Origin of the sequence: Aeromicrobium sp. IC_218 (assembly GCF_004336805.1) — a bacterium.
GTDB lineage: Bacteria > Actinomycetota > Actinomycetes > Propionibacteriales > Nocardioidaceae > Aeromicrobium.
The window spans coordinates 1-111,157 of the sequence record NZ_SJXM01000004.1; the positions used below are offsets into that span (position 1 = coordinate 1).

Sequence of the window (111,157 nt, forward strand, 5' to 3'; positions counted from 1 at the left end):
CGCCTGACCTCCCAAGGAGAACACCATGCTTCGCTCCCTCTTCGCCGGCATCAGCGGCCTGCGCGTGAACCAGACCATGCTCGACGTCACCGGCAACAACATCGCCAACGCCAACACGACGGGCTTCAAGTCCAGCACCACCGTCTTCTCGGACACGCTGAGCCAGATGCTCACCGCGGCGTCGGCCGAGAACGCCGGCCGTGGCGGCACCAACCCGATCCAGATCGGCCTGGGCGTCCAGGTCGCCGCGACCAACGCCAACTTCGGCCAGGGCTCGGCGCAGGTCACCAACGTCCCGACCGACCTCATGCTGAGCGGCGACGGCTTCTTCGTCGTCCGTGACGGCGCCGAGAACGTGTACACCCGCGCCGGCGCGTTCACCTTCGACGAGGCCGGCTCGCTGGTCAGCCCGACCGGCATGCGCGTGCAGGGCTACGAGATCGCCGCCGACGGCACCCGCGGCACCGACCTCGAGGACGTCACGCTCGACTTCACCCACCTCGGCCTGCCGGCCGGCACGACGCTGAAGTCGTACAACATCGGCTCGGACGGCAAGGTCCGCGGCGTGTTCTCCGACGGCTCGCAGCACGACATCGCGCAGATCGCCATCGCCGACTTCGTCAACCCGATGGGCCTGGAGAAGGTCGGCGACACCGCGTTCCGCGAGTCGGCCAACTCGGGCCCGGCCCAGGTCGGCATCGCCGGCGAGGGCACGCGCGGCCAGATCCGCTCCGGCGCGCTGGAGATGTCGAACGTCGACCTCTCCCAGGAGTTCACCAACCTGATCCTGGCCCAGCGTGGCTTCCAGGCCAGCTCGCGCGTCATCACGACGTCGGACCAGGTGCTCGAGGAGCTCGTCAACATCAAGCGCTGACGCCCGTCCGCACACCGTCGGCCATCGCGACACGCGAACCGCTCAGGTTCACGTCGTGGTGGCCGATGGTGCTGTATGCGGCCACGGACGGCTGTGCTGGAACTCGCCAAGGACTGGTGGAACATGATCACGCTCACGCGCCTCTCAGGCACGACCTTCATCCTGAACTGCGACCTCATCGAGAGGATCGACCGTTCGGGCGACACGGTCGTGACGCTGGTCGACGGCAAGAAGTACGTGGTCTCCGAGACGCCCGCCGAGGTCGTCGGGCTCGTCGCCCACTACCGCAGCGAGCTGTACTCCGGCCGCCACCTGCTCGGCACCGACATCCCCACCCCGACCTCCTCCGGCCGCGGCTCCGTGGTGACCCTCCCACGCCGTGGCCGCGACCTGGACGACGAGGAGCTCTGACATGGATCCCATCACCCTGATCGGCGTCGCCACGACGTTCGTGCTCGTGGTGCTGTTCACCGTCATGGAGGGCGGCGACCCCACCAGCGTGCTGCTGCCCGCGCCGCTGCTGCTCGTCTTCGGCGTCACCATCGTCGTCTGCCTGGCCGGCGGCACCATGGGCGACGCGAAGCGCATCATCCCCTCCATGAAGGAGGCGTTCCTCGGCAAGCCGGCCAAGGCCGCCGACGTCGTCCCGACCGTCGTCTCCCTGGCCGAGAAGGCCCGCCGCGAGGGCATGCTCGCCCTCGAGGACGAGCTGGCCAAGATCGACGACCCCTTCCTGGTCCGCGGCGTCACCATGGCCGTCGACGGCACCGACCCCGCCGAGCTGCGCGAGATCCTCGAGGGCGAGGTCAACGCCAAGGAGGAGGAGGTCAAGCAGTCGGCCAAGTTCTTCAACGACGCCGGCGCCTACGCCCCCACCATCGGCATCGTCGGCACCGTGCTCGGCCTCGTGCACGTCATGGAGAACCTCGGCACCCCCGAGGAGCTCGGCCACCTGATCGCCGCCGCGTTCGTCGCCACCCTGTGGGGCGTCCTGTCGGCCAACGCCATCTGGCTCCCGCTGGGCAGCCGCATCAAGCGCCTGGGCCAGCTCGAGGTCTCCCGCATGGAGCTGGTCATCGAGGGCGTCGCCGCGATCCAGTCCGGCTCGAACCCGCGCCTGGTCGCGCAGAAGCTCGAGTCCCTGCTGCCGGTCGCCGACCGCCCGAGCACCGCCGAGAAGAAGGCGGCCTGACCCGTGGCGCGCAAGAAGGTGGAGGAGGAGCACACCAACCACGAACGGTGGATGGTCACGTACGCCGACATGCTCACCCTGCTCTTCGTGCTGTTCGTCGTGCTCTACGCCATGAGCCAGGTCGACGAGGCCAAGTACGCCGCCCTCAAGGAGGGCCTGAGCGAGGGCTTCGGCATGACCGCGGTCATGCAGGGCTCCGACGGCGCGATGCAGGCCAGCTCGATCCAGGAGGAGCCGCAGGCCAAGGCCGACAGCGCCGAGACCTTCGGCGGCGTCGACCCGCAGGTGCAGGAGAAGATCGACGAGGCGGTCAGCGCCCACGACCGCTCCCAGCTGCAGCACCAGTACGCCGAGGCGCAGGCCGAGGCGCAGGACCTGACCCAGGTGTGGCGCGAGATCAGCGCCGCGCTGCAGGAGAAGGGGCTGCAGGAGGACGTCCAGGCGGTGCTCGACGAGCGCGGACTGGTCATCAGCCTGGTCTCCAAGCACATCGTCTTCGAGCCGAACCTGGCGTCGCTGTCGTCCCGTGGCCGTGAGGTCGTCGACACCATGGCCCCCGTGCTGCGCCGTATCCAGGCGCCGCTGGAGATCTCGGGCCACACCAACCAGGTCGACGTGAAGCCCAAGTACTACGACACCGACTGGGACCTGTCGTCGGCGCGCGCCATCACGGTGCTGCGCTACCTGCACGAGTCCCGCAAGGTGCCCCAGGAGCGGCTGCGCCTGTCGGCCTTCGGCCACGAGAAGCCGCTCGTCGACCCCGCCAAGAAGGGGTCGCAGGACGTCAACAAGCGCGTCGACATCGTCGTGCTGTCGTCGCTCGCCGCCGAGAGCAGGCAGCTGCTCGGCACCAATCCGCTCACGTCGCTGAACTCAGGAGAGAACTCATGACCGTCTCGCAGATGCCCGTCGAGGAGGGCCCGGAGAAGAAGGGCGGCAAGAAGCGACTGCTCATGATCCTGGTGGCCGTCCTGGCCGTCGCAGCGGCGGCGTGGTTCTTCCTGCTCCGCGACACGGCCGAGGGCGAGGAGCCCGTCGAGCCGGTGGCCGGCGAGGTCGTCCCGCTCGAGGCCACGCAGGTCAACCTGGCCGGCGGCCACTACCTGCGCATCGGCATCGCGCTGCAGCTCGTCGAGGGCGCGCACGAGCTGGACGGCTCGGCCGCGATGGACTCGATGATCTCCACGTTCAGCAACCGCCAGCTCAACGAGGTCGTCAACGCCAAGTCGCGCGAGGAGCTGCGCAAGAAGCTGGTCGAGGTCGTCGACCACCGCTACCACGGCGAGGTCATGGACGTGTACTTCACCGAGTTCGTCACGCAGTAGAAAGTTTCATCTCAGGTCCGGTGGAGCCCGGACGATACGTGCTCATGTGAAAACAGCGCAGCACGTAGACGGGCATGCCCGCACGCCGGCCGCCCGCGCGCGTCGTCGTGACCGCGCGGCGACCGTCGTCCCGTACGACTTCAGCCGTCCCATCCAGCTCTCGCGTGAGCACACGCGCATGCTGCAGATCGCCTTCGACGGGTTCGCCCGCCAGGCGACGACGGTGTTCACGTCGGTGCTGCGCACCGTCTGCCAGGTCAACCTGATCGTGATCGAGCAGCGCAGCTACGCCGAGTACGTCGACGGCCTGGACGCGCTCACGCACATGACGATCTTCTCGGCCGACCCGCTGCCGGGCCGCTGCGTCATGGAGATCCCGCTGGAGACCTCCATGGCGGCGGTCGACCACATGCTCGGCGGCCACGGCCGCGGCGACCAGCCGCACCGCGCGCTCAGCGAGATCGAGAGCAACGTGATGGCCGGCCTCATCGACCGGCTGCTGGCCGAGATGCGGTACTCGATGTCGGGCCTGGTCGCGATCGACCCCGAGGTGCGCGCCACCGAGTACAGCCCGCAGTTCGCGCAGGTCGCCGGAGCCGGCGACGTCGTCGTGCTGCTGTCCTTCGAGCTCAAGATCGGCGACCGCGACAGCAGCCTGTCGCTGTGCATGCCGTTCAGCTCGATCCTGCCCCACCTCGTCGGGGCCTCCTCGCCGGCGCCGGCCTCGGACCGCGAGCGGGCCGAGCTGGCCCGCTCGGCCAAGACCCTGCGCCAGCAGTTCGACCAGGTCCCGGTCGACGTGCAGGTGCGCTTCCGGCCCACCGCACTGACGCCCGAGGCCCTGCACGGCATCTCCGTCGGGGACGTCGTGCGCCTCAACCACCCCGCGTCGGCCCCGCTGGACGTCGTCGTCGACGGCACCACGTTCGCCCACGCCACCCCCGGAGCCCGCGGCGCCCACCTCGCCGCGCTGATCGTCCCCACCCAGGAGAGCACGTCATGACGGACATCGTCGAAACCCAGGTCACCGAGTCGGCGGCCGTCGCGGCCGCCGCGGCACTGCCGTCGGTCGACGCCCTCACCGCCGGTCCGGCCGAGCGTCCCTCGCCGGTCCTGGTGAGCGCCTTCGCCGCCGCGGTCGTCGCCGACCTGGGCGGTGCCGGCGGCCGCATCGGCCTGCTGGTCGCGCCCGGCCTCGTCGCCGCGCTGGCCGACACCCCGCTCGGCGAGCTCGACCTCACCGCCGTCGTCCAGCCCGCGCTGGACGCTGCGGCCGAGCAGCTCGGCCGCTCGGCCCAGGGCGCCCGCATCGTCGAGCTCGGCGCGATCGACCTGGAGATGGGCGAGACCTACATCGCCTCGGTCATCGCCGACTCCGCCCCGGTCGCCGCGCTGCTCGTGTCGGACACCGCCGCCGCCCCGGCGCCGGCCCCGTCCGCCTCCGACGCGCCGTTCGTCGGCACGGCGCCCACCAGCACCGCCGCCGGCCTGGCCGACGGCCCGCGTCCCGCGCGCGGCATCGAGATGCTGCACGGCGTCATCATGGACGTCACCGTGGAGCTCGGCCGCACGCAGATGAGCGTCCGCGACCTGCTCGCGCTGACCCCGGGCACCGTGCTCGAGCTCGACCGCGCCGCCGGCAGCCCGGCGGACCTGCTGGTCAACGGCCGGCTCATCGCGCGCGGCGAGGTCGTCGTCGTCGACGAGGACTTCGGCCTGCGCGTCACCGAGATCCTCGACGACAACGCCGGAGCCTGACCGTGGATCTCGGGGTCCTCCTGCGGCTGGTCCTGTCGCTCGCGCTGGTGGTCGGCCTCATGCTGCTCATCGCGCGCTTCGTGGGCAAGCGCTACCAGAGCTCGGGCTCGGTGCTGGACGTCGTCCACCGCCAGCAGCTCTCGCGCGGGTCGTCGGTCGTCGTCGTGACGACCGCCGGCCGCGGCCTGGTGCTCGGCGTCACCGACAACCAGGTCAGCCTGCTGGCCGAGGTGGACCCCGAGGACCTCGTGCTGCCCGAGCCGGACATCGCGACGGTCGAGGTCGAGGACCCGGACGCCGCCACCGGGCTCGCCCCGGCGTCGACCCCCGCCGGCGTCCCGGCCGGTGCGCTCAACGGCTCCGTGCTCTCCCCGCAGGCCTGGCGCCAGCTCGTCGACGGACTGAGGAAGCGCGCGTGACCCGAGTCCTCCGCCGGCTGCTCTGGACGGCCGGCCTGTCCGTGCTGCCCGTGCTCGTCGCGGCGCCCGCCCACGCGGCCGGCCCGCGCGGGCCCCAGGGCCCCGACGTCACCGTCGAGCTCGACGGCCTGACCAACGACCCCAGCACGTCCGTCGTCACGATCATCGCGCTGACGCTCGTCTCGCTGCTGCCCGCGATCGTCCTGACCTGCACCGCGTTCACCAAGGTGCTCGTCGTGCTGGGCCTGACCCGCAACGCGCTGGGCCTGCAGCAGACGCCGCCCAACCAGGTGCTCGCCGGACTCGCCCTGTTCCTGAGCCTGTTCATCATGGCCCCGGTGCTCAGCGCCATCAACGACGCCGGCATCCAGCCCTACATGAACGGCGACCTGAGCGCGAGCGCCGCGTGGGACGCCGGCATCGAGCCGCTGCGGGCGTTCATGATCGCCCACACCGGCGACTCGGAGCTGCAGCTGCTCAGCAACGTGGCCGAGCGCGAGCTGCCCGACACCCGCGACGACGTGGCGCTGACGACGCTCATCCCGGCCTTCGTGCTGAGCGAGCTCAAGCAGGCCTTCATCATCGGCTTCGTCATCTTCATCCCGTTCCTGGTCATCGACGTCGTCGTCAGCGGCGCGCTCATGGCCCTGGGCATGATGATGATGCCGCCCACGATCGTGTCGCTGCCGTTCAAGCTGCTGCTGTTCGTGCTCGTCGACGGCTGGGCCCTCATCGTGACCGCGCTCGTCTCGAGCTACGGGTAAGGGGGGCCGTCATGACCGACACCCAGGTCCTGGAGATCGCGATGCACACCATGGTCATCGCGCTCAAGCTCTCCGCGCCGATCCTGGTCACCAGCCTGGCGATCGGCTTCCTGGTCTCGCTGTTCCAGTCGATGACCCAGATCCAGGAGTTCACGCTCGCGTTCGTGCCGAAGCTCATCGGCGTCGGCGTCGTGCTCATGGTCTCGGGCAACTGGATGCTGCACGAGCTGCAGAACTTCACGGTCGGCCTGTTCGACATGCTGCCGAGCCTGCTCGGGTGACCTCGTGACGCTCAGCCTCGCCGGCGAGCCGCTGCTGGCCTACCTGCTCGCCTCGGTGCGGATCTTCACCTGGCTGATGATCGCGCCGCCCTTCGCCGGGCGGACGGTCCCCACCCAGCTGAAGGCCGTGCTGGCGGTCGCGCTGGCCATGGCGGTCGCACCGATCACCGGCGGGGCCACCATCCCCGACACGACGCTGGGACTCCTGCTCGAGATCGTCGGGCAGGTCTTCATCGGCGGCCTCATGGGCTTCGTGACGATGATGCTGTTCTCGGCCGTCGCCGCGGCCGGCAGCATCATCGACCTGTTCGGCGGCTTCGCGATCTCCGCGGCGTTCGACCCGCTGAACATGACCATGAACACGATCATGGGCAAGTTCCACGCGATGCTCGCGATGGCGCTGCTGATCGTCTCCGGCGGCCACCTGCTGATCATCGGCGGGCTGCTCAAGACCTTCGCCGTGCTGCCGGTCGGCGAGGCGATCTCCGTGCCGACGGGGGCGGAGGTGCTGACGACCGCGTTCGGCGTCTTCTTCGTGACCGCCGTGCAGATCGCGCTGCCGCTCGTGGCGGTGCTGTTCGTGGCCGACCTCGGCCTGGCCCTGCTGACCAAGATCGCGCCGCACCTGAACGCGATCAACGTGATGTTCCCGGCCAAGATCGGGCTCACCCTGCTGGTCGTCGGCATGTCCTTCCCGGTGCTGCCGGGCGTGATCGACCGCCTCGTGGAGCTGATCCTCCAGGCGATGTCGACCCTCGCGGGAGGGGGTGGCTGATGGCGAGCGGGAGCGAGGAGAAGACCGAGAAACCCACAGCCAAGAAGAACAAGGAGAACCGCAAGGAGGGCCAGGTCCCGCGGACGCCGGAGATCGGCGGCTGGGCGGCGCTCCTGCTGTTCGCGATGTTCCTGCCCGCGCTCGTGGGCCGCGAGCTCGCCGCCCTGCGCGACATCATGGCCACCGCCTTCACCGGCCTGGACGAGGCCGACCCCGCCCACGCGCTGGCGCTGCTCGGCTCGGCCGCGACGCACGCGCTGTTCGCCCTGGTGCTGCTCGGCAGCGGCATCCTGGTCGTCGGCGTCGCCGGCGCGCTCGCCCAGGGCGGCTTCTACCTGGCCACCAAGGCGGTCAAGCCGTCGGCCAAGAAGCTCAACCCGATCACCGGGTTCAAGCGCGTCTTCGGCCTTCAGGCGCTGTGGGAGGGCGCCAAGGTGCTGGTGAAGTCCGCCCTCGTCGGCATCCTGGTCTGGAGCTCCATCCAGGGGATCGTCCCGCTCGTCGGCCGCTTCTACTCGGTGAGCTCGATGATCGACCAGGTGACCGCCGACGTCGTCGCTCTCGTGCGCTGGGTCGCGCTCGCCGGCGTCCTCATGGCCGCGCTGGACTACCTCTTCCAGCGCCGCAAGGTCGGCAAGCAGACGCGCATGACCAAGCAGGAGGTCAAGCAGGAGCACAAGAACAGCGAGGGCGACCCCCTGCTCAAGGGCGCCATCCGGTCGCGCCAGCTCGCCGCCTCCCGCAACCGCATGATCGCGGACACCGCGAACGCGGACGTCGTGCTGGTCAACCCCACCCACGTCGCGATCGCGCTCACCTACCCCGAGGGGGCCGGCGCGCCCGTGGTCACCGCCCGCGGCGCCGGGGCCGTCGCGGCCCGCATCCGCGAGGTGGCCACCGAGAACCGCGTGCCGCTCGTGCAGGACGTCCCGCTGGCCCGCGCGCTGTACCGGGCGGCGCGGGTCGGGCAGCAGATCCCGCCCGAGCTGTTCGCCGCCGTGGCCCAGGTGCTGGCCTACGTCATCAGCCGCAAGCGCAGCGGCCAGGCCGCCGGCGAGCACCGCTCGCCGCGCGGCGACGAGCCGCTGCCCGACGTGCTGCCGGCCGGCCGACGGCGTCCGCGAAACCCCTCAGCCGAGGATCCGCCCGGCCGATAGGGGCACCGACACCAGGACGGCGTCGCCAACCAGGCCAGGGACGGTCGCCGGTCTCGTCGACCCCCGAAAGGTGTCACCCACCCATGGATCGCAAGCGGCTCAAGCAGCTGGGCGTGCCCGTCGGCGTCGTGCTGATCGTCGTCATGCTCGTCGTGCCGATGCCCGCCGCCGTGCTCGACCTGCTCCTGGTCGTCAACCTGACCACCAGCATCCTCGTGCTGATGGTGGCGATGTTCGTGCGCAAGCCGCTCGACTTCGCCGCGTTCCCCGCGATCCTGCTGGTGATGACGCTGTTCCGGCTCGCGCTCAACGTCAGCGCGACGCGCCTGGTGCTCACCGAGGCCCACGCCGGCAAGGTCATCGAGACGTTCGGCCACTTCGTCGTCGGCGGCTCGCTCATCGTCGGCCTGATCATCTTCGTGATCCTGCTGATCATCCAGTTCGTCGTCATCACCAACGGCGCCGGCCGCGTGGCCGAGGTCGGGGCGCGCTTCACCCTCGACGCCATGCCCGGCAAGCAGATGGCCATCGACGCCGACCTCAACTCCGGCCTCATCGACGAGGAGGAGGCCCGCCGCCGTCGCGCCGAGGTGCACGCGGAGGCCGACTTCTACGGCGCGATGGACGGTGCGTCCAAGTTCGTCAAGGGCGACGCGATCGCCGCCATCATCATCACGCTGGTCAACCTGATCGCCGGCTTCGCCGTGGGCATGGCCCAGATGGGCATGAGCTTCGGCGAGGCGGTCGAGACCTACAGCCTGTTGAGCGTCGGCGACGGCCTGGTCTCGCAGATCCCCGCCCTGCTGCTCTCGGTCGCCACCGGCCTCGTCGTCACGCGCTCGACCGCGGACGACGACATGGGCTCGGACATCCTGCGCCAGCTCACCCAGAACCCGATGCCGCTGCGCATCGCCGGCGGCGCGGCCCTGTTCATGTGCCTCATCCCGGGCCTGCCCAAGATCCCGTTCATCCTGGTCGGCGGCGTGCTGCTGATCCTGTCCGCGCGGGTCGCGGCCGAGCTGGCCAAGGAGCCCGTCGTCCTGCCCGACGACGTGCCCGAGGCCGTCGCCGAGCAGCCCGAGACGATCGCCGCCCAGGTGCAGGTCGACCCGCTCGGCCTGGAGCTGTCGGCCGACATCATCGACCTGGTCGACCGCAGCGTCGGCGGCGACCTGCTCGACCGGGTCAAGGCGCTGCGGCGCAAGATCGCCGGCGACGTCGGCGTGGTCATCCCGCCCGTGCGCACCCGGGACAACCTCGAGCTGCCCGCCCGCACGTACCGGATCACGATGTTCGGCGTCGAGGTCGCGCGCGGCCAGGCGCCGCGCGGCACCGTGCTGGCCATCGGCGACGGGCTCAACGCGCTGCCCGGCGAGCCGACCAAGGAGCCGGTCTTCGGCCTGGACGCCCGCTGGGTCGCCGCCGAGCTGCGCCACCAGGCCGAGGTGCTCGGCGCCACGGTGGTCGACCGCGCCTCGGTCATCACGACCCACCTCTCCGAGGTCGTCACGCGCAACGCCTCGCGCCTGCTCGGGCGCGAGGACGTCGCGATGCTCGTGCAGGTCGTCAAGCGCTCCAACCCGACCGTGGTCGAGGAGCTCACCCCGGCCCAGCTGAGCCTGGGCGAGATCCAGCGCGTGCTGCAGGGCCTGCTCGACGAGCAGGTGCCGGTGCGCAACCTCGTGGGCATCTTCGAGTCGCTGTCGCTCAAGGCCCGCGACACCAAGGACGTCGACGCGCTCGTCGACGCCGCCCGACTCGGCCTCGGCCCGGCCATCGTCGAGCCGTACGTCACCGACGGCGTCCTCAACGTCATCACGCTGGAGCCGACGCTCGAGCACCGGATGCTCGAGGCCATGCGCCCCGGCGACCGCGGCAACGTCATCGCGCTGGACCCGGTGTCGGCCCAGCAGGTCATGGCCTCGGCCGCGGACCTGTCGACCCAGGCCGAGAACGCCGGGGTCCGGCCGGTGCTGGTGTGCGCCCCGCAGATCCGGCCCGCGCTGCGCCGCATGCTCGCGCCGGCGCTGCCGACCCTGCCGGTCGTCTCGTACTCCGAGGTCGACGGCGGCGGTGACGTGCACTCGGTCGGCGTCGTCGGCCAGCCCACGGCGGTGGGCGTCCGATGAGGCCGCCCAGCCCGCTCGCGCTGCTGCTCGCGCTGGTCTGCTCGATGCCCGCGTTCGTGGGGGCCGGGGCCGGCACGATGACCGGCGACGACGCGGTCACCCGGGCCGTCGTGCTGCTGCTGGCGGCGTGGGGGCTGGAGCTCCTGCTGCGCCCGGCCGCCCTGCGGATCATCCACGGACCCCCTGCGGCGATGGACGTCCCGCCGGGTGGACCGGAGGTCCCGGCCCAGGATGGCCCGACGGTCCCTGAGGTCGCCTAGACTGCCCGCGTGCGGACCGAGCTGAGGACGTCGTGAGCGGACCCCTGGCCGGCCCGCGCACCGGAGGCGTCCTCGACGCCGATCCCGACCTGGCGCCCGACGCCCCGCTCGAGGTCGTCCTGCACCGGGTGCTCCTCCGCACCTGCCGCGAGCTGCGCGCCCGCACCGCGCTGCTCGTCCTGCCCGACGAGCACGCCCCCGGCGACGCCCGGGTCGTCGCGCACGGGCTCGACGACGCCGCCCGCGACGCGCTCGTGCCCGACGCCGCGACGCGGCTGGCCCTGCTCGCCGGCGACGCCGGCCTCGGCCCCGACTGCCTCGCGCTGCCGGTCCACGTCGGCGGCGTGCCCTACGGGCGGCTGCACGTGTGCGACAAGCAGGGGCCCGACGCGGCCGGGTTCGACGCCCACGACCGCCAGCTGGCCGCCGTCTTCGCCGCCGTGCTGGGACCGACGATCGAGCACGTCCGGCTGCACGAGCGGGCCCGGCGCCAGCGCGCCTGGGCCGAGGCGGCCGCCGACATCGGCGCGGTGCTCGTCGGCCCGGTCAGCCAGGGCTCGGCCCTGCAGCTCGTGGCCGACCGCGCCCTCGCCGCCGTCGACGCCGACTTCGTGGCGGTGCTGCTCCCGCGCGACGACACCAGCCTGGCCGTCGAGGTGGTGGCCGGACGCGACGTGCCGCCGGCCCTGGTCGGCGAGCTGACCCGGCCCGACGGGCTTCCCGCCGAGGTCGTGCGCACCGGGGCGGGCCTCGTCGTCCCCGACACCGACCTGGAGCCGCTGTACCTGCCGGGCGAGGAGGAGCGCTGGCCCGAGCTGCGCTCGGTCATCCTGCTGCCGCTCCCCGGCGACGAGCACGTCGGCGTGCTGGCCCTCGGCTGGCGCGAGCGCCTGGCGCCGGGCAGCTGGCAGCTGGACCCCACGCTCCCGCAGCGCTTCTGCGACCAGGCCGGGCTCGTCGTGCAGGTTGCCCGGGCCCGGGCCGACCGTGACCGGCTCGCCGTGCTCGAGGACCGCGACCGCATCGGCCGCGACCTGCACGACTTCGTCATCCAGCGGCTGTACGGCACCGCCCTCGGCCTGGAGGTGCTGGGCCGCACGCTCGAGCCGGGTCCCGTGGCCGACCAGGTGTCGCAGGCCGTCGACCAGCTCGACGCGACCATCCAGGACGTCCGCCGCACCATCTTCGAGCTGTCCACCGCCGAGGACGAGGGCGTGCGTACCGAGCTGCTGCGGCTCAGCGACGTCGTGGCGCGCAGCGTCGGCTTCCGGCCCCGGCTCGTCGTCGACGGCCCGGTCGACACGCTCGTGGTCGGTCCGCTGCGCCACCAGGTGCTGGGCGTGCTCGGCGAGGCGGTCTCCAACGCGGTGCGCCACGCGCAGGCGTCGAGCATCGACGTCGAGGTGCGGGCGAGCGTCGCCGAGGGTGTGCTGGTGCGCGTGACCGACGACGGTCAGGGACTGCGCGGGCGCACCCCGCGCGGTGGACTGCTGAACATGACGCACCGGGCCGAGGGCCTGGGCGGGTCGTGCGCCGTGCGCGACCGGCCCGACGGTGGCGTCGAGGTGCTGTGGCAGGTGCCCGGAGAGGCGGTGCGATGAGCGACGTGCGGATCTTCCTGGTCGACGACCATCCGATCGTGCGGCAGGGGGTGAAGGGGCTGCTCGACGCCGAGCCCGGGCTCGAGGTCGTGGGCGAGGCCGGGTCGGCCCAGCAGGCGCTCGACCGCATCCCGGCCCTGCAGCCGGACATGGCGCTGCTGGACGTCCGGCTGCCCGACTCCTCCGGCGTCGACCTGTGCCGCGAGCTGCGCCACTCGATGCCGTCGCTGCGGGTGCTGTTCCTCACGTCGTACGAGGACGACGAGGCGCTGTTCGCCGCGATCATGGCCGGGGCCTCGGGCTACGTGCTCAAGCAGGTGCGCGGCACGGACCTGCTCGACGCGGTCCGCCAGGTCGCCTCGGGCAAGTCGATGCTCGACCCGGTGATGACCAGCCGGGTGCTCACCCGCATCCGCGAGGGCAAGCCCGACGAGTCCCAGCTCGACCAGCTGTCCGAGCGCGAGCGCACGGTGCTCGACCTGATCGGGCGGGGGATGACCAACCGCGAGATCGCGGCGGAGCTGTTCCTGGCCGAGAAGACGGTGAAGAACAACGTCACCCGGCTGCTGGCCAAGCTGGGCCTGGAGCGGCGCACCCAGGCCGCGGTGCTGGCGGCCAAGCACGCCTGGGACCGCGACGCGCGCCAGTAGCGCGCGCCGCGGCCCCGCGGGTCAGGCCTCCTCGACCAGGAGGGCGGCGTTCTCCGCCCGCCGGCGCTGCTGCTCGACCGGGTCGGGCACCGGCACGGCCGCCACGAGACGACGCGTGTAGTCCTCGGCCGGGGCGCCGAGCACCTGGGCGCGAGGCCCGACCTCGACCAGGCGTCCCTGCTGCATCACGGCGACCCGGTTGGCGAGCCGGTCCACGACCGCGAGGTCGTGGGTGATGAACAGGCAGGCGAAGCCGCGGCGCTGCTGCAGCTCGACGAACAGCTCCAGCACGCGCGCCTGCACCGAGACGTCCAGCGCGGACGTCGGCTCGTCGGCGATGAGCAGGTCCGGGTCGAGCGCGATCGCGCGAGCCAGGCTCACGCGCTGGCGCTGGCCGCCGGACAGCTCGTGCGGGTACCGCGCGGCGAACGCCGCCGGCAGCTCCACGTCCTCCAGCAGGGTGCGGACGCGCTGCTGCACCTCCGCGGCCGGCAGGTCGCGGTGGACGTGCAGCGGCTCGGCCAGCGTCTGGCCGATCGACAGCCGCGGGTTGAGCGAGGCGGCCGGGTCCTGGAAGACGAACCCGAAGCGCTCGCGCATCGGCCGCAGCTGGCGGTCCGACAGCCCGGAGACCGTCGTGCCGCTGACCCGGACCAGGCCGGACGTCGGCTGCTGCAGGCCCACGGTCGTGCGTCCGACCGTCGACTTGCCCGAGCCGGACTCGCCGACCAGGGCGAGCACCTCGCCGCGCCGGATGGTCAGGCTGACGTCGTCGACCGCGCGGAAGGCCGGCTCGCCGAGGCGTCCGGGGAACTCCACGACGAGGTTCTCGACCTCCAGCACGACGTCGGCCGACGCGTCGACCTCGCCGGGCCCGTCCTCGGCGCCCAGGTGCGGCACCGCGTCCAGCAGGCGGCGCGTGTACGGATGCTGCGGGGCGGCGAACAGCTCGTGCACCGGCGCCTGCTCGACGACCTGCCCGCGGTACATGACCACGACCCGGTCGGCGACGTCGGCGACGACGCCCATGTTGTGGGTGATGAGCACGATCGCCGTGCCGAGCCGGTCGCGCAGGCTCAGCAGCAGCTCCAGGATCGCCGCCTGCACGGTGACGTCCAGGGCGGTCGTCGGCTCGTCGGCGATGATCACGTCGGGGTCGCAGGCGATCGCCATGGCGATGACCACGCGCTGCTTCTGCCCGCCCGACAGCTGGTGCGGGTAGTAGTCGACGCGGCGGGCGGGGTCGGGCAGGCCGACCATCTCCAGCAGCTCGACCGCCCGGGCCCGCGCCTCCTTCTGGGAGACGTCGCGGTGCGCCCGGATGCCCTCGACGAGCTGGGCGCCCACCGTGTGCACCGGGTCCAGGGCCGTGGAGGGCTCCTGGAACACCATCGAGACCTGGTCGCCCCGGATCGGACGCAGGGCGCTGTCGGACAGGCCGATCAGCTCGGTCTGCTCGCCGTCACGGGTGAGCACGGCCGAGCCCTCGGCCGTCGCCGTCGCGGGCAGCAGGCCCATGACGGCGCGCGAGCTGACCGACTTGCCCGAGCCGGACTCGCCGACCACCGCCAGCACCTCGCCGGGAGCCACCTCGTACGAGACGCGGTCGACCGCTCTCACCGGTGCGCCGTCGGTGCGGAACGAGACCGACAGGCCCGACAGCGACAGGGCGGCGACGCGACGCTCGGTGTCGGCGGTCGTGGCGGTCGGCTCGACCGCCTGGGCCAGCTCCGGCTCGACCGCGGTGTCGCTGGCCTCGCCGCCGCGCGTGCGCAGCAGCGGGTTCATGACGTCGTTGAGGCTCTCGCCGACGAGCGTCACGCCCAGCACGACCAGCACGATGGCCAGGCCCGGGAACAGGCCGGTCCACCAGATGCCGTTGGACGCGTCCGACAGCGCCTTGTTGAGGTCGTAGCCCCACTCGGCCGCCGACGACGGCTCGATGCCGAAGCCGAGGAAGCCCAGGCCGGCCAGGGTGAGGATCGCCTCGGACGCGTTGAGCGTCGCGATGACCGGCAGCGTCTGGGCGACGTTGGCCAGCACGTGGCGCGACAGGATGCGCGGGGTGCGCACGCCGGTGACGCGGGCGGCGTCGACGTACGGCTCCACCTTGACCGCGACGGTCGCGTTGCGGATGACGCGGTAGTACTGCGGCACGAACACGACGGTGATCGAGATGGCCGCGGCCAAGATGCCGCCGAGCGCGCCGCTCGAGCCGCCGGAGACGACGATCGAGACGACGATCGCGAGCAGCAGCGACGGGAAGGCGTACAGCGCGTCCATGACGAGCAGCAGCGCGCGGTCGAGCGGGCCACCGAGGTAGCCCGACACCAGGCCCAGCGGGACGCCGATGAGCGAGGACAGGATGACCGCGACGACGATGACCTCGACGGCCGTGCGGGCGCCGTAGACGACCCGGGAGAACACGTCGGTGCCGCCGACGTTGGTGCCGAACCAGTGCGCCGCAGAGGGCGCCTGCTGGGTGCCGAACACCCCGCCGGCGTCGCGGTCGGCGTTGAAGTCGTACGGGGCGATCCAGGGCGCGAAGATCGCGACCAGCACGAAGGCGGCCACGATCACCAGGCCCAGGACGAGCATGAACCGCTGCAGGCCGTGCGAGTCGCGCACGACGCGGGGGACGGGCAGTCGCATCAGAACCTCACCCTCGGGTCGACGAGCGCCACGACCACGTCGATCAGGAAGCTGAAGACGCAGACGATGAGCGCGATGAGCGTGACGATGCCCTGCACCGCCAGGAAGTCGCGGCGGACCAGGTAGTCGGCCAGCTGCAGGCCCAGCCCGTCCCACTCGAAGGTGGTCTCGGTGAGCACGGCGCCGCCGAGCAGCATCGCGATCTGCAGGCCCATGACCGTCACGACGGGCACGAGCGCGTTGCGGAAGGCGTGCTTGTTGACGACGCGGCGCTCCTTGACGCCGCGCGCGCGGGCGGCGGTGACGTAGTCGGCCCGCAGCGTCTGGATCAGGTTCACCCGGATCAGGCGCAGGAAGACGCCGCCGGTGAGCAGGCCGAGGGCGACGGCGGGCAGCACGGCGTGCTGCAGCACGTCCCAGACGTACGCCGGGTCGCCCCACAGGATCGCGTCGACGAGCAGGATGTTGGTCTTGGGCTTCACGTCCTGCAGCGCGAGCTCGGTGGTGATCGAGGCGCGTCCGGAGGTCGGCCAGCCGAACGGCGAGACGGCCAGCTTGAGCAGCAGGCCGACGAAGAACACCGGCGCGGCGTAGAACAGGATCGCCAGCAGGCGCAGCACGACGTCGGGCAGCTGGTCGCGCTTGCGGGCGGCGAGCCGGCCCAGCGGGATGGCGACGGCGAAGGCGACGATGAGCGCGTAGATGCTGAGCTCGAGGGTCGCGGCGCCGTTCTTGACCAGGATCTCGGAGATCTCGCGGTTGTCGGTCAGGGTCGTGCCGAAGTCACCGTGCAGCAGGCCGGACAGGTACTCCCAGTACTGCTGCAGCAGCGGACGGTCCAGTCCGGCGGCGGCCTTGCGCTCGGCGATCTGCTCGGCGTTGAGCCGGCCGGCGTTGGCCGCCGTGACCGGGTCGCCGATGACGCGCATGAGCACGAAGACGGTGGTGACCAGCACCCACAGCATGGGGATGATCAGGGCGAGCCGGACGAGCAGGTAGCGCGCCAGCGGGGGGAGGCCGCCGCGTCGTGACGACGGGGCGGCAGGTGGGTCGCTCGGGGCGAGCACCTCGGTGGTCATGGAGTCCTCCAGGGGTGGGGTGGACGTGCGACGGGGCGGGACCGGATCGGTCCCGCCCCGTCACGGCCGCGTCACTTCGAGAGCGACGTGAACCGGAACTTGAACGACGCGTCGAGGGTGTCCTTGACGCCCTGGACGTCGTCGACGGCGATCGCGACCTGCGCGCCGGTGAGCAGCGGCAGGATCGGGACCTGGTCGGCGATGCGGTCCTGGATCTGGCCCAGGGTGGCCTCGCGCGACGACGCGTTGCTGTCGGTGCGCTGCTTGTCGAGCATCGCCGTCGTCGTGTCGTCCTCGTAGTGGGACTGCAGGAAGTTGTTCGGGCCGAAGAACGGCGTCAGGTAGTTGTCCGAGTCCGGGAAGTCCGGGAACCAGCCCAGCTGGTAGGCCGGGTAGGAGTCGGCGACGCGCTCCTCGCTGTAGGTCGTCCACTCGCTGGACTGCAGCGTGACCTTGAACAGGCCCGTCTCCTCGAGCTGACGCTTGACCGCGTTGTACTCCTCGGCCGAGTTCGAGCCGTAGTGGTCGGGGCTGTACTGCAGGCTCAGCGCGACCGGCGTCTTGACGCCCGCCTCGTCGAGGACCTTCTTGGCCGCGGCGGCGTCGGGCTTCTCGCCGTAGGCCTCCTTGAACGCCTCGTTGGCGCCCGGCAGGCCCTCGGGCACGGCCGACCACGCCGGCGTGTAGGTGCCCTTGTAGACCTGCTCGCTCAGCGCGGCGCGGTCGACGGAGTAGGCGGCGGCCTTGCGGACGGCGCTCTTCTGCGCCTCGTCGGCGCCCGGCATCGTCTTGAGGTTGAAGACGATGTAGCGCAGCTCGCCACCCGGGCCCTTGTGGACCGTGACGCCGTCGGCGTCCTCGAGGCTCTCGATGTCGGTCGGCGTCAGCGAGCGGTACGCGACGTCGATCTTCTTGTTCTCGATGTCGAGCTTCAGGTTGTTGGCGTCCTTGTAGTAGGACATCGTCACCGAGGCGGCCTTCGGCTTGCCGTAGGCGCCGTCGTAGTCGGCGTTCGCCTCGAACTGCGCGACCTCGTTCTTGCTGTACTTCGCGATCGTGTACGGGCCGGAGAAGCCGTTGGCCTTCACCGCCTCGTCGTCGCTGAGGACGCGGTCCTTCGGGTAGGTCTTCTCGTCGACGATCGGGCCGGCCGAGGTGACGAGCACCTGCGGGAAGGTCTGGTCGTTGGGCGACTTGAGGGTGAAGACGACCGTCGTGTCGTCCTTCGCCTCGACCTTGGCCATGTTGCCCAGCAGCGACGCGGGGCCGTTCGGGTCGTTGATGTCGACGATGCGCTGGTAGGAGAACGCCACGCTGTTGGCCGTCAGCGGGTTGCCGTTGGCGAACTTCAGGCCGTCCTTGATGGTGCACGTGTACTCGGTCGGCGTGCTGAAGTCGCACTTCTCCGCGGCGTCCGGGGTCAGCTCGGTGCTGCCGGCCGGGAAGTTGAGCAGGTACTGGTAGACCTGCGTCTGGACGTTCAGCGAGCCGTTGTCGTACGCGCCGGCCGGGTCGATCGAGACGACCTTGTCGGTCGTGCCGACGACGATGGCGTCGCCGGAGGACTCCTCGGAGTCGTTGCCCGCCCCGCACGCGGCCAGTGCCGCGGCAGCCAGGGCGGTCGCGGCGACGGCCGCCGCACCCCTACGAATACGCATGTGTTGCTCCTTGTTGTCTGGTCGCGCCATGGTGAGCGCGCACACACGCTACTCGTCGCGCGACGCAACCCCGGGGACATCGCCGTTGCAACTTGGTTACGAGCGGCGCTCGGAGCCCTCGGTCAGGCCCGATACCCTGGGAACCATGAGCCACGACGCGCACCTCGTCGACTTCGACCCCGAAGTCGCCCGCCTCATCGACGCCGAGCTGGACCGCCAGCAGACGACGCTCGAGATGATCGCCTCGGAGAACTTCGCCCCGGTCGCCGCCCTGGAGGCCCAGGGCAGCGTGCTGACGAACAAGTACGCCGAGGGCTACCCCGGTGCGCGCTACTACGGCGGCTGCGAGTTCGTCGACCAGATCGAGCAGATCGCCATCGACCGGCTCAAGCAGCTCTTCGACGCCCGTCACGCGAACGTCCAGCCGCACTCCGGCGCCCAGGCCAACGCCGCCGCGCTGCACGCCATCGCGCGCGCCGGCGACACGATCCTCGGCCTGGACCTGGCCAACGGCGGCCACCTGACGCACGGCATGAAGATCAACTTCTCCGGCCGGCTCTACAACGTCGTGCCGTACCACGTCGACGCCGACGGCATCGTCGACATGGACGAGGTCGCCACGCTCGCGCGCGAGCACCAGCCCAAGGTGATCATCGCCGGCTGGTCGGCCTACCCCCGCCAGCTCGACTTCGCCGCGTTCCGCGCGATCGCCGACGAGGTCGGCGCGATGCTGTGGGTCGACATGGCGCACTTCGCCGGCCTGGTGGCCACGGGGCTGCACCCCAGCCCGCTGCCCCACGCGCACGTGGTCACCACCACGACGCACAAGACGCTCGGCGGCCCGCGCGGCGGCGCGATCATGACCAACGACGACGCCGTCGCCAAGAAGATCCAGTCTGCGGTCTTCCCCGGCCAGCAGGGCGGCCCGCTCGAGCACGTCATCGCGGCCAAGGCCGTCGCGTTCAAGATGGCGCTGGAGCCGGGCTTCAAGGACCGTCAGGAGCGCACGATCGAGGGCGCCCGCATCCTGGCCGACCGGCTGCTCGCCGACGACGTGAAGGCGGCGGGCATCTCGGTGCTCAGCGGCGGCACGGACGTCCACCTGGTGCTGGTCGACCTGCGCGACTCGGTCTTCGACGGCCAGCAGGCCGAGGACCGCCTGCACGAGGTCGGCATCACCGTGAACCGCAACGCCGTCCCGAACGACCCGCGTCCGCCGAAGGTCACCTCCGGCCTGCGCATCGGCACGCCGGCGCTGGCCACGCGGGGCTTCGGCGCCGCCGAGTTCACCGAGGTCGCCGACATCATCGCCGCGGCGCTGCAGCCGGGCGACGTCGACGTCGCCGGCCTGCGCGCCCGGGTCACCGAGCTGGCCAAGCGCTTCCCGCTGTACGCCGACGTGGCGCCGTTCACCCGCTGAACCGTGTCCTGACGTGTCCTCCTCCTCGTCGTCCGCGCGCGACTGGCTGCGGCCGGGCGTCGCGGCGCTGACCCTGGTCGCGGTGGCCGGGCTGGTCTTCTGCGTCCTCATGGGCCGCTGGCAGATCGGCGTCTACACCGACGAGCAGGACGAGGCGCGTGCCGACCGGCAGGCGGCGGCGGCCGTCCCGCTCGCCGAGCTGTGGCAGCCCGGCGAGGCGTTCCACGACGACCTCGCCGACCGTTCGGTGACCGTGCGGGGCACGTTCACCGGCGACCAGTGGTGGGTCGAGGGCAAGGGCCAGGACGGCCGCGACGGCCTGTGGCTGCTGGCCACCCTGGACGTCACCGGGGAGGACGCGGCGCTCGCGGTCGTCCGCGGCTGGTCGCCCGAGGTCGCGCCCTACCCGGCGCTGCCCGCCGGCGAGACGACGCTCGAGGCGCTGCTGGAGCCCAGCGACAGCACCGAGTACGCCGAGCGCGAGGTCGACGGCACCACCGTCATCGCCAGCGTCCGCATCGCGGCGCTGCTCAACGAGCTGGACTACCCGCTGTACAGCGGGTACGCGCTGAACCGCACGCCGGAGGTCGCCGGCGGCCTCGACCTGGCCGAGGGGCCGGACGCCGAGGTCTCCTGGACGACCGGCCTGCAGAACCTGTCGTACGCCTGGCAGTGGTGGGCGTTCGCCGCGTTCGTCATCTTCATGTGGTGGCGCATGAGCCACGACGTCGTCGCGTCCCACCGGGCCCGACGCGCAACCGAGTCCGGCCCCACCGGGTCGGCCGAGCAGAGGGAAGTGGTCGCGTGAACGGCGGCTTGGAGCGCACCTACAGCGTGCTGGCCTGGATCGTGGGCTGCACGACGTTCTTCGTCGTGCTGGCCTTCGTGTTCCAGCTCAGCACCGACCCCACGTCGTGGTGGAACGTCAACGACGACGCGGTCAAGGTCGTCGACATGGTGCACGGCTGGCTGTTCATGGTGGTGCTCGTGCTCGTGGCGATCCTGTCGCGGCGCTACGGCTGGACCGTGGGCTTCACCCTGACCACGATGGTCCTGGCGACGCTGCCGGTCGTGAGCTTCTGGGCCGAGCGCCGGGCCACGCACGCGATGCGCGCGAAGGCCGCCACCACCGCCTGACGGATCCGCTCAGCGGCCGTGGAACGTGGCGTTCCCCGGCCCGTCCTGCAGGAACGACGCCATGCCGTGCTGCAGGTCGTCGGTGTCGAACAGCTCCGCGGCGATCGTCGTGACGTGCGCGTCGGCCTCGGCCACGCCGCCGGCCTCGACGTGGCGCAGGACCTGCTTGGCCGCGCCGAACGCCTTGGTCGGCCCGTCGGCGAAGCGCGCCGCGTAGGCCAGCGTCGCGGCCTCGAAGTCGTCGTCCTCCAGCACGCGGTTGACCACGCCCCAGCGCTCGAACGTCGCCGCGTCGTACAGGTCGCCGGTGAAGACGACCTCCTTCGCGCGGGCGGCGCCGGCGCGGGCCGCGAGCCGCTGCGTGCCGCCCATGGTCGGGGTGAGCCCGATGACCCGCTCGACCAGGCCGAACCGGGCCTTCGGGGTGGCGACCAGCAGGTCGCACGCGAGCGCGACCTCCAGCGCCCAGGTCAGGGTGAGGCCGTGCGCGGCGAACACGGTCGGCACCGGCAGCGCGGCGACGCGCAGCGGCAGCTCGATCATCCGGTCGTACAGCGCCTTGGTGGCCTCCTTGGTGCGCTGGGCGTGGAACTCCGAGACGTCCACCCCGCCGGAGACCACGCGGCCCCGCGCCCGGACGACGAGCACCCGGGGCAGGTCGGCCTCGACCTCGTCGAGCGCGGCGTCGAAGGCGTCGTGCAGCGCGCGCGAGTACAGGTTGACCGGCGGGGCCTCGACGGTCAGGACGGCGACGTCGCCCTCACGGGTCAGGGTCACGCTCATCGCTGCGTCCCGTCGACGTCGATCTCCTCGTCGTGCACGAGCTCCACGTGCGGCTCGTGCGGCACGACGTCGGGATCGTCCTGCCGCTCGTCGGGCACCGAGACGGCCGCCGTCGTGGGCGCCGGGTCGGCCGGCGCGGAGCGGCGCAGCTCGTCGTCGGTCGCGTCCGCGGGCACCTCGAGGGTGTCGTCGGCGACCGGCGGCACGTACGAGCCGCCCTGGTCGCGGGTGGCCTGCTTCAGGACGTACACCCCGACGCCCACCAGGACGAGCAGGAGCAGGCGGCGACGGCGGGGGGAGCGGGGCTTCGACATGGGGACACCGTAGCGAGCCCCCCGGACCGGGGCCGAGCGTCCGCGCCGCCGTCGCCGCGCCCGCGCGGGCCCGCGTGGGAGGATGGAGGTCCCACCGAGAGAGGACCCCCGTGGCCGAGCAGCTGATCGCGACCTTCAAGACCAACCACGGCGACATCGTCGTCGAGCTCTTCCCGAACCACGCCCCCGTCACCGTCGAGAACTTCGTCGGCCTGGCCGAGGGCACCAAGGAGTGGCGCGACCCCGCGACGGGCGAGACCCGCACCACCCCGCTGTACGAGGACCTCGAGTTCCACCGCATCATCGCCGACTTCATGCTCCAGGGCGGCGACCCGATCGGGAACGGCACCGGCGGCCCCGGCTACCAGTTCCAGGACGAGTTCCACCCCGAGCTGCAGTTCGACAAGCCGTACCTGCTGGCCATGGCCAACGCCGGGCCGGGCACGAACGGCTCGCAGTTCTTCATCACCCTTGTCCCCACGACGTGGCTGAACCGCAAGCACACGATCTTCGGCGAGGTCGCCGACGACGCCAGCCGCCAGGTCGTCGACGCGATCGGTGCGGTCAAGACCGACCGCTTCGACCGCCCGACCGAGCCGGTCGTCCTGCAGAAGATCGAGATCGAGCGACGATGAGCCAGCCGGCCGAGCCCACGGGCTCGACCTGCTACCGCCATCCCGGTCGCGAGGCGTACATCTCGTGCCAGCGCTGCGGGCGGACGATCTGCCCGGAGTGCATGCGCGAGGCGTCCGTGGGGTTCCAGTGCCCCGAGTGCGTGACCGAGGGCAGCCGCACCGTCCGCCGTCCGCGCACGATGGCGGGCGGCGCGGTGCGTCCGGGCCGCGAGAACGTCGTCACGATGACGATGATCGCGATCAACGTGCTGGCCTTCGTCGGCACGCTGGCCACCGGCGGCAACAACGGCACCCTCAACCAGTGGGGGGCGATGCTGAGCCTCTCGTCGTTCTCGCCCGAGAGCGGTGACCTGCTCACCGGCGTGGCCGACGGCGCCTGGTGGCGTCCGATCACGTCGGCGTTCCTGCACTTCGGCGTGCTGCACCTGCTGCTGAACATGTACGCGCTGTACCTGTTCGGGCCGATGGCCGAGCGGGCGCTGGGCACGCTGCGGTACGTGCTGACCTACCTGACCCTGGCGGTCGGCTCGTCGGTCGTCGTGTACTGGTTCTCCGACGAGCGGGCGCTGACCGCCGGCGCCTCGGGCGTCGTGTTCGGCCTGTTCGGCTTCGTCCTGGTGCTGCTGCTCAAGCTCGGCCAGGACGTGCGCGGGCTGCTGGTGCTGCTGGCGATCAACGCGTTCATCAGCCTCCAGGGCGGCATCAGCTGGCAGGCGCACCTGGGCGGCTTCGTCACCGGCGTGCTGCTGGCCGGCGTGCTGGCCGTCGCCCCCCGCCGCATCCGGCCGGCCGCCTACTGGGCGGCGCTGGCCCTGGTGTGGGCGGTGTGCGCGGTCGGCCTGGTCGTCCGCACCGCCCAGCTCACCGGCTGAGCGGTGGTCCCCAGGTCCGTCCCCAGCTGTGAATGACACCGGTGTCATTACCCACAGGCTTGTGCACACCTGGGCATAACCACACCGGTGTCATTCCCAGGGTCGTCCACAGGGGTGGACGGACGACGGCGGCGCAGGCGCGGATCATCCGCACCTGCGCCGCCGTCGTCGTGGGGGCGGGTCTTCGCTACTCCCACTTGGTGGCGAAGCCGAAGGCCGCCACGATGAAGCCCATGCCGATGACCAGGTTCCACTGGCCGAGGTCGGTGTAGACCGGGATGTCGTGCTCGGTGCCGCTGGTGACGTAGAAGACGACGATCCACAGCAGGCCGATCGCGGCCGAGCCGATCATGAGCGGGGCGGCCCAGCGGTTCGGGCCCGGCTTCGGCTCGCGGCGGGCCAGCAGCACCGCACCGACCAGCAGCAGCGCACCGATCAGGTAGTTCCAGGCGCCGAGGGCGGTGTAGGCCTCGATGTCCTTGATGCCGGGGATGCCGACGGCGTCGGACTTCGCGATCGGGTAGCCCACGAGCCACAGCAGGGCGACGACGCCCAGCGTGATCGCCAGACCGCGGCCCTCGGTGCGGCCGCGACGGGGCGTGTCGGTCGACTTCTTCTGTGCCACGGTGTCTTCCTCTGTGCGGAGTGCGCTGGATGCTCTCGGTTACCTTAGTCGGGCGGGCCACCGGGTCCGCGCAGGCGGTGCACGAGGAGGCACACGTGGGACGTCCCGCTCGCGGCGCGCGCCGGCACGGCCGGTCGTTCCCGGTCGCCGCCGTGGCCATCTTCGCGCTGTCCGGCCTGCTCTTCGCCACCGCGGCCGTGAACGCCCGCGGCTCGGACCTGCGGCCCGCCGGCGGCGACGTCCGCTCGCTGCTGGAGTCGCGCGCCGACCGGGTCAACGCCCAGCGGTCCGAGGCCGGCGACCTGCGCCGCGAGATCGAGGAGATCTCGGCCGAGGCCGGCGACGGGCGCACCGACGACACGCTCGACGAGATCGAGGACCTCGACGCCGTGACCGGCCTGAAGCCGGCCACCGGCGAGGGCGTGCGGGTCACGCTCGAGGACGCCCCGCGCCGGGTGGAGGTGCCGGGCCTGGACCCGAACTACCTCGTCGTGCACCAGCAGGACATCCAGGCCTACGTCAACGCGCTGTGGGCCGGCGGCGCCCGGGCGGTGACGCTCCAGGGCCAGCGGCTCATCTCCACCACCGGCATCCGCTGCGTCGGCAACACCGTCGTGCTCGACGGCATCCCGTACTCGCCGCCGTACGTCATCGAGGCGGTCGGGGAGCAGTGGAGCCTGCTGGCCGCGATCGAGGACTCGCCCGAGGCGAACGTCTACCGCGACTACGCCGACCGCTACGAGCTCGGGCTCGACGTCGAGCGCGTCCCGCTCGTCCGTGCGCCGGGCTACCAGGGCACGGTCGACCTGACCCACGCCCGCGCCATCAAGCCCTGAACGACGACGGCCCCGCCACCGTGTGAGGTGGCGGGGCCGTCGTGCGTCCGGCTGCGGGCTGCGGGCTACGGCGTCGGGACGTCGGGCAGGCCGTCGCCGTCCTCGTCGCCACCGTCGGTGGCCGGCGGCGGGGTCGTCTCCGGCGGGCGCGACACGGTCAGGGTGATCTCGGAGTCCGGCGAGACCTGCTGGCCCGAGCCGATCGACTGGGCGGTCACCTGACCGTCGGGCGCGGTGCCGTTGGGGTCGTCCTGGGTGCGGATCTTGGACCGGTCGAAGCCGGCGTCCACGAGCGTCTGGATGGCCTGCTCGAGCTGCTGGTTGACCACGTCGGGGACGTTGACCTGGCCCTTGGAGACCAGCAGTCGGACGGTGCTGCCCGGCTCGACCTGCTGGCCGGCGCCCGGGTCGGAGTTGACGACCTGGCCGCGCGGCGCGGAGTTGTCGATGAACTCACGCTCGGCCTTCAGGCCCTGCGCCTCGAGCTGCTTCTTGGCCTCGCCGTAGGACAGGCCCTGGAAGTCGCGCAGCGTGACCGGCGCCGGCCCGGTGCTGACCACGAGCGTCACGCCCGTGCCCTCCTCGACCTCCTGGCCGGCGGGCGGGTCGGTGGCGACGACGCTGCCCTCCTCGACGTCGTTGCTGGCCTGCTGGGTCTCGCCGGCGATGGTGAGGCCCTGGTTCTCCAGGACCGTCCTCGCCTCGGCGGCCGTCCGGCCGGTGACGTCCTCGATCTGCACGGTCTCGACCGGGGGCGGCGGGTCCTCCTCGGTCGCCTTGAAGATGCCCCAGCCGGCGAGCGCGAGCAGCACCACGGCGACGATGCCGATCGCCCACCACTTGCGCTGGCCGCCCTTCTCCTCGGGCTCGGCCTTGCGGGTGCCCGCCGGTGCGCCGACCGCGGGCGTGACGGCGGTGGCGGCCGGGATGGCCTGGGTCGCGCCGGCGAGCGCCGTGGCCGCCGGAGCGTCGACGGCCAGGCCGCGCTGGACGCGCTCGATGTCGGCCCGCATGTCGGCGGCGCTCTGGTAGCGGTCGTCCACGCGCTTGGCCAGGGCCCGCGCCACGACGTTGTCGACCGAGGCGCTGACGTCGGGGTTGAGCTGCGACGGAGGCTTGGCCTCCTCGCGGACGTGCTGGTAGGCCACCGACACGGGGCTCTCGCCGACGAACGGCGGACGTCCGGTGAGCAGCTCGTAGAGCACGCAGCCGGTGGAGTAGATGTCGCTGCGGGCGTCGACGGTCTCGCCACGGGCCTGCTCGGGCGACAGGTACTGGGCCGTGCCGATGACCGCGGCGGTCTGGGTCATGGCCGAGGACGCGTCGGCGATCGCCCGGGCGATGCCGAAGTCCATGACCTTGACCTGGCCGGTCGGCGTCAGCATGACGTTGGCCGGCTTGATGTCGCGGTGCACGATGCCGGCGCGGTGCGAGTAGTCCAGCGCCGACAGGATCTCGGCGGTGATGTCGAGCGCGCGCTGGGGCAGGATCTTGCGCCCGTCGCGCAGCACCTCGCGCAGCGTCTGGCCCTCGACGTACTCCATGACGATGTACGGGATCGGGTGCCCGTGCGGTCCCGGGGCCTCGCCGGTGTCGTAGACGGCGACGATGGCCGGGTGGTTCAACGACGCGGCCGACTGGGCCTCGCGACGGAAGCGCTCCTGGAACGTGTCGTCGGCGGCGAGGTCCGCGCGCAGCTGCTTGATCGCGACCGAACGACCCAGGCGCAGGTCGCGACCGAGGCGGACGTCGGCCATGCCGCCGCGGCCCAGGAGGGCGCCCAGCTCGTAGCGACCGCCGAGGCGGATGGGCTCGTCGTTGCTCATGCGTTCGTCTCCATCATCACTTGATCACCGCGTCCATGACCGATCGCGCGATGGGGCCGGCGAGCCGGCCTCCGGCGATCTCGGAGCGGCTGGTCCGGCTCGACTCGACGACGACCGCGACGGCGACCTGGCGGTCGCCCTTCGTGGCGTAGGAGACGAACCAGGCGTACGGGGGGCGGTCCTTGGTGGACTGGGCGGTGCCGGTCTTGCCGCCGACGGTGGCGCCGGAGATGCGGGCGGAGGTGGCGGTGCCCTCCTGGACGGTGCTCTCCATCATCGTGCGCAGCTTCGCGGCGTTGCCCTGCGACATCGCGCGGCCCAGGGACTCGGGCTCGGTTGGGCTTCCGGGCAGGACGCTGAGGTTCGGCGCCCGGCGGGTCTTGACGACGTAGGGCTCCATGACCTCGCCGTCGTTGGCGATCGCGGCGGCCACGGTGGCCATCTGGAGCGGGGTGGCGGCGACCTCGAACTGGCCGATGCCGCTCTGCGCCAGCTGGGACTGCTCCAGCTCGGTGCCCTCGGTGGTGAACCGGCTCTGCACCGCGGACACCTGGTCGCCGAGCTCGGTGCCGAAGCCGAACTTGGCCGCCTGCTCGGCGAGCCGGTCCTGGCCCAGCTTGTCGGCCAGCCAGCCGAAGCTGACGTTGCAGGACACGTTCAGCGCCTTCTCCAGCGTGATCGTGCTGCCGCCGCAGGTCGAGCCGCCCTCGTTGACCAGCTCGTAGGTCTGGCCCGGGAACGACAGCGAGCGTCCGGCCTTCACCTTGGAGCGCGGCTCGAGGTTGAGCTGCTCCAGGGCGGCGGCCGCCGTGACCAGCTTGAACGTCGAGCCGGGCGGCAGGATCTGGCGGGTGCCGCGGTTGAGCATCGGCTGGTCCTCGTCGGCCATCAGCTCCTCCATGCTGGCCTGCACGCTCGCCAGGTCGCTGGACGCCAGGAGGTTCGGGTCGTAGGACGGCTGGCTCGCCATGGCCAGGACGGCGCCGGTGCTGGGATCGAGCGCGACGACGGCGCCCTTGGCGCCGCGCCCGAGGTCGGCGAGACCGGCCGCGGCGGCCTTCTGCGCCGCCGCGTCGATGGTCAGCTCGACGCTGCCGCCCTGCGGCTGCTGGTTGCCCAGCAGGTCGCCGAGCCGGTCGACGAACAGGCTGTCGTCGCTGCCGGACAGGATCGAGTTCTCGGTGCGCTCGATGCCGGAGCGTCCGTACGTGTACGAGAAGAAGCCGGTCAGCGGGGCGTAGAGCTCGGGGTCGATGTAGCGGCGCTGGTACTCGAAGCGTCCGTCGGACTCGACGCTCTCGGCGATCGCCTCGCCGTCGACCAGGATCGGGCCGCGGTGGCGCGAGAACTCGGCGTCCAGCACGCGCCGGTTGCCCTCGCGGGCGTTGAGGTCCTCGGCCTGCACGAACTGCACGACGTTGACGTTCACCAGCAGGGCGGCGAACAGCACGAGGCAGAACACGGCCATGACGCGGATCGGTTTGTTCACGGCAGCCTCACCACCTGGGTGTCGCTGGACGCCAGCGACGCCGGGGACGGCGCCGGACGTCGGGTCTGGTCGCTGATGCGCAGCAGCAGCGCGATGATCAGCCAGTTCAGGACGATCGACGAGCCACCTTGCGCGAGGAACGGCGTGGTCAGGCCGGTCAGCGGGATGAGTCGCGTGACGCCGCCGACGACCACGAACACCTGCAGCGCGAAGGACACGGCCAGTCCGGCGGCGAGCAGCTTGCCGAACCCGTCGCGGCAGGTCAGCGCGATGCGCAGGCCGCGCTCGACGATGAGGCCGTAGATGAGCAGGATCGCCATGAGGCCGGTCAGGCCGAGCTCCTCGCCGAGCGAGGCGATGATGTAGTCCGAGAACGAGTACGGCGTCGTCTGCGGGCTGCCCTGGCCCCACCCGGTGCCCAGGATGCCGCCGTGCGCCAGGCCGAACAGGCCGGTCTTGACCTGGTAGCCGGCGTCACCGGTGAACGGGTCCAGCCACGCGTCGAAGCGCGTGCGGACGTGGCCGAACTGCCAGTAGCCGAGCGTGACGCCCGCGGTGACGAGCAGGGCGCCGACGACGAGCCAGCCCGGGCGCTCGGTGGCGATGTAGAGCATGACGACGAACAGGCCGAAGAACAGCACGGACGAGCCGAGGTCCTTCTGCAGCACCAGGACGCCGATGCTGATCAGCCAGGCGACCAGGATCGGGCCGAGGTCGCGTCCGCGCGGCAGGTCGATGCCCAGGAACCGGCGTCCGGCCAGGGCCAGCGCGTCGCGCTTCACGACCAGGTAGCCGGCGAAGAAGATCGCCAGGCAGACCTTGGCCGCCTCGCCGGGCTGGAAGCTGAACGGGCCGAGGTTGATCCAGATGCGGGCGCCGTTGATCTCGCGGCCCACGACGGGCAGCAGCGGCAGCACCAGCAGCACGATCGCGGCCAGGCCGAAGGAGTAGGTGAACGCCTGGAGCCGGCGGTGGTCGCGCAGCAGCGTGAGCGTCACGGCGAACGCGACCACGCCCAGCGTGGTCCAGACCAGCTGGCCGTTCGCGAACGCGGCGCGGTCGGGGTCGAGCGCCTGGCGGCCCACGTCGAGCCGGTAGATCATCGCCAGCCCGAGGCCGTTCAGCGCGATGACCAGCGGCAGCAGCACCGGGTCGGCGTACGGCGCGACGCGGCGCACGAGCAGCGTCGTGGCCACGGCGACGACGGCCAGGAAGCCGCCCAGCTTGAACGTGTCGGCCGGGATGGTGCCCTCGGTGCCCAGGCCGACCGCCGCGTAGGCGGCGACGCCGATCACGACGGCCATCATCGTCAGGACGAGCTCGGCGCCACGACGCTTGCGCGGCACCCAGGAGGCGTCGCGCTGGTTCCGTGCCGTGTCCCGAACGCTCATGGCCCGGGCTCCGTCGTCGGGGCCGTGGGCAGGTCGGGCGTCGCGCCGGTGGCAGGCGGCGTCGTGGTGCCCGGCGTCGGCGTGGGGCGCACGGCGAGCAGGTCGAGGTTCTCGACGATCGCCAGGGCGTTCTTGCGGCTGGTGGCCTCGATGCCGGCGCGGACGCGCGTCTGGCTGAACGCCGGCAGCATGTCGACCTCGATGTCGGTGCGCTCGTCGACCGAGCTCAGGTCGAGGCCGGGCAGGTCGACCTGGACGCCGCGGTACACGACCACGGTGTCGCCGTCGAGCGCGACGAAGTACTGGGTCTGCGTCCAGCGGTACCCGGCCACGGCGGCGCCCACGAGCACGAGCAGCACCAGGCCCACGAGCAGCAGGCGGCGCAGCCACCGCCCGCGGCGGGGCTCGCGCGGGGCGTAGCGCAGCTCCTCGGGGTCGTGCGAGGACGCCGAGGAGTCCGACCCGCCGGACGTGCGCGGGGCGGCGGCGCCGCCGGAGGTGGCGTGGCCCGTGCGCGGGCGGGGCTGCCCGGCCGCGGCGCCCACGAGCTGGGGACGTCCGTCGGCCGAGGCCAGCGTCTCGTCGGGCGCGGCGTCGTCCTCGACCATCTCGGCGATGACGACGGTGATGTTGTCGTGGCCGCCGGCCTCCAGCGCGAGCCGGACGAGCTCGGTCGCGGCGACGTCGATGGTCTCCAGCGCCAGGGTCTTCTCGATCGTGGCGTCGTCGACCATGTCCGACAGGCCGTCGCTGCACAGCAGGTAGCGGTCGCCGGGACGCGGCTCCACGAAGCTGAGGTCCGGGTCGTTGTCGTCACGGCCCAGCAGCGCGCGCAGGATGAGCGAGCGGTGCGGGTGGACGCGGGCCTCGGCCGGCGTCAGGCGTCCCTCGTCGACGAGCGACTGGACGAACGTGTGGTCGTCGCTGATCTGCTCCAGCACGCCGTCGCGCAGGCGATACGCCCGGGAGTCGCCGATGTGGGCCCAGGCGAACCGGTGGCCGTCCCACAACAGGGCCTCGAGCGTCGTGCCCATGCCCTCGACGGCCGGGTCGTCGGCGATGAGGTCGGCCAGCGCGTGGTTGGCGTTCGCGACGGCGCCGGCGAGCAGCTCGATCGGCTCGCCCTGCGCGTCGGTGCCGGCCTGGTCGAGCTTGCGGATCTCCTGGATCGTCGTGGACGACGCCAGGTCGCCGGCCGCCGCACCACCCATGCCGTCGGCGAGGGCCAGCAGGCGGGGGCTGGCGTAGCCGGAGTCCTGGTTGTCCGAGCGGCGACGGCCGGTGTCGGTGAGCGCGACGTAGCGATAGGTGAGGGCCACGAGCGACTACTTCCGCAGCTCGACGATGGTCTTGCCCAGCCGCACCTGGACGCCCGGCTCGATCGGCACGGGGGACGTGATGCGCTGGCTGCCCAGGTAGGTGCCGTTGGTGGAGCCGAGGTCCTCGACGAACCACTGCTCGCCGTTCGTGGCGAAGCGGGCGTGGCGGGTGGAGACGTAGTCGTCGTCCAGGCGGATGGCCGCGTCCGTGCCGCGGCCGAGCAGCACCGGGCCGTCGCCGAGCGGGACGCTCTGGCCGGCGTTCGGTCCCTCGACCACGTGCAGGTGGCTGGGGCGTCCGCGTCCGGCGCGCTTGGGCCGGCGGGTCTTCTCGGGCTTGGCCGCCGCAGGACGAGCGGCCGTCCGGGGACCGGCGGTCGCCTTGGTGCCGAAGATGTCCGAGCGCACGACGGACACCGCCGAGAGGACGAACAGCCACAGCACGGCCAGGAAGCCCAGCTTGATCAGGGTCAGCGTCAGCTCGGACACGCGATCACTCCTGGCCCGGGATGCGGACGGTCATGGTCGTGTTGCCCAGCCGGATGTCGGAGCCGTCGTGGACGGTGCCCTCGTCGACGCGCCGGCCGTCGAGCACGACGCCGTTCGTCGAGCCGAGGTCGACGATCGTGACCTGCGGGCCGCCGAGCGTGTCCTGGATGCGCAGGTGGGCGTGCCGGCGCGAGATGCCCGGGTCCTCGATGCGCAGCTGGGCGTCCTCGCCGCGGCCGATGACGACGCCGGGGGCCGACAACGGGTGCTTGAGCCCGTTGACCTCGAGCGTCACCGCGGCCTTGTGCACGGCGGTCTCGGTCATGCGCTGGCCGGCGACGGGCGTGACGGCGGCGTTGGTGCGGCTGCGCACGCGGAAGCGTCCGGTGCCCAGGTCGCCGGCCTTCACGAAGGAGATCTCGACCGGGCCGGTGAGCGTGTACCGCTGCTCGTGGGCGTGCTCGGTGACCATGGACGCCAGCTCGGTCGCCAGGGTGCCGCCGAACGGGGTGAGCCGCTCGTAGTCGGTGACCGACAGCTCGACCGTGAAGTCGTTGGGCACGAGCTGGCGCTCGCGCGACAGGATCTGCGCGGAGTTGTCGACCTCGCGCTGGAGGGCGGCGGCGATCTCGACGGGCTGGACGGCGCTGCGGAACGCTCGTGCGAACGCGCTGGTCACGGCCCCCTCGAGGCGACGCTCGAACCGTTGGAGCACACCGGCCATCGTGTTCACCTTCTCCCTGGACTCTCGAGTACGGCTCGATGCTATCGGGCGCCGTGCAGACCGTCCCGTCCGCACGACCGGGACCGGGTGACGAGTCGCCGCGAGCGGGCTGCTATCGTTGTTCCTCGGTTCGCCCCTCGCGGGTGGATCGGCACGGAAATGGTGTTGCGCGCGAGTGGCGGAACGGCAGACGCGCTGGCTTCAGGTGCCAGTGTCCGAAAGGGCGTGGGGGTTCAAATCCCCCCTCGCGCACCATCGAGCAGGGCCCCGGTCTTCGGACCGGGGCCCTTCGTCGTTTCGCGATGTCGGTGCGCCGTCAGCGGACGGCGTGGCCCGGGTGCGCAGCGTCGTAGGCCTCCCGGGCCGAGGCGATCCCGGCTCGGTGCTCGAGCGACCAGTCGGCCAGCGCCTTGACCAGGTGGGTGAGGCTCGCGCCGGTGTCGGTCAGCCGGTAGTCCACCTGCGCCGGCACGGTGGGGTAGACGGTCCGGTGGACCAGGCCGTCGCGCTCCAGCCGGCGCACCGTCAGGGTGAGCATGCGCTGGGAGATGCCGTCGACGGCGCGCTGGAGCTCGCGGAAGCGTCGCGGGCCGCTCGCGAGCTCGACGATCACGAGCACGGACCATGTGTCGCCGACCCGGTCGAGCACGTCACGGATGCCGCAGTCGGGATGGTCGGGCTGCCCGCAGGGATCGAGGTCGGCGACGGTGGTGGTTACGTCGGTGTGCGTCACTGACACAAGACTGCCTCCTTGTGGACCGTTCCGGGCCGGCCGAGACTCCCAGGGTAGTTACCGGACGGAACCACCTCAGGAGATCGGACCGACCATGATCATGGTGACCGGCGCGCACGGACTGCTCGCCTCCCTCACGCTCCAGGAGCTGGCCGAGCGCGGCGTGGCCGCCGTCGGCGGCACCCGCACCCCCGGACCCGGCCAGCGACACGTAGACTTCGACGACCCGTCCAGCCTCGACCTGTCCGGTGTCCGGACGTTGGTGCTCGTCTCGGCGGGCTACGCCGAGGACGACCGCGTCGTGGCGCGCCACCGCGCCGTGCTGGACGCCGCGGTGCGGGACGGCGTCGACCACGTCGTCTACACGAGCCTGACCACGGCGGGTGACCACCTCGGCTTCGCCCTCGCGCACCGCGTCACCGAGCGGATGCTGGTCGACAGCGGCCTCGGGTGGACGATCCTGCGCAACGGCCTGTACGCCGAGCTGTTCGGAGCGCTGATGGGGTGGGCGGGCGACGGCCGGCTCGAGTCCGCCTTCGGCGAGGGAGCCCTGGCCGCCGTGCCCCGGCACGACCTGGCGGAGGCGGCGGCGGTGGTCGCCGCCGACCCGGCGGCCCACTCGCGGGCGACCTACGACCTCGTCGGGCCGCCGGTCACGGCCGACGACGTGGCCGCACGGTTGTCCGTCGAGCACCGGTCCGTCGGTCTGGACGAGTACCGCGCGGGACTGCTCGCCGACCCGGCGTTGCTCCCGTTCCAGGCTCCGATGCTCGTCTCGATCGCCAGCGGAGTGCGGCACGGGCTCCTCGCCGAGACGGGCCCCGACCTCGCCACGCTGCTCGGTCGTCCGGCGGTCGATCCGGCGGACGTGGCTGCCCGTGCCGCGAAGGCCCAGCGGGCCGGGTAGGCGGTCGGCACCGCCCAGAAGGGCCCCGGTCCTCGGACCGGGGCCCCTCGTCGTTACTCGGCCCCGCACCAGCTCCGAGCGGGCCCGTGTCCGTGTGACTCAGTTCACGATCGCCCATTGACATGACCCAGGTCACATCCTTAACGTCATCCGGATGGCGGTACGCATTCCGCAATCCGGAAAAAGGAGAAGGACGACATGGTCTCGAAGCTCGCTCGCCGCACAGCGGCCCTGACGATGGCGGCGGCCCTCGCCACCACCTCCCTCGCCGCCTGCAGCTCCGCCGGTGGCTCGGACTCCAACGGCGCCACGAAGATCGGCCTCATCGCGGCCGAGCAGGGCCCGTTCGCCTTCGCCGGCGCGTCCTACCTCAAGGGCGCCGAGCTGGCCGCCGAGCTCGAGGACGTCGAGCTCGTCGTCGAGGAGGGCTCGGAGGACCCGGCCAAGAGCATCACCGCGTTCAACAAGCTCACCGGCCAGGAGGGCGTCGGCCAGGTCGTCTGCTGCGTCTCCAGCGCCGTCGCCGGCGCGATGAAGCCGCTCGCCACGTCCAAGAAGGTGCCGCTGGTCGTCTACGGCGCCACCACGCCGGACCTGGAGGACCCGCCGTTCGTGCTGCGTCCCGCGCTGCTGCCCCAGCAGGGCATCGCGCCGGTGTCGGCCCGCCTGGTGAAGGAGCTCGGCATCACCAGCGCCGTGCACGTCACCGCGAGCGACAACGACGGCCTGGTCGCCCAGAGCGAGGCCGCCCGCACCAGCACCGAGGCCGCCGGCGCCAAGGACCTCGGCACCGTCAAGACCCTCGTCGCCGACACCGACTTCAGCGGCGCCGTGACCGAGATCCTGTCCAAGGACGCCGACATGGTCACCGTCTACACGCTCGGCGAGGCCGCCGCGACGATCACCAAGGCGCTGCGCGAGAAGGGCTACGACGGCGTGATCCTGGCCAACAACGCCGTGGCCACCGCCCCGCTGCTCAAGTCGTTCGGCAAGACGCTCGCCGACACCTACTACTCCGTGGAGTACACGCCGGCCAGCAGCATCCCCGCCGCCGCCGAGTTCACCAAGGCCTACGAGGAGAAGTACGACGAGAAGCCCGACCTGTTCGCCTCGCAGGGCTACGTCGCGGTCAAGTACGCCGCGCAGGGAGCGAGCGAGGCCGGCGACGGGGCGGACGCCGCGAAGATCGCCGACGCGCTCGCCGGCATCGCCGAGATGGACTCCCCGTGGGGCCCGCTGACCTTCGAGGACGGCCAGGGCACGAGCGAGGACTTCCAGGTCGTGCAGATCGACGACGCCGGCGTCCCGCAGCTCTGGACGGGCGCGGGCGCGTGACCGGCCGTCACCACGGGACCGAGAGGAGGCGATGACGTGGACGTCCTGGCGCAACAGATCCTGAACGGCCTGGCCCTGGGCTCGGTGTACGCCGTCTTCGGCGTCGGCTTCGGGCTCATGCTCGCCACGCTCGGCGTGCTCAACGCCGCGCACGGCACCTTCGCCACCTGGGGCGCGCTCACCGTGCTCTACCTGGTGAACGACGTGGGTCTGGGCTTCTGGCCCGCCCTCGTCCTGGGCGTGCTGGTGTCCGGGGTCATGGCGGTGATCGTCGACTTCGTGGCCTTCCAGCCGATCCGGCGACGCGGCGGCGACCTGCTGCCGGCGCTCATCACGAGCATCGGCGTGTGGATCTTCCTGCTGGCCGCGGCCCGCATGGTCACCGGTGCGACGACCTCGCGCTACTCCCCGGACGCCGCGCCGAGCGGCTCGTTCGACTTCCTCGGCCTGACCCTGGGCCGGACGCAGCTGGTCAGCCTGCTGGCCGTCGCGGTGGTGGGCGTCGGCCTGCACACCCTGCTGCACCGCACCCGGGTCGGCGCCGCGATGCGCGCCGTGGGCCACTCGCCCATGGCCGCCTCGCTCGGCGGGGTCAACCCGGTGCTGGTGGTCGCGGTGACCGCCTTCCTGTCCGGCGCGGTCGCCGGCCTGGCCGGCATCACCATGGGCCTGAACACCAGCACGGTCAACTTCATGCTCGGCGAGGCCCTGCTGCTCAAGGGCTTCGCGGCGGTCATCATCGGCGGCTTCGGCGACGTGCGCGGCACGGTCGTCGGCGGCCTCCTGATCGGCGTCGCCGAGGTGCTCACCGCGCAGTACGTGTCGGGCAGCCTGCGGGACGCGGTGACGTTCGGCCTGCTGCTCGCCTTCCTCGTGTTCCGTCCGCGCGGCCTGTTCGGCTCCGCGGCCTCGATGCAGACCGTGAGGGCATGATGGGCGGCTTCTGGGACCAGTACCGGTCGGTCGTCGAGTTCGCGATGGCCAACGCACTGTTCGCGCTCGGCAGCTGGATCGCGATGTGGGCCGGCGTGTTCAGCATGGCCGGCGCGACGTTCGGCGCGGTCGGCGGCTTCAGCGCCGCCTACCTCGACCTCCACATGGGTGCCGGCATCGTCGTGCAGCTGCTCGTCGGCGCCGGGCTCGGCCTGGGCGTCGCGGCGCTGCTGTCGGTGCTGCTGCTCAAGCTCGAGAGCCACTGGATGGCCATGGCGACGGTCGCGCTGGTGCTCATCACCCGCGTCGTCGTGCTGTCGGCCGAGGAGTACACCGGCGGCAGCGTCGGCACCGGCGTCACCCGCCGGGTCGACCTGGTCACGGTGATCGCCCTCGTCGCGCTCGTCTGCTACGCCCTGGCCCGCCTGCGCCGCTCGCGCTACGGCATGGCCGCGCACGCCGTCCGCGAGGACGCCGCCGTGGCCGCCGCCCTGGGCGTCAACCCGTTCACCGTCCGTGCCGTGGCCTTCGCCGCGAGCGGCCTGGTGGCCGGCGTCGCGGGCGTCGTCCTGGCCAACCTGCTGCAGTACATCGGCCCCGACACCTTCTTCATCACGCTGGCGTTCACGATGGTCGCCGCGATGGTGCTGGGCGGGACGTACCACTGGGCCGGCCCGATCGTCGGCGCGATCGTCTTCGTCGGCCTGCCCGAGGTCGTCCGGTCCTACGTCGACGGCGTCGACGAGCTCATGACCGGTGCGCTGCTCGTCCTCATCATGGTCTTCATGCCCCGCGGGCTCATCGACCCGCGCCGGCAGTGGTTCCGGCGGCGCGCCAGCCAGCCGGTGGCCCAGGAGCCCGCCCCGCAGCCGGAGGTGGTCCGATGACCGACGCACTGCTCACGATCGCCGGGCTCAAGAAGCGCTTCGGCGGCGTCACCGCCGTCGACGACGTCGACATGGTCGTGCCGCGCGGCGCGGTCATGGGGCTCATGGGTCCCAACGGCGCCGGCAAGACCAGCCTGGTGAACCTGGTGACCGGCTTCTACCGGCCCGACGAGGGCTCGGTGCTGCTGGACGGCCGCGAGGTCGCCGGGCTCTCCCCGCACCAGATCAGCCGGCGCGGCATCACCCGCACCTACCAGAACGTGCGCCTGCTCAGCGGGTTCAACGTCCTGGAGCAGGTGGTGGCCGGCATGTACGCGTCGCGCAAGGCGTCGTCGCTGTCCAGCCTCGTGATGTGGCCGGCCGAGCGGCGCGAGCGCCGGGCGTGCCTGGAGCGGGCCGACGAGCTGCTCACCCGCGTCGGGGTCACCGAGCGGCACGAGCTCGCCGAGAACCTGCCCTACGGCACCCAGCGCCGGGTGGAGATCGCCCGCGCGCTGGCCACCGACCCGCAGCTCGTCCTGCTGGACGAGCCGACGGCCGGCATGAACCGCGAGGAGTCGGTCGCCGTCGGCGAGCTCATCTGCTCCATGCGCGACCAGGGCTGCACGGTGCTCGTCGTCGAGCACAACATGCGGCTGATCCTGGACTACTGCGACCAGGCGTACGTCATGAGCTTCGGCCAGGTGCTGTCGCACGGCACCCCGCAGGAGTGCGTCGACGACCCCGCCGTGCAGAAGGCCTACTTCGGAAAGGAGAACGATGCTTCAGGTATCCCGGCTCTGCGCGAGCTACGGAGCGATCCGCGCCGTCCGTGACGTCAGCCTGGAGGTCCCCGAGGGGCGCCTCGTGGCGGTGCTCGGCGCGAACGGCGCCGGCAAGTCGACGCTCGTCCGGTCCATCGCGGGCGTGCACCGCGAGAAGACCGGCGACGTCCTGCTCGACGGCCGGCCCGTCCAGCGCCTCGCCCTCCACCGCATCACCCGGCTCGGCCTGGCCCTGGTGCCCGAGGGGCGGCACGTCGTCGCGCCGCTCACCGTGGCCGAGAACCTGTCGCTGAGCACGTTCTCGGGACGCTCGCGGCCCGAGCTGCTCGAGCGGGTCTACGACCTGTTCCCGCGGCTGGCCGAGCGCCGGACGCAGCAGGCCGGGCTCATGAGCGGCGGCGAGCAGCAGATGCTGGCCATGGGCCGGGCACTCATGACCGACCCGCAGGTGCTGCTGCTCGACGAGCCGTCCATGGGGTTGGCGCCGTCGGTCATCGACGTCATCTACGGGGCGATCGCCGCCCTGCACCGCGAGGGCCAGAGCATCCTGCTCATCGAGCAGGACGCGACCCGGGCGCTCGAGGTGGCCGACCACGCGTACCTCCTGCAGCGCGGCGAGGTGGCCATGTCCGGCACCCCGGCCGAGCTGGCGAACAGCGAGGACATCCAGAAGGCGTACCTCGGATGAAGGACGTCGTCGACCAGCCGGGGGCGGCCGGCGGGACGGACCCGCGCAACTACGTCGCGTCCGTCATCAAGTCCTGCAACGTCGTCGAGGTGCTCGGCGGTGGCGACAGCGAGTACAGCCTGGGGGAGATCGCCGAGGCCACCGGCCTGGGCAAGACCACCGTGCACCGGCTGCTGTCGTCGCTGCAGATGGCCGGCTGGGTCGAGCGCGGCCCGCGCGACGGGTACCGGCTGAGCATCCGCATGCTCAAGCTGGCCCACGCCTCGCAGCGTCAGTTCAGCATCCGCAACGAGGCGCTGCCGCACCTGCGCAGCCTGGCCGGGACGTTCGGCGACACCGCGTTCCTGCTGGTGTCCTCCGACGAGGGCGCGGTCGTGGTCGAGATGGTCGAGGGCGAGAGCCCGCTGAAGGTCAACACCGTGACCCTCGGGACGGTCATCCCGTACCACGTGGCCGGCGGCCCGACCGTCATGGCGGCCTTCGACGACCAGCTCCGCGAGCGGGTGCTGTCGGCGCCGCGCACGCGGTTCACCGAGCACACCGACGTCTCGCGCGATGCCCTCGAGGCCAAGTTCGCCCGCATCCGCGAGCAGGGGTACGCGTTCGCCGACGAGGACCTCAACAACGGCGTCGCCGTCGTCAGTGCGCCCGTGTTCGGGCCCACCGGCGCGATCGTCTGCACGCTCAGCCTCGGCGGTGCCGCCCAGGGCTTCGGCCCCGACCGCCTCGACCACATCGTCACCGCCGTGCGCGAGGCCTGCGCCGCGCTCTCCGAGCGCCTCGGGGCGCCCGCGTCACGGTGACCCAACGGAAGGAAGCACGATGACGAACCATTTCAGGGAGCAGCTGGCCGAGGGCCTGGTCTACGCGCCGGGCGTCTGGGACGGCCTCACCGCCCGCATCGCCGAGCAGAGCGGGTTCCGGGCGCTGTGCGCGTCGGGCTTCGCGATCTCGGCCTCGCTCGGCCTGCCGGACGCCGAGATGTACTCGATGAGCGAGAACCTCGACGCCGTGCGCCGCATCCGGGGCGCGTCGCGGCTGCCGGTCGTCGCCGACATCGACACGGGCTACGGCAACGCGGTCAACGCCGCGCGCACCGCCCGGATGTTCGCCGACGCCGGGGTCTCGGCGGTCTTCATGGAGGACCAGCTGGCCCCGAAGCGCTGCCCCGCCGCGACCAGCGGCGTCCCGACCCTGCTGCCCGTCCGCGAGGCGGCCGGCAAGGTCCGCGCCGTGCGCGACGAGGTGGGCGACGAGCTCGTGCTCATCGGCCGCACCGACGGCATCGGCGACGACGCGATCCGCCGCGCGGTGGCGTACGTCGAGGCCGGCGCCGAGATGATCATGCCGATCTCGAAGGGCTTCCCGGACGCCGAGTCGTGGGCCCGCCTGCACGCCGAGACCGGGGTGCCGCTCATGTGCTCGCTGACCGCCTGGACCTGGACGGCCGAGCAGTTCACCCCGCAGGTGCTGCGCGAGATCGGCGTCGGCCTGGCGCTGCTGCCCACGCAGATCCTGCTGGCGGCGACCACCGCGACGCGGGCCTCGCTGGAGCGCCTGGCGGCCGGCGAGCTCGCGGCGGACGTCAGCCGCGACTACATGGAGCACGCCGACTTCCTCAAGCTCATCGGCTTCGACGACGTCCTGCACAAGCAGTCCCTGTACCTGCCCGAGACCCTCGAGGAGGCCTGACCATGGGCCAGACCATCACGCAGAAGATCCTGGCCCGCGTCGGCGACCGCGACCACGTCACCCCGGGCGAGAACTACCCCGTCCGCCCGGACTACATGATCGCCTACGACTTCCCGGGCTACACCGACCGCTTCTTCCGGCAGATGAAGGAGGACTTCGGCGTCACGAAGGTCGCCGACCCGGACCGGTACGTCCTGTTCATCGACCACATGCTCACCAACAAGAACGAGCGCGAGGCCGAGGTCCACCAGGTCACCCGCGACTGGGCGACGGAGAACGGCGTCCACTTCCACGAGGGCGAGGGCATCGGCCACCAGGTCGCCGCCGAGCTCGGGTACGCGATGCCCGGTCACTTCCTCATCCACTTCGACGGGCACATCTCCAGCCTCGGCGCGTTCGGCGCGCTCGGCATGGGCGTGCGCCGCGACCTGCTCGAGGGCTGGGTCACCGGCGGCATCCACCTGGACGTCCCGGCGAGCACGCGCTTCCACCTGACCGGATCGTTCGCGCCGGGCGTCGAGAGCCGCGACCTCATCCACCGGATCATCTCCGACATCGGCGCGGACGGCGTCGCCTTCCAGGTCATGGAGTACACCGGCCCGGGCGCGGAGACGATGGCCCTGGGCCAGCGCCAGGCGCTGTGCGGCATGGCGATGTTCGCCGGCGGCGTCTCGGCGATCTTCAACCCCGACGAGATGAGCTTGGAGTACAGCCGCAAGGTCGCCCAGCACGACTTCGAGCCGCTGTACAGCGACCCGGACGCGGAGTACACCGCGCGCTACGACATCGACCTGGACGCGCTCAGCCCGCAGATCGTCATGCCCGGCTCGGCCCGCGCGGCCAACACCCGCGACGTGACCGAGGTCGGCGGGCAGAAGATCCAGCGCGCCTTCATCGGCTCGTGCGCGAGCGGCCGCATCGAGGACATCCGCGCCGCGGCTGGCGTGCTCAAGGGCGAGCGGGTCGCGCCGGGCGTGGAGCTCAACGTCGTCCCGACCTCGCGACGCATCTACGAGCAGGCCGAGTCCGAGGGCCTGCTGCAGACGCTGCGCGACGCCGGCGCCCACGTGGTGGAGTCCACCTGCGACTTCTGCTTCGGCTACGCCAAGCCGCTCGAGGCCGGCGAGGCCTGCGTGTCGACCGGCGTGCTCAACATCTCCGGCCGCATGGGCAGCCCGGACGCCGACATCTACATGGGCTCGGCGACGACGGTGGCGGCCAGCGCGCTGACCGGACGGCTCACCGACCCGCGCGAGGTGGTGGCTCCGTGACCGCGGAGACGACCACGCCGCCGCAGGTGATCGCGGACGTCCTGCACGGACGGGTGGCCTGGATCTTCGGCGACGACCACGACATCGACCTGATGATCGGGGTGCAGAACATCAAGTACACCGACCCCGAGCACCTCCACAGCGTCTGCATGAAGGCCTACGAGGACGACTTCACCGACAAGGTGCGCGAGGGCGACTGGCTGGTCGGCGGGCGAAACTTCGGCTACGGCCACCCGCACTACGTGGCCATGACGGCGATGCGCAACGAGGGCATCGTCGGCGTGGTGGCGGAGTCGTTCTCGCCGGGGTTCTGGCGCGGCGAGGTCAGCAACGGCATGCCGCTGCTGACGGTGCCGGGCATCTCGACCGCGGTCGAGCGCTGGGACGACCTGGAGGTCGACTGGCGGACGGCCACCGTCCGGGTCCCGGCCAAGGGGCTCGAGCTGGTCGGGCAGCCGCTCAACCAGCGCACGCAGGACATGATCGCCGCGGGCGGGCGCTACGCGCTGCTGCTCGCCGAGCACGGCCGCGGCTGACCCGCCGCGCCGTCCGAGGGCCCACCTTGTGTTCGAGACCCGAACACAAGGTGGGCCCTTCGTCCGTCTCAGCATCGAGAACGGTCGGGTCGCGTCCTTGACGCCGTGACCGGCGTCACAGATGCTCGGGAGACCGGACATCGAGGTTCGGGACACGAACGAATCGGGGGGATTCGGATGGACATCTTCACCTCACGACCGCGACGCGTGCGCGCCGCGGTCGGCGGCACCGCGATCGGCGCGCTCGTGCTGGGTGCCCTGGCGGTGCCGGCACTCACCAGCAGCGCGTCGGCGTCGCGGCACCACCAGCCCGAGCTCGGCACGCGCAGCGTCGAGGTCATCAGCCAGGGCGGCTACCGCTTCCGCGACCTGGACAAGGACGGCCGGCTGACGCCGTACGAGGACTGGCGGCTGAGCCCGCAGCGGCGGGCCGCCGACCTGGTGTCGCGGCTCAGCCTGGAGCAGAAGGCCGGGCTGCTGGTGCACGGCACCCTCGCCACGACCGGCACCACCTACAACGCGGTGACGAACACCGGCTTCATCGCCGACCGGCACATCACCACCTTCATCACCCGTCTGGCCACCGAGCCGGCCGCGCTGGCCGCGCAGAACAACGGCGTCCAGGAGATCGCCGAGGCCCAGCCGTTCGGCATCCCGGTGGTCATCTCGACCGACCCGCGCAACGGGTTCACGACGGCGGCCGGGCAGACGGTGCCGCGCGTGGGCAACACCGCCTTCCCCGACCCGATCGGCATGGCCGCCGCCGGCGACCCGAGGCTGACCCGGACGTACGGCGACGTCGTGCGCCGCGAGTACCGGGCGGTCGGCATCCACGAGGGCCTCTCGCCGCAGGCCGACCTGGCCACCGAGCCCCGCTGGAGCCGCATCAACGGCACGTTCGGGTCCGACCCGGAGGACGCCCGCAAGCAGGTCAACGCCTACGTCGCCGGCATCCAGGACGGGTCGGACGGGCTGGGCGCCGAGAGCGTCGCGGCCGTCGTGAAGCACTGGGTCGGGTACGGCGCCCAGGTGAACGGCTACGACAGCCACTACTACTACGGCCGCTACGCGAAGCTCGACCAGCGCAGCCTCGACCGGGCGATCGTGCCGTTCCGCGGCGCCTTCGACGCCGACGTCGCCGGGGTCATGCCGACGTACTCGATCCTGAAGGACCTCGTCTACCGCGGACGTCCGGTCGAGCAGGTCGGTGCCGGCTTCAACACGTTCCTGCTGCAGGACCTGCTGCGCGGCAAGCAGGGCTTCGACGGCGTCATCGTCTCGGACTGGGCGATCGCCAACGACTGCCCGGCCGCGTGCAAGGCCAACGAGGGCCCGACCTTCTTCGGGCCGTGGGGCGTCGGCACCCCGTGGGGCATGGAGGACGCGACCAAGCTGCAGCGGTTCGCCAAGGCGTTCACCGCCGGCATCGACCAGATGGGTGGCTCGGACGAGCCGCAGTACGTCGTCCAGGCCGTCCAGCAGGGTCTGCTCAGCGAGCGCCGCGTCGACGAGTCGGCGCGCCGGGTGCTGGAGCAGAAGGTCCGGCTCGGCCTGTTCGAGAACCCGTACGTCGACCCGGCCGAGGCCGCGCAGGTGGCGGGCAACGACCGGTTCCAGGCGATCGGCGACGCCGCGCAGGCGAAGTCGCTCACCCTGCTCACCAACCGCGGACGCACCCTGCCGGCGTCGCCGCGCCGGGTGAAGAAGGTCTACCTCTCCGGCATCGGCGCGCAGGCGGCGACCGACCGCGGCCTGCAGGTCGTGGCCACCCCGCAGGAGGCCGACCTCGCGATCGTCGGGCTGTCCGACCCGACCGGCGTCGGGCGCGACAACCACCTGGACTTCCGCGGCACGGAGGCGGACTACCAGGCGTTCGCGGCCGCCGCGGCGTCCGGCACGCCGACGGTCGCGGTGCCGAACCTGGTCCGGCCGCTGGTGCTCACGAACGTGGTCGACCGGGCGGCCGCGGTGGTCGCCGACTACGGGGTCTCGGACGAGGTGCTGCTCGAGACGATCTTCGGCGAGCGCAGCCCGGGCGGACGCCTGCCGTTCGAGCTGCCGGCGTCCATGGCCCAGGTCGAGGCCCAGCGCCCCGACCTGTCCGACGACGTCCGCCGGCCGCTGTTCGAGGTCGGTCACGGCCTGCGGTACGCCCACCGGCACCGCTGACCCGCGCGGAGCAGGGCCCCGGCCGACCCGGCCGGGGCCCTCGCCCGTCGGCGCCGGCGTGGCCGGGTGCGGCCAGGGGGCGTGAAATCGCTCACCTCCCGGGCCTCGCGGCCGATCGGGTGGGGGTCGGTCCAGGGACGGTCCGGCGCCTCACGATCCACCGCCTGGAGGGCACCCATGTCGAAGTCCACGTCGACCGAGCACGTCGAGGCGGGCCCCCGCGGCCTCGCCGCGTGGTGGTCGAGCCGCAAGATCCGCACCAAGGTCCTGGTGCCGGCCGTCCTCGGTGTCGTCGCCGCCTCGGTGCTGGGTGCCTACAGCCTCAACGCCCTGTCCGACAGCGCCGCCACGAGCCAGAGCATCCACGAGGACAACCTCGCGGCGGTGAAGGTCCTGGGCGAGATCAGCGTGACGCGCAAGAGCATCTCGATCAGCGCCCGCGACATCCTGCTCGTCGGTGACGGCCCCGACCGCCAGGCCGTCCTGGACGAGTACGTGGAGCTGCAGAAGACGTTCGACGCCCAGCTCGACGAGTACCTGACCACGAACCCGACCGCGGCGAACCGCCAGCGCGCCGAGGACATCCGGGCGACGCTCGGCCAGTACATCTCGGCCGTCGACGAGAAGCTCGGCCCGCTGGCCGAGGAGCAGGACCTCTCCGGCTGGCTCAAGGTCAACAACGGCGAGGTCTCGACCATCGCCGAGAAGATCAGCTCCGACCTCGGCGGCATCGTCGAGTCCGAGGACGCCCAGGCCAAGGCCGAGGCCGTCGCCGCCCAGGACGCCTACTCCACCGCGCGGACCACGACCATCGCCGTGCTGCTCGTCGGCGCGCTCCTGTGCCTGGGCATCGGCCTGCTGGTGGCGCGGAGCATCGCCGCGAGCGTCGGACGCGTCCGCCAGGTCGCCGAGTCCCTCGCCGCCGGCGACCTGACCGCGTCGTCGGGCGTCACGTCGCGCGACGAGGTCGGCGAGATGAGCGCCAGCCTGGACGACGCGACCGCCACCCTGCGTGGCCTGATGAGCCAGGTGACGGCGTCCTCGGACGCCCTCGCCGCGGCCGCCGAGGAGCTCTCGGCGTCCTCGCAGCAGATCGCCGCGGGTGCGGAGGAGACCTCCGTGCAGGCCGGCCTGGTGTCGAACGCGGCCGAGGACGTGTCGCGCAACGTGCAGACCGTGGCCGCCGGCTCCGACGAGATGGGCGCCTCGATCCGCGAGATCGCCCACTCGGCCAACGAGGCCGCTCGCGTCGCCTCGGAGGCGGTCCGCACGGTCGAGACCACCAACCAGACGGTCGCCAAGCTGGGCGAGTCCAGCCAGGAGATCGGCAACGTCGTCAAGGTCATCACCTCGATCGCCGAGCAGACCAACCTGCTGGCCCTGAACGCCACGATCGAGGCGGCCCGCGCCGGCGAGGCCGGCAAGGGCTTCGCGGTCGTCGCCAACGAGGTCAAGGAGCTGGCCCAGGAGACGGCCCGCGCGACCGAGGACATCGCCCGTCGCGTGGACGCCATCCAGTCCGATACCGGCGGCGCCGTGGACGCGATCGGGCAGATCGCCGAGATCATCACCTCGATCAACGACTACCAGGTGACGATCGCCTCGGCGGTGGAGGAGCAGACCGCCACCACGAACGAGATGAGCCGCAACGTCTCCGAGGCCTCGGCCGGCTCGGGCCAGATCGCGGACAACATCTCGGGCGTCTCCGAGGCCGCGGCCGGCACCACGCAGGCGCTGTCGCAGACGCAGTCCGCCGTCGACGAGGTCGCCCGCATGGCCACCGAGCTGCGTGGCTCGGTCGCCCACTTCCGCGTCTGATCCCGGTCCCACCCGACGAGGGGCCCGCCGCCACGTGCGACGGGCCCCTCGCCGTGCGTCCGGACGGTGGCGGGCCGGTGCGTGGTCCGCACCCCGGCCCGCGCGGATCCCGCCGATCCGTCCCGCATCCCTGGAGCGCGGGTGACCGTCCGGCGCACGATCGACGCATGACGCATGGCGCGGCGTCCGCCGCTCACGAGCTCGGGGTCTCGCTCGTCGACGTGCAGCAGATGATCTGCCGTCGCGAGCTGTACGCCTGCGTCTCGGGCGGACGCCTGGAGGTGCCGGAGTGGCAGCTGGTGCGCCGGCCGGGCGAGCCGGACGCGCACGTGCTGCCCCACCTGACCCGGGTGCTCGCGGTGCTGCCGAGCGAGGTGCACCCGTTCGTCGTCCGAGCCTTCTTCCTGCGCGAGCTGGTAGGCGTGGACGCGGACGGCGTCCCGCTCGTCGTGCGCGACTGGCTGGCGCAGGGCGGGGCGCCGGAGGCGGTCGAGGCGGTGGCCGTCCTGCGCTTCGGCGCGGGCCCCGCCCTGCGTCGTTCGCGCTAGACCGGGGCGACCTCGCCCAGCCAGGACAGCAGCGCGGCGTTGACCTCGTCGGGACGCTCCTGCTGCACCCAGTGGCCCGCGCCGTCGAGGACGACGCTGGACCGCAGGTCGGTGACCCAGCCGTCCATGCCCTGCGCGGGCATGAACAGCGCGACCGGGTCGCGCGACCCGGTCAGGAAGAACGCGGGCTGCGTGACCCGCCGGTCGGTCCAGTCGCGGGTGAGCTCGGCGTTGCGGTCGAGGTTGCGGTAGTACGACAGGCCCCCGGCGAACCCGGTGCGCTCGAACGCCTCGGCGTAGACGTCCAGGTCGGCCTCCGTCATCCAGCGCGGGCGGCGGACGTCCTCGCCCTCGCGGGCCGCCCAGTCGGCGCCCCAGACCTCGCTGGTGCTGAGCGTGCGCCGCACGTCGGACTCGAGCACCGGCTCGGCGACGCCGGGCTCCTGGAACCAGAGCATGTAGAAGTCCTCGCCGATGCGGTGGCGGAAGACCTCGGTGGGCACCGACCGGGTCGGCGGCGTGAACGGCACGCTCAGCCCGGCGACGGCGCGGACGCGCTCGGGCTGGCCGGTGGCGAGCAGCCAGACCACGTTGGCGCCCCAGTCGTGGCCGACGAAGACGGCCGACTCCTCGCCGACGTCGTCGAGGTACCCGGTGAGGTCGCGGCCCAGGGTCAGGGCGTCGTAGCCCTCGGGCCCCGGCGGGACGTCCGAGCGTCCGTAGCCGCGCATGTCGGGCACGGCGACCCGGTAGCCGGCGGCGACGAGGGCGGGCACCTGGTGGCGCCAGGAGTACCCCAGCTCGGGGAACCCGTGGACGAGGACCACGAGGGGTCCGTCGCCCTCCTCGAGGACGGACAGCTCGATGCCGTTGGTGGCGACCCGGCGCACGGTCATGGGGACCCCTCTCGCAGGCCGCCCAGTGTGCCGGGCGAGCGGGTCAGGCGGTGGCGGCGCCCTTGGCCGGGAAGTACAGCACCTGGATGCAGTCGCGACAGGCCTGCGGGTTCACCGCGGTGAAGCCCTGGTCGTAGAAGACCTTCCACTCGATCGCGGCCATGCCGCAGGCGGTGGTCGGCGAGCCGACCTCCCGCGCGTGGAAGGTGCCGTACGGTCCCCACCCGCCCGGGACCTGGCGGCGGTGCGGCGACGACGCGAAGTAGCGCGACGCGATGGTGGGACGAGCGGTGCGGGACGACAGGGCCACGGCCATCGGAGGTTTCCCCTCAATTAGGACTGAGTCTCACTGCACGACACTGAGTGTCATTACGGCAGTGTTACGTGTGTCCCAGGTCTCGTCAAGCCGAGCAGCCGAATCGGTCACGATGGACGCATGAGCACCGACGCGCGCGACCGCATCGTCCAGGCGGCGATGGAGCTGTTCGCGGCCCACGGGTACGCAGAGACGAGCGTCGAGGACATCGCGACGGCGGCCCAGGTGAGCCGCTCGACGTTCTTCCGGTACTTCGGCTCCAAGGAGTCCGTGGTCTTCCCCGACCACGACGAGATGCTGGCCGACATCCGCCGCCGGCTGGACGCCTCGACGCAGCGGTCCGCGCTGGACGCGGTCAGCGCCGCGATCACGACGGTGCTGGTGCACTACGTGAGCGAGGGCGAGCACGCGCGCCGCCGCTACCGCCTGACCAGCTCGATCCAGGCGCTGCGCGAGCGCGAGATCGCCATGGTGGCGCGCTACCAGCGGCTGTTCCGCCAGTACCTGACGCGCTACGACGTGACGTCGGACGGGTCGCCGCTGCGGGCCGAGCTCATGGCCGCGGCGGTCGTGTCGGCGCACAACCACGTCCTGCGCCGGTGGCTGCGCGGGGAGTGCGACGAGCCGATGATCGAGATCGACCAGGCGCTGCAGCTCGTGGCCGAGGTGTTCGTGGTGCAGGACGGCGCCCCGCAGGGGGTGCTGGTGCTCGAGGCCGGACGATCGCTGGCCGACGTGCTGCCGGCGCTGCGGGCCGCCGTCCAGGGCTGACCGCCGCGCTCGACCCGGCGGGGGACGCAGAAGGGCCGCGGCCGATCCGAAGATCGACCGCGGCCCTGGCACGACTCGCCGCGAGCCCCCCTGAAGCCCGCGACAGGCCGGGCGGGTTCAGGAAGCGAGCGGCTGCGCCTTGCGCCCGGCGAGGATCTCGGCGCGCTCGTTGACGGTCAGGCCGCCCCACACGCCGTACGGCTCCTGGACCGAGAGCGCGTGCTCACGGCACTCCTGGATGACCGGGCAGGTGGCGCAGAAGCTCTTGGCCTTCGCCTCGCGGGCGGCGCGGCGCGGGCCACGCTCGAACTCCGGGGAGAAGAAGGTGTCGGGGTCCGCGTTGTTGCAGGCCCCCTCGTACTGCCACTCGTACGTCTCGATGAGCGGCATCGGCAGTCGGTTCACGTTGACCATGGCGTCCTCTTTCCCCCAGGTGCGAGACGCCGGATCGACGCTCGCTTCCAAAACCTGTTCAGAACTTACTCAAAACCTCTTCACGAGTGCAAGGGAGTTGAAGAAGTTTCTTGCGCAGAACTTGTTCACCCGTCCCGGACCCCTGGAACTCCGGGGATGGACGCGGGAACTTACCCCCGGGTAACCTGCGGTCATGACCGAGTCACGCGTCCAGGTGGAGCTCGCCGGACCGATCGCCCACGTCCGTCTGAACCGTCCCGACAAGCTCAACGGCTTCGACCTGGAGCTCATCGCCGAGCTCATCGAGGCGGGCCGCCGTCTCGCCCGCGACCGTGACGTCCGCGTCGTCGTGCTGAGCGGCAACGGGCGCTCGTTCTGCGCCGGCCTGGACTTCGCCGCGGCGTTCAAGGACAAGAAGCGCGTCGCGCGGATGTTCTTCGCCGGGCCGCGTCGGGCCAACGACTTCCAGCGGGTCACCGAGGTGTGGCGCTCGCTGCCGGTCCCGGTCATCGCCGTCGTCCACGGCCACTGCTTCGGCGCCGGCCTGCAGCTCGCGGCCAACGCCGACTTCCGCTTCACCACGCCCGACGCGAAGTGGTCGATCCTCGAGGCGAAGTGGGGCCTGGTGCCCGACATGGGCGGCACCGTGCCGTTCAGCGAGCTGCTGCGCACCGACGTGCTGATGCGCCTGGCGCTCACCGGCGACGTGTTCAGCGGCCAGGAGGCCGGCGAGCTCGGCCTCGCCACCGGCGTCAGCGACGACCCGCAGGCCGAGGCGCTGGCCCTCGCGGAGCGGATCATCGCGCGCTCGCCGGACTCGGTCGCGGCCACGAAGCGTCTGGTCCTGCAGACCCGGCGCGGCAGCGTGCGCGAGGCCTTCCGGCTCGAGCGTCGGCTGCAGTCGCGCATGTTCAAGTCGCCCAACACGGCCATCGCCCGCAAGGCCGGCAGCACCGGCGCCGAGCCCGAGTTCGGCCCGCGCACCGTCGACTGACCGGTCCCGGCTCTCCGTAGGGTGAGCGCCATGATGACGGTCGTCGGCGAGGCCCTGGTGGACGTGCTGGTGCGGCCCGACGGGTCGCGGGCCGAGCGTCCGGGCGGTGGCCCGGCGAACGTCGCGCTGGCGCTGGCCCGGCTCGACCACCCGGTCACGCTGCTGACCACGCTGGGCGGCGACGAGCGCGGACGGCTGGTGGCCGAGCACCTGCGGGCGTCCGGGGTGCGGCTGGAGGCCCACCCCGCGCCGCGCACGTCCACCGCGACGGCCACGCTCGACGCGTCCGGCTCGGCGACCTACGACTTCGACCTGACCTGGGACCCCGGCGCGCTCGCCCTGCCCGGCGGCGGGCTGCTGCACGTCGGCTCGCTCGGCGCGTTCCTGGAGCCGGGTGCGGACGCCGTCGAGCGGCTCGTCGCCGCGGCGCGGAGCGCGGCCGTCGTCTCGTTCGACCCGAACCTGCGCCCCACCCTCGTGCCCGACCGGACCTCCGCCGTCGCGCGGCTCGAGCGCCTCGTCGCGCTCGCCGACGTGGTCAAGGCCAGCGACGAGGACCTGCGCTGGGCGTACCCCGACGCCGACCCCGAGGACGTGGCCCGCGGCTGGCTGGGGTTCGGTCCCCGGCTCGTCGTGGTGACCGCCGGCGGCGAGGGCGCGGTCGCGCTCACGGCCGACGTCCGGGTGGAGGTCGGCGCGCCCGAGGCTGCCGTGGTCGACACCGTGGGCGCCGGCGACACGTTCATGGCCGGGCTGCTGTCCCGGCTGGCCGACGAGCACCTGCTCGACCCCGACGCGCGCGATCGGCTGGGCGGGATGGACCCGGCCACGCTGCAGCGCGTGCTCGCGACGGCCGTCCGGGCCGCCGCCGTGGTGGTCGGCCGCGAGGGCGCCGACCCGCCCCGCCGCGACGAGCTGGGGCCCGCCCTAGGGTGACGGCGTGCCCGCGCCGACGTCGTACCTGACCATCGCCGGGCCCGCGACCGTCGAGACCGAGGTCAAGCGCTCGCGGTTCCGCTGCGACGTCGCCCGCGTCGACGACGAGGACGCCGCGCGGGCCCTCGTGGAGGACGCCCGTCGCCGGTCGCACGACGCCCGGCACCACTGCAGCGCCTGGGTGGTCGGCCCGGACGCCCGGGTGCGCCGGATGGACGACGACGGGGAGCCGTCCGGAACCGCCGGCGCGCCGATGCTCGACGTGCTGACCCGGCGCGGGCTGAGCGACGTCGCCGCCGTCGTCACCCGCTGGTTCGGCGGGACGCTGCTCGGGGCCGGCGGCCTGGTGCGCGCCTACGGCGACGCGGTGGGCCAGGCGCTCGACGCGGCCGGCACCCGCGAGCGGCACCGCCGCCTGCTCGTCGCGGTCGAGGTGGCGGTCGCCGACGCGGGCAAGGTCGAGAACCTGCTGCGGTCGGCGTGGCAGGTGACCGGTGTCGGCTACGGCACGCGCGCCACGATCACCGTGGCCGTGCCGCCCGGCGACCGCGACGAGCTCGGCCAGCGGCTGGCGTCCGTCACCGCGGGTCGGGCGCGGCTCGACGACGCCGGGGAGTCCTGGGTCGACGCCTAGATCGCGCCGTCGAGGCGGCCGAGCACGTCGCGGACGTGGTCGACCGCGGACTTCTCCGACAGGCCGGTCGTGTCGTCGAAGTAGAGGCCGTCGCCGATCAGCTGGATCGTGCGGGCCAGCGACTCGTCGCCCAGGTGCTCGCGGAGCACCTCGAACCACGACTCGCGCACCTCGGCCAGCGTCTGGCGGGCGCGGGCGTCGTTCTCCTGGGCCACGCGCGCGGTGGCGATGAGCGCCCGGTCGTAGTCGCTGCCGTTGTCGACCGACGTCGTCAGGTAGTAGTCGACCGGTCCCTGTGGCGCGGTGCGCATGCGCTGGACGTCGGCGTCGCCCTGCTCGCGCAGCCGCTCGAGCATGCCGATCAGCAGGTCGTCCTTGCTGTGGAAGTGGTAGAGCAGCCCGCCCTTGGACACGTTCGCGTCCGCGGCGACGGCCTCGAGCGTGGCCGCCCGGGTGCCGCCCACGACGAGCAGCTTCTCGAACGCGTCGAGCAGCCGGTCACGGGTGCCGCGCTCCTTCGCCATGCGCCGACTCTAGCGCCGCGAACGTCACACTCCGCGGGCTTGGTCGCTGTACCGTCCGGACGGTACAGTAGAGAGGTTGTCACCCGCCCCGAGAGGAGGACCCCTCATGAGCCACGTCCACGTTCCCACCACGGAACCGATCCAGCCCGCGCGCCGCGCCCGTCCCCGTGACTGGGGGGCCCTCGCCGTGCTGATGCTGCCGGTGCTGCTGACCTCGATCGACAACACCGTGCTGAGCTTCGCGCTGCCGCAGGTCACCACCGACCTGCGCCCGACCGGCACCCAGCTGCTGTGGATCGTCGACCTGTACCCGCTCATGCTCGCCGGCTTCCTCATCGCCGCCGGCAGCCTGGGCGACCGCGTCGGCCGTCGCCGCCTGCTCGTGCTCGGCGCCCTCGGCTTCGGCGTCGCGTCGCTCGTCGCGGCGTTCAGCACGACGCCGGAGATGCTGCTCGTGGCCCGCGGCCTGCTCGGCTTCTTCGGTGCCGCGCTCATGCCGTCGACGCTGTCGCTGATCCGCAACATCTTCGAGGACGCGTCGCAGCGCCGCGTCGCCATCGCGACGTGGGCGGCCATGTTCTCCGGCGGCGCCGCGCTCGGCCCCGTGCTCGGCGGCTGGCTGCTGCAGCACTACTGGTGGGGCTCGGTCTTCCTCATCAACGCGCCGATCATCGTCGCGTTCGTCGTGCTGGCCTTCGTGCTGCTTCCCGAGTCGCGCGACCCCAGCCCGGGTCCGATCGACGTGCCGAGCATCGTGCTGTCGCTGACCGCCATGCTGCCGCTGACCTTCGCGATCAAGAAGGCCGCCGAGTCGGGCCTCACCGACGTCGTCGTGCTCACCGTCGTCGTGGGCGTCGCGAGCGTCGTGGCGTTCCTGCGCCGTCAGCGCCGGCTCGCCCACCCGATGATCGACCTCACGCTGTTCGGCAACCGGGTCTTCACCGGCGCGATCACGGCCAACCTGCTCAGCCTCATGGGCTTCGCCGGCTTCATGTTCTTCGCCGCGCAGTTCCTGCAGCTGGTCATGGGCCTGAGCCCGCTGGAGTCCGCGGTGGCGCTGCTGCCCGGCCTGGTCGTGACCGTGGCCGCCGGCTTCGTGGCGGTGCGGCTCGTCCAGCGCGTGCCGGTGCACCTGGTCGTGGCGGGCAGCTTCGTGCTGTCGGCCACGGGCTACGCGATCGCCGCGTTCGGCGACCCGAGCACCGGCTCGATCATGCTGGCCTTCGCCGTGCTCGGCGTCGGGATCGGCCTGGCCGAGACGCTGACCAACGACCTCATGCTGGCCGGGGTGCCCCCGCACAAGGCCGGCGCCGCGTCCGCCCTGTCGGAGACGGCGTACGAGATCGGCGCGGTGCTGGGCACGGCGGTGCTGGGCAGCATCCTGACCCAGACGTTCCGGCGCGAGCTGCAGGTGCCGTCGTACGCGGCGGACACCACCGGCCACACGTTCGAGACCCTGGGCGGTGCGCTCGAGCGAGCCGCGCTGTTCCCGAACGAGGTGGGCGACACGCTGCGGGCGTCGGCGATCGCGGCGTTCGACCACGGCGTCCAGCTGACGTCGGCGGCGGCGATCGTGGTCGCGCTCAGCGCGGCGTGGATGTCGTTCCGGATGCTGCGGGACGCCCCGAAGCACTGACCGGCGGGCCTAGGCTCGGGGCGTGCGCCGGACCGCCGCCCTGCTCCTGGTGCTCGTCCTGGCCGGGTGCGGCCTCGGGGACGAGCCGGACGAGGCGCGCGCGGGCCTGCCCGACGGCGTGACCGTCAGCCTGGACCAGGCGCGCAGCGACATGGCCACGCGCCGGGTCCTGGCCCGGGTGCAGAACGACGGGTCCGAGCCGCTGGTCGTGCGTGAGCTCCAGGTGCGCCTGCCGCGGTGGGGCGTCCCGGGTCGCTACGAGGGACCCGCGACCGTCCCACCCGGCGGCGCGCTGAACCTCGCCGTGGAGGCCCCGACGGCCGCCTGCGGGGACGGTGTCGACGCCCGCGTCCGGCTCGTCCTGGACGGTGGGGCGGGGACCGTGGACGGCGGAGCCACCGACCGGTTCGGCGCGATCGCTCGCCTGCTCGACCGCGACTGCGCGGACGCCCTGCTGCGGGTGGACGCCGGCGCTCCCCGGCTGGAGGGCCGCGAGATCGTGCTGCCCCTGATGTTCCGGACAACCGGGGAGGATGTCACGGTCGGGTCCGTCGCCGGCACCGTGCTGCTCGACCTCGCACCCGGCGAGGACGGACGGCTCGACCGCCGCCTGGCCGCCGGGGACCGCTGGTCCCGCGACGTGCGGCTGGCCCCGGCCCGGTGCGACGCCCACGTGGTCGCCGAGGACAAGGTCGGCACGCTCCTGCCGCTGCAGGTCACCACGCGGCACGGCGCGGTGACGACCTTCCTGCGTCCGGCCCCGGCGGTGAAGGGCGGCCTGCTGGACTCGGTCGTCCGGCTCTGCGGCATCGGACAGGGTGACGACCCGCTGCTGGACGACTAGGTCGCGTCGCGGCTCGCGACGTGCTCGGCCGCCACCCGCTCGAGCGCGGCCTGGACGTGCCGGCGGGCGGGGTTGGCGTCGCTGGCGCGGCGCCACACCGCGCCGACGCTGCGCCGGGACACCGGGTCGACCACGGGGACGGCGCGCACGGTCGGCGGCAGGTGCTCGCGGCCCAGCCGGGGGAGCAGGGCGATGGCCACGCCCTGCTCGACCATGGCGACGTGCGTGCCGAAGCTGGCGTCCTGGCAGCGCACGTCGGGGAGCGTGTCGTGCGAGGCGTGCATCTGCAGCAGCCAGTCGTGGCAGATCGAGCCGGTGTGGGTGCTCACCCAGCGCTCATGGACGAGGTCGGCGGCCGCCACCTCGTCCTGCCCGGCCAGGCGGTGGTCGGCGGGCAGCACGACGTCCGCGGCGTCGGTGAGCAGCGGGACGAGGTGCAGTGCCGGGGCGACCGTGAGCGGCACCGAGCTCCAGTCGTGGACGACGCCGAGGTCGGCCCCGCCGCGCTCGACCATCGTGAGGCACTCGCGCGGGTCGATCTCGTGCACGCGGACCTCGAGCTCGGGCGCGGACGTGGCCAGCCGGCGCAGCAGCGGGGCGACGAGCCCGCGGCACGCCGTCGAGAACGCGGCGATGCGGAAGACGCCGGTGAGCGGCGCGTCGTCGCCGAGGGCGAGGTTGCCGACCTGCTCGAGCTCGGCGAGCAGCGCACCGCCGCGGTCGGCGAGCAGGCGTCCGCGCTCGGTCAGCACGACCCGGCGGCCCACCCGCTCGAGCATCGCGGCCCGGCTCTGGCGCTCCAGCCGCTTGACCTGCTGGCTCACCGCCGAGGGGGTGAACCCGAGCGCCTGGGCCGCGCCGGCGACGGTGCCGTGGTCGCGGACGGCGATCAGGGCGCGAAGCGCGGTCACGTCGATCATGTAGCGATGCTACCGATTGACCGGCACGAGACATCGCTGGTCGTGCATGGTCGTCGTCCGCGACGATGGGACCCATGTCGCCGCGCCACAGCCTGCTCGCCGTGCTCGTCGCCCTCGTCTGGGGGTTGAACTTCGTCGTCATCGACGCCGGCCTGCAGGACGTCCCGCCGCTGCTGTTCCTGGCCTTCCGGTTCGTGCTCGTCGCGTTCCCGCTCGTGCTGCTCGTGCCGCAGCCCGGCCCCTGGAAGGACGTCCTGGTCATCGGCGCGTTCATGAGCCTGGGCCAGTTCTCGCTGCTCTACGTCGCGCTCGACCTGGGCATGCCGGCCGGCCTGGCGTCGCTCGTGCTGCAGGCACAGGTGATGTTCACGGTGGTCATCGCCGCGGTCGCGCTGGGCGAGCGGTCGACCACGCAGCAGGTCGTCGGGGTCGGCGTCGGGACGGTCGGCCTGCTCGTCGTCGCCCTGGCCCACGGGCTGCGCGCGCCGGTGCTGCCGCTGCTGGTGACGATCGGCGCGGCGCTCTCCTGGGCGATCGGCAACGTCGCCGCCCGCCGGGCCCGCATGGCGTCCGGTCTCGGGCTCGTCGCCTGGTCCGCGCTCGTGGTGCCGCTGCCCGCGCTCGCGCTGTCGCTCGCGGTCGACGGCCCGGCCGAGGTGGGCGACGCGATCGCCGGGCTCGGCTGGACGGCGGTGCTGTCGACCGCCTACACCGTCGTGTTCGCGTCGCTGTTCGGCTACGTGGTGTGGAACGGCCTGCTCGCCCGCTACCCGGCCGGTGCGGTGGTGCCGTTCATCCTGCTGGTGCCGGTCGTCGGCATCCTCGCGGCGTGGCTCGTGCAGGACGAGGTGCCGACGGCGCTGGAGACGGCCGGCGGGCTGGTCATGCTGTCGGGCGTCGCGATCGCCAGCGTCCGGCTGCGCCGGCGCGAGGTCGTGCCGGCCTAGAGCCCGGACAGCGCGCCGCGGGCCATGCGCACCAGCAGCGCCCGCATGGACGCCTGGTCGAGCCGGGCGCTGTGCGGCGTGGAGTTGAGCAGGCCGAACACGGCCTGGGCGGCGGCGCGCGCGGCCGGACGGTCGAGGCCGGGGCGCAGCTCGCGCAGGACGTCCACCCAGACGTCGACGTAGGCCAGCTGGAGCTCGCGCACCTGGCGGCGGGCGTCCGGGGCGAGGTTCTGCCACTCGCGGGCCTGCACCGAGATGAGCTCGGGCGAGCCGAGCGCGAAGTCGACGTGGAACTCGACCAGCTCGGCGTAGGTGACGTCCGGCGACGAGCCCTCGCCCGCGACGCGCCGGCCGCCCGCGAGCAGGAACTCGCTGATCGCGACGAGCGCGGCGCTCAGCACGTCGTCCTTGCCCGAGAAGTGCTTGTAGAGGGCCGGCCCGGAGATGCCGCAGGCCGCGCCGATGTCGTGCACCGAGACGCCGTGGAAGCCGCGCTCGGCGAACAGCTTCGCGGCCGTCGTCAGGATCTGGTCGCGGCGCGTGGACGTGGGGAGCTCGGTCGTCACGGGGCCAGTCTAGCGCCCGTCGGTTAACGTGCGTTAACCTGCGCCTGTTCCCGAGATGGAGGCTGAGCGTGCCCGAGATGAGAGAGCTGGTCGCCGAGCTGCGCGAGCACCTCGCGGTCGTCCGCCAGGGCGGCAGTGCGTCGTCGCGCGAGCGGCACGTGGCCCGCGGCAAGCTGCTGCCCCGCGACCGGGTCGACCGCCTGCTCGACCCCGGCTCGCCGTTCCTGGAGCTCTCGCCGCTGGCCGCGCACGGGATGTACGGCGGCGAGGTGCCCAGCGCGGGCATCGTCACCGGCATCGGACGGGTGAGCGGTCGCGAGGTGGTCGTCGTCGCCAACGACGCGACGGTCAAGGGCGGCACCTACTACCCGCTGACCGTCAAGAAGCACCTGCGCGCCCAGGCCGTCGCCCAGGAGAACCGCCTGCCCTGCGTCTACCTGGTCGACTCCGGCGGCGCGTTCCTGCCCATGCAGGACGAGGTGTTCCCCGACCGCGAGCACTTCGGCCGCATCTTCTTCAACCAGGCCCAGATGAGCGCCCGCGGCATCCCGCAGGTCGCCTCGGTCATGGGCTCGTGCACCGCCGGCGGCGCGTACGTCCCCGCGATGAGCGACGAGACGGTCATCGTCCGCGACCAGGGCACGATCTTCCTCGGCGGCCCGCCGCTGGTGAAGGCCGCGACCGGCGAGGTCGTGACCGCCGAGGAGCTCGGCGGCGGCGACGTCCACGCGCGCACGTCCGGCGTGGTCGACCACCTGGCCGACGACGACGAGCACGCGCTGCAGATCGTCCGCTCGATCGTCGGCACGCTCGGCCCGGCCGAGGGGCCCAGCGTCCACCGCCGGCCCCCGGCCCCGCCGCGCGAGGACCCGGCCACGCTCGCCGACGTCGTGCCGGCCGACCCGCGCACGCCCTACGACGTCCGCGAGGTGATCCGCCGGGTCGTGGACGACTCACGGCTGCACGAGTTCAAGCCGCTCTACGGCGAGACGCTGGTCTGCGGGTTCGCCCACGTCATGGGCTACCCGGTCGCGATCCTGGCCAACAACGGCATCCTGTTCAGCGAGTCCGCGCTGAAGGGCGCCCACTTCGTCGAGCTGGCCAACCAGCGCGGCATCCCGCTGCTGTTCCTGCAGAACATCAGCGGGTTCATGGTCGGGCGCCAGTACGAGAACGGCGGCATCGCCAAGGACGGCGCGAAGCTCGTCACCGCCGTCGCGTCCAGCGTCGTGCCGAAGCTGACCGTCGTGATCGGCGGATCGTACGGCGCCGGCAACTACGGCATGTGCGGCCGGGCGTACGACCCGCGCTTCCTGTGGACGTGGCCCAACGCGCGCACGTCCGTCATGGGTGGCGAGCAGGCCGCGTCCGTGCTCGCCACCGTCCGCCGCGACGGCATCGAGGCCAAGGGCGGCGAGTGGAGCGCCGAGGACGAGGAGGCGTTCAAGGCGCCGATCCGCGCCCAGTACGAGGAGCAGGGCTCGGCGTACTACTCCACCGCCCGGCTGTGGGACGACGGGATCATCGACCCCGCCGACACCCGTCGCGTCGTCGCCATGGGCCTGCAGGTCGCCGCCCAGGCCCCGATCCCCACGCCGCAGTTCGGCGTCTTCCGGATGTGAGCGCCCACCGTCACCGTGAGCGTGACGTTCCGGGGCTCGATCCGGCCGCCGGACCCCCGGAACGTCACACTCAGCGAGAGCCGAGGAAGCACCCATGAGCACCTTCACGACCGTCCTGGTCGCCAACCGCGGCGAGATCGCCCGCCGCGTGTTCCGCACCTGCCGCGAGCAGGGGCTGCGCACCGTCGCCGTGTACTCCGACGCGGACGCCGACGCCCCGTTCGTCGGTGAGGCCGACGTCGCCGTCCGCCTGGGCCCGACCCCGGCCGCCGAGTCGTACCTGTCGGTCGAGCGGCTGCTGGCCGCCGCCCGCGAGTCCGGCGCCGACGCCGTGCACCCGGGCTACGGCTTCCTGTCCGAGAACGCCGGGTTCGCCCGGGCCGTCGTCGAGGCCGGCCTCACCTGGATCGGCCCGGCGCCGGACGTCATCGAGCTCATGGGCCGCAAGGACCGCGCCCGCGAGGTGGCCGAGCGCGCCGGCGTGCCGGTGACTCCTCGGTTCGAGCCGGACGCGGTGCCCGCCGACGCGTACCCGGTGCTGGTCAAGGCCGCGGCCGGTGGTGGCGGCAAGGGCATGCACGTCGTGCGCACCCCGGACGGCCTGGCCGAGGCGCTGGCCCGGGCCGCCCGCGAGGCGTCCGCCGCCTTCGGCGACGACACGCTGCTCGTCGAGCGGTACGTCGAGGGCGGACGCCACGTCGAGGTGCAGGTGTTCGGCGACGAGCACGGCGACGTCGTCCACCTCGGCACCCGCGACTGCTCCGCCCAGCGCCGGCACCAGAAGGTGCTGGAGGAGGCGCCCGCGCCCGACCTGCCCGAGGCGCTGCGCCAGCGGCTGCACGACGCGTCCGTGGCCCTGGCCCGCGAGGTCGGCTACACCGGCGCCGGCACCGTCGAGTTCCTGGTCGCCGGCGACGAGGCGTTCTTCCTGGAGATGAACACCCGCCTGCAGGTCGAGCACCCCGTCACCGAGGAGGTCACCGGCACCGACCTCGTGGCCTGGCAGCTCGCCGTCGCCGCCGGCGAGCCGCTGCCGCTGGCCCAGGACGAGATCGGGTTCGACGGCCACGCGCTCGAGGTACGGGTCTACGCCGAGGACCCGTACGCGGGCTTCCTGCCCCAGGCCGGGACGATCTCGGCACTGCGCTGGGGCGGTCCGGCGCGCGAGGAGTCCGCGTACGTCGCCGGCGGCGAGGTGACGACCGCCTACGACCCGATGATCGCCAAGCTCGTCACCCACGGCACCGACCGCGCCGAGGCGATCGCCGCGATGCTCGAGGCGATCGACGGGTCGGTCGTCGTCGGGCTCACGACGAACCTCGGATTCCTGCGCCGGCTCGTCGCCACCGACGACTTCCGCCGCGGCCCGGTGCCGACCGACTGGCTGGACGCCCACGTGCCGCCCGAGCTGCTCACCCGGCCGACCGTGCCGGCGGCCGCGCTCCGGACGGCCGCGCACGAGCTCGTCCCGCCACGCGACGACACGCCGTTCGGCGCCCGCGATGGATGGCGGGTCGGGGAGCACGTCCCGGTGACCGTGACGCTCGAGGACGACGACGGGACGCTGCACCGGGCTCCGCTCATCGAGACCTGTGGTGCCGGGGGCTGGCTGGTGGAGGACGACGTCCCCGGACGCGCGCTGGTCGCGGTCGAGGGGCAGGTCTGGACCCTGTCGCTGCCGGACGGGACGCGCCGCCACCGCAGCGCCCACGGGGCTGCGGACGCCGACGTCACCGCCCCCATGCCCGGCACCGTGCTGAGCGTCGCGGTGGCCGAAGGGCAGCACGTCAACGCCGGCGAGTCGCTGGGAGTGCTCGAAGCCATGAAGATGGAGCTCGCGCTCACCGCCCCGTACGACGGCGTCGTCACGACGGTCGCCGCCGCGGCGGGCGCGCGCGTCGCGCTGGGCGACGTGCTCTTCGTGGTGGAGGACGAGTGAAGCGACGCCTGCCGATGGTCGAGCGCGACCCCGCGCTGCCCGAGCGCGTGACGATCTACGAGGTCGGCCCGCGCGACGGGCTGCAGAACGAGTCGACGGTCGTCCCCACGAAGGTGAAGGCCGAGTTCGTCCGCCGGCTCGTGGCGGCGGGCCTGCCGGTGGTGGAGACGACGAGCTTCGTCCACCCGCGCTGGGTGCCGCAGCTCGCCGACGCGGCCGACCTGCTCGCCGACCTGGGCGAGCTGGCCGTGCCCACGCCCGTGCTCGTCCCCAACGAGAAGGGCCTGGAGCGGGCGCTGGCCGCCGGTGTGAAGCACGTCGCCGTCTTCGCCAGCGCCACCGAGACGTTCGCCGAGAAGAACCTGGCGTCCACCTACGACGACCAGTTCGCCATGTTCGAGCCGGTGGTCGAGAAGGCGACCCGCCTCGGCCTGGACGTCCGCGCCTACGTCTCGATGTGCTTCGGCGACCCCTGGGAGGGACCGGTTCAGGTCGCCCGCGTCGTCGCCGCCGGACGCCGGCTGCTCGACATGGGTGCGTCGCAGCTGAGCATCGGCGACACCATCGGCGTGGCCACGCCCGGCCACGTCCGCTCGCTCGTCGACGCGTTCTCCGGCGCCGGCGTGGACGTCGACCGGCTGGCGATGCACTTCCACGACACCTACGGCCAGGCGCTCGCGAACGCGTACGCCGCGCTGGAGTCGGGCATCACCACGTTCGACGCGAGCGCCGGCGGTCTCGGCGGCTGCCCGTACGCCGAGAGCGCGACCGGCAACCTGGCCACCGAGGACCTGGTCTGGATGCTCGACGGCCTCGGCATCGAGCACGGCGTCCGCCTGGACGACCTGGTGCGCACGAGCACCTGGATGGCCGAGCAGCTCGGCCGCGAGTCGCCGTCGGCCGTCGTCCGCGCCCTCGGCTGAGGGTCAGCGGCGCAGCCGGCGGTCCTTGAGCTCGGACGCGGTGTACCGCCCGACGTCGCGGGTCGACAGGGCGTCGGCCGTCGCGCCGACGCCGCCGCCCAGCACGGGCACGCGGCGCGCCACGAACACGGCGGCGCGCTTGCCGATGACGTTGCCGAAGATCTGGGTGGTCACCTCGGTGGCGACCCGCTTGTCGAGCTGCGGGTCGTGCACCGGCGAGGTGGCCAGCGCCATCGGCGACGAGGGCAGCTTCTTGTGCTTGAGCAGCTGCTCGACGCCGTCGCGGCCGAGCATGCAGGCGAGCACGGCGTTGCGGACGCGCGGGTCGGCCAGGTCGTAGCCGCGCAGGTGCGCCAGGCCGGCGACGAGGTGGCACTGCACGAGCGCGACGCCGGCGACGTTGGCCGGGATGGAGACCGCGGCCGCCGTGCCGCCGAACAGGTTGGTGACGAAGCCCTGGCCCGCGGCCATCCGCACGTGCGAGGAGATGTACGCCTTCACGGCGCGCTCCACGTCACCGTCGGCCGACACCAGCGCGGCGTCCGCGGACTCCTCGGCCCCGCGCAGCGGGCCGAGCCCGTCGATCGCGTACTCCAGGACCTGCCGGACGTACGTCGAGGTGAAGCCGGGTCCGGCCTTGGCCGTGGCGGCGAGTGCGGCGTTGCGTCCGATGCCCATGCTCCGAGCATAGGTTCGGCCCGGCTGGGCGGCCCGTGGACGCGATCGGCCCTACGCTGACGGCCATGACGCAGCCGTTCTCGGTCCGGGTGACCGATCCGGCGTGGCGGGCCGAGGCCGAGGCCTGGCTCGTCGCGGCCTGCGAGGCCGACGGCCGTGTGGTCACCGGACCGGTCGAGCAGCCCCGCGTGCGGCCCTGGTCCACCCAGCTCGTGGCCCCCACCGACGCCGGACGCGTGTGGTTCAAGGCCAACGTCGCCGGCGCCGCGTTCGAGCCCGCCGTCCACCGGGTGCTCGCGCGCCTGGCCCCGGCCGAGGTGCTGCCGCCGCTGGCCGTCGACGCCGGGCGCGGCTGGATGGCGGTCGTCGACCACGGCGCCGTGCTGGGCGACGCCCACGAGCCCACCGAGCAGGAGTGGAGCGACGTGCTGCGCGGGGCGGCCCGGCTGCAGCGCCGGACCGTGGCCCACCGCGACGCGCTGGTCGAGGCCGGCCTGCCCGACTGCTCGCCCGCGACCGTCCCCGAGCGCCTGGACCGGCTGGTCGAGACCTTCGAGGCGCTCGAGCCGTCGCACCCCACGCACGTCGACGCCGACCTGGCCGCCCAGCTGCGGGCGGCGCGCCCGCTCGTGGCCGACGCCGCGGCCCGCCTGACCGACGGGCCGGTGCCGTCGACCTTCCAGCACGGCGACGCCCATCCGTGGAACGTGTTCGTCGAGGACGGACGCCTGCGGCTGTTCGACTTCGGCGACGCCCAGTGGGCCCACGCCGTGGAGGTGCTGATGGTGCCGTACGGCATCGTCCGCCACGGAGGGACGCTCGACTGGGCCGCCGTCGTCGAGGGCTACCGGCTGGAGTGGGAGCTGTCGCACGCCGAGCTCGACGGACTCATGTCCGCGGCCGCGCTCACGCACCCGGTGAACCGGGCGCTGACCTGGTGGACGTCCCTGCTCGAGGCCGGCCCGGCCGAGCTGGCCGAGTACGGCGACGCGCCGCTGCGCCACCTGGCCAACGTCCTGGAGCCGTGGCCGTGAGCGAGCGAACCATCGTGACCGAGCGGAAGGCCCGGCCGTGACCCCGCAGCCGCTCGGCCCGTCGCGGTGGGACCTGGACCCGGCGTCGTGGCCCGCCCAGGACCTCGTCGGCGCCGGCGCCGACCTGGACCCCGAGACGGTGGTGGCCGCCTACCGGGTGGGCGCCTTCCCGATGCCCGACGACGGCGAGCTGCTGTGGTGGTCACCCATGCGGCGCGGCGTCCTGCACCCGGCGCAGCTGCGCGTGACGCGCTCGCTGCGCAAGTCCGGCCGCCGCTACGAGACGACCGTCGACCGCGCCTTCGAGGACGTGGTGGACGCGTGCGCCGACCCCACGCGTCCGGGCGGCTGGATCGACGAGGAGATCCGCGACGCGTACGTCCACCTGCACGCGCTCGGCTGGGCGCACTCGGTCGAGACCTGGGACGCGGACGGACGCCTGGTCGGCGGTCTGTACGGACTCAACGTCGGCGGCCTGTTCGCCGGGGAGTCGATGTTCCACCACGCCACGGACGCCTCGAAGGTCGCGCTCATGGCCCTCTGCGAGCTCATGGGTGGCGAGGCCGCGGGCCCCGGACGGCTCGTCGACGTCCAGTGGCAGACCCCCCACCTGGCCTCGCTGGGGGTGGTCGAGTGGCCCCGCGCGCAGTACCTCGCGGCGCTGCCGGACCTCGTCGACGCGCCCCGGCCGGCCCTCTGGGCCTGAAAATCAGCGAAACTTCAAGATTTCCCCGGCGCGCCTCGCGCGTGCGGGGCGTCGGGGCGTCCGTAGACTGACACGCGTATTTGACCCACCTTTAGGAGTTCATTCGTGGCTATCAACCGCAGCGACCTGGTTTCCGCCCTCGCCGAGAAGGCGGGCACCACCAAGTCCGACGCTGATTCGGTCCTGTCCGCCCTGGCCGACGTCCTGCTCGACGCGGTGAGCAAGGGCGAGAAGGTCTCGATCCCCGGCATCCTGTCGGTCGAGCGCGTCGAGCGCTCGGCTCGCACCGGCCGCAACCCCTCCACGGGCGAGACCATCGAGATCCCCGCGGGCTACGGCGTCAAGGTGAGCGCCGGCTCGAAGCTGAAGGCCGCCGCCAAGTAAGGCAGCCGCCACGACGAGGCCCCCGGACCCAGCAGGGTCCGGGGGCCTCGTCGCGTCCGCGGGTCAGACCGTCGGGCGTCCGGCGGCCTGCCAGGCGTCCATGCCGCCGTCGAGGTTGACCACGTCGTGGCCGAGCTGCTGCAGGTAGGCGGTCGCGCGCGCGGACCGGCCGCCCAGGTGGCACACCACGAGGGTGCGCTTCTGCGGGTCGAGCTCGCCGGCCCGCTCGGGCACCTCGCCGAGCGGCACGTGGACCGCGCCCTCGACGTGGCCCGCCTCCCACTCGTGGTGCTCGCGGACGTCCAGGACGACCAGGTCGGCGGGCAGCGGGTCGGGCAGCTGGTCGACGGTCGTCGACGGGATCTCGTGCGGGTTCATGCCCTCCATGGTGCCCGGTGCGGCGGCGTGCCCGGTAGGCTCCTGGCTCGGTGGCCGTCGTCCTGCGCGACCGGTCCCCCGCAGGTACCGTGACACCAGGCGGTGGCGTCCACTCTGGACGACACCTGGAGGGAGGGACGACGTGGCGCGTCAGGACGTCGTCCGACTCCCCTTCGAGCGGTCCACGCCCAGCATCGCGCGGACCCGTCTCGCCGCCTTCCTCACCCAGAACCAGGCGTCCAACGACGTCGTCGACGACGCCCTCATCGTGCTCAGCGAGATGATCGCCAACGCGGTCAGCCACGGCGTCCCCGGACCCGACGGCACGATGGAGATCCGCTGGAGCATCGCCAAGGGACTGCTCGAGCTGAGCGTCACCGACGGCGGGCACGTCGACAGCCTCAAGCCGGTCGACTTCGACGCCGACTCGCTGTCCGGCCGCGGCCTGTCGATCATCAGCCGCGTCGCCGACCGCTGGTGGGTCGACATGGACCAGGGCACGCGGGTCAACGCGATGCTCTCGATGCGCAGGTCCTGACCGCCGCTGCCGCCCGGCCCGGCGTGGCCTAGGCTCGTCGCTCGTGGGCAAGAAGTCACGACGCATCAAGCCGTCCCGCGAGCGCATGCCGTTCGTCGCACGGACCTTCGAGGGACTCCCGGGAGAGTGCGACTGGGTCGCGCTGCGCGAGATCGTCCCCGCCGCCACCGCGCAGGTGCGCGTGCAGGGCCACGACCAGCCGGTCCGGGTCTGCTCGCTGCTGCCGGGTGGCACCGCGGGCATCCGCCGCCCTGACGGCGAGGTGTGGCTGGGCCTGCAGGTCCCGCACAACTTCGGCGACGTCAGCCGCGACCTCGCGCACGTCCTGGAGCTCGCGAAGGACACCGAGCCGGGCAACCCCGTCCCGATGACCGACCCGGGCGTCGGCCCGCGCCTGCAGGACGTCGTGGAGCCGGGCCAGTCCTTCGACGTGACCGTCCACGACGGCTTCGAGTACTGGGTCGAGGGCAACGACGACTCCGCGCAGACCGCCGCGATGCTCGAGCAGGCCAACGAGTCGGTCGCCCCGACCGTGCGCCTGGACTCGGTCGAGGCCGCCTACTGGGTGCAGATGGGCGAGCGCGTCTTCCTGCGCTGGGTGCTGCCGCACGACGAGTCGCCGCTGCTCGACGCCTTCGCCCGGCTGCACGTCGCCGGCGCGGACACGCTCGGCGACGACACCCGTCTGCTCGGCATGTTCCGCGCGCACGGCCTGCTCGTCCCGGTGTGGGAGATGGAGCAGGGCCAGGACGCCGGCACGATCGAGGACCCGATCGCCGCGCTGAGCGGACGTCTGGACGAGGCGCTGGCCGACACGTCCTCGCTCACCAGCGAGCAGCGCTCGGCCCGCAACGGCCTGGCCAGCCGCCAGCTCACCATCCGCTGACGCCGCCCTCCGCTCCCTGAGCCTGTCGAAGGGGCTTCGACAGGCTCAGCCGGCGGTGCGTGCCGCGACGGACTCAGTCGAGCGGGTCGCGGGCGACCGGGCAGCTCATGCAGCGCGGTCCGCCGCGGCCCGAGCCGAGCTCGGAGCCGCTGATCGCCACGACCTCGACGCCGTGCTCGGCGAGCCGCGCGTTGGTCTGCTCGTTGCGCTCGTAGGCGATCGCCACCCGCGGTGCGATCGCGAGCGTGTTGTTGCCGTCGTCCCACTGCTCGCGCTCGGCCGTGACCGGGTCCAGGCCGGTGTCGATGTGGTGCAGCCGCTCGATGCCCATCGCGTCGGCGGCGGCCACGAAGAACGGACGGGCCGGGGCGACCACGAGCTCGTCGCCGTCGTGCGTCACCGCGTACGCCTGCAGCGAGTCGGCCATCGTCGGGTAGATGACGACGGTGTCGCGGTCGACCATCGTGACGATCGTGTCCAGGTGCATGGTGGCGCGGTCCTGGGCGATCGGGACGGCCAGCACCGTGCGGGCCAGGTCGGCGGCCAGCACGTCGGTGGCGAACCGCTCGAAGCCGGCCGGCGTGGTGCGCTCGCCGACCCCGACGGCCAGGACGCCGGCCGCGAGCTCGAGCACGTCGCCGCCCTCGAGCCGCTCGGCGTCCGGCCCGTGCTGCACCGGCGTGCCGGCGAAGCGCGGGTGGTGGGCGTAGACGAGCCGGGTCAGCTGGGTCTCGCGGACGCGCGCGGGCATCGCCAGGCTCGTGACGACGACGCGGTCGCGCAGCCACAGCGACGAGTCGCGGGTGAACAGCAGGTTGGGCAGCGGGTCGACCAGGAAGTCGTCGGTGCGCAGCAGGCCGGTGACGATCGAGCGGTGCTTGACCTCGTCGTTGCGCAGCCCGGCGACCAGCACCTGGGCCAGGTCGTCGGGATGCTCCTCGGCCAGGTGTGCGCGCAGGTGGCGGCGCAGCGTGTCGCCGAGGCGGCGGTCGGCCAGCGTCGTGTCGAGGACGTCCGTGCGGGCGGTCTCGTCGGCGAGCGTCTCGGTGAGCAGCTCGCGCAGGTAGAGCACCTCGACGTCGTGGTCGCGCAGCACCTGGGCGAACGCGTCGTGCTCGTCCTGGGCGCGGCCCACCCACGGGATGCCGTCGAAGAGCAGGGAGTCGTTGTTGCGCGGGGTCAGGCGGGCGAGCTCGTCACCCGGACGGTGCAGCATCACGGTGCGGAGCCGACCCACCTCGGTGTCTGCGCCAAGCATGCGCCGACCCTAGCCGCGTCCGGACCGGGGCGCTCGGGACGCTCGGGACGCAGGTCACGCCCGCGAGCGTTTTCGGTCCTGGCGTGGCGGCCCTACGCTTCTGGGGTGGACTGGGACCAGTACGACGCGGTGCTCTTCGACCTCGACGGCGTCATCACGCCGACGGCGGTGGTGCACATGCACGCGTGGAGCAAGATGTTCAACGACTTCCTCACCGCTCGCGGGATCGAGGAGCCGTACACCGACCAGGACTACTACGACTACGTCGACGGCAAGCCGCGCTACGACGGCGTCCGCTCGTTCCTGGCCTCGCGCGGCATCGAGCTGCCCGACGGGCACCCGAGCGACCCGTCCTCCGACGACACCGTGTGCGGGCTCGGCAACCGCAAGAACGACGCGTTCTCCGAGGTGCTGCGCACCGAGGGTGTCGAGCCCTACCCGGGCTCGGTCCGGCTGATCGAGGCCCTGGTCGAGCGCGGCACGAAGCTCGCGGTCGTGTCGTCGTCGCGCAACGCCCCGTCGGTGCTGGAGACGGCCGGCCTGCGCCAGCACTTCCCCGTCCTGGTCGACGGCAACGTCGCCGCCGAGAAGGGCCTGCGCGGCAAGCCCGCCCCGGCGACGTTCCTGGAGGCGGCCACCGAGCTGGGCGTCGAGGCGTCCCGCGCGGTCGTCGTCGAGGACGCGACCTCCGGCGTCGAGGCCGGCTCGGCCGGCGGCTTCGGGCTCGTGGTCGGCGTCGACCGCGGCGCCGGCGAGGACGCGCTGCTGCGCGCCGGCGCGCACCGTGTCGTGTCCGACCTGGCGGAGCTGATCTGATGGGCCCCTCGCACGTCGCCCCGCCGGCGACCGACATGCTCGACCGCACCCGCTTCCCGGTCGACGAGTGGGCGCTGACCGAGAGCCGCTACAGCGCGCACGACCTCGGCACGACCGAGTCGGTGTTCGCCGTCGGCAACGGCTACCTGGGCCTGCGCGGCAACGTCGAGGAGGGCCGCGACTCCCACACGCACGGCACCTTCATCAACGGCTTCCACGAGACCTGGCCGATCCAGCACGCCGAGGAGGCGTACGGCTTCGCCCGCGTCGGGCAGACGATCGTCAACGCCCCCGACGCCAAGGTCATCCGGCTGTACGTCGACGACGAGCCGCTGCTGCTGTCGATCGCCGACCTGCTCGAGTACGAGCGCACCCTGGACTTCCGCGACGGTGTGCTGCGCCGCGAGATCCTGTGGCGCACCCCGGCCGGCAAGCGGGTCCGCATCCGCAGCACCCGCATGGTGTCGTTCACCCAGAAGCACCTGGCGATCCTCACCTTCGAGGTCACGCTGCTGGACGACCACGCGCCGGTCACCATCTCCTCGCAGATCCTCAACCGCCAGGACGGCGAGGACGAGTACCACGTGCGCGCCAAGGCGATGGGCGAGGGCGTCGACCCGCGCAAGGCCGAGCAGCTCGACCGCCGCGTCCTGCTGCCCGAGCACCACTCCGGCGACGAGGAGCGCGGCCGCGTCTACCTGGGCTACCGCTGCGCCGAGAGCGGCATGACGCTCGCCGTCGCCGCCAGCCACCGGCTCGAGACCGAGAACGAGCGCACCGTCCACGTCCAGACGGCCGACGACCTGGCCAAGGTCGTCTACAGCGTCGAGGCCCAGCCGGGCGTGCCGATCACGCTGACCAAGATCGTGGCGTACCACACCTCGCGCGGCGTCCCGGCCCGCGAGCTGCTCGACCGCTGCGACCGCACCCTGGACCGCACCTGCGACCAGGGCGTCGAGCAGGAGCGCGCCGACCAGCGCGCGTGGCTCGACGCGTTCTGGGCCCGTTCGGACGTCGAGGTGCCCGGCCAGCCCGAGGTGCAGCAGGCCGTGCGCTGGAACCTGTTCCAGGTCATCCAGGCCTCCGCGCGCGCGGAGGGCCAGGGCATCCCGGCCAAGGGCGTCACCGGCAGCGGCTACGGCGGCCACTACTTCTGGGACACCGAGGTCTACGTCATGCCGTTCCTGACGTACACGACCCCGCGGGCGGCCCGGAATGCGCTGCGCTTCCGCTACATGCTGCTGGACGCCGCGCGCCGTCGCGCCCGGCAGCTGGCCCAGAAGGGCGCGCTGTTCCCGTGGCGGACGATCAACGGCGAGGAGGCCTCGGCCTACTACGCCGCCGGCACCGCGCAGTACCACATCGACGCCGACATCGCGTACGCGCTGAGCAAGTACGTGGGCGCCACCGGCGACGTGGACTTCCTCAACCGCGAGGCGATCGACATCCTCGTGGAGACCGCCCGGCTGTGGGCCGACCTCGGCTTCTGGCGCAACGAGGAGAACGGCAGCTTCCACATCCACAGCGTGACCGGCCCGGACGAGTACACGACCGTCGTCAACGACAACCTGTACACGAACGTGCTGGCCCGCCAGAACCTTCGCCGGGCGGCCGAGGCCGTGCGCACGATGGCCGACCGCGACCCGGGCGCGTACGAGCAGCTGGTCCGCCGGCTGGACCTGCGCGAGTCCGAGGTGCGCGAGTGGGAGCGCGCCGCCGAGGGCATGAGCATCCCGTTCGACGAGCACCTGGGCATCCACCCGCAGGACTCGCACTTCCTCGAGCGCGAGATGTGGGACCTGGCCAACACGCCGATGAGCAAGCGGCCGCTGCTGCTGAACTACCACCCGCTGGTGATCTACCGGTTCCAGGTGCTCAAGCAGGCCGACGTCGTGCTGGCGCTGTTCCTGCAGGGCGAGACGTTCACGCCGCAGCAGAAGCGCCGCAACTTCGAGTACTACGACCCGATCACCACGGGCGACTCGACGCTGTCGGCGGTCGTGCAGTCGATCATGGCGGCCGAGGTCGGCTACCACGACCTGGCGCTGCGCTACTTCCTGTCGGCGCTGTACGTCGACCTGGCCGACCGGCACTCCAACACGTCCGACGGCGTGCACGTGGCCTCGACCGGCGGCGTGTGGAGCGCGCTGGCGTCCGGCTTCGGCGGGTTCCGCGACCTGGGCGACGGACGCTGGACGATCGACCCGCGCCTGCCCGACGCGTGGGAGTCGCTGACCTACCGGCTCACGCTGCGCGGCACCCGCGTGCGGGTCACCGTCCGCCCGGCCGAGCTGGAGATGTCCGTCGAGCACGGCGACCACCCGCTCACGTTCGACGTGCGCGGCGAGTCGGTCACCGTCGCCCCGGGCGAGCCCGTCGTGGTGGCGCTCAAGGACCAGGGCCCGCGCCTGTCCGGCGAGCCGTCCAGCCCGGCCGGCACGCTGCGCGCCGACGGCACGGTCATCTCGGCGATCGTCCCCTCGGGCGAGTAGCCCGCCTCCTCGCTGGGAGTGACGCTGTTGCGGCGACACGCCGTGCGCGGCCGCAACAACGTCACGCTCAGCGCGTGGGGGAGTCGTCCGCCTCGGTGACCCGGTCGGTCGCGGGGTGGTCGTCGACCGTCGTGGCGGACGGGCCGGACACGGTGGCGCGCTGCTCGGCGTCCAGCCGCTCGGCCTCCTCGCCGCCGATCGCCTCGCCGCGGGCGACCATGCCGGCGACGTCGGACAGCGGGATCTCCTTGAGGAAGAACGCCAGCACGAGCGCGACCGCGATGAACGGCACCAGGTACCAGAACACCGGGGCGAGCGCGTCGGCGTAGGCGGTCACGATGCCGTCGCGCACCGGCTCGGGCAGCTGGTCCATGACCGAGGGCTCGAGCGTCGCGGTGGCCGACGCGGCGTCGGACGCCGAGGCGCCCGAGCTCGTGAAGACGTCCGTCAGCCGCTCGGACAGCCGGTTGGTGAACATGGCGCCGAAGATCGCGACGCCCAGGGCGGCACCGACCTCGCGGAAGTAGTTGTTCGTGCTCGTCGCGGTGCCGATCTGGTCGACCGGCACGGAGTTCTGCACGACCAGGACGACGACCTGCATGATCAGGCCCAGGCCGGCGCCGAACACGAAGATCTGCGCGCAGATGACCCAGATCGGGGTGTCGGCCGACAGCGTGGTCAGCCACAGCATCGCCACGCCGACGACGGCGGCACCGACGATCGGGAACGCCTTGTAGCGGCCGGTCCGGCTGATCCGGATGCCGGACCAGATGGACGTGCCCATGAGGCCGACCATCATCGGGAGCATCAGCAGGCCCGACGTCGCCGCGGAGGTGCCCGACGACATCTGCAGGAACGTCGGCAGGAAGGCCAGGGCGGCGAACATGCCCATGCCGAGGGTGAAGCCGATCGCGGTGCTGATGACGAAGATCGAGCTGCGGAACAGGCTGAGCGGGATGATCGGGTCCTGCGCGCGCGACTCGACCATGACGAAGCCGCAGACCGCGACGACCAGGCCGGCGCCCCACATCCACGTGGACGTGGCGCCCCAGCCGTGGTCGGCGTTGCCGCCGAACTCGCTGAAGAAGATCAGGCAGGTGGTGGCCGCCGACAGCAGCACCACGCCGGGGACGTCGATGCCGTGCTCGGGACGCTTGGTCGGCAGGGTGAGCGCGAACCAGGCGATGAGGAACGCGGCGGCGCCGATGGGCAGGTTGATCCAGAACGCCCAGTGCCAGCTGAGGTGGTCGACGAAGAAGCCGCCCATGAGCGGGCCGGCCACGGCCGACAGGCCGAAGATGCCGCCCAGCGGGCCGAGGTACTTGCCGCGCTCGTTGGCCGGCACGATGTCGGCGATGATCGCCTGGCTGAGGATCATCATGCCGCCGCCGCCCAGGCCCTGGATCGCGCGGAAGACGACGAACGACCAGAAGTCGTCGCTCAGCGCGCAGCCCAGCGAGGCCAGCGTGAAGACGGCGATGGCGAACAGGAACAGGTTGCGCCGGCCCAGGACGTCGCCGAACTTGCCGTAGATCGGCATGACGATCGTCGTCGCCAGCAGGTAGGCCGTGGTGATCCAGGCCTGGTGCTCGACGCCGCCGAGGTCGCCGACGATGGTCGGCATCGCGGTGGAGACGATCGTCTGGTCCAGGCTGGCCAGGAACATGCCCGCGATGAGCGCGGAGAAGATGATCCAGATCCGCCGCTGGGTCAGCAGCAGGGGCGCGTCGTCGCGCAGGTCGGTGCTCGTCATGGTGTCCTCGGTCGTGCGCTCAGGGGCGCGGGGTCAGGCGCAGGTCGCGCAGGGCCTGCAGGTCGGGGGCGGCCTCGTCGCGGAACGAGGTGACGGACTCGGTGGAGAAGAAGCGCATGGCGACGGCCTGCCCGACCGCGCCGAGCAGGGTCGCGGCGACGCGGGCGCGCGGGTCGTCCGCGGCCAGCCCCTCGCGCTCGGCCACGAGGGCGGCCATCCGCTCCTCCATGGCCCGGCCGCGCTCCATCAGCTGGTCGAGCAGCCGCGGCTCGGCCACGAGCGCCCGGTGCAGCGCGACGTGCTCCTCCCGGGTCAGCGCCGCGCCCTCGTGGGCCGCGGCGAGCAGCTCGACGAAGTCGCCGGCCAGGTCGCCGGTGAAGGGCTCGTCGCCACCGCCGGCCAGGAAGGCCGCGACCGCGTCGGCGGGCAGCTCGTCGGCGGGCGCACCCAGGATCGCCTCGTCCTTGGTGGCGAAGTAGTTGAAGAAGGTCCGGCGCGAGACGCCGACCTGCTCGCACAGCTGCTCCACGGTGAAGCCCTGCACGCCGTGCCGGGCGGTGAGGCTCCGGGCGGCGGTGACCAGGGACGTGCGGGTGGCGCGGCGCTTGGCGTCGCGGCGGCCCTCCTCGATCGTCTCGGTCACCAGGACTTTTTACACTATCGGGCCAAGAGTGCAAAAATCCTCGGCGGGTGACGTCCGCCTCAGGACCCGGGCGACCGGGTCACCAGGCGCCGCCACGGTCCGGGCGGCACGTCCACCTCGTCGACGAACCGCCAGTGGACGCCTCCGGTGACGCCGTTGACGTCGTCGAAGCCGAGGCAGCCGGTCAGCGCCGGTGAGACGTCCATCCCGGCGCCGCCGTAGCGCTGGTTGAGCGGGCGGGCGTCGTCGGAGCCGAACACGTAGTCGACGTCGGAGTACTCGCCCGGCCCGGCGTCCTCGACCTGGCCGAAGCACCGCCGGCTGCCCCGGCGCAGCTCGACCCAGCGGTTCTTCATGAGGCTGTACCGGGGGTCGTCCACGCGGCTGCGGTACGGCTCCTCGCCCGCCCACGGGACGACGTCCCCGCGGGTGCGGAGGTTCTCCTCGACCGTCTTGTCGTCGTAGGGCAGGTCCAGGTAGAAGGGATTCTCCAGCGGGCGCATGTGCCGGGGGAACCAGCCGTCGGCGCGGAACCGGCGCTCGGTGCGGCAGTCGTCGCCGACCTGCCGGCCGTCGCAGCCGCCGTAGTGCTCCAGCCACGCGTCGTCGTAGGCCGAGATGCGCTGCGACCCGTCGTCGGCGTCGGGGTCGAAGATCTCCCCGACCCAGAACGTGGTGGCGGTGATGTCGGTGTGCCAGGGGTAGCGGCGCCCGCGCAGCGCGGGTGAGCGGGAGTCAGCCACGAGCGTCGCCACCAGGGCCAGGACGACGACCAGGGCCACGAGCGCGGCGACCGTCCCCGCGGCGCGGGGCCGCGGGGACGGCTGGGGCCGCAGCACGGGTCACCCCGCCCCGAGGTCCCCGGGCGGCGGCTCGGGGGCACCGGTGAGCGACGGCGCCTCCTGCGGCGTCGGCACGCTCTCGCCGGCGGTGGCCGCCGGCGCACCCTCGGCGTCGTAGACCGCGACGTCGTCGGTCTCCAGCGTGCCGTTCGCGAACACGTTGAGCCCGAAGCTCAGGCCCGTCGACCCGGCCGGGAGCTCCGGCGTCGTCCACGCGGCGTGGGTCCAGTCCGGCGCCGCGGCGAACCACGGGCTGGACGTCCAGTAGTGCCACGTCCCGCCGGCGTCGCGCAGGTACACCGCGAACTGCGTGACGCCGCTGGAGCGGTACCAGGAGCGCAGCGAGTAGGCGTGGCCCGCGGCGACCGTCGGGCTGCAGTCGCCCAGGTCGAAGCGAGGCAGCCACTTGGCGTCGCCGTCGGCGTACCCGCTGACGGTCACGCGGGCGCCCCGCGTCCCGGTGCGGCCGGCACTGGTGTCGAGCGTCGCGGTGTTGGTGCCGTACCCGCCGCGCATCCAGCAGACCGGGTCGCCGTTCGCGTCCAGCTGCTCGAGCCCGGGGTTGACCACGCCGTTGACGCCCGGGGCCAGCGGAGGCTCGGCCGTCGGGGGGACGGCGGGCTTCACCGCGCCGCCGACGACGTCCCCGACCGTGCGCACCACCGTGTTGCGGGTGGCGGCGCGTGGCTGGAGCCAGGCGGCGAACTGCGTCAGCACGGCCGGGCTGACCGAGATCTCGCACCCCGACGCACAGACGTGGTGGAAGGTCAGCTGGGTCCAGCCGCCGGTCTGCTCGGCGTTGGTGACGATCCGCTTCAGGTCGGCCAGCGTCCAGTCGGTCTCGACCTGCGCCGGGGCGCGGGTCTCGAACGCGTCGGGCGGCGGCATCGTCTCGGCGCGTGGGCAGCCGGCGCACTCGTCGCCGGCGCGTCCGGTGCGCAGGTCGCCCAGGCCGCGGCCGCTGTTGTAGCCGCAGTCGGCCACGACCTGCTTGCTCGCCGCGTCCAGGCTCGCGAACGGGTAGGCGAAGCTGCGCACCGTCAGGCCCTGCTCCATCAGCCACGTGCGGTCGCCGCACACCTGACGGATCTTCTCCGCCGGGCTGGCCGACACCAGGTCGGGATGGTTGATGGTGTGCCCGCCGATCTCGTGCCCGGCGGCCTCGAGGCCCTTGACCTGGGCCAGCGTCAGGTAGCCCTGCGCGCCGAGGAAGCCGGACGGGACGTAGAACGTCCCCCGCATCCCGTGGTCCTGCAGGATCTGGGCGGCCTGGGCCTGGTCGGCGTTGCCGTCGTCGAAGGTCAGGCTGACGACGGTCAGCGGCCGGGTCGCGCCCGGGGCGCTCGGCGCGCCCCAGGCCAGCACGGCGACCACGACGGCCACGGCGGCGAGCACCGCGACCAGGACGGCCGCGAACCGGCGCGACGGCTCGTGCGCGCTCTGGCGGTGACGGTGGGTGGCGTTCACTCGACCGTCACCGACTTGGCCAGGTTGCGCGGCTTGTCGATGTCGCGACCGCGCAGCACGGCGACCTGGCGGGCCAGGACCTGCATGGCCATGACCGACTCCAGCGGTCCGCACCAGTCGATGCCCGGGATGCCGCCCGTCGTGCCCAGCGCGGGGAGCGCCGAGCCGGGGCCGCCGATGTCGATGACGTCGCCGCCGCGGGCGCGGACCTCGGCCAGGCTGGCCTGCATGCGCGACGAGCCGTCGTCGACGGCCACGACCGGCGTGCCGGGCTCGACCAGCGCGAGCGGTCCGTGCTTGAGCTCGCCGGACGCGTGGCTCTCGGCCCACAGGTAGCTGAGCTCCTTGAGCTTGAGCGCGCCCTCGTCGGCGTAGCTGCGGGCGATGCCGCGGCCCAGGAACAGGAACCCGGACGCCTCGGAGGTGGCCGCCGCGATCGTCGGCACCGCCTGCATGGCGACGCCGATCGACTGGGCGACCAGGTCCGGGACGCGGCCCAGGTCGGCCACCATCGCGCGTCCGGTCGAGCGGGCCAGCCGCCCGGTGCCGACGCACGCGGCGATGGCCAGGCAGGTGCCGGTGAGCACCTGCGCGGTGTACGTCTTCGTGGCCGCGACGCCGATCTCGGGACCGGCGTGGCACGACATGACGAAGTCGGCCCGGCGGCCGAGCGCGGACCACGCCGAGTTGGTCACCGCGACCACCGGGGCGCCGCGGTGCTCGACCCGGTCGAGCGCCCGCAGGACGTCCGCGGTCTCGCCGGACTGGCTGAACGCGAGCACGAGCGTGTCGGGCTCGACGACCCAGTCGTCGGCCTCGCTGGCGACCACGGCCTGCGTCGGCACCCCGGCCACGCGGCCGAGGACGCCGGCGACGGCACGTCCGGCGTTGAGCGACGTGCCGCACCCGAGCACCGCCACGCGGGCGAAGTCGGGCAGGCCCGAGCCGTGCCACAGCGAGCCGTCCTGCGCCGGGGCGCCCCACGACTCCAGGACGCGTGCCGCGACGAGCGGCTGCTCGTCGATCTCCTTGCTCATGAAGTCCGCGTACAGCTCGCGGCTGAGCTCGGCGACCGAGATGGTGCAGCGGCGCAGCGGCGGCGGCTCGGCGGCGCGCCCGCCGTGGCGCCACGTGGTCGTGTCGCCGACGGCCACGACGTGACCGTCCTCGAGCACCCGGAAGTCCTCGATCCACGGGGCGACCGCCGCGACGTCGCTGGCCAGGTAGACCCCTTCGGGCCCCTCGGCCACGACGAGCGGCGACCCGTGGCTGGCCGCGACCAGCTCGCCGGTCAGCGCGTCGAGCACGGCCAGGGCCCAGGTGCCGGTGAGCTGCTCGACCGCCGCCTCGACCGCGGCGGCCAGGCCGGTGCCCAGGGCCTCCTCGACCAGGTGGACGACGACCTCGCTGTCGACGTCGGACGCCACGACGTGCCCACGCTCGCGCAGTCCGGCGCGCAGCGCGTCGGCGTTGGTGATGATCCCGTTGTGGACCAGCGCCAGGCGCCCGGAGCAGTCGGCGTGCGGGTGCGCGTTGCCCTCGGTGACCGCGCCGTGCGTGGCCCAGCGGGTGTGGCCCACCCCGGTCGTGCCGCCCACCGGGTCGGCGGCCAGCCGGTCGACCAGCGCCTCGACCCGGGCGGTGGTGCGCCGCACCTGCAGCGTCCCGTCGCCCTGGGCGACGGCGACACCGACCGAGTCGTAGCCGCGGTACTCCAGGCGGGCCAGCGCCTCGGTGAGGGTGCCGGTGACGGCGCCGGACGTGCGTCCGGCCACGATGCCGCACATCTAGACCACCGCCTCGGTCGCCGCCAGCACCAGCCGCGTCTCCGCGACCGGGCGGGCGTCGTCGCGCAGGGACTCCGCGACCTTGGCGATCACCTCGTCCAGGGGCGTGCGCGGCACGAAGCCGACGAGCTCCTGGGCCCGGGTGTTGTCGGGCACCCGGCGGCGCATGTCCTCGTAGCCGGGGGCGTACGCCTCGGCGTAGGGGACGAGCCGGACGGTGCTGGAGCTGCCGGTCACCTGCAGGACGCGCCGGGCGAGGTCGAGGATGCTGACCTCCTCGGCGCCACCGAGGTTGAACGCCTGCCCGACGGACCGCTCGTCCTCGGCCAGGGCCACCATCGCCGGGACGACGTCGCCGACGAAGGAGAAGCAGCGGGTCTGCTCGCCGTCGCCGTGCACGGTGAGCGGCTCGCCGCGCAGGGCCTGGCCCACGAGCCGCGGCACGACCATCCCGTAGTGGCCCACCTGACGAGGGCCGACGGTGTTGAACAGCCGGACGATCGTCACCTGCAGGTCGTGCTGGCGCCAGTAGGCATGGGCGAAGGCCTCGTCGATGCCCTTGGCCGCGGCGTACGTCCACCGCGAGAGCAGCGGGGAGCCCAGGATCCGGTCGGAGTCCTCGTGCAGCCGGTCGGCGGTGTTCTTGCCGTAGATCTCGCTGGTGGAGACCAGCAGCACCGGCACCCGGGCGGCGAGCGCGCACTCCAGCACGTTCTCGGTGCCGTGGATGTTGGTGCGCAGTCCCGACAGCGGCTCGGCGACGACCAGGTCGACGCCGACCTGCGCGGCCAGGTGGAAGACCCGGTCGACGCTGCGCGTCAGGCGCTCCACCAGGGGACGGTCGAGCACGGAGCCGTGCACGAAGCCCAGGGAGGCGTGGTTGGCGACGGCGTCCAGGTTCGACAGCCGTCCGGTCGACAGGTCGTCCAGGACGACCACCTCGTCGCCGCGCTCCAGCAGCAGCTCCACCAGGTGGCTGCCGACGAAGCCGGCGCCGCCGGTCACGAGCGTGCGGACCGGCACCGGGCGGCTCACAGGGTCACCCGCTCGGCCGGCACCGCGGTGCGGAAGGTGGCGTCGAGCACGAGCTGCTCGGGCGCCATCCACGAGACGTCCAGCCCGGGGTGCGCGGTGTGCACCAGGACGAGCGTGGGCTGGAAGGCGCGCGGGTCGGCGACGGCGTGGAGCTCGCTGCCGTCGGGCAGCCGGGCGCTGTCGATGTAGGGGTCGACGAAGCCGACGTGGGCACCCTCGTGCTGGAGCTGCTCGAGGATCTCGAGCGCGGGCGACTCGCGCAGGTCGGCGACGCCGGGCTTGTAGGCGACGCCCATGACCAGGACGCGCGCGCCGGCCATGCCGAGACCGCGGTCCGAGAGCACCTTGCGGACCCGCTCGACGACGCGTCCGGGCCGGGCGGCGATCTGGTGCATCGCGGCGTCCATCACCGGCACCTCGACGTGGCTGCGGCGCAGCTGCCACAGCAGGTAGTGCGGGTCGCACGGGATGCAGTGGCCGCCGACGCCCGGTCCGGGCCAGAACGGCATGAACCCGTAGGGCTTGGTGGCGGCGGCGCCGATCACGTCCGTGACGTCGAGGCCGAGATCGGTGCAGACGTCGGCGAACTCGTTGGCCAGGGCGATGTTGACGGCGCGAAACGTGTTCTCCAAGAGCTTGGTCATCTCGGCGGTCTCCAGGCACGGGACCGGGTGCACCGAGTCCGCGTACCGGCCCAGCAGCTCCACCGCCCGCTCCAGGCACGCGGCGGTGGCGCCGCCGACGACCCGGGGCACCTGCTCCTGGGCGACGATCGTGCTGCCGGGGTCGATCCGCTCGGCGCTGAACGCCAGGTGGACGTCCTCGCCGACGACGAGGCCGCGGGCGGCCAGCGGCTGGCCGAGCAGCTCGGCGGTGCAGCCCACGTAGGTGGTGGACGTCAGCACGAGCAGCTGGCCGGGGACGGCCTCGGCGGCGACGGTGGCGCAGGCCCGCCCGAGGATGCCCAGGTCGGGCACCAGGTGGGCGTCGACGGGGGTCGGCACGCAGATGATGACCGCGCGGGCGAAGGCCAGGCGGCGCACGTCCGACGTCAGCTCGAAGCGGGTCGAGTCCAGCGCCTCGGTGAGCCGGTCGTGGTCGCTGGCGATGGCGTCGACCGCTCCGTTCGCGATGTCGTCGAGCCGGCGGGCGGACACGTCCAGCGCGAGCACCGAGCGTCCCGCGTGGTGGTAGGCCAGGGCGGTGGGCAGTCCCACGTAGCCCAGGCCGACGATGGCGACGTCGTGCGTGAACACCGGGACGGTGAGCGGCGTGACTACGGGGTCGGGCACCGGGATGGGCGTGGGCTCCGGGTCGCTGGGGACGGTGCCGGTGGGAACCGTGCTGGTGGGGGGGACGGGGGCGGTCGCGGTCATGAGGGGCTCCTTCTGCTGGGGACCGTCCTCGCACTCGGCGTGCGGTGCGAGCGGTGGGAGCGGCGGGGCTTCAGGGGGTGAGCTGCCGGACCCAGGCCTCACGCTTTCCCGGGCTCCGGGGTCTCGCAACGCGTTGCGGAGAACGCTGCGGGACTAGTCCGACGGGACCCTTGCGGGCTCGTTGCGGGGTGCGGGACCATCCCGCAACAGCCCGCAGGATTCCGGCGGACAAAACGTCTTGTCGCAACGGCCCTGGGAATGGCAGGGTCGCGCGTGGGAGCCCGCCCACGGAAGGAAGCGCGCCATGACCTGGTTGCTGGTGACGGCGACGCTGATGCTCGGCCTCACGACCCTGTGCTGGGCCTGCGTCGGCCTCGCCCGGCTGCTGGTCCGGCCGGGCCGCGGACGCCACCTCGCGCACGAGGGGGCCGGCGAGCTGACCGCCCGTGACGTGGCCGTGCTGGTCGCCGCGCACGACGAGGAGGCGGTCATCACCGGCACCATCGAGGCGGCGGCGCACCTGGTCGGCGCCGACCAGGTCTTCGTCGTCTCCGACGCCTCCAGCGACACGACCGTCGACGTCGTGCGGGCGCACGGCGCGAACGTCCTGGACCTGTGGCCGAACCGCGGCAAGGCCGGCGCGCTCGTCGCGGGCCTGGAGCACTTCGACCTCGCGAGCCGGTTCGAGGTGGTCATGCTGCTGGACGCCGACAGCCGTCCGGCGGCGGACTACCTGGAGACCGGGCTCCCGCTCTTCGAGCCCGGGGTCGTGGCGGTCGCCGGGCGGGCCACCACGCTGCAGGACACCCCGCCGCCGACCCGGGCCGGACGCGTCCTGGTGGCGCACCGCGAGCGGATGTACCTGGCGGTGCAGACGCTGCACAAGTTCGGCCAGGCCGCCGCCCGGGCGAACGTCGTCACGATCGTGCCGGGGTTCGCCAGCATGTACCGCACCTCGATCCTGGACCAGGTCGACATCGCCGCCCCCGGCCTGGCGATCGAGGACTACAACATGACCTTCGAGATCCACACCAAGGAGCTCGGCCGCATCGCCTTCGACCCCCGTGCGGCGAAGGCGTACACGCAGGACCCCGACACGCTCGGCGACTACGTGCGCCAGATGAGCCGGTGGGGCCTGGGGTTCTGGCAGACCGTGCTGCGCCACCGCCCGCTCCTGCGCCCGGGCATCTTCCTGGCCAGCCTGGCGATGTTCTGCCTCGAGGTGGTGCTGAGCAGCCTGCTGCTCACCGTCGTGCTCCCGGCCGCGGCGCTCGGTGCGGTGGCGGCGCTGCTCAGCGGCACGGGCGCGGACGTCGGCGGGGCGGCCACGGCGGTCGACGTCTTCGTGCCGAGCACCGTGCTGGCCGCCGGCATCGTCCTGCCCGACCTGCTGCTCACCGCGTACGCGGCCCTGCTGGCCCGGCGCTGGAGCTACCTGTTCCTGGCCCCCGCGTTCGTCCTGCTGCGCATCGTCGACGCCTGGGTGAACCTGCGGGCGCTGGCCCGGGCGCTGCGCGGCGGCTCGTCGGGCGTCTGGCGCAGCCCGGCGCGGCGCGCGGTCGTCAGTCCGTCGTCCTGAGCCGGCCGTCCAGCACGGCCACCAGCTGGGCCCGCGAGGCGACGCCGATCGTGCGGTAGATGCGGGTCAGCCGCAGCTCCACCGAGCGCACCGACAGGTGCAGGTCGGCGGCGATCTCCCGGGTGCGGCGCCCGGCCATGGCGAGCCGGACGATGTGCCGCTCCTCCTCCGACAGCGCGGCGACGGCCTCGACGTACGGGTCGCGCGCCACCGGCTTGAGCTGCTCGGCGAGCCGCTCGGCCCAGGCGTGGGCGCCGCTGCGCTCGAACGTCGCGTCGGCCAGCATGCGGATGCGGCGGGCCTCGTCGACGTCGCCGCCCTCGGCGAGCCGTTCGGCGTAGGCGGTGAGGGTGCGGCCGAGCTCGTAGGGAGAGGTGTCGGGCGAGGCGTCGGCGACGACCTTGGCCAGGTAGGGGACGGCCTCGGGCACCGGCAGCAGCAGCCCGCGGGCGCGGGCGAGCGCGATGCGGCTCCAGGGCGACGGGTTCGGCCCGACCCGCTGCTCGAGCAGGGTCAGGACCGACCGGCCCTCGCCGGCCCGGCCGGTGCGCACGCAGGTCTCGACGTAGTCGGCGCCGTGGCGCAGCAGCGCGGGGTCGCGGAAGGCCAGGCCCTCGGCGTGGGCGCGGCGCAGCACCTCGAGCGCGGCGTCCCAGTCCTCCTCCAGCACGTGGGTCGCGCCGAGCAGCGACAGCAGACGGGCGTGGACGGACGGCGCGGAGTGCCGCTGGGCCTGGCTGAGCCCGACGGCGATCAGGTCGCGGGCGCGGTCGAGCCGCCCGTCGGACCAGGCGTACCAGGCGCGGACGTACGCCTCCTCGCTCGGCCCGTGGAACGTCCAGGGCCGGTTCTCCTCCCAGTCGTCGATCGCCGCCCGGCCGCGCCGCAGGTGGCCGGACCGGGTCTCGTTGAGCACCTGGCCGTAGCGGGCCAGCTGGCCCCACACCGCGGTCGCGGACCGGCGGCGGGTCAGCGCGACGGTGAACAGCCGGCGGGCGAGGGCGTGCTGCTGGCGCAGCGTGGCCGCCCGGCCGGCGAGCACGAGGTGCGGCAGGGGCATCGAGCGCGGGTCCTCGGCATCGGGGTCGCGACCCGGGGCGGGGTCCTTGCCCTCCAGCGCGTCCAGCACGTCGGCGAGCCGGCGCACCTGTGCCTCCCGCTCCGGGGTGAGCGCGGCACCGAGCTGCTCGAGCCGCTCCAGCTGGGCACGGGCGGGGCCGGGCTGCCAGCGCTCGACGTGCGACATCGTGGTGAGCTCCAGCAGCGCGACGGCGGCCTCCGGCTCGTCGACGGCCTCGGCGTCCACGAGCGCGTTGACCATCTCGTCGCTCGTGCGGCGGACGTCGAGCAGCTCGATGGTGAGCCGCAGCGCCATGAGGTTGAGCGGCTCGCCGGTCTGGGCGAGGTCGATGTCGCGCACGTAGCGCCCGGCCAGGCTCGTCTCGCCCCGCTCGAGCAGCCGCACGACGAGCCGGCTGAGCGCCTCGCCGTGCTGCGCGCCGGACGGGACGCCCGCGGCCCGCTCGGCGTACTCGACGGCCGGCCAGACGAAGCTCTCCTCGGCGAGGTCGACGGCGGCCTCGACGAGGGACGTGGCGTGCAGGTGCAGCCCGTCGACGAAGCTGAGGTGCCACGCGGCGATGCGCGGCTCGTCCTTGGCCGCCTCGGCGAGCGCGGCGTGCAGCGAGCGCCGCCGCTGCCCGGACTGGCTCCAGTACAGGTGGGTGCGCACCCGCGGGTCCTGGACGACGACGTGGGAGCCGAGCGCGCGCAGCAGGCCCAGGTCGACCAGGTCCTCCAGGGCCCCGCTCCACTTCGGGTCGAGCGAGAGCAGCGCCTCGCGATGCGCGAGCGGAGCGAGGGACGCGACGGCGAGCGGACGACGCAGCGCCGGCTCCAGCCCGTCCAGACGCTGCTCGGCGACCGCGTCGAGGGTCGGGCTCGGGCGGAGCGGCAGGGCGAGCCGGGTGCTGCCGTTGAGCTGGTCCGAGCCCAGCAGGCTCAGCTGCTCGGTCAGGAGCTTGGGGTTGCCCCCGGCGAAGTGCGCGACGATCGGGACGAGCGCAGGGTCGGCGTCGCCGAGCAGGCCCTGGACGAGCTCGTGGCTGCGGCTGCGGCTCAGCGGGGCCAGGGTCAGGGTGCGCAGGGCGGCGAACGGGCCGCCGGCCGGCTGGGTCGTCGTGGTCATGACCATGCGCAGGTTGGTGCCGGGCAGCCGGCTCGCGACGGTGCCCAGGAGGCTCTGGCTCACCTCGTCCATGAGGTCGACGTCGTCCAGCAGCACCAGCGTCGGCGACAGCCGCATGCCGGCGAGCAGCGTGACCAGGTCGTGGCCGGCGGCGAACAGGCCGACGGGATCGTCGCTGCGCACGTCCAGGTGACGCACCAGCTCACCGCGGTGGTCGCCGCGCAGCTCGGCCAGCAGGGCCGAGACGCCCGAGACCGGGAACCCCGCCTCCGCCGGGTTCGCCCGGACGACGACGGTCGGGAGGCTCGGATGGGAGCGCAGCCGGTCCAGCAGGTGCGACTTGCCCGAGCCGGGCTCGCCCACGACGACGAGCGCGCTCTCCGGGGCGTCGAGCATCGCGGCGACGGTCTGGGTGATCTGGGCGGCGTCCGGTGTGTGCATGCGTTCTCCCGCAGTGCGTCGGGGGGCGTCAGAGTGGGGTCGTTCGGTGGCTCCTGGTTCGGGTCGCGGCGGGGGGCCGCCGGGCTCGGCGACGACAATGTAACGCGGTTCACAGGTCGGGAAAACGGTTTCGGCAGCAAAGGGCCCGGGGTGCCTAGCCCGGTCCCACGTGCCAGACTCCGGCGCATGAGCGACCTGCACGCGTTCGCCGCCGGCCTGCCCAAGGCCGAGCTCCACGTCCACCACGTCGGCTCGGCCTCGCCCCGCACGGTCGCCGAGCTGGCCGGCCGCCACGCGGGGTCGTCGCCGGTCCCGGCCGACCCCGACGCGCTGGCGGACTACTTCACGTTCACCGACTTCGGCCACTTCATCGAGGTCTACCTGTCGGTCGTCGACCTCGTGCGCACCCCCGAGGACGTCTGGACGCTGACCTACGAGGTCGCCCAGGACCTGGCCGCCCAGCAGGTGCGGTACGCCGAGCTGACCCTCACCCCGTACACGTCGATCGTCCGCGGCATCGCGGCCGAGGCGTACTGCGAGGCCGTGGAGGACGCGCGGCTGAGGGCGGAGCGCGACCTCGGCGTCACGCTGCGCTGGTGCTTCGACATCCCCGGCGAGTCCGGGCTGGAGGCGGCCGACGTCACGCTCGACACCGCGCTGCGGCTGCGCCCCGACGGCCTCGTCTCGTTCGGCCTGGGCGGCCCCGAGCTCGGCGTGCCGCGGCCCCAGTTCGCCCCGCACTTCGAGCAGGCGCGGGCGGCCGGGCTGCACAGCGTCCCGCACTCGGGGGAGTCGACGGACGCGCAGTCGGTGTGGGACGCGGTCGAGCACCTGGGCGCCGAGCGCGTCGGGCACGGCATCCGCAGCGTCGACGACCCGGCGCTGCTGGCGGTGCTGGCCGAGCGGGGCATCGCGCTGGAGGTGTGCCCGACGTCGAACGTCCGCACCCGCTCGGTGCCGTCGCTGGAGGCGCACCCGCTGCCGGTCATCGCCGCCGCCGGGGTGGAGTTCTCCATCTCCTCGGACGACCCGCCGATGTTCGGCACGACGCTCACCGACGAGTACGTCGTGGCGGCCGGCCTGCTGGGCCTGGACGAGGCGGGCGTCGCCGAGCTCGCCCGCCAGGCGGTGCGCCAGTCGTTCCTGGACGAGCCGGGCAAGGCGTCCCTGCTCGCCGAGGTCGACGCCTACGCGTCCGGCTCGACGGCGCCCTGAGGGGGCGGTGCTCGCCTGGCTCCACGGGCGGGTCGACGACCCCGGGTTCCACGACGACGACCGCAGGACCGCGCCCTGGCCGACCGCCTGCGTGACCGGCTGACGAGCCCGGCCGGCTAGGGGCGCCCCCCGGCGTCCCCGGCCGGCCGTCGGCTCAGCCCCAGTTCGTGCCGCGCGAGCGGGTCACGATGCGGGTCCACGGACCCTTGGGGACGTCCCGGCTGTCGACGAACCGCCAGCGGACGCCGCGGGTGATGCCGTTGGTGCTGGCGAAGCCCAGGCAGCCGGTGAGCGCGGGCGACACGTCCATGCCGGCGCCGCCGTACCGCTTGTTCTTGGGCCGCTGGTTCTTGGTGCCGAAGACGTAGCGGGTGTCGCTGTACTGGCCCGGTCCGGCGTCCTGGATCTGTCCGTAGCAGCGCCGGTTGCCCTTGCGCAGCTCCACCCAGCGGTTCTTCATGAGGCTGTACGCGCGGTTCTTGACCTTGCCGCGGTAGGCGCTCTGGTTGGCCCACGGCACGACCTTGCCGCGGCTGCGGAAGTTCTTGGTGACGTTGACGTCGTCGTAGGGCAGGTCCAGGTAGAACGGGTTCTCCTTCGGCTTCATGTGCCGGGGGAAGTAGCCGTTGCTGCGGGTGCGCCGCTCGGTGCGGCAGTCGCCGTTCTTGCGGACGCCGTCGCAGCCGCCGAAGCGCTTGTACCAGCGGTCGTCGTAGGCCGAGATGCGCTGCGAGCCGTCCGAGGCGGACGGGTCGAAGATCTCGCCGACCCAGAAGGTCGTGGCGGTGATGTTGGTGTGCCAGGGGTACTTGGACGCCTTGGCGGAGCTCGGCGCGGTGGTCGTGCCCAGGGCGACGGCCAGGGTGGTCAGCAGCGCGGTGGCGGCGACGAGCACGCGGCGGCCGCGGCGCGAGCGCGGCACGCGGGGGTGGGGGAGGCGATTCACGGGCAACGATTCTCCCGGATTTTGGCGGAAAAAGCCAAAATCTGCGCAACAACGGTTGCGCACCGCGGGGACGTCCACCGTCTAGCATCGCGGCATGTCCATCCCCACCGACGCGCGCGTCCTGGTCACCGGGGCCGCCTCGGGCCTCGGTCTCGCCCTCGTCCGCCAGCTGGTCGACCGTGGGTGCCACGTGCTCGCCACCGACGTCGCCGAGACCCTCCCCGACTCCCTGGCCGGCCTCGACCGCGTGACCTACCGCCGTCTCGACGTGACCAGCGACGTCGACTGGGCGGGCGCCCGCGACCACGTCGTGGAGACGTGGGGACGCCTCGACGTCCTGTTCAACAACGCCGGTGTCGCCGCGGGCGGGCGCATCGAGCTGACCGAGATGGACCAGTGGCAGTGGATCGTCGACGTGAACCTGCTCGGCGTCGTCCGCGGCTGCCGCGCGTTCGCGCCGCTCATGGTCGAGCAGGGCTCCGGCCACCTGGTGAACACCGCGTCCGCCGCCGGCCTGGTGCACATGCCGACGATGAGCGAGTACAACGCGGTGAAGGCCGGTGTGGTCGCGCTCAGCGAGACGCTGTTCTTCGAGCTGCACGACGCCGGCGTGCACGTCACCGCCGTGTGCCCGACGTTCTTCCGCACCAACCTGGCCGCCTCGCTGCGCGGCAAGGACGAGCAGGCCCAGCAGACCGCCGAGAAGCTCATCTCGCGGGCCAAGGTCGGCGCCGACGAGGTCGCCGAGCGGGTGCTCGACGGGGTCGACCACGACCGCCGCCTGGTGGTGCCCAACGCCGACGGCCGCGCCATCTACGCGCTCAAGCGCCACGCGCGTCCGCTCTACGACCGGCTCGTGCTGCGCACGCTGCGCGGCCGGAGCCGCTGATGGGCACGCTGCTGCTCGTCCGCCACGGCCAGGCCTCGTTCGGCACCGACGACTACGACCGGCTCACCGCCTTGGGCGAGCGCCAGTCGCTCAACCTCGGGTACGCGTGGGAGGCCGGTGGCTGGAGCCCGGACGTGGCGATGGTCGGCTCGCTCAAGCGCCACCACCAGACCGCGATCGCGTCGCTGGACGTGCTCGGCGACGTCGACGGCTACGACCAGGACGCCGGGTGGGACGAGCTGGACTTCGAGCCGCTCGTCGACGCCTACGCCCCCGGCACGCCGCGCGACGACCCGAAGGGCTTCCAGAAGGCGTTCGTCGCGGCGACCGCTGCCTGGACGCGCGCCGAGCTGACCGGCGTCGCTGAGACGTTCACCGACTTCAGCGCGCGGGTGCTCACCGCGTTCGAGGCCGTCGCGTCGTCGGTCGGCCGCGGCCGGACCGGCGTCGTGTTCACCTCGGGAGGGCCGATCGCCGTCGTCGCCGCGCACCTGCTCGGCGGCGGCCCTGACCTGTGGTCGCGGCTCAACGCGGCCATGGTCAACACCAGCACCACCAAGATCGTCCTGGGCTCGGCCGGCCGCACGCTCATCAGCTTCAACGAGCACGGCCACCTGCCCGCCTCCGACGTCACCTACCGATAGGAGCCACCGTGCGCCGCAACGTCCTCATCACCGGTGCCAGCTCGGGCCTCGGGGCCGGGATGGCCCGGGTCCTGGCCGAGCAGGGCCACCACCTGGCGCTGGCCGCCCGCCGCACCGAGCGGCTCGAGGCGCTCCGCGACGAGCTGCTCGCCGCGCACCCCGGCATCCGGGTCAGCGTCCACGCGCTGGACGTCAACGACCACGACCAGGTGTTCGCCGTCGTGAAGGAGGCCGTCGGCGAGCTCGGCGGCCTGGACCGGGTCGTCGTCAACGCCGGCCTGGGCAAGGGCGGGCGGATCGGCACCGGCCGGTTCGCGGCCAACCGCGAGACCGCGATGACCAACTTCGTCGCCGCGCTGGCCCAGTGCGAGGCGGCCATGGAGCACTTCTACGAGCGCAAGGCCGGGCACCTGGTCGTCATCTCGTCGATGTCGGCCATGCGCGGCATGCCGTCGTCCATGACCACCTACGCCGCCACGAAGGCCGGCGTCGCGCACCTGGCCGAGGGCATCCGCTCGGACCTGATCGGACGGCGCGGGCTCGACATCAAGGTCACGACGATCTACCCCGGCTACATCGCCTCGGAGATGAACGAGGGCGTCGAGCAGGAGGCCAGGATGATGGTCGACACCGAGACCGGCTGCCGTGCCCTGGTGAAGGCGATGCAGAAGGAGCCGGCCGAGGCGAGCGTCCCGCCGTGGCCCTGGAAGGCGATCGGGCCGGTCATGAAGCACGCCCCGCTCGGGGTCGTCCGCAAGCTGGTCTGAGCGTGAGCCGCCGCTAGAGCCGGGTCGCGCGCACCACGGTGTCGTGCACCGTGACCGGCTCGCCGTCGACGGCGACCGTGCGCGGACGCGTGCCGCAGACGTCGACGAGCCAGGACCCGTCCAGCAGCGCGGCGACCTCGTCGGCGGTGGGGACGGAGGCCGGGCTGGCCGCGGACGCGCCGGGCTCGGCGTGGCCGACCACGAGCAGGGTGCCCGTGCGGCGCACCGCCGAGGCCAGGCCGCGGACGACGCGGGACAGGCGCCCGGCCGGCACGTCGCCGACCTGGCACGCGACCAGGTCGTAGCCCTCGGACTCCGGCGGGTCGTCGACGACGTCGGACTGACGCCAGGTGATCGCCGGCTCGAGCTCGGGTGCGGTCTCGCGCACGCGCCGGGCGGCCCGCTCGAGCGAGGCGGGGGACGCGTCGAGGCCCTCGACCTGCCAGCCGTGACGGGCGAGCCAGCGGGCGTCGGCACCGTCGCCGCACCCGACGTCCAGGGCTCGGCCCGGGGTCACGTCGCTGAGCTGCGCGACGAGGTGCGGATCGGGTGCGTCACGCCACCTGACCGCCGGCGGGCGGGAGTCCACGAGGGTCTGACGTGCCGTCGAGGTCATGCGTTCCAACCTAGGCACGCTCGCGCGCGACACGCCAGGGCGTGGCCGCACCCGGCCGCCGCCGCGCTGCGGTCCCCGCACGTTCCCGCGCGTCCCCGCAGGCTTTTCCGCACGGCGGAATCGGGACGTCCGGAGCGTCCTACGGTCGGCGCAGGCTCGACCACGTCGGTGAGTCGCCTCCCTCCGGGGTCCTGCTGGACCGGTCGGGAGACGGCCGGGCACCGGAACCTCGTCGGGCTCGCCCCCGGCCGGGGCCCCCGTGCCCGGTCGGGGGCATCCGACCCCCCCGAAGGAGAACCATCGTGAAACGCTCCACCTCCGTCCTCGCCGTCGGCGCGGCCCTGGCCCTGGCCGCCGGCCTCGCCAGTCCCGCTGCCGCCGGTGGCTCCCACGGCGGCCCCGGCCGTCCCGGCACCCCCACCACGATCACCGACGGCCTGCTGACGCCGTTGAAGCTGGCCGTCGACCGCGACGGGACGTCCTTCGTCTCGCAGAACTTCGCCGGGCTGCTGACCCGCGTCTCGCGCACCGGCGCCAAGACCAACGTCTTCAGCAGCGGTGGCGACGAGGTCGGCTCGGTGTCGCGCCGCGGTCGCACGACCTACCTGACGACCACCGGCTCGGACCCGCAGAACCCCTCGGCCGTCCTGTGGTCGCTGCGCGACGGACAGACGACGCCGCGCAAGATGGGCGACCTGTTCGCCCACGAGCAGCGCCGCAACCCCGACCGCCGGACGACGTACGGCTTCCGGACGCTCAAGGACCCGGCCTGCCTCGCGCAGTTCCCGGCGGGCAACCCGGCGACGTACACCGGCATCGTCGAGAGCCACCCGTACGCGACGCTGCCCGCCCGTGGAGGCGTGTTCGTCGCTGACGCGGCGGCCAACGCGATCCTGTGGGTCGACGAGCACGGCGGTCGCGTCTCGACCGTCGCGGCGCTGCCGGCGGCCAAGCCGGTCAAGGCCACGCCGGAGATCCTCGCCGCCCAGGGCCTGCCCGCCTGCGCGGCCGGGTACCCGTACTGGTTCGAGGCGGTGCCGACCGACATCGAGGAGGGCCCGAACGGGAAGTTCTACGTCACGTCCCTGCCCGGTGGTCCCGAGGACGCCAGCCTCGGTGCTCGGGGTGCGCTGTTCGAGCTCAAGCCGTGGAAGGGCCACCTCAAGCCGGTCGCCGACGGGTTCGTCGGTGCGGTCGACGTGGCCGCCGGACCGCAGGGCCAGCTGGCCGTCGCCGAGCTGTTCGGCGGTGCGCAGGGACAGGGCCAGGTCACGCTGCTCACGCCGCGCAAGCACCGCCACGGGTGGGGCTACTCGCGCTCCGCGCTGCCGCTGACCGCGCCGGCCGCGGTCGAGTGGGTGCCGGGATGGCGTGGCGCCAGCACGCTGTACGCCACGACGGACGCGTTCGGGCCGCAGGGCCCGGCGCCGACCGGCAAGATCGTGAAGGTCCCGTTCTCGGGCCACCGGTCGCACCGCTAGGACGTCCGCGCAGCACCGCAGGCAGGGCCGGCTCCTCCGGGGGCCGGCCCTGTCGCACGCTCAGGAGCCGAGCAGCTCGCGGGCCAGGGCGCCGACCTGGGCGGACTCGACCAGGAACCCGTCGTGCCCGTGCAGCGAGGTGACGACGCGCAGGTCGCCGCTGCCGGGGATGCCGTCGGCCAGCTCCTGCTGCTGGTGCAGCGGGTACAGCCGGTCCGAGTCGATGCCGGCGACGACCGTCCGGGCCCGCACCCGGCCCAGGGCCGCCGCCGGGCCGCCGCGCCCGCGGCCGACGTCGTGGCTGTCCATGGCCCGGGTGAGCGTGACGTAGCTGTTGGCGTCGAAGCGGCGGACGAGCTTGGCGCCGTGGTGCTGCAGGTACGACTCGACCGCCCAGCGTCCGCCCTCGGTGACCGGGACGCCGTCCTGCTCGGCGCGTCCGAACCGTTGCTGCAGCTCGGCCTCGCTGCGGTAGGCCACGTGCGCGACCCGGCGGGCCAGGTCCAGGCCGGTGCTCGGTCCCGCGTCGGCGTCGTAGTAGTCGCCGCCGCGGAACCGGGGGTCGGAGCGGATCGCGTCCACCTGGATCGTCGACAGCGCGACCTGCTCGGCCGACGCGGCGGCCGAGCTGGCCAGCAGGAACAGCCGCTCGACCCGCTCGGGCACGGTGACCGCCCACTCCAGCGCGCGCATGCCGCCGGCCGAGCCGCCGACGACCGCGTGCCAGCGCTCGATCCCGAGGGCGTCGGCGAGGCTCAGCTCGGCGGCGACCTGGTCGCGGATGGTGACGTGCGGGAACCGGCTGCCCCAGCGCCCGCCGTCGGGGTGGAGCGACGACGGCCCGGTCGATCCCTGGCAGCCGCCCAGGTGGTGCGGGGCGACGACGAACCAGCGGTCGGTGTCGATCGCCCGGCCGGGACCGACGACGTCCGCCCACCAGCCGGGTGTCGGGTGCCCGGGACCGGCCGCGCCCGTGACGTGGCTGTCGCCGGTCAGCGCGTGCTCGACCAGCACGGCGTTGCCGCCGTCGAACGTCCCCCAGGTCTCGTGGGCCAGCCGGACGCCGGGCAGCACGGCGCCGGACTCCAGGGCCAGGTCGCCGACGTCGTGGAAGCGCCGGTGGCCGACGGGATCGCCCTCGAGCCACGCGCCGGTGGCTCGAGGGCGGTCGTCGGGACGGGTCACTTGGCGGCGCGGAAGCCGGCGTCCAGGTCGGCCAGGATGTCGTCGACGCCCTCCAGGCCGACGGCGAGCCGGACGAGTCCGGGCGTCACGCCCGAGCCGGCCTGCTCCTCGGCGGTGAGCTGGGAGTGCGTGGTGGACGCGGGGTGGATGGCCAGGCTGCGGACGTCGCCGATGTTGGCCACGTGGCTGTGCAGCTCGAGCGCGTCGATGAACGACTTGCCCGCCTCGAGGCCGCCGGGCAGCTCGAACGTGACGATCGCGCCGGCGCCCTTCGGCAGGTACTTCTGCGCGAGCGCGCGGTACGGGCTGGACTCCAGGCCGGCGTAGCCCACGGACGCGACGTCGTCGCGCGCCTCGAGCCACTGCGCCACCGTCTGCGCGTTCTCGACGTGCCGCTCGATGCGCAGGCTGAGCGTCTCCAGGCCCTGGGCGAGCAGGAAGGCGTTGAACGGGGCGATGGCCGGGCCGACGTTGCGCAGGTACTGCACCCGCAGCTTGGTCAGGTAGGCCGCCGGCCCGAGCGCCTCGGCGTACTTCAGGCCGTGGTAGCTCGCGTCGGGCTCGGTGAAGCCGGGGAACTTGTCGCCGTGGGCCGCGTAGTCGAACGTGCCGCCGTCGACGACGACGCCGCCGATCGCGGTGCCGTGGCCGCCGATGTACTTGGTCGCCGAGTGCACGACGGTGTCGGCGCCGTGCTGCAGCGGGTTCAGCAGGTAGGGCGTGGCGACGGTGTTGTCGACGATGAACGGCACGCCGACCTCCCGCGCGACCGTCGCGATCGTCTCCAGGTCGAGGATGTCGCCCTTGGGGTTGCCGACCGTCTCGCCGAAGAACGCCTTCGTGTTGTCCTGGACCGCGGCGCGCCACTCGTCCGGGTTGGCGGGGTCGAGGACGAAGGTGACGTTGATCCCCAGCTTCGGGAACGTGTGACGCAGCAGGCTGTCGGTGCCGCCGTAGAGGCTGGCGGACGCCACGACGTGGTCGCCGGCCTCGGCGACGTTGGTCAGCGCGCCGGTGGTGGCCGCCTGGCCCGAGGCCACGAGCAGCGCACCCACGCCGCCCTCGAGCGCGGCGATCCGCTGCTCCACGACGTCCTGGGTCGGGTTCATGATGCGCGTGTAGATGTTGCCCGGCTCGGCCAGGCCGAACAGGTCGGCGGCGTGCTGGGTGTCGCGGAACGCGTACGACGTCGTCTGGTAGATCGGCAGCGCCCGGGCGCCCGTGGTCGGGTCGGGCGTCTGGCCGGCGTGGATCTGCTTGGTCTCGAACGACCAGTTCTCGCTCATGGGTCCTCCTCGGAAGCGCTCGGACCCTCACCGTCGCACGGGCGACGAGGGGTGGACGAGCGTCTTGCGATGCGGACGAGCTAGGCGCGCATGGCGTGCGGCTGCGAGGTCGACTCGAGCACGCTGAGCCACAGGTCGCCGTCGGGCGAGACGCTGTGCGGGCGGTGCGTCACGTAGGCGATCGGCACGTTGACGAACCGGTGGCGGCGGCGTCCGACCACCATGTCGGTGCGCCCGGACATCGCCGCGTGCACCGCGATCTGGGCCAGGCGCGCGCAGTAGACCGAGTCGACCGGGTCGGCCGGCACCGAGCGGATCAGGTAGCCGGGATCGAAGTAGCGGACGTTCACCGGCTCGCCGCGGTCGCCGAAGTCGGCCCGGATGCGCTCGCGCAGCAGGTGGCCGATGTCGCCGAGCACCGCGTTGCCCGACGGGTCGGTGGCGCCGCTGGCCTCGCAGTGCTGCTGGCCGGCGCCCTCCGCGACGACGATGACCGCGTGGCCGCGCTCGACGACCCGGCGGTGCAGGTGGGCCAGCAGCCCGTTCTCGCCGTCCAGGTCGAAGGGCACCTCGGGGATGAGCACGAAGTCGGCGTCGTGGCCGGCGATCGCGGAGTAGCAGGCGATGAAGCCGGCGTGGCGGCCCATGACCTTGACGATGCCGACGCCGCCGAGCGCCGCCTCGGCCTCGACCTTGGCCGCCTTGATCGACTCCGCGGCCCGCGAGAACGCGGTCTGGAAGCCGAAGCTCTGGCCGATGTGCGGGATGTCGTTGTCGATCGTCTTGGGGACGCCGACGACGGCGATGTCGTTGCCCCGGCGCAGGCACTCCTGGGCGATCTTGTGCGCGCCGCGCATGGAGCCGTCGCCGCCGATGACGAAGAACAGGTTGACCCCGCGCGCCTCGAGCTCGTCCACGACGACGTCGACCTCCTGGGCGCCGCGCGAGCTGCCCAGCACGGTGCCGCCGCGCTCGTGGATGTTGGCCACCGACTCCGGCGTCAGCACGACCGGCTCGAGGTCGCACTCGGGCACGAGGCCGGCGTAGCCGTTGCGGAAGCCCAGCACGTCGGTGACGCCGTAGTGCTCGTACAGCTCGAACACGATGGCGCGGATGACGTCGTTGAGCCCGGGGCACAGGCCGCCGCAGGTGACGATGCCCGCGCGCGTGGTCTCCGGGTCGAAGTAGATGCGGTCGCGGGCGCCGCCGGCCTCGAAGGTCGGCAGCTCGTCCAGCGGCAGGCCGCGGGCCTTGACCAGCGAGATGGTGTCGTCGAACAGGACGCGGTCGTCCTCGCCGACGTAGTACTCGTTGGTGGCGCGTCCGCCGACGTACTCGGCGAGCGGGGAGGGGATGGTCGGCTCCCCGAGCGTCGTGACCTGCAGATCGGCGAGGGTGACCATGCCGCAACCCTATCGAGCCGGGCCGGCCGGTGGGCGCGCTCCCAGCGGTTCGGCGGGGCGGCTCAGGCCAGGACGACCTCGACCCCGGCGGCGCGGAAGCCGGCCAGGGCCTCGGCGGGCGCGTCGGCGGTGGTGACCAGGTGGGTGAGGTCCGACGGAGCGCCGAAGCGGAAGGTCGACGAGCGGCCGAGCTTGTCCGGCGTGGCGACGAGCACGCGGCGGCGGGCCGCCTCCAGGCAGGCGCGCTTGATCGCCGCGTCCTCGGGCGTGGTGGACGTCAGGCCGTCGGTGACCGAGGCCGAGCAGGCACCGAGCACGGCGACGTCGACCCGCACCGCACGCACGGCGTCGACGGCGTCGGAGCCCACGAGGGCGAGCGAGTCCGTCTCGACCGGGCCGCCGGGCACGACCACGCTCACGCCGGGGCGGGCGGCCAGCGCGGCGGCGCCGTGCAGCGACAGGGCGAGCACGGTGACCGGACGTCCGGCCAGGGCCTGCGCCACGGCCAGGCAGGTGGTGCCGTTGTCGAGCACGAGCGACTCGTCGTCCTCGACGAGGGCCGCGGCCGCGGCGCCGAGCCGCGACTTGAGCTCGAGGTCGGCCTCGAACCGCGACCCGAACGGCATCTGCGCCCCGCGCTTGGCCGCGCGGCGGACGCCGCCGTGGGTGCGGGTGACGGCTCCCGCGGCGGCGAGCTCGGCCAGGTCGCGGCGGACCGTGACGGCCGAGGCCCCGGTGAGCCGGCGCAGGTCGTCCACGCCGAGCGTCCCGCCGGTGGAGACCGCCTGGATGATCGCTTTCTGCCGTTCCGATCGTTGCACGTGATCATCCAACCACCTACCGTGCGCGGGTGACTCCCACCCGCACCCCCGGCCGCGCCCGGCTCGGCGTCTCGCTGATGTTCTTCACCAACGGCGTCCTGCTCTCGGCGCTGCTGCCGCGCTACCCCGAGATCAAGGACGCGCTGGACCTGAGCAACACCGGGTTCGGGCTCACCGTGGTGGCGTTCCCGCTCGGCGCGATCGTGTCGGCCGCGCTGGCCGGCAAGGCGGTGCGCGCCTTCGGCACGCGCACCGTGACGGCGGTCGGCTCGGTGCTGCTCGCGGCGGGCACCGCGACCGCCGGGCTCAGCGACGTCGCCTGGCTGTTCTTCGCCGCGCTGTTCGTGGCCGGCGCGCTGGACGCCGTGGTCGACGCGGCGCAGAACGTGCACGGCGTCGCGGTCGAGCGCTGGCTCGGCCGCTCGGCGATCAACTCCTTCCACGCGGTCTGGAGCCTGGGCGCCGCGACCGGCGGCGTCATCGGGGCCTGGGCCGCGGCCCAGGACGTCCCGGTCGGCACGCAGATGGTGGTCAACGGCGTCGTCTGGTCGCTCGTGGCCCTCGTCGCGTCGGCGATCTCGGCCGTCCCGGACGAGCACCTGCACCCGGTCGAGGAGACGTCCGACGTCACCGAGGCGCGGCCGCGCAGCCACGCCTGGGTGCTGCTCGCGCCGCTCGTGCTGCTGGCGATCTGCGGCACGCTCGTCGAGGACGTCGCGAACAACTGGGTGGTGCTGTTCCTGGGCACCGAGACGTCCGCGCCGGTCGGCGTCGCCGGGCTGGGCCTCACGGTCGTGCTCGTGTCGCAGTTCGTCGGCCGGCTCGTCGGCGACCCGATGACCGACCGCTGGGGACGGGCCGCGGTCGCCCGGACGGGGGGACTGGTCGTCGCGGCCGGCATGGTGCCGGTCGTGCTCGGCGCCCCGTACCCCGTGACCATGGCGGGGTTCGCGCTCATGGGCTTCGGCTGCGCGACCCTCGTCCCGGCCGCCTTCGCCGCCGCCGACGGCGTGCCCGGGCTGCCGGCCGGCACGGGCATCGCCCTGCTCGGCTGGCTGATGCGCCTGGGATTCCTGCTCACGTCGCCCGTGGTCGGCGCGTTCTCCGACGCCGTCGACCTGCGCACCGCGATGCTGCTGCCGCTCGTGGGTGGGCTGGTGGCCGCGGTGCTGGCCCACCGCCTTCGCGGCTCGCTCAGCGCGCGCCCGGCGCCCAGCGCAGCCTGACCGGCTGGCCCGGCCGCAGCTGGGCGGCCCGGTCGGCCGCCGCCTCGGTGAGGACGCCCGCGACGGGGTAGCCGCCGGTCACCGGATGGTCGGCGAGCATGACGACCGGATCGCCGCCCGGTGGCACCTGCAGGGCGCCGCGCACGAGGCCCTCGCTCGGCAGCTGGCGTCCGGGCTCGGCGTGGGCGACCGGGGACGTGCCGCCGGTCTCGGATCGCAGCCGGACGCCGACGCGGTCCGAGCGCGGGTCGACCTCCCACGGCGTCGACACCAGCGCGGACGCGTCGGCGAGCCAGTCGTCGCGCGGGCCCGGGACGAGGTCGAGCACGACAACGCCGGTCGGTGGCGCGGGCATGGGCGCCACGTCGACGGTGGGGACGTCGTCGGGCGCGGGTCCCACGCCGAGCCGGGAGCCGGCCGTCAGCGGATCGGGCCCCAGGCCGGCGAGCACGTCGCGCGACCGCGAGCCGAGGACGTCCGGCACGGCCCAGCCGCCGCGCACCCCGACGTAGGCGCGCAGGCCGGCCCGGGCGGAGCCGAGGGCGAGCTCGTCGCCGGCCTGGAGGCGGAACGGCGCGTTGGTGCCCTGGCCGCGACCGTCCACCCGGACGTCGAGGTCGGCCCCGGTGACCACGAGGAGCAGGTCGCGGTCCTCGGCGCGCAGCCGCAGGCCGCCCAGGGTCACCTCGAGCGTCGCGGCGCCGCGCGGGTTCGCGAGCAGCCGGTTGGCCAGGGCGTGGGCCGCCCGGTCGGCGGCACCGGACGGGCCGACCCCGAGGGACGCCAGGCCGGGCCGGCCCTCGTCCTGCACCGTGGTCAGTGGTCCGGGCGCGACGACGCGGACCCCGGCTCCGCTCCCGGTCCCGGTTCCTGAGCTTGTCGAAGGGGAGCCTGTCGAAGGAGAGCTTGTCGAGGGGGCGTCCACCGCCACGAACCGCACCCGGACGCCGGGCCGCAGCAGCGCGGGCGGGTCGCGGTGCAGGTCCCACAGCGACAGGTCCGTGCGGCCGAGCAGCTGCCAGCCGCCGGGGGACTCGCGCGGGTAGACGCCGCTCAGGTCGCCGGCGAGGCCGACGGAGCCCGCCGGCACGCGGGCCCGCGGCTCGGCCCGGCGCGGCACGTCCAGCCGCGGGTCGCCGCCGGAGAGGTAGGCGAACCCCGGCGCGAACCCGCCGAAGGCGACGGTCCACGGCGTCCCGGTGTGCGCGGCCACGACCTCGTCCGGCGTCAGCCCGGTGAGCTGCGCGACCTCGTCCAGGTCGGGCCCGTCGTACCGCACCGGCACCTCGACGAGCTCGCCCGGCTGCTCGTCGGCCGGGAGCGGGCTCAGGCCGGCGAGCGCGTGCCGGACGTCGTCCAGCTCGCCCGCGGAACGCGCGACGACGAGCACGGTGCGGGCACCGGGCACCACGTCCACGACGCCGTCGAGCCGGGCGGCGCGCACCGCGGCGGCGAGCCCGACGACCTCGTCGGTGCCGGCCGCCTCCAGCAGCACGGCCCGCTCGCCGACCGTCCTCATGCGAAGGGGCGCACCGCGACACCGGCCGCGCCGAGGGCGTCGCGCACCGCGCGGGCCATGGCGACCGCGCCGGGGGTGTCGCCGTGGACGCAGACCGAGTCGGCGTCGACCTCGACGACGCTGCCGTCCACCGCCTCGACCGCGTGCTCGGTGGCGAGCCGGACGACCCGGGCGGCGACCTCGTCGACGTCGTGCAGCACCGCCCCCGGCTCGGGTCGCGGCACGAGCGTGCCGTGCGCGGTGTAGGCGCGGTCGGCGAACGCCTCGGAGACGACGCGCAGCCCGCGCGACTCGGCGTGCCGCAGCAGCGCCGAACCGGGCAGGCCGAGCACCGCGAGCGAGTCGTCGAACGACTCGACGGCGTCCACGACGGCCAGCGCGTGCTCGTCGTGGTGGACGGCGGTGTTGTAGAGCGCGCCGTGGGGCTTCACGTACGACAGCCGGGTGCCGGCCGCGCGGGCCATGCCGGCGAGGGCGCCGAGCTGGTAGACGACGTCGTGCGTGAGGTCGTCGCGGCTCGCGTCGACGAAGCGGCGGCCGAAGCCGGCCAGGTCGCGGTAGGAGACCTGGGCGCCGACCCGGACGTCGTGGGCGGCGGCCCAGCGCAGCGTCCGGGCGAGCGTCGCCGGGTCGCCGGCGTGGAAGCCGCAGGCCACGTTGGCGCTGGTGACGAGCCGCAGCATCGCCTCGTCGTCGCCCAGCTCCCAGCGGCCGAACGACTCGCCGACGTCGCTGTTCAGGTCGATGTGCGGGTCCATGCCCCCAGTCTGGCCCGTCCTGTCCCTACGGGGCGGTGAGTCAGCGTCACTCCGGCCGTGGTGGCGGTGAGTTGTGGTCACTCTCGCGCAGGAAAGTGACCAGGACTCACCGCTCGCGCGCGCCGCTCGTGGGACGCTTCGCCGCATGACACGACGCGGAACGAGGCTCCTGGTGATCGGCACGGCCCTGGTCGCGTTCGCGGCCGGCGTGCTGCTGTGGGCCGCGCTGGACCTGGTGGCGACGGGCTACCGGGTCGACGAGGAGGGCACCTCCTCGCGACAGGCCGACATGCTGCTCGGCTGGGGTGGCCTCGCCCTCGGGCTGGTCCTCGGCTCGGTCGGTGCGGTGGTCCTGGGCCTCGCCCAGGCGCACATCCACCGCGAGCAGAGAGACCTCACCGAGCACCGTGTCGGCTGACTGGAACGGCCGCCTCGGCCCCGGCTACTGGGCGCAGGCTCCGGTGGCCGCTCTGCTCGCGGCCGGGCTGTTCTGGCTCGGAGCGCAGGCCCCGGGCGGATGGCGCCCGGTCCTGCTCCTGGCCGGCTCGGTGCTGGCGCTCTACGCGGCCTACGTGCTGCTCATGCCGCTCGTCGTGCGCATCGTCGTAGCGGCCCTCGAGGCCCTGTCCGAGGACGCGAAGGGCCCGGCGACCGGGCGACCCACGACGAGCACCCGTCAGCGTCGCGGCCTTCCGCCCGCGCCGCGCGGTGCCCGGCACTGGGTGGACGCCGGCTCCAGCCGGCTCGTCCGGAGGCGGCTGCTGGTCGACGACCGCGGACGCGTCCTGCACGAGGACGACCACGACCGCCGGGCCGACCTGGCGCTCGGCGCCGGACTCGTGCTGGCGCTCGCCGTCTCGGTGCTGAGCGCAGGCCTCGACGGCGGGGCCGGCGGCGTCGTCTTCGCCCTCGCGGTCATGACGGCCTGCGGGGTGCTGGGCATGGCCGCCGTCCGTGTCGCGGGACGCGTCGCGGTGTCGCGGCTGGGCTCCTAGACCGGGAAGACGGCGCAGGCGCTGGACGCGGTGGCGAGCAGGCGTCCGCCCGCGTCGCGGATGTCGCCCTCGGCGAACGCCGCCCGCGAGCCGGGCTTCGTCACCCAGCCGTGCGCGGTGACCGGCCCGGTGTCGACGGTGATCGGGCGCAGGAAGCTGACCTTGATCTCGAGCGACGTGTACGCCTGGCCGGCCGGCAGCGTCGAGTGCACCGCGCAGCCGCAGACCGAGTCGAGCAGGGTGGCGTAGAAGCCGCCGTGCACCGAGCCGATCGGGTTGTAGTGCGACTCGTCCGGCACCGCGGTGAACACGACGTCGCCGGGCTCGACCGACACGAAGCCCATGCCCAGGTGGGCCGCGATCGGCGCGCCGGGGATCTCGCCCTTGAGGATCGCGCGCAGGTAGTCGACGCCGCTCATCGTCCGCGCGGCCGCGGCCTGCGGGAGGGGATCGGTCCAGGTGATCGTCCTGCTCTTCTCGCTCATGCCGGGACGGTAGCATCTGGGTACGCAATCCGTACCCAGCCAGGAGCGACCATGACCGCGACGTTCGCCGAGCTCGACTCCGCCACCTGCTCGATCGCCCGCGCCACCGGCTTGCTCGGCGACCGCTGGAGCGTCCTCGTCGTCCGCGACGTGCTCAACGGGGTCCGGCGCTTCGACGCGCTGGCCGACCACCTCGGCGTCTCGCGGGACGTGCTGCGCCGCCGGCTGGCCGCGCTCGTCGACGCCGGCGTGCTGGAGCGGGTCGAGTACCGCGAGGACGGCCAGCGCCCTCGCGCCGAGTACCGCCTGACGGACGCCGGCCTCGAGCTCGTCCCGGTGCTCGTCGCCTTCCTGGACTGGGGCGACCGCCACCTGGGCGGTGCGGACGGACCGCCCGCGGTCGTCCGCCACGAGTGCGGTGCGCCCGTCCGGTCCCGCCTGGTCTGCGCCGACGGCCACGTCGTCGAGGACGCTCGCGAGACGCGCCTCGAGCCCGGTCCCGGGGCCCGCCCGCGCTGAGGCGGTCCGCCGGGTCCGCCCCTACGGTCGGGGGATGAAGCACGTGGTGTGGGACATGGACGGGACGCTGCTGGACTCGACTCGGGTGGTGCCGGACGCCTTCGTGGGCGCCATCGCCGAGCTCGGCGGGCCGCGGGTCGCCCGCGACGACGTCGTGGCCGCGTACTCGCTGGGCGTCCCCGAGGTCCTGCTGGCGCACTTCCTCGGCCGCGACCTGGACGAGGGCGAGGCTGAGGCGTACTACGGGCGGCTGCGCGACGCGCAGGTCGCGCCGTACCCGGGGATCGCCGAGACGCTGGAATCCCTGCGGTCGCAGGGGCGCCAGGTCGCGGTGTTCACCGGCGCCAGCACCCGGGCGGCCCGGACGCTGCTGGACGCCGCCGGCCTGACGGTGGACGTGCTCGTGGGTGGCGACGACGTGGGGCGTCCGAAGCCCGCGCCCGACGGCGTCGTGGAGGCCGCCCGGCGACTCGGGGCCGGCCCCGGCCACGTGGTCTACGTCGGTGACGCGCCCACCGACATGCAGGCGGCGCGCGCCGCCGGGGCGGTCGCCGCGGCCGCGTCCTGGGGGCACCTCTACGACCCCGACGAGCCGTTCGACCACGCACTGACGGAACCGCGGGACGTCCTCCGCCTGCTCTGAGGAAGTAACAAGCAGGGTTGACTGTTTGTTGACGGACGTGCCACGGTGTGGCCGTGACCACATCGACCGTCCGCGTGCGCACGCCGCAGGCCGAGCGCAGCCGGGCCATGCGCGAGCGGCTCATGGAGGCGACCATCGAGTGCCTGGCCGACCTCGGCTGGGCCCGCACCACGACCACCGTCGTCTCGCGCCGCGCCGGCGTCTCGCGGGGCGCGCAGCTGCACCATTTCCCGGCCAAGCTCGACCTCGTGCTGGCCTCCGTCGAGCACCTCACCGACCGCCGGCGCGACGAGATGACCCGGGCCGCCGACGACCTGCCGGCCGAGGGGCGCACCCGGGCGGTGCTGGAGATCCTCAGCGAGCACTTCACGTCCGTGGTCTTCACCGCCGCGCTCGAGCTGTGGGTCGCCGCGCGCACCGACGACGAGCTACGGTCCTCCGTCGCACCGCTGGAGCGCCGCATCGGCCGCGAGACCCACGCCTACGCCTGCCAGCTGCTCGGCGTCGACGACGCCGTCGGCGACAACCGGGTGCACGTGCAGGCCACGATGGACCTGCTCCGCGGGCTCGGCCTGGCCGAGACGCTCAACGACGACTCCAAGCGTCGCGCGGTCATCCTCGACGCCTGGGCCGACACCCTCGACGCCCGGCTGGAGCGGGCGAAGTGAAGGCGACGCTGGACGGCGTCCTGACGGACCTGGCCGAGGAGAGCGCGCTGCTCGACGGCTGGGTCTCCGACCTGGACGCTGACGGCTGGGCGACCGTCACCACGCCGGAGGGCTGGACGGTCGCGCACCAGGTCGCGCACCTCTACTGGACCGACCTCGCCTCGCTCGACGCGATCATCGACCCCGACGCGTTCGGCCGGTCGCTGCGCACCGCCGCGGCCGAGGGGGACGGCTTCGTCGACCGCGAGGCCGAGCGGCTGGCCGCGCTCGAGCCGTCCGACCTGCTCCAGCGCTGGCGCCAGGGCCGGGGCATGCTCGCGTCCGCGCTGCGCGGCGTCCCGGACGGGACGAAGGTGCCGTGGTTCGGCCCGCCGATGAGCCCGGCGTCCATGGCGACCGCCCGCTTCATGGAGACCTGGGCCCACGCGCACGACGTCGCCGAGGCGCTCGGCCGCCCGTACCCGCGGCGCGACAGCGTCCGGCACGTCGTCCACCTCGGCTACCGCACCCGTGCGTTCGCGCACGGGGTCCGCGGGCTGCCGCTGCCCGAGCAGGAGGTGCGGCTGGAGCTGCGCGGGCCCTCGGGTGACACCTGGACGTGGGGTCCGGCCTGGGCGAGCGAGCGGGTCACCGGCGACGCCTACGACTTCGCCCTGCTGGCCACCCGGCGCCGCCACGTCGACGACGTGAAGGTGCGCGCCCACGGGCCTGAGGCCGAGCAGTGGCTGACGATCGTCCAGGCGTTCGCCGGCCAGCCCGGCAACGACCCGAAGCCGCGAGGACGCTCATGAGCAGTGGACCCGTCCGCATCGGCAACGCGTCGGGCTTCTACGGCGACCGGCTCTCCGCGGTCCGCGAGATGCTCGAGGGCGGCGAGCTGGACTACCTGACTGGCGACTGGCTGGCCGAGCTGACGATGCTGATCCTCGGCCGCGACCGCATGAAGGACCCGGCGCTCGGCTACGCCAAGACCTTCGTCGCCCAGATGCGCGACACGCTGGCGCTGGCGAAGGAGCGCGGTGTCCGCATCGTCAGCAACGCCGGCGGGCTCAACCCGGCCGGCCTCGCGGACGCGCTGCGGGCCGTCGCCGCCGAGCAGGGCCTGGACGTCACGATCGCCCACGTCGAGGGCGACGACCTGCTGCCGCGCGCCGACGAGCTCGGCTTCCCCGGCGTGCTGACCGCCAACGCCTACCTGGGCGCGTTCGGCATCGCCGAGGCGCTGCGCCTCGGCGCGGACGTCGTGGTCACCGGCCGGGTCACCGACGCCTCCGTGGTCGTCGGGCCGGCCATCGCGCACCACGGCTGGGGCCGGGACGACCTCGACGCCCTGGCCGGCGCCGTCGTGGCCGGGCACGTCGTCGAGTGCGGCACCCAGGCGACCGGCGGCAACTTCAGCGGCTTCACCGGTCTGGACCTCACGCGTCCGCTCGGGTTCCCGCTGGCCGAGGTCGCCGCCGACGGCTCGTGTGTCATCACCAAGCACGCCGGCACCGGCGGCGCGGTCACCGTCGACACCGTCACCGCCCAGCTCGTGTACGAGATCCAGGGGCCGCGGTACGCCGGGCCCGACGTCGTCACCGACCTCGGCGGGCTGTCGGTCGAGCCGGACGGCCCCGACCGCGTGCGCGTCTCGGGGGCGCGCGGGTCGCTGCCGCCACCGGACGCGAAGGTCTGCCTCAACGAGCTCGGCGGCTTCCGCAACGGGGTCGAGCTGCTCGTCACCGGGCTCGACGTCGACGCCAAGGTCGACTGGGTGCGCGCCCAGGTGGAGGCGGCGCTCGACCCGCGTCCACAGGTCGTCGAGTGGCACCTCGAGCGCGCGGCCGAGGGCGACCCGCTCACCCAGGCCGCCGCCACGTCCCGGCTGCGCTGCGCCGTCAAGGACCCGAGTCCCGACCCGGTCGGCCGCGCGTTCAGCTCGGCGGTCGTCGAGCTCGCGCTCGCGTCCTACCCGGGCTTCGCGGTCACCGCGCCGCCGGCGAAGGGCGCGCCGTTCGGTGTCTACCGCGCCGCGTACGTGCCGCAGACCGAGGTGCCGCACCGGGTCGTCCTGGCCAGCGGGGAGACGGTCGAGATCGACCCGCCCGCCCGCACCGAGCCGCTCGAGCGTCCGATCCCTGAGCCTGTCGAAGGGATCCCCTCGACAGGCTCGGGGAGCGGGGTCGGCTCGGGGAGCGGGGTCGAAGGGCCCACCGTCGACGTCCCGCTGGGGCGGCTGCTGCACGCCCGCTCGGGTGACAAGGGCGGCGATGCCAACGTCGGCGTCTGGGTCCCCAGCACCCACCCGCGCCGCGACGAGGCCTACGCCTGGCTCGTGGCGTGGCTGACCCCCGACCGCGTCCGCACCCTGCTGCCCGAGGCCGAGGGGCTGGCCGTCGAGGTCCAGCCGCTGCCGGGGCCGCGCGCGGTCAACGTCGTCCTGCCCGGACTGCTCGGCGACGGCGTCGCCGCGTCGACCCGGCTCGACCCCCAGGCCAAGGGCCTGGGCGAGTGGCTGCGCGCCCGCGTCGCCGCTGTGCCGGCCCACCTGCTCGTCGAAGGAGAGCGATGAACCCCTGGACCACGCCGGAGCGCACCGCGCTGCGCGACATGGTGCGCGACTTCACGCACAAGGAGATCGTCCCGAACCTGCGCCAGTGGGAGGACGAGGGACGCCTGCCGCGCGAGCTGCACCTGACGGCGGCCAAGGCCGGCCTCATGGGCGTCGGCTTCCCCGAGGAGGTCGGCGGCAGCGGCGGCGACCTGGTCGACACGACCATCGTCACCGAGACGATCATCGAGTCCGGTGGCTCCAGCGGGCTGATCGCTTCGCTGTTCACCCACGGCATCGCGCTGCCGCACATCGTCGCGAACGGCAGCCCCGACCTGATCGACGAGTACGTCCGCCCGACGCTGGCCGGCGAGAAGATCGGCTCGCTGGGCGTCACCGAGCCCGACGGCGGCTCGGACGTCGCGAACCTGCGCACCCGGGCGCGCAAGGACGGCGCCGACTACGTCGTCGACGGCGCGAAGACGTTCATCACCTCCGGCGTCCGCTCGGACTTCGTCACCACCGCGGTGCGCACCGGTGACGACGGCTGGGGCGGCATCAGCCTCGTCGTGATCGACAAGGGCCTGGACGGCTTCGACGTCACCGGCCCGCTCGCCAAGATGGGCTGGCACTGCTCCGACACCGCCGAGCTCGCGTTCAGCGGGGTGCGGGTGCCGCAGGACCGGCTGGTCGGCGAGGAGAACGCCGGGTTCGTCTACGTCATGCAGCAGTTCGTCGTCGAGCGGCTCAGCCTGGCCACGCAGGGCTACGCCACCGCGCAGCGCGCGCTCGACCTGGCCGTCGAGTACGCCCGCACGCGCGAGACCTTCGGGCGTCCGCTCATCAAGCGCCAGGCCGTGCGCCACCGCCTGGTCGAGATGCACCAGAAGGTCGAGGCGGCCCGGGCGGTCACCCGGCAGGCGGTCGACGCCCAGGTGAGCGGCGAGAAGGACGACCTGCAGATGTCGCTCGTCGCGTCGACGGCCAAGAACGTCGCGGTCGAGGCGTGCGAGTGGGTCGTCAGCCAGGCGGTGCAGATCCACGGCGGCGCCGGCTACATGCGCGACAGCGAGGTCGACCGGCACTACCGCGACGCGCGGATCCTGGGCATCGGTGGCGGCGCGACCGAGGTCATGAAGGACCTCTCGGCGAAGCTGCTGGGGTACTGAGATGACGACGGAGACCGTGACCGGGCCGAGCCACCGCGAGGCGATGCTCGAGCGTATCGCCGCCCTCCACGAGGAGCAGGCCAAGGCCGTGGCCGGTGGCGGCGAGCGGTACGTCGCGCGGCACCGCGCCCGCGGCAAGCTGACCGCGCGCGAGCGCATCGAGCTGCTGCTCGACGAGGACGCCCCGTTCCTGGAGCTGGGCGCGCTCGTCGGCTGGGGCACCGACTTCCCGGTGGGCGGCTCCGTCGTCACCGGCCTCGGCGTCGTCGAGGGCGTGGAGTGCATGATCGTGGCCAACGACCCGACGGTGAAGGGCGGCTCGACCAACCCGAGCTCGCTGCGCAAGAGCCGCCGGGCCGCGCAGATCGCCACCGAGAACGGCCTGCCGACGATCAACCTGGTCGAGTCCGGCGGCGCCGACCTGCCGACGCAGAAGGACATCTTCATCCCCGGCGGCGCGAGCTTCCGCGACATCACGCGGTCCAGCGCGGCGGGCGTCCCGACCGTCGCGCTCGTCTTCGGCAACGCCACCGCCGGCGGCGCGTACGTGCCGGGCATGAGCGACTACGTCGTCATGGTCAAGGACGGCGCGAAGGTCTTCCTGGGCGGACCGCCGCTGGTGAAGATGGCCACCGGCGAGGAGTCCGACGACGAGTCGCTGGGCGGTGCCGAGATGCACGCCCGCACGTCCGGCCTGGCCGACTACCTGGCCGTCGACGAGCACGACGCGATCCGGCTCGGACGCCAGATCGTCCGCCGGCTCAACTGGCGCAAGGCCGGTCCGGCGCCGCGCCCGGACTACGCCGAGCCGCGCCGCGACCCCGAGGCCCTGCTCGACCTGATCCCGACCGACCTCAAGCAGCCGTTCGACCCGCGCGAGGTGATCGCGCACCTGGTCGACGGCAGCGACTTCGACGAGTTCAAGCCGCTGTACGGCACCAGCCTGGTCACCGGGTTCGCCCAGCTGCACGGCCACCCGATCGGCGTCCTGGCCAACGCGCAGGGCGTGCTGTTCAGCCAGGAGGCGCAGAAGGCCGCGCAGTTCATCCAGCTGGCCAACCAGGTCGACACGCCGTTGCTCTTCCTGCACAACACGACCGGCTACATGGTGGGCGCGCAGTACGAGCAGGGCGGCATCATCAAGCACGGCGCGCAGATGATCAACGCGGTCTCGAACTCGACGGTGCCGCACCTGAGCGTCGTCATCGGCGCCTCGTACGGCGCCGGCCACTACGGCATGAGCGGACGCGCCTACGACCCGCGCTTCATGTTCAGCTGGCCGAACGCCAAGTCGGCGGTGATGGGCCCGGCGCAGCTCGCCGGCGTCATCTCGATCGTCGCCCGGCAGGCGGCCGAGTCCAAGGGCGTCCCGTACGACGAGGAGAAGGATGCCCAGACCCGCGCGTTCATCGAGCAGATGATCGAGGAGCAGTCGCTGGCGTTCTTCACGTCCGGCATGGGCTACGACGACGGCGTGATCGACCCGCGCGACACGCGCACGATCCTGGGCATCTGCCTGTCGGCCATCACCACCCGCCCCGTCAAGGGCGCCGAGGGATTCGGGGTGTTCCGCCTGTGAGCGAGCGCAGCGAGCGAACCATCAGCATCGTCGCGGGCGGACGTCCGTACCGTTCTTCCCTGACGGAGGTCCGCCTGTGAGCACGCACACGCAGATCAAGAGCGTCCTGGTGGCGAACCGGGGCGAGATCGCCCGGCGCGTCTTCCGCACCTGCCGCGACCTGGGCGTCGAGACCGTCGCCGTCCACTCCGACGCCGACGCGGGCGCCCCGTTCGTCCGCGAGGCCGACCGCGCCGTGCGCCTGCCCGGCTCGGCGCCGGGTGAGACGTACCTGCGCGGCGACCTGGTGATCGCCGCGGCCAAGGCGGCCGGCGCCGACGCGATCCACCCCGGCTACGGCTTCCTGTCCGAGAACGCGCAGTTCGCGCAGGACGTCGTGGATGCCGGGCTGACCTGGATCGGTCCGCGTCCGGCGACGATCGAGGCGATGGGCTCCAAGATTCGGGCCAAGGAGCTCATGGCCGCGGCCGGCGTCCCCGTGCTGGACGTCGACCCGGCCACCGCCACGGCCGACGACTTCCCGCTGCTCGTGAAGGCGTCCGCCGGCGGTGGCGGCCGTGGCATGCGGGTCGTCGACGACCCGCGCGACCTGGAGGCCGAGCTGGCCCGGGCCGGTGCCGAGGCGGCGTCCGCGTTCGGCGACGACACCGTCTTCGTCGAGCCGTACCTGGCCACCGCGCGCCACGTCGAGGTGCAGGTCATGGCCGACGAGCACGGCACCTGCTGGGTGGTCGGCGATCGCGACTGCTCGATCCAGCGCCGCCACCAGAAGGTCGTCGAGGAGGCGCCGGCGCCCGCGCTGTCCGACGTCGCCCGCTCGACCCTGCACGACGCGGCCCGCAAGGCGGTCGGCGCGACCGGCTACGTCGGCGCCGGCACGGTCGAGTTCCTGGTCGACGGCGACCGGGTCTTCTTCCTGGAGATGAACACCCGTCTGCAGGTCGAGCACCCGGTCACGGAGGCGGTCACCGGGCTGGACCTGGTCGCGTTGCAGCTCGCGGTGGCCGCGGGACGTCCGCTCGAGGGCGAGCCGCCGGCCCCGTCGGGCCACGCCGTCGAGGTGCGCCTGTACGCCGAGGACCCGGCCGACGACTGGCGTCCGCAGACCGGCACGCTGCGCGCGTTCGAGGTCGAGGGCGTCGCCTTTGCCAACCCGGACAGCCACGGCCTGCGCGTCGACTCGGGCGTCGAGACCGGCAGCGAGGTCGGCGTCCACTACGACGCGATGCTGGCCAAGGTGATCGCCCACGGGCCCGACCGGGCGTCCGCGCTGCGGATGCTCGACGGCGCGCTCCGCCGGGCCCGGGTGCACGGGGTGGAGACCAACACCGCGCTGCTGCGGGCGATCCTGGCCGACGAGGAGTTCGTCGCCGCGCGCCTGCACACGTCCCTGCTGGACGAGCGGCTCGAGGCCTGGACCAAGCCGGCCGAGGCGCCGGTGCTGGCGGCCCTGGCCGCGGCGCTCGCCGAGGCCGAGACGTCCCGGGCGTCCGCCCGGGTGCTCGGACGCGTCCCGGCCGCGTACCGCAACGTGCTGTCGCAGCCGCGCTCGCGCCGCTACCTCGTGCCCGGTTCGGACGAGCCGCTCGAGGTGACGTACGAGAGCCGCGGCGGCCGCCTGGCCAGCGAGCTGGCCACCGTGGTCGAGGCTTCGCCGACCCGCGTGGTGCTCGAGCGCGACGGCGTCCGGACGTCCTACGCCGTCGCCGTCGGTGAGACGTCGGTCGACGTCGCCGGACCCGACGGAGCGCTCTCGCTCGAGGTCGTCCCGCGCTTCGTCGACCCGTCCGAGGTCGTCGCCGCCGGGTCGCTGCTCGCGCCCATGCCCGCGGCGGTCGTGTCGGTCGCGGTCGAGGCGGGGCAGCGCGTCGAGCGCGGCCAGACCGTCCTGGTGCTCGAGGCCATGAAGATGCAGCACACCGTCGCCGCGCCCGCGGACGGCGTCGTCACCGAGGTCCACGTCAGCGCCGGCTTGCAGGTCGAGTCCGGGGCCGTGCTGGCCGTCGTCGAGGAGGAAGACCAGTCATGACCGCAGCGTTCACCGAGAGCGAGGAGCGCCTGGCGCTCCGCAAGGCCGTGGCCGACCTGGGCCGCAAGTACGGCCAGGAGTACTTCGACACGGCCTTCAAGGAGGGTCGCAAGACCACCGAGCTGTGGGCCGAGGCCGGCAAGCTTGGCTACCTCGGCGTGGCCGTGCCCGAGGAGTACGGCGGAGGCGGCGGGGAGATCGGCGACCTGGCCGCGGTGTGCGAGGAGCTGGCCGCGGCCGGCTGCCCGCTGCTGCTCATGGTCGTCTCGCCGGCCATCGTCGGCACGATCATCGCTCAGTACGGCACCGAGGAGCAGAAGCAGCGCTGGCTGCCCGGCCTGGCCGACGGCACGAGCACGTACGCCTTCTCGATCACCGAGCCGGACGCGGGCAGCAACTCGCACAACATCGTCACCACGGGCTACCGCACCGAGGACGGCTGGCGGCTCAAGGGCACCAAGACGTACATCTCCGGCGTGGACGAGGCGGACGCCGTGCTCGTCGTGGCCCGGCTCGAGGACGCCCGCACGGGCAAGCTGAAGCCGGCGCTGTTCCTCGTCCCCACGGACGCCGAGGGCTTCACCTACAACGAGATCGACATGGGCATCACCAGCCCGGAGAAGCAGTTCACGCTGTTCTTCGACGACGTGCTGGTGCCCAAGGACGCGCTCATCGGCAGCGAGGACGCCGGACTGGAGCAGCTGTTCGCCGGGCTCAACCCCGAGCGCATCATGGCCTCGTCCTTCGCCACCGGCACCGCGCGCCTCGCGCTGGAGAAGGCCACGGCGTACGCCAAGGAGCGCCAGGTCTGGAAGGCGCCGATCGGCGCGCACCAGGCGGTCGCGCACCCGCTGGCCCAGACGCACATCGAGATCGAGATGGCGCGGCTCATGACCCAGAAGGCGGCGGCGCTGTACGCGGCCGGCGACCACATGGCGGCGGGCGAGGCGGCGAACATGGCCAAGTACGCGGCCGGCGAGGTCGTGTGCGCGGCGGTCGACCGGGCCATCCAGACGCTCGGCGGCAACGGCCTGGCGCACGAGTACGGTCTGGTGCAGATGCTGGCCGGGTCGCGCCTGTCGCGCATCGCGCCGGTGAGCCGGGAGATGATCCTCAACTTCGTCGCCCAGTTCTCCCTGGGCCTGCCCAAGTCGTACTAGCCGGCCCGCGCTCGTTCCTCGCGCTCCCTCCGGGCCTCGCAGGGCTCGTCCCGGGCCGGCTGCCGGCTTCGCCGGCCTATGGTCACCTCGTTGGTACAGAAAGTTGGTCAGCATGACCCTGGCGCACCTGGACGTCGCGGACGGCGTCGCCACCATCACCCTGGACAGCGAGCACAACCGCAACGCGCTCTCGGCGCAACTGGTGCGCGAGCTCGGCGAGCGGCTGGCGGCGGCCGAGGCGGACGCGGACGTCCGCGCGGTGCTCGTCCGGTCGGCGCACCGGGTGTTCTGCTCGGGCGCGGACCTGTCCGAGGCGTCCTCGGGCGGCATGGAGACCGGCGCCCGCACGCTCGTCGAGCTGCAGCGCGCGATCGCCACGTCGGCCAAGCCGGTCGTCGTGGCGCTGGCTGGCCCGGTCCGGGCCGGCGGACTGGGCATCGTCGGTGCCGCGGACGTCGTGGTGGCCGCGTCGTCGGTGACGTTCCAGCTCACCGAGGTGCGGCTCGGCCTGGCGCCGTCGGTCATCTCGCTCAGCCTTCTGCCGCGGCTCACGCCCCGGGCCGCGTCCGACCTGTTCCTCACGGCGCGCCAGTTCTCGGCTGCGGAGGCCACCGACATCGGCCTGGTGACCCGGGTCGTCGACGACGAGGCGCTCGACCAGGCGGTCGGCGACGTCCTGGCCGACCTGGCGAAGGGCTCGCCGCAGGGCCTGCGCGAGACCAAGCAGCTCGTGAACCGCGACC

Annotated in this window: 110 protein-coding genes and 1 tRNA gene (1 of these 111 cut by a window edge); 72 read left to right on the top strand and 39 right to left on the bottom strand. The window is 73.1% G+C overall.

Annotated features, from left to right (window positions below):
* Positions 1 to 25 precede the first annotated feature (25 nt).
* The 16 genes from E0W78_RS05870 to E0W78_RS05945 all read left to right on the top strand — a co-directional run bounded on the left by E0W78_RS05870 (position 26) and on the right by E0W78_RS05945 (position 13,185).
* The gene (locus E0W78_RS05870; RefSeq protein ID WP_131402934.1) at positions 26 to 874 is read left to right on the top strand and encodes a flagellar hook-basal body complex protein; all 849 of its coding nucleotides are present in this window, start codon (positions 26 to 28) and stop codon (positions 872 to 874) included.
* A 123-nt stretch (positions 875 to 997) separates the two neighbouring features.
* Entirely contained in the window at positions 998 to 1,285 is a 288-nt protein-coding gene (locus tag E0W78_RS05875; protein ID WP_131402935.1) for a flagellar FlbD family protein, read from the top strand.
* 1 nt (position 1,286) lies between these two features.
* Positions 1,287 to 2,066, top strand: coding sequence for a MotA/TolQ/ExbB proton channel family protein (locus E0W78_RS05880; protein ID WP_131402936.1), 780 nt, complete (start codon positions 1,287 to 1,289; stop codon positions 2,064 to 2,066).
* 3 nt (positions 2,067 to 2,069) lie between these two features.
* Positions 2,070 to 2,957, top strand: a complete 888-nt coding sequence (locus E0W78_RS05885) for a flagellar motor protein MotB (protein WP_131402937.1) — start codon at positions 2,070 to 2,072, stop codon at positions 2,955 to 2,957.
* The gene (locus E0W78_RS05890; RefSeq protein WP_131402938.1) at positions 2,954 to 3,391 is read left to right on the top strand and encodes a flagellar basal body-associated FliL family protein; all 438 of its coding nucleotides are present in this window, start codon (positions 2,954 to 2,956) and stop codon (positions 3,389 to 3,391) included. Before E0W78_RS05885 ends, E0W78_RS05890 begins: the two co-directional genes overlap by 4 nt.
* A gap of 46 nt (positions 3,392 to 3,437) precedes the next feature.
* Entirely contained in the window at positions 3,438 to 4,394 is a 957-nt protein-coding gene (locus E0W78_RS05895) for a flagellar motor switch protein FliM (protein WP_278249424.1), read from the top strand.
* Positions 4,391 to 5,149: a flagellar motor switch protein FliN gene (gene fliN / locus E0W78_RS05900; RefSeq protein WP_131402940.1), complete on the top strand. Its 759-nt coding sequence runs from the start codon at positions 4,391 to 4,393 to the stop codon at positions 5,147 to 5,149. The genes E0W78_RS05895 and fliN overlap by 4 nt, the downstream gene beginning before the upstream one ends.
* A 2-nt stretch (positions 5,150 to 5,151) precedes the next feature.
* Positions 5,152 to 5,568, top strand: coding sequence for a flagellar biosynthetic protein FliO (locus tag E0W78_RS05905; protein WP_131402941.1), 417 nt, complete (start codon positions 5,152 to 5,154; stop codon positions 5,566 to 5,568).
* Complete coding sequence (gene fliP, locus E0W78_RS05910) at positions 5,565 to 6,332, top strand: flagellar type III secretion system pore protein FliP (RefSeq protein WP_131402942.1); 768 nt, start codon at positions 5,565 to 5,567, stop codon at positions 6,330 to 6,332. Before E0W78_RS05905 ends, fliP begins: the two co-directional genes overlap by 4 nt.
* Before the next feature lie 11 nt (positions 6,333 to 6,343).
* Entirely contained in the window at positions 6,344 to 6,613 is a 270-nt protein-coding gene (locus E0W78_RS05915; protein ID WP_131402943.1) for a flagellar biosynthetic protein FliQ, read from the top strand.
* A gap of 4 nt (positions 6,614 to 6,617) precedes the next feature.
* Positions 6,618 to 7,388: a flagellar biosynthetic protein FliR gene (locus E0W78_RS05920; protein ID WP_131402944.1), complete on the top strand. Its 771-nt coding sequence runs from the start codon at positions 6,618 to 6,620 to the stop codon at positions 7,386 to 7,388.
* Entirely contained in the window at positions 7,388 to 8,545 is a 1,158-nt protein-coding gene (locus E0W78_RS05925) for an EscU/YscU/HrcU family type III secretion system export apparatus switch protein (RefSeq protein ID WP_131402945.1), read from the top strand. The genes E0W78_RS05920 and E0W78_RS05925 overlap by 1 nt, the downstream gene beginning before the upstream one ends.
* A gap of 83 nt (positions 8,546 to 8,628) precedes the next feature.
* Positions 8,629 to 10,674: a flagellar biosynthesis protein FlhA gene (flhA, locus tag E0W78_RS05930; protein WP_131402946.1), complete on the top strand. Its 2,046-nt coding sequence runs from the start codon at positions 8,629 to 8,631 to the stop codon at positions 10,672 to 10,674.
* On the top strand, positions 10,671 to 10,934 hold the full coding sequence (locus tag E0W78_RS05935; RefSeq protein ID WP_131402947.1) for a hypothetical protein: 264 nt from the start codon (positions 10,671 to 10,673) through the stop codon (positions 10,932 to 10,934). Before flhA ends, E0W78_RS05935 begins: the two co-directional genes overlap by 4 nt.
* A 32-nt stretch (positions 10,935 to 10,966) precedes the next feature.
* Positions 10,967 to 12,535 carry a GAF domain-containing protein gene (locus tag E0W78_RS05940; protein WP_131402948.1) on the top strand — a complete coding sequence of 523 codons (1,569 nt, stop codon included), beginning with the start codon at positions 10,967 to 10,969 and terminating at the stop codon, positions 12,533 to 12,535.
* The gene (locus tag E0W78_RS05945) at positions 12,532 to 13,185 is read left to right on the top strand and encodes a response regulator transcription factor (RefSeq protein WP_131402949.1); all 654 of its coding nucleotides are present in this window, start codon (positions 12,532 to 12,534) and stop codon (positions 13,183 to 13,185) included. The genes E0W78_RS05940 and E0W78_RS05945 overlap by 4 nt, the downstream gene beginning before the upstream one ends.
* Positions 13,186 to 13,206: 21 nt before the next feature.
* Here the strand turns inward: E0W78_RS05945 and E0W78_RS05950 are convergent, their stop codons facing one another.
* From E0W78_RS05950 to E0W78_RS05960, 3 genes are all read right to left on the bottom strand, one after another.
* Positions 13,207 to 15,837, bottom strand: a complete 2,631-nt coding sequence (locus E0W78_RS05950) for a dipeptide ABC transporter ATP-binding protein (protein ID WP_131402950.1) — start codon at positions 15,835 to 15,837, stop codon at positions 13,207 to 13,209.
* The gene (locus E0W78_RS05955) at positions 15,837 to 16,916 is read right to left on the bottom strand and encodes an ABC transporter permease (protein WP_131402951.1); all 1,080 of its coding nucleotides are present in this window, start codon (positions 16,914 to 16,916) and stop codon (positions 15,837 to 15,839) included. The genes E0W78_RS05950 and E0W78_RS05955 overlap by 1 nt, the downstream gene beginning before the upstream one ends.
* A gap of 71 nt (positions 16,917 to 16,987) precedes the next feature.
* Positions 16,988 to 18,574, bottom strand: coding sequence for an ABC transporter substrate-binding protein (locus E0W78_RS05960; protein WP_131402952.1), 1,587 nt, complete (start codon positions 18,572 to 18,574; stop codon positions 16,988 to 16,990).
* A 145-nt stretch (positions 18,575 to 18,719) separates the two neighbouring features.
* On the opposite strand from E0W78_RS05960, the gene glyA reads away from it, so the two are divergent.
* The 3 genes from glyA to E0W78_RS05975 are packed head-to-tail and all read left to right on the top strand — an operon-like array spanning position 18,720 to position 21,131.
* Positions 18,720 to 19,994 carry a serine hydroxymethyltransferase gene (glyA, locus tag E0W78_RS05965; protein WP_131402953.1) on the top strand — a complete coding sequence of 425 codons (1,275 nt, stop codon included), beginning with the start codon at positions 18,720 to 18,722 and terminating at the stop codon, positions 19,992 to 19,994.
* A 13-nt stretch (positions 19,995 to 20,007) separates the two neighbouring features.
* Positions 20,008 to 20,802, top strand: a complete 795-nt coding sequence (locus tag E0W78_RS05970; protein ID WP_131402954.1) for an SURF1 family protein — start codon at positions 20,008 to 20,010, stop codon at positions 20,800 to 20,802.
* Complete coding sequence (locus tag E0W78_RS05975) at positions 20,799 to 21,131, top strand: DUF3817 domain-containing protein (RefSeq protein WP_165570417.1); 333 nt, start codon at positions 20,799 to 20,801, stop codon at positions 21,129 to 21,131. The genes E0W78_RS05970 and E0W78_RS05975 overlap by 4 nt, the downstream gene beginning before the upstream one ends.
* 9 nt (positions 21,132 to 21,140) lie before the next feature.
* On the opposite strand, the gene E0W78_RS05980 is transcribed toward E0W78_RS05975, so the two are convergent.
* Positions 21,141 to 21,914, bottom strand: a complete 774-nt coding sequence (locus E0W78_RS05980; RefSeq protein ID WP_131402955.1) for an enoyl-CoA hydratase/isomerase family protein — start codon at positions 21,912 to 21,914, stop codon at positions 21,141 to 21,143.
* The gene (locus tag E0W78_RS05985) at positions 21,911 to 22,228 is read right to left on the bottom strand and encodes a hypothetical protein (RefSeq protein WP_131402956.1); all 318 of its coding nucleotides are present in this window, start codon (positions 22,226 to 22,228) and stop codon (positions 21,911 to 21,913) included. The genes E0W78_RS05980 and E0W78_RS05985 overlap by 4 nt, the downstream gene beginning before the upstream one ends.
* Before the next feature lie 110 nt (positions 22,229 to 22,338).
* On the opposite strand from E0W78_RS05985, the gene E0W78_RS05990 reads away from it, so the two are divergent.
* Together E0W78_RS05990 and E0W78_RS05995 are read left to right on the top strand one after the other, a co-directional pair.
* The gene (locus E0W78_RS05990) at positions 22,339 to 22,863 is read left to right on the top strand and encodes a peptidylprolyl isomerase (protein ID WP_019144126.1); all 525 of its coding nucleotides are present in this window, start codon (positions 22,339 to 22,341) and stop codon (positions 22,861 to 22,863) included.
* Positions 22,860 to 23,735: a rhomboid family intramembrane serine protease gene (locus E0W78_RS05995; RefSeq protein ID WP_131402957.1), complete on the top strand. Its 876-nt coding sequence runs from the start codon at positions 22,860 to 22,862 to the stop codon at positions 23,733 to 23,735. Before E0W78_RS05990 ends, E0W78_RS05995 begins: the two co-directional genes overlap by 4 nt.
* Before the next feature lie 187 nt (positions 23,736 to 23,922).
* Here the strand turns inward: E0W78_RS05995 and E0W78_RS06000 are convergent, their stop codons facing one another.
* Positions 23,923 to 24,360 carry a cell division protein CrgA gene (locus tag E0W78_RS06000; protein WP_131402958.1) on the bottom strand — a complete coding sequence of 146 codons (438 nt, stop codon included), beginning with the start codon at positions 24,358 to 24,360 and terminating at the stop codon, positions 23,923 to 23,925.
* Positions 24,361 to 24,455: 95 nt separating this feature from the next.
* Here E0W78_RS06000 and E0W78_RS06005 point away from each other — a divergent pair, with 95 nt between their 5' ends.
* Entirely contained in the window at positions 24,456 to 25,196 is a 741-nt protein-coding gene (locus E0W78_RS06005) for a DUF881 domain-containing protein (RefSeq protein ID WP_165570418.1), read from the top strand.
* A gap of 65 nt (positions 25,197 to 25,261) precedes the next feature.
* Here E0W78_RS06005 and pknB read toward each other — a convergent pair whose 3' ends face one another.
* Genes pknB through E0W78_RS06035 form a run of 6 tightly spaced genes read right to left on the bottom strand, consistent with a single transcriptional unit; the run spans position 25,262 to position 32,434 of the window.
* Positions 25,262 to 27,022: a Stk1 family PASTA domain-containing Ser/Thr kinase gene (pknB, locus tag E0W78_RS06010; protein ID WP_131402960.1), complete on the bottom strand. Its 1,761-nt coding sequence runs from the start codon at positions 27,020 to 27,022 to the stop codon at positions 25,262 to 25,264.
* A gap of 16 nt (positions 27,023 to 27,038) precedes the next feature.
* Positions 27,039 to 28,511, bottom strand: coding sequence for a penicillin-binding transpeptidase domain-containing protein (locus E0W78_RS06015; protein WP_131402961.1), 1,473 nt, complete (start codon positions 28,509 to 28,511; stop codon positions 27,039 to 27,041).
* Positions 28,508 to 29,902 carry an FtsW/RodA/SpoVE family cell cycle protein gene (locus tag E0W78_RS06020; RefSeq protein ID WP_131402962.1) on the bottom strand — a complete coding sequence of 465 codons (1,395 nt, stop codon included), beginning with the start codon at positions 29,900 to 29,902 and terminating at the stop codon, positions 28,508 to 28,510. The genes E0W78_RS06015 and E0W78_RS06020 overlap by 4 nt, the downstream gene beginning before the upstream one ends.
* The gene (locus E0W78_RS06025) at positions 29,899 to 31,221 is read right to left on the bottom strand and encodes a protein phosphatase 2C domain-containing protein (RefSeq protein WP_131402963.1); all 1,323 of its coding nucleotides are present in this window, start codon (positions 31,219 to 31,221) and stop codon (positions 29,899 to 29,901) included. Before E0W78_RS06025 ends, E0W78_RS06020 begins: the two co-directional genes overlap by 4 nt.
* 6 nt (positions 31,222 to 31,227) lie before the next feature.
* The gene (locus E0W78_RS06030; RefSeq protein WP_131402964.1) at positions 31,228 to 31,710 is read right to left on the bottom strand and encodes an FHA domain-containing protein; all 483 of its coding nucleotides are present in this window, start codon (positions 31,708 to 31,710) and stop codon (positions 31,228 to 31,230) included.
* A 4-nt stretch (positions 31,711 to 31,714) separates the two neighbouring features.
* Positions 31,715 to 32,434, bottom strand: coding sequence for a DUF3662 and FHA domain-containing protein (locus tag E0W78_RS06035; RefSeq protein ID WP_131402965.1), 720 nt, complete (start codon positions 32,432 to 32,434; stop codon positions 31,715 to 31,717).
* Positions 32,435 to 32,603: 169 nt separating this feature from the next.
* Between E0W78_RS06035 and E0W78_RS06040 the strand changes: the two genes are divergently transcribed.
* A tRNA-Leu gene (locus tag E0W78_RS06040) sits at positions 32,604 to 32,689 on the top strand.
* Between the two features lie 61 nt (positions 32,690 to 32,750).
* Here the strand turns inward: E0W78_RS06040 and E0W78_RS06045 are convergent.
* Complete coding sequence (locus tag E0W78_RS06045) at positions 32,751 to 33,167, bottom strand: helix-turn-helix domain-containing protein (protein ID WP_242686251.1); 417 nt, start codon at positions 33,165 to 33,167, stop codon at positions 32,751 to 32,753.
* 94 nt (positions 33,168 to 33,261) lie between these two features.
* On the opposite strand from E0W78_RS06045, the gene E0W78_RS06050 reads away from it, so the two are divergent.
* From E0W78_RS06050 to E0W78_RS06110, 13 genes are all read left to right on the top strand, one after another.
* Complete coding sequence (locus E0W78_RS06050; RefSeq protein WP_131402967.1) at positions 33,262 to 34,074, top strand: NAD(P)H-binding protein; 813 nt, start codon at positions 33,262 to 33,264, stop codon at positions 34,072 to 34,074.
* Positions 34,075 to 34,272: 198 nt separating this feature from the next.
* Positions 34,273 to 35,409, top strand: coding sequence for an ABC transporter substrate-binding protein (locus tag E0W78_RS06055; RefSeq protein WP_131402968.1), 1,137 nt, complete (start codon positions 34,273 to 34,275; stop codon positions 35,407 to 35,409).
* Between the two features lie 36 nt (positions 35,410 to 35,445).
* On the top strand, positions 35,446 to 36,342 hold the full coding sequence (locus tag E0W78_RS06060; RefSeq protein ID WP_131402969.1) for a branched-chain amino acid ABC transporter permease: 897 nt from the start codon (positions 35,446 to 35,448) through the stop codon (positions 36,340 to 36,342).
* Positions 36,339 to 37,229, top strand: a complete 891-nt coding sequence (locus E0W78_RS06065) for a branched-chain amino acid ABC transporter permease (RefSeq protein ID WP_131402970.1) — start codon at positions 36,339 to 36,341, stop codon at positions 37,227 to 37,229. Before E0W78_RS06060 ends, E0W78_RS06065 begins: the two co-directional genes overlap by 4 nt.
* On the top strand, positions 37,226 to 38,044 hold the full coding sequence (locus E0W78_RS06070; RefSeq protein WP_131402971.1) for an ABC transporter ATP-binding protein: 819 nt from the start codon (positions 37,226 to 37,228) through the stop codon (positions 38,042 to 38,044). The genes E0W78_RS06065 and E0W78_RS06070 overlap by 4 nt, the downstream gene beginning before the upstream one ends.
* The gene (locus E0W78_RS06075; RefSeq protein ID WP_131402972.1) at positions 37,989 to 38,681 is read left to right on the top strand and encodes an ABC transporter ATP-binding protein; all 693 of its coding nucleotides are present in this window, start codon (positions 37,989 to 37,991) and stop codon (positions 38,679 to 38,681) included. The genes E0W78_RS06070 and E0W78_RS06075 overlap by 56 nt, the downstream gene beginning before the upstream one ends.
* Positions 38,678 to 39,484, top strand: coding sequence for an IclR family transcriptional regulator (locus E0W78_RS06080; RefSeq protein WP_131402973.1), 807 nt, complete (start codon positions 38,678 to 38,680; stop codon positions 39,482 to 39,484). Before E0W78_RS06075 ends, E0W78_RS06080 begins: the two co-directional genes overlap by 4 nt.
* Positions 39,485 to 39,503: 19 nt before the next feature.
* A complete protein-coding gene (locus E0W78_RS06085) occupies positions 39,504 to 40,373 on the top strand; it encodes an isocitrate lyase/PEP mutase family protein (protein ID WP_131402974.1) in 870 nt (289 codons plus the stop codon).
* 2 nt (positions 40,374 to 40,375) lie between these two features.
* The gene (locus E0W78_RS06090; protein ID WP_207392660.1) at positions 40,376 to 41,644 is read left to right on the top strand and encodes an aconitase family protein; all 1,269 of its coding nucleotides are present in this window, start codon (positions 40,376 to 40,378) and stop codon (positions 41,642 to 41,644) included.
* Positions 41,641 to 42,180, top strand: coding sequence for a hypothetical protein (locus E0W78_RS06095; protein WP_207392661.1), 540 nt, complete (start codon positions 41,641 to 41,643; stop codon positions 42,178 to 42,180). Before E0W78_RS06090 ends, E0W78_RS06095 begins: the two co-directional genes overlap by 4 nt.
* Positions 42,181 to 42,357: 177 nt before the next feature.
* Entirely contained in the window at positions 42,358 to 44,349 is a 1,992-nt protein-coding gene (locus E0W78_RS06100; protein WP_131402975.1) for a glycoside hydrolase family 3 N-terminal domain-containing protein, read from the top strand.
* A gap of 177 nt (positions 44,350 to 44,526) precedes the next feature.
* Entirely contained in the window at positions 44,527 to 46,167 is a 1,641-nt protein-coding gene (locus E0W78_RS06105; RefSeq protein WP_131402976.1) for a methyl-accepting chemotaxis protein, read from the top strand.
* Positions 46,168 to 46,334: 167 nt separating this feature from the next.
* Positions 46,335 to 46,715, top strand: a complete 381-nt coding sequence (locus tag E0W78_RS06110) for a hypothetical protein (RefSeq protein WP_131402977.1) — start codon at positions 46,335 to 46,337, stop codon at positions 46,713 to 46,715.
* On the opposite strand, the gene E0W78_RS06115 is transcribed toward E0W78_RS06110, so the two are convergent.
* Positions 46,712 to 47,611 (bottom strand): alpha/beta hydrolase, encoded by a 900-nt coding sequence (locus E0W78_RS06115; RefSeq protein WP_131402978.1) that lies wholly within the window; start codon positions 47,609 to 47,611, stop codon positions 46,712 to 46,714. The genes E0W78_RS06110 and E0W78_RS06115 overlap by 4 nt on opposite strands.
* 43 nt (positions 47,612 to 47,654) lie before the next feature.
* A complete protein-coding gene (locus tag E0W78_RS06120; protein ID WP_019144149.1) occupies positions 47,655 to 47,927 on the bottom strand; it encodes a hypothetical protein in 273 nt (90 codons plus the stop codon).
* A gap of 120 nt (positions 47,928 to 48,047) precedes the next feature.
* On the opposite strand from E0W78_RS06120, the gene E0W78_RS06125 reads away from it, so the two are divergent.
* Positions 48,048 to 48,698 carry a TetR family transcriptional regulator gene (locus tag E0W78_RS06125; RefSeq protein ID WP_131402979.1) on the top strand — a complete coding sequence of 217 codons (651 nt, stop codon included), beginning with the start codon at positions 48,048 to 48,050 and terminating at the stop codon, positions 48,696 to 48,698.
* 117 nt (positions 48,699 to 48,815) lie between these two features.
* Here E0W78_RS06125 and E0W78_RS06130 read toward each other — a convergent pair whose 3' ends face one another.
* Positions 48,816 to 49,112, bottom strand: coding sequence for a WhiB family transcriptional regulator (locus E0W78_RS06130; RefSeq protein WP_019144151.1), 297 nt, complete (start codon positions 49,110 to 49,112; stop codon positions 48,816 to 48,818).
* A gap of 193 nt (positions 49,113 to 49,305) precedes the next feature.
* Between E0W78_RS06130 and E0W78_RS06135 the strand changes: the two genes are divergently transcribed.
* From E0W78_RS06135 to E0W78_RS06145, 3 genes are read left to right on the top strand one after another with little or no spacing between them, the layout of a single operon-like run.
* A complete protein-coding gene (locus E0W78_RS06135; protein ID WP_131402980.1) occupies positions 49,306 to 50,106 on the top strand; it encodes a crotonase/enoyl-CoA hydratase family protein in 801 nt (266 codons plus the stop codon).
* A 30-nt stretch (positions 50,107 to 50,136) separates the two neighbouring features.
* Positions 50,137 to 51,042 carry a carbohydrate kinase gene (locus E0W78_RS06140; RefSeq protein WP_242686252.1) on the top strand — a complete coding sequence of 302 codons (906 nt, stop codon included), beginning with the start codon at positions 50,137 to 50,139 and terminating at the stop codon, positions 51,040 to 51,042.
* Positions 51,043 to 51,046: 4 nt separating this feature from the next.
* Positions 51,047 to 51,676 carry a YigZ family protein gene (locus E0W78_RS06145; protein WP_131402981.1) on the top strand — a complete coding sequence of 210 codons (630 nt, stop codon included), beginning with the start codon at positions 51,047 to 51,049 and terminating at the stop codon, positions 51,674 to 51,676.
* Here E0W78_RS06145 and E0W78_RS06150 read toward each other — a convergent pair.
* Positions 51,673 to 52,200 (bottom strand): TetR/AcrR family transcriptional regulator, encoded by a 528-nt coding sequence (locus E0W78_RS06150; protein ID WP_019144155.1) that lies wholly within the window; start codon positions 52,198 to 52,200, stop codon positions 51,673 to 51,675. The genes E0W78_RS06145 and E0W78_RS06150 overlap by 4 nt on opposite strands.
* A 106-nt stretch (positions 52,201 to 52,306) precedes the next feature.
* On the opposite strand from E0W78_RS06150, the gene E0W78_RS06155 reads away from it, so the two are divergent.
* Both E0W78_RS06155 and E0W78_RS16490 read left to right on the top strand, forming a co-directional pair.
* Complete coding sequence (locus tag E0W78_RS06155; protein WP_131402982.1) at positions 52,307 to 53,836, top strand: MFS transporter; 1,530 nt, start codon at positions 52,307 to 52,309, stop codon at positions 53,834 to 53,836.
* Between the two features lie 22 nt (positions 53,837 to 53,858).
* Positions 53,859 to 54,680: a hypothetical protein gene (locus tag E0W78_RS16490; protein WP_165570416.1), complete on the top strand. Its 822-nt coding sequence runs from the start codon at positions 53,859 to 53,861 to the stop codon at positions 54,678 to 54,680.
* Here E0W78_RS16490 and E0W78_RS06165 read toward each other — a convergent pair.
* Positions 54,677 to 55,600 (bottom strand): LysR family transcriptional regulator, encoded by a 924-nt coding sequence (locus tag E0W78_RS06165; protein ID WP_131402983.1) that lies wholly within the window; start codon positions 55,598 to 55,600, stop codon positions 54,677 to 54,679. The two genes, E0W78_RS16490 and E0W78_RS06165, sit on opposite strands and share 4 nt — an antisense overlap.
* 74 nt (positions 55,601 to 55,674) lie before the next feature.
* Here E0W78_RS06165 and E0W78_RS06170 point away from each other — a divergent pair, with 74 nt between their 5' ends.
* Positions 55,675 to 56,547 (top strand): EamA family transporter, encoded by an 873-nt coding sequence (locus E0W78_RS06170; protein WP_131402984.1) that lies wholly within the window; start codon positions 55,675 to 55,677, stop codon positions 56,545 to 56,547.
* Here the strand turns inward: E0W78_RS06170 and E0W78_RS06175 are convergent.
* Positions 56,544 to 57,113 carry a TetR/AcrR family transcriptional regulator gene (locus E0W78_RS06175; protein ID WP_131402985.1) on the bottom strand — a complete coding sequence of 190 codons (570 nt, stop codon included), beginning with the start codon at positions 57,111 to 57,113 and terminating at the stop codon, positions 56,544 to 56,546. The two genes, E0W78_RS06170 and E0W78_RS06175, sit on opposite strands and share 4 nt — an antisense overlap.
* A gap of 77 nt (positions 57,114 to 57,190) precedes the next feature.
* On the opposite strand from E0W78_RS06175, the gene E0W78_RS06180 reads away from it, so the two are divergent.
* The 3 genes from E0W78_RS06180 (at position 57,191) to E0W78_RS06190 (ending at position 61,597) form a co-directional block, all read left to right on the top strand.
* The gene (locus E0W78_RS06180; RefSeq protein WP_131403203.1) at positions 57,191 to 58,735 is read left to right on the top strand and encodes a carboxyl transferase domain-containing protein; all 1,545 of its coding nucleotides are present in this window, start codon (positions 57,191 to 57,193) and stop codon (positions 58,733 to 58,735) included.
* 94 nt (positions 58,736 to 58,829) lie between these two features.
* Complete coding sequence (locus E0W78_RS06185; RefSeq protein WP_131402986.1) at positions 58,830 to 60,674, top strand: biotin carboxylase N-terminal domain-containing protein; 1,845 nt, start codon at positions 58,830 to 58,832, stop codon at positions 60,672 to 60,674.
* A 14-nt stretch (positions 60,675 to 60,688) separates the two neighbouring features.
* Complete coding sequence (locus E0W78_RS06190) at positions 60,689 to 61,597, top strand: hydroxymethylglutaryl-CoA lyase (RefSeq protein WP_131403204.1); 909 nt, start codon at positions 60,689 to 60,691, stop codon at positions 61,595 to 61,597.
* A 3-nt stretch (positions 61,598 to 61,600) separates the two neighbouring features.
* On the opposite strand, the gene E0W78_RS06195 is transcribed toward E0W78_RS06190, so the two are convergent.
* Positions 61,601 to 62,275 carry an EcsC family protein gene (locus E0W78_RS06195; RefSeq protein WP_131402987.1) on the bottom strand — a complete coding sequence of 225 codons (675 nt, stop codon included), beginning with the start codon at positions 62,273 to 62,275 and terminating at the stop codon, positions 61,601 to 61,603.
* Positions 62,276 to 62,340: 65 nt separating this feature from the next.
* On the opposite strand from E0W78_RS06195, the gene E0W78_RS06200 reads away from it, so the two are divergent.
* From E0W78_RS06200 to E0W78_RS06210, 3 genes are all read left to right on the top strand, one after another.
* Positions 62,341 to 63,309, top strand: coding sequence for a phosphotransferase (locus E0W78_RS06200; RefSeq protein ID WP_131402988.1), 969 nt, complete (start codon positions 62,341 to 62,343; stop codon positions 63,307 to 63,309).
* 37 nt (positions 63,310 to 63,346) lie between these two features.
* Positions 63,347 to 64,015, top strand: coding sequence for a leucyl/phenylalanyl-tRNA--protein transferase (aat, locus tag E0W78_RS06205; protein WP_242686254.1), 669 nt, complete (start codon positions 63,347 to 63,349; stop codon positions 64,013 to 64,015).
* A gap of 111 nt (positions 64,016 to 64,126) precedes the next feature.
* Positions 64,127 to 64,399 carry an HU family DNA-binding protein gene (locus E0W78_RS06210; protein WP_207392671.1) on the top strand — a complete coding sequence of 91 codons (273 nt, stop codon included), beginning with the start codon at positions 64,127 to 64,129 and terminating at the stop codon, positions 64,397 to 64,399.
* 63 nt (positions 64,400 to 64,462) lie between these two features.
* Here the strand turns inward: E0W78_RS06210 and E0W78_RS06215 are convergent, their stop codons facing one another.
* The gene (locus E0W78_RS06215; RefSeq protein ID WP_347559432.1) at positions 64,463 to 64,777 is read right to left on the bottom strand and encodes a rhodanese-like domain-containing protein; all 315 of its coding nucleotides are present in this window, start codon (positions 64,775 to 64,777) and stop codon (positions 64,463 to 64,465) included.
* A gap of 142 nt (positions 64,778 to 64,919) precedes the next feature.
* Here E0W78_RS06215 and E0W78_RS06220 point away from each other — a divergent pair, with 142 nt between their 5' ends.
* Complete coding sequence (locus E0W78_RS06220) at positions 64,920 to 65,315, top strand: ATP-binding protein (protein WP_165570419.1); 396 nt, start codon at positions 64,920 to 64,922, stop codon at positions 65,313 to 65,315.
* Between the two features lie 43 nt (positions 65,316 to 65,358).
* Entirely contained in the window at positions 65,359 to 66,201 is an 843-nt protein-coding gene (locus E0W78_RS06225; protein WP_131402991.1) for a DUF5926 family protein, read from the top strand.
* 73 nt (positions 66,202 to 66,274) lie between these two features.
* Here the strand turns inward: E0W78_RS06225 and E0W78_RS06230 are convergent, their stop codons facing one another.
* Complete coding sequence (locus E0W78_RS06230; RefSeq protein ID WP_131402992.1) at positions 66,275 to 67,459, bottom strand: arginine deiminase; 1,185 nt, start codon at positions 67,457 to 67,459, stop codon at positions 66,275 to 66,277.
* 105 nt (positions 67,460 to 67,564) lie between these two features.
* Between E0W78_RS06230 and E0W78_RS06235 the strand changes: the two genes are divergently transcribed.
* Both E0W78_RS06235 and E0W78_RS06240 read left to right on the top strand, forming a co-directional pair.
* Complete coding sequence (locus tag E0W78_RS06235) at positions 67,565 to 68,275, top strand: beta-phosphoglucomutase family hydrolase (RefSeq protein WP_131402993.1); 711 nt, start codon at positions 67,565 to 67,567, stop codon at positions 68,273 to 68,275.
* On the top strand, positions 68,275 to 70,767 hold the full coding sequence (locus E0W78_RS06240; RefSeq protein WP_131402994.1) for a glycosyl hydrolase family 65 protein: 2,493 nt from the start codon (positions 68,275 to 68,277) through the stop codon (positions 70,765 to 70,767). The genes E0W78_RS06235 and E0W78_RS06240 overlap by 1 nt, the downstream gene beginning before the upstream one ends.
* A 67-nt stretch (positions 70,768 to 70,834) precedes the next feature.
* Here E0W78_RS06240 and E0W78_RS06245 read toward each other — a convergent pair whose 3' ends face one another.
* Genes E0W78_RS06245 through E0W78_RS06275 form a run of 7 tightly spaced genes read right to left on the bottom strand, consistent with a single transcriptional unit; the run spans position 70,835 to position 79,670 of the window.
* Positions 70,835 to 72,520 carry an MDR family MFS transporter gene (locus tag E0W78_RS06245; protein WP_131402995.1) on the bottom strand — a complete coding sequence of 562 codons (1,686 nt, stop codon included), beginning with the start codon at positions 72,518 to 72,520 and terminating at the stop codon, positions 70,835 to 70,837.
* Positions 72,521 to 72,539: 19 nt separating this feature from the next.
* A complete protein-coding gene (locus tag E0W78_RS06250; protein WP_131402996.1) occupies positions 72,540 to 73,163 on the bottom strand; it encodes a TetR/AcrR family transcriptional regulator in 624 nt (207 codons plus the stop codon).
* Between the two features lie 59 nt (positions 73,164 to 73,222).
* Complete coding sequence (locus E0W78_RS06255) at positions 73,223 to 74,002, bottom strand: hypothetical protein (protein ID WP_207392663.1); 780 nt, start codon at positions 74,000 to 74,002, stop codon at positions 73,223 to 73,225.
* A 3-nt stretch (positions 74,003 to 74,005) separates the two neighbouring features.
* Entirely contained in the window at positions 74,006 to 75,472 is a 1,467-nt protein-coding gene (locus tag E0W78_RS06260; RefSeq protein WP_165570420.1) for a polysaccharide deacetylase family protein, read from the bottom strand.
* The gene (gene glmS / locus E0W78_RS06265; protein ID WP_131402998.1) at positions 75,469 to 77,259 is read right to left on the bottom strand and encodes a glutamine--fructose-6-phosphate transaminase (isomerizing); all 1,791 of its coding nucleotides are present in this window, start codon (positions 77,257 to 77,259) and stop codon (positions 75,469 to 75,471) included. Before glmS ends, E0W78_RS06260 begins: the two co-directional genes overlap by 4 nt.
* Complete coding sequence (locus E0W78_RS06270) at positions 77,260 to 78,294, bottom strand: GDP-mannose 4,6-dehydratase (protein ID WP_207392664.1); 1,035 nt, start codon at positions 78,292 to 78,294, stop codon at positions 77,260 to 77,262.
* Complete coding sequence (locus E0W78_RS06275; RefSeq protein WP_131402999.1) at positions 78,291 to 79,670, bottom strand: nucleotide sugar dehydrogenase; 1,380 nt, start codon at positions 79,668 to 79,670, stop codon at positions 78,291 to 78,293. The genes E0W78_RS06270 and E0W78_RS06275 overlap by 4 nt, the downstream gene beginning before the upstream one ends.
* 304 nt (positions 79,671 to 79,974) lie before the next feature.
* On the opposite strand from E0W78_RS06275, the gene E0W78_RS06280 reads away from it, so the two are divergent.
* Complete coding sequence (locus E0W78_RS06280; protein ID WP_131403000.1) at positions 79,975 to 81,249, top strand: glycosyltransferase family 2 protein; 1,275 nt, start codon at positions 79,975 to 79,977, stop codon at positions 81,247 to 81,249.
* Here E0W78_RS06280 and E0W78_RS06285 read toward each other — a convergent pair.
* A complete protein-coding gene (locus E0W78_RS06285) occupies positions 81,233 to 83,878 on the bottom strand; it encodes a LuxR C-terminal-related transcriptional regulator (protein ID WP_131403001.1) in 2,646 nt (881 codons plus the stop codon). The genes E0W78_RS06280 and E0W78_RS06285 overlap by 17 nt on opposite strands.
* A gap of 186 nt (positions 83,879 to 84,064) precedes the next feature.
* On the opposite strand from E0W78_RS06285, the gene E0W78_RS06290 reads away from it, so the two are divergent.
* Complete coding sequence (locus E0W78_RS06290; protein WP_131403002.1) at positions 84,065 to 85,093, top strand: adenosine deaminase; 1,029 nt, start codon at positions 84,065 to 84,067, stop codon at positions 85,091 to 85,093.
* Between the two features lie 154 nt (positions 85,094 to 85,247).
* Here the strand turns inward: E0W78_RS06290 and E0W78_RS06295 are convergent, their stop codons facing one another.
* Positions 85,248 to 86,039: a hypothetical protein gene (locus E0W78_RS06295; protein ID WP_207392665.1), complete on the bottom strand. Its 792-nt coding sequence runs from the start codon at positions 86,037 to 86,039 to the stop codon at positions 85,248 to 85,250.
* A gap of 94 nt (positions 86,040 to 86,133) precedes the next feature.
* On the opposite strand from E0W78_RS06295, the gene E0W78_RS06300 reads away from it, so the two are divergent.
* The 3 genes from E0W78_RS06300 to E0W78_RS06310 are packed head-to-tail and all read left to right on the top strand — an operon-like array spanning position 86,134 to position 88,339.
* Positions 86,134 to 86,928: an SDR family NAD(P)-dependent oxidoreductase gene (locus E0W78_RS06300; RefSeq protein ID WP_131403003.1), complete on the top strand. Its 795-nt coding sequence runs from the start codon at positions 86,134 to 86,136 to the stop codon at positions 86,926 to 86,928.
* On the top strand, positions 86,928 to 87,572 hold the full coding sequence (locus E0W78_RS16725; protein WP_131403004.1) for a histidine phosphatase family protein: 645 nt from the start codon (positions 86,928 to 86,930) through the stop codon (positions 87,570 to 87,572). The genes E0W78_RS06300 and E0W78_RS16725 overlap by 1 nt, the downstream gene beginning before the upstream one ends.
* Before the next feature lie 8 nt (positions 87,573 to 87,580).
* Positions 87,581 to 88,339, top strand: a complete 759-nt coding sequence (locus E0W78_RS06310) for an SDR family oxidoreductase (protein WP_131403005.1) — start codon at positions 87,581 to 87,583, stop codon at positions 88,337 to 88,339.
* Between the two features lie 13 nt (positions 88,340 to 88,352).
* Here E0W78_RS06310 and E0W78_RS06315 read toward each other — a convergent pair whose 3' ends face one another.
* The gene (locus E0W78_RS06315; RefSeq protein ID WP_131403006.1) at positions 88,353 to 88,955 is read right to left on the bottom strand and encodes a class I SAM-dependent methyltransferase; all 603 of its coding nucleotides are present in this window, start codon (positions 88,953 to 88,955) and stop codon (positions 88,353 to 88,355) included.
* A 302-nt stretch (positions 88,956 to 89,257) separates the two neighbouring features.
* Here E0W78_RS06315 and E0W78_RS06320 point away from each other — a divergent pair, with 302 nt between their 5' ends.
* Entirely contained in the window at positions 89,258 to 90,436 is a 1,179-nt protein-coding gene (locus tag E0W78_RS06320) for a ScyD/ScyE family protein (RefSeq protein ID WP_165570421.1), read from the top strand.
* Between the two features lie 60 nt (positions 90,437 to 90,496).
* On the opposite strand, the gene E0W78_RS06325 is transcribed toward E0W78_RS06320, so the two are convergent.
* The 4 genes from E0W78_RS06325 to E0W78_RS06340 all read right to left on the bottom strand — a co-directional run bounded on the left by E0W78_RS06325 (position 90,497) and on the right by E0W78_RS06340 (position 95,131).
* Positions 90,497 to 91,621, bottom strand: a complete 1,125-nt coding sequence (locus E0W78_RS06325; protein WP_131403008.1) for a homoserine O-acetyltransferase — start codon at positions 91,619 to 91,621, stop codon at positions 90,497 to 90,499.
* Entirely contained in the window at positions 91,618 to 92,907 is a 1,290-nt protein-coding gene (locus E0W78_RS06330) for a bifunctional o-acetylhomoserine/o-acetylserine sulfhydrylase (RefSeq protein ID WP_131403009.1), read from the bottom strand. The genes E0W78_RS06325 and E0W78_RS06330 overlap by 4 nt, the downstream gene beginning before the upstream one ends.
* Before the next feature lie 80 nt (positions 92,908 to 92,987).
* Positions 92,988 to 94,310: an ATP-dependent 6-phosphofructokinase gene (locus E0W78_RS06335; RefSeq protein WP_131403010.1), complete on the bottom strand. Its 1,323-nt coding sequence runs from the start codon at positions 94,308 to 94,310 to the stop codon at positions 92,988 to 92,990.
* Between the two features lie 62 nt (positions 94,311 to 94,372).
* On the bottom strand, positions 94,373 to 95,131 hold the full coding sequence (locus E0W78_RS06340) for a DeoR/GlpR family DNA-binding transcription regulator (RefSeq protein ID WP_131403011.1): 759 nt from the start codon (positions 95,129 to 95,131) through the stop codon (positions 94,373 to 94,375).
* A gap of 29 nt (positions 95,132 to 95,160) precedes the next feature.
* On the opposite strand from E0W78_RS06340, the gene E0W78_RS06345 reads away from it, so the two are divergent.
* Positions 95,161 to 96,357, top strand: a complete 1,197-nt coding sequence (locus tag E0W78_RS06345) for an MFS transporter (RefSeq protein WP_207392666.1) — start codon at positions 95,161 to 95,163, stop codon at positions 96,355 to 96,357.
* Here E0W78_RS06345 and pxpB read toward each other — a convergent pair.
* Both pxpB and E0W78_RS06355 read right to left on the bottom strand, forming a co-directional pair.
* A complete protein-coding gene (pxpB, locus tag E0W78_RS16840) occupies positions 96,326 to 97,876 on the bottom strand; it encodes a 5-oxoprolinase subunit PxpB (RefSeq protein WP_131403012.1) in 1,551 nt (516 codons plus the stop codon). The two genes, E0W78_RS06345 and pxpB, sit on opposite strands and share 32 nt — an antisense overlap.
* Positions 97,873 to 98,634: a 5-oxoprolinase subunit PxpA gene (locus E0W78_RS06355; protein ID WP_131403013.1), complete on the bottom strand. Its 762-nt coding sequence runs from the start codon at positions 98,632 to 98,634 to the stop codon at positions 97,873 to 97,875. Before E0W78_RS06355 ends, pxpB begins: the two co-directional genes overlap by 4 nt.
* Positions 98,635 to 98,779: 145 nt before the next feature.
* Between E0W78_RS06355 and E0W78_RS06360 the strand changes: the two genes are divergently transcribed.
* The gene (locus tag E0W78_RS06360) at positions 98,780 to 99,052 is read left to right on the top strand and encodes a hypothetical protein (RefSeq protein ID WP_131403014.1); all 273 of its coding nucleotides are present in this window, start codon (positions 98,780 to 98,782) and stop codon (positions 99,050 to 99,052) included.
* Positions 99,042 to 99,629, top strand: coding sequence for a hypothetical protein (locus E0W78_RS06365; RefSeq protein WP_131403015.1), 588 nt, complete (start codon positions 99,042 to 99,044; stop codon positions 99,627 to 99,629). The genes E0W78_RS06360 and E0W78_RS06365 overlap by 11 nt, the downstream gene beginning before the upstream one ends.
* Here E0W78_RS06365 and E0W78_RS06370 read toward each other — a convergent pair.
* Positions 99,626 to 100,114, bottom strand: coding sequence for a PaaI family thioesterase (locus E0W78_RS06370; protein ID WP_131403016.1), 489 nt, complete (start codon positions 100,112 to 100,114; stop codon positions 99,626 to 99,628). The two genes, E0W78_RS06365 and E0W78_RS06370, sit on opposite strands and share 4 nt — an antisense overlap.
* Positions 100,115 to 100,165: 51 nt before the next feature.
* Here E0W78_RS06370 and E0W78_RS06375 point away from each other — a divergent pair, with 51 nt between their 5' ends.
* The 10 genes from E0W78_RS06375 to E0W78_RS06420 all read left to right on the top strand — a co-directional run.
* Positions 100,166 to 100,633, top strand: coding sequence for a helix-turn-helix domain-containing protein (locus E0W78_RS06375; protein WP_131403017.1), 468 nt, complete (start codon positions 100,166 to 100,168; stop codon positions 100,631 to 100,633).
* A 34-nt stretch (positions 100,634 to 100,667) separates the two neighbouring features.
* Positions 100,668 to 101,276: an HAD-IA family hydrolase gene (locus tag E0W78_RS06380; protein WP_131403018.1), complete on the top strand. Its 609-nt coding sequence runs from the start codon at positions 100,668 to 100,670 to the stop codon at positions 101,274 to 101,276.
* A gap of 53 nt (positions 101,277 to 101,329) precedes the next feature.
* Positions 101,330 to 101,944 carry a TetR/AcrR family transcriptional regulator gene (locus E0W78_RS06385; protein ID WP_242686255.1) on the top strand — a complete coding sequence of 205 codons (615 nt, stop codon included), beginning with the start codon at positions 101,330 to 101,332 and terminating at the stop codon, positions 101,942 to 101,944.
* Positions 101,941 to 102,735 carry a TIGR03084 family metal-binding protein gene (locus E0W78_RS06390; protein WP_131403019.1) on the top strand — a complete coding sequence of 265 codons (795 nt, stop codon included), beginning with the start codon at positions 101,941 to 101,943 and terminating at the stop codon, positions 102,733 to 102,735. The genes E0W78_RS06385 and E0W78_RS06390 overlap by 4 nt, the downstream gene beginning before the upstream one ends.
* Positions 102,732 to 104,498, top strand: coding sequence for an acyclic terpene utilization AtuA family protein (locus E0W78_RS06395; protein ID WP_131403020.1), 1,767 nt, complete (start codon positions 102,732 to 102,734; stop codon positions 104,496 to 104,498). Before E0W78_RS06390 ends, E0W78_RS06395 begins: the two co-directional genes overlap by 4 nt.
* Positions 104,495 to 105,646 (top strand): acyl-CoA dehydrogenase family protein, encoded by a 1,152-nt coding sequence (locus E0W78_RS06400; RefSeq protein WP_131403021.1) that lies wholly within the window; start codon positions 104,495 to 104,497, stop codon positions 105,644 to 105,646. Before E0W78_RS06395 ends, E0W78_RS06400 begins: the two co-directional genes overlap by 4 nt.
* 1 nt (position 105,647) lies before the next feature.
* Positions 105,648 to 107,225 (top strand): acyl-CoA carboxylase subunit beta, encoded by a 1,578-nt coding sequence (locus E0W78_RS06405; RefSeq protein WP_131403022.1) that lies wholly within the window; start codon positions 105,648 to 105,650, stop codon positions 107,223 to 107,225.
* Positions 107,226 to 107,301: 76 nt separating this feature from the next.
* Positions 107,302 to 109,254, top strand: coding sequence for a biotin carboxylase N-terminal domain-containing protein (locus E0W78_RS06410; RefSeq protein ID WP_242686256.1), 1,953 nt, complete (start codon positions 107,302 to 107,304; stop codon positions 109,252 to 109,254).
* Positions 109,251 to 110,414, top strand: coding sequence for an acyl-CoA dehydrogenase family protein (locus E0W78_RS06415; RefSeq protein ID WP_131403023.1), 1,164 nt, complete (start codon positions 109,251 to 109,253; stop codon positions 110,412 to 110,414). Before E0W78_RS06410 ends, E0W78_RS06415 begins: the two co-directional genes overlap by 4 nt.
* Positions 110,415 to 110,526: 112 nt before the next feature.
* Positions 110,527 to 111,157 carry the 5' portion of an enoyl-CoA hydratase-related protein gene (locus E0W78_RS06420; RefSeq protein WP_131403024.1) on the top strand. It continues 113 nt past the right edge of the window, so only the first 631 of its 744 coding nucleotides appear in the window; the start codon lies at positions 110,527 to 110,529; the stop codon falls past the right edge of the window.

Excerpts from the sequence above, each read along its gene's own strand:
- glyA (WP_131402953.1), top strand. The coding sequence starts at position 18,720 with ATGAGCCACGACGCGCACCTCGTCGACTTCGACCCCGAAGTCGCCCGC.
- E0W78_RS06360 (WP_131403014.1), top strand. The coding sequence starts at position 98,780 with ATGACACGACGCGGAACGAGGCTCCTGGTGATCGGCACGGCCCTGGTC.
- E0W78_RS05960 (WP_131402952.1), bottom strand. The coding sequence starts at position 18,574 with ATGCGTATTCGTAGGGGTGCGGCGGCCGTCGCCGCGACCGCCCTGGCT.
- E0W78_RS06130 (WP_019144151.1), bottom strand. The coding sequence starts at position 49,112 with ATGGTCAACGTGAACCGACTGCCGATGCCGCTCATCGAGACGTACGAG.
- E0W78_RS06020 (WP_131402962.1), bottom strand. The coding sequence starts at position 29,902 with ATGAGCGTTCGGGACACGGCACGGAACCAGCGCGACGCCTCCTGGGTG.
- E0W78_RS06215 (WP_347559432.1), bottom strand. The coding sequence starts at position 64,777 with ATGAACCCGCACGAGATCCCGTCGACGACCGTCGACCAGCTGCCCGAC.
- E0W78_RS06335 (WP_131403010.1), bottom strand. The coding sequence starts at position 94,310 with ATGGTCACCCTCGCCGATCTGCAGGTCACGACGCTCGGGGAGCCGACC.
- E0W78_RS05945 (WP_131402949.1), top strand. The coding sequence starts at position 12,532 with ATGAGCGACGTGCGGATCTTCCTGGTCGACGACCATCCGATCGTGCGG.
- E0W78_RS06165 (WP_131402983.1), bottom strand. The coding sequence starts at position 55,600 with ATGATCGACGTGACCGCGCTTCGCGCCCTGATCGCCGTCCGCGACCAC.
- E0W78_RS06070 (WP_131402971.1), top strand. The coding sequence starts at position 37,226 with ATGACCGACGCACTGCTCACGATCGCCGGGCTCAAGAAGCGCTTCGGC.
- E0W78_RS06245 (WP_131402995.1), bottom strand. The coding sequence starts at position 72,520 with ATGACGAGCACCGACCTGCGCGACGACGCGCCCCTGCTGCTGACCCAG.
- E0W78_RS06115 (WP_131402978.1), bottom strand. The coding sequence starts at position 47,611 with ATGACCGTGCGCCGGGTCGCCACCAACGGCATCGAGCTGTCCGTCCTC.
- E0W78_RS06140 (WP_242686252.1), top strand. The coding sequence starts at position 50,137 with ATGATGACGGTCGTCGGCGAGGCCCTGGTGGACGTGCTGGTGCGGCCC.
- E0W78_RS05870 (WP_131402934.1), top strand. The coding sequence starts at position 26 with ATGCTTCGCTCCCTCTTCGCCGGCATCAGCGGCCTGCGCGTGAACCAG.
- glmS (WP_131402998.1), bottom strand. The coding sequence starts at position 77,259 with ATGTGCGGCATCGTGGCCGGACGCACGTCCGGCGCCGTCACCGGCACC.
- pxpB (WP_131403012.1), bottom strand. The coding sequence starts at position 97,876 with ATGAGGACGGTCGGCGAGCGGGCCGTGCTGCTGGAGGCGGCCGGCACC.
- E0W78_RS06355 (WP_131403013.1), bottom strand. The coding sequence starts at position 98,634 with ATGGACCCGCACATCGACCTGAACAGCGACGTCGGCGAGTCGTTCGGC.
- E0W78_RS06195 (WP_131402987.1), bottom strand. The coding sequence starts at position 62,275 with ATGGGCATCGGACGCAACGCCGCACTCGCCGCCACGGCCAAGGCCGGA.
- E0W78_RS06285 (WP_131403001.1), bottom strand. The coding sequence starts at position 83,878 with ATGCACACACCGGACGCCGCCCAGATCACCCAGACCGTCGCCGCGATG.
- E0W78_RS06090 (WP_207392660.1), top strand. The coding sequence starts at position 40,376 with ATGGGCCAGACCATCACGCAGAAGATCCTGGCCCGCGTCGGCGACCGC.
- E0W78_RS06275 (WP_131402999.1), bottom strand. The coding sequence starts at position 79,670 with ATGACCGCGACCGCCCCCGTCCCCCCCACCAGCACGGTTCCCACCGGC.
- E0W78_RS05985 (WP_131402956.1), bottom strand. The coding sequence starts at position 22,228 with ATGTCGAAGCCCCGCTCCCCCCGCCGTCGCCGCCTGCTCCTGCTCGTC.
- E0W78_RS06050 (WP_131402967.1), top strand. The coding sequence starts at position 33,262 with ATGATCATGGTGACCGGCGCGCACGGACTGCTCGCCTCCCTCACGCTC.
- E0W78_RS06055 (WP_131402968.1), top strand. The coding sequence starts at position 34,273 with ATGGTCTCGAAGCTCGCTCGCCGCACAGCGGCCCTGACGATGGCGGCG.
- E0W78_RS06155 (WP_131402982.1), top strand. The coding sequence starts at position 52,307 with ATGAGCCACGTCCACGTTCCCACCACGGAACCGATCCAGCCCGCGCGC.
- E0W78_RS06315 (WP_131403006.1), bottom strand. The coding sequence starts at position 88,955 with ATGACCTCGACGGCACGTCAGACCCTCGTGGACTCCCGCCCGCCGGCG.
- E0W78_RS06415 (WP_131403023.1), top strand. The coding sequence starts at position 109,251 with ATGACCGCAGCGTTCACCGAGAGCGAGGAGCGCCTGGCGCTCCGCAAG.
- E0W78_RS06240 (WP_131402994.1), top strand. The coding sequence starts at position 68,275 with ATGGGCCCCTCGCACGTCGCCCCGCCGGCGACCGACATGCTCGACCGC.
- E0W78_RS06230 (WP_131402992.1), bottom strand. The coding sequence starts at position 67,459 with ATGCTTGGCGCAGACACCGAGGTGGGTCGGCTCCGCACCGTGATGCTG.
- E0W78_RS06170 (WP_131402984.1), top strand. The coding sequence starts at position 55,675 with ATGTCGCCGCGCCACAGCCTGCTCGCCGTGCTCGTCGCCCTCGTCTGG.
- E0W78_RS05955 (WP_131402951.1), bottom strand. The coding sequence starts at position 16,916 with ATGACCACCGAGGTGCTCGCCCCGAGCGACCCACCTGCCGCCCCGTCG.
- E0W78_RS05995 (WP_131402957.1), top strand. The coding sequence starts at position 22,860 with ATGAGCCAGCCGGCCGAGCCCACGGGCTCGACCTGCTACCGCCATCCC.
- E0W78_RS05980 (WP_131402955.1), bottom strand. The coding sequence starts at position 21,914 with ATGAGCGTGACCCTGACCCGTGAGGGCGACGTCGCCGTCCTGACCGTC.
- flhA (WP_131402946.1), top strand. The coding sequence starts at position 8,629 with ATGGATCGCAAGCGGCTCAAGCAGCTGGGCGTGCCCGTCGGCGTCGTG.
- E0W78_RS06100 (WP_131402975.1), top strand. The coding sequence starts at position 42,358 with ATGGACATCTTCACCTCACGACCGCGACGCGTGCGCGCCGCGGTCGGC.
- E0W78_RS16725 (WP_131403004.1), top strand. The coding sequence starts at position 86,928 with ATGGGCACGCTGCTGCTCGTCCGCCACGGCCAGGCCTCGTTCGGCACC.
- E0W78_RS06405 (WP_131403022.1), top strand. The coding sequence starts at position 105,648 with ATGACGACGGAGACCGTGACCGGGCCGAGCCACCGCGAGGCGATGCTC.
- E0W78_RS06290 (WP_131403002.1), top strand. The coding sequence starts at position 84,065 with ATGAGCGACCTGCACGCGTTCGCCGCCGGCCTGCCCAAGGCCGAGCTC.
- E0W78_RS06150 (WP_019144155.1), bottom strand. The coding sequence starts at position 52,200 with ATGGCGAAGGAGCGCGGCACCCGTGACCGGCTGCTCGACGCGTTCGAG.
- fliN (WP_131402940.1), top strand. The coding sequence starts at position 4,391 with ATGACGGACATCGTCGAAACCCAGGTCACCGAGTCGGCGGCCGTCGCG.
- E0W78_RS06200 (WP_131402988.1), top strand. The coding sequence starts at position 62,341 with ATGACGCAGCCGTTCTCGGTCCGGGTGACCGATCCGGCGTGGCGGGCC.
- E0W78_RS05890 (WP_131402938.1), top strand. The coding sequence starts at position 2,954 with ATGACCGTCTCGCAGATGCCCGTCGAGGAGGGCCCGGAGAAGAAGGGC.
- E0W78_RS06110 (WP_131402977.1), top strand. The coding sequence starts at position 46,335 with ATGACGCATGGCGCGGCGTCCGCCGCTCACGAGCTCGGGGTCTCGCTC.
- E0W78_RS06120 (WP_019144149.1), bottom strand. The coding sequence starts at position 47,927 with ATGGCCGTGGCCCTGTCGTCCCGCACCGCTCGTCCCACCATCGCGTCG.
- E0W78_RS06380 (WP_131403018.1), top strand. The coding sequence starts at position 100,668 with ATGAAGCACGTGGTGTGGGACATGGACGGGACGCTGCTGGACTCGACT.
- pknB (WP_131402960.1), bottom strand. The coding sequence starts at position 27,022 with ATGAGCAACGACGAGCCCATCCGCCTCGGCGGTCGCTACGAGCTGGGC.
- E0W78_RS05925 (WP_131402945.1), top strand. The coding sequence starts at position 7,388 with ATGGCGAGCGGGAGCGAGGAGAAGACCGAGAAACCCACAGCCAAGAAG.
- E0W78_RS06375 (WP_131403017.1), top strand. The coding sequence starts at position 100,166 with ATGACCGCGACGTTCGCCGAGCTCGACTCCGCCACCTGCTCGATCGCC.
- E0W78_RS05935 (WP_131402947.1), top strand. The coding sequence starts at position 10,671 with ATGAGGCCGCCCAGCCCGCTCGCGCTGCTGCTCGCGCTGGTCTGCTCG.
- E0W78_RS05880 (WP_131402936.1), top strand. The coding sequence starts at position 1,287 with ATGGATCCCATCACCCTGATCGGCGTCGCCACGACGTTCGTGCTCGTG.
- E0W78_RS05915 (WP_131402943.1), top strand. The coding sequence starts at position 6,344 with ATGACCGACACCCAGGTCCTGGAGATCGCGATGCACACCATGGTCATC.
- E0W78_RS06330 (WP_131403009.1), bottom strand. The coding sequence starts at position 92,907 with ATGAGCGAGAACTGGTCGTTCGAGACCAAGCAGATCCACGCCGGCCAG.
- E0W78_RS05950 (WP_131402950.1), bottom strand. The coding sequence starts at position 15,837 with ATGCGACTGCCCGTCCCCCGCGTCGTGCGCGACTCGCACGGCCTGCAG.
- E0W78_RS06185 (WP_131402986.1), top strand. The coding sequence starts at position 58,830 with ATGAGCACCTTCACGACCGTCCTGGTCGCCAACCGCGGCGAGATCGCC.
- E0W78_RS06280 (WP_131403000.1), top strand. The coding sequence starts at position 79,975 with ATGACCTGGTTGCTGGTGACGGCGACGCTGATGCTCGGCCTCACGACC.
- E0W78_RS06370 (WP_131403016.1), bottom strand. The coding sequence starts at position 100,114 with ATGAGCGAGAAGAGCAGGACGATCACCTGGACCGATCCCCTCCCGCAG.
- E0W78_RS06075 (WP_131402972.1), top strand. The coding sequence starts at position 37,989 with ATGCTTCAGGTATCCCGGCTCTGCGCGAGCTACGGAGCGATCCGCGCC.
- E0W78_RS06085 (WP_131402974.1), top strand. The coding sequence starts at position 39,504 with ATGACGAACCATTTCAGGGAGCAGCTGGCCGAGGGCCTGGTCTACGCG.
- E0W78_RS05875 (WP_131402935.1), top strand. The coding sequence starts at position 998 with ATGATCACGCTCACGCGCCTCTCAGGCACGACCTTCATCCTGAACTGC.
- E0W78_RS06135 (WP_131402980.1), top strand. The coding sequence starts at position 49,306 with ATGACCGAGTCACGCGTCCAGGTGGAGCTCGCCGGACCGATCGCCCAC.
- E0W78_RS06400 (WP_131403021.1), top strand. The coding sequence starts at position 104,495 with ATGAACCCCTGGACCACGCCGGAGCGCACCGCGCTGCGCGACATGGTG.
- E0W78_RS06190 (WP_131403204.1), top strand. The coding sequence starts at position 60,689 with ATGGTCGAGCGCGACCCCGCGCTGCCCGAGCGCGTGACGATCTACGAG.
- E0W78_RS06180 (WP_131403203.1), top strand. The coding sequence starts at position 57,191 with ATGAGAGAGCTGGTCGCCGAGCTGCGCGAGCACCTCGCGGTCGTCCGC.
- E0W78_RS06065 (WP_131402970.1), top strand. The coding sequence starts at position 36,339 with ATGATGGGCGGCTTCTGGGACCAGTACCGGTCGGTCGTCGAGTTCGCG.
- E0W78_RS06105 (WP_131402976.1), top strand. The coding sequence starts at position 44,527 with ATGTCGAAGTCCACGTCGACCGAGCACGTCGAGGCGGGCCCCCGCGGC.
- E0W78_RS06125 (WP_131402979.1), top strand. The coding sequence starts at position 48,048 with ATGAGCACCGACGCGCGCGACCGCATCGTCCAGGCGGCGATGGAGCTG.
- E0W78_RS06035 (WP_131402965.1), bottom strand. The coding sequence starts at position 32,434 with ATGGCCGGTGTGCTCCAACGGTTCGAGCGTCGCCTCGAGGGGGCCGTG.
- E0W78_RS06080 (WP_131402973.1), top strand. The coding sequence starts at position 38,678 with ATGAAGGACGTCGTCGACCAGCCGGGGGCGGCCGGCGGGACGGACCCG.
- E0W78_RS06300 (WP_131403003.1), top strand. The coding sequence starts at position 86,134 with ATGTCCATCCCCACCGACGCGCGCGTCCTGGTCACCGGGGCCGCCTCG.
- E0W78_RS06395 (WP_131403020.1), top strand. The coding sequence starts at position 102,732 with ATGAGCAGTGGACCCGTCCGCATCGGCAACGCGTCGGGCTTCTACGGC.